Raw genomic sequence first — 115,343 nt, forward strand, 5'->3', positions numbered from 1 at the left:
CAGGCGACGATCTGACCGCTCGGACGGCGGGCTACCGACTGAGCGAGCTCGCGGCGGAAGTCGACCAGCTCCTCCACGAGCAGTGCCTCTCCGTCGGCCAGGTCGGCGAACCAGTCGTCAGCGCCGTCGGCCTGGCGGACGACCCGCACGCCCTTGCCGTCGTAGCCGCCGCGGGCCGTCTTGACGACCGCGCTGCCGCCGTGCTCCGCCAGGAACCGGCCGAGCGCCTCGGCGTCGCGCACGGCCGCCCAGTCGGGCACGGGCAGACCCAGCTCGCTGAGCCGACGGCGCATGACGATCTTGTCCTGCGCGACGGCCAGCGCCTCGGGCGACGGGTGGACGGCGACGCCGGCGTCGACGAGTGCCCGGAGGACGTCCTGCGGGACGTGCTCGTGGTCGAAGGTCACCGCATCGACGTCGCGGGCGAAGGCGAGGACCGTCTCGACCTCGTGGTAGTCACCCACCTGCGTCGCGGCGAGGCGCGCCGAGCTGCCCTCCGTCTCGGCCAGGACGCGGATGTCGAGTCCGAGATGGATGGCCGGGGGGACCATCATGCGGGCCAGCTGCCCGCCTCCGATCACGCCGATCCGGTAGGCCATGGTGTCTCCTCGATGCGGGCGTCCGTCCCGGACCCGGCGCGGGGCCGGTCCGAGAGGGGCGCGGTAGAATCTTCCGGGCTCGTCGAGCCCTCCCCATCTTGGCCGATACCCCGAGGAGGCGCATGCGCCGGCTCGCCCTCCAGCTCGTCCGCTACGGCACCGTCGGCGCCCTCGGTGTCGTCGTCGACCTGGGTCTGTTCAACGTGTTCCGGGCGACGGTCTTCGACCCGGAGCGCATCGCAGCCGGGCCGCTCCTCGCCAAGGTCGCCTCCGGAGTCATCGCGATCGTCGTCGTCTGGTTGGGCAACCGGTACTGGACGTTCCGCGCGACGCGACGCAGCCGCGCCCTCCGCGAGGCCGCCGAGTTCTTCGGCGTGGCGCTCGGAGGTCTCCTGATCGGGCTGGCCTGCCTCGGGGTGTCCCATTACGTGCTGGGATTCCACTCAGCGGCGGCCGACAACGTCTCGAGCAACGTCGTCGGCCTCGCCTTGGGCTCGGTCTTCCGGTTCACGCTCTACAAGCTCTGGGTGTTCCACCCCGCGCGGACCGGCGTCGAGGCTCAGGGTCGGCCGAGTCCCCTGTAGTCGAAGCCGGCTGCACGCCAGGCCACGGAGTCGAGCGTGTTGCGGCCGTCGACGACGCGAGCGTGCGACACGAGACCGGCCACGACGACCGGATCGAGCTCGCGGAACTCCGTCCACTCGGTGAGGACGAGCACGACGTCCGCGTCGCGGAGCGCGGACTCGACGTCGGTGGCGTACTCGAGCTCGGGCGCGACGCGACCGGCCGTGGCGTTGGCCTCGGGATCGAAGGCGGTGACGATCGCGCCGCTCGCCCGGAGGCGACGCGCGACGTCGAGCGCGGGCGAGTCGCGGATGTCGTCGCTGTTCGGCTTGAAGGCCAGCCCCAGCACCGCCACGCGGGCACCGGCGAGGTCGCCGACGAGGTCACCCGCGAGGGCGACGACGCGATCGCGACGACGGAGGTTGATGGCGTCGACGTCGGCCAGGAAGGCGAGCGAGTCGAGACCGAGCTCGTCGGCTCGGGCCTGGAACGCCCGGATGTCCTTCGGGAGGCAGCCGCCGCCGAAGCCGATGCCGGCGTTGAGGAACTTGCGGCCGATGCGCGCGTCGTAGCCGATGGCGTCGGCGAGCTGCGTGACGTCGGCGCCGGTCGCCTCCGCGACCTCGGCCATGGCGTTGATGAACGAGATCTTCGTGGCGAGGAACGCGTTGGCCGAGACCTTCACGAGCTCGGCCGTGGCGTAGTCGGTGACCAGACGCGGCGTCTCGGCCGCGAGCGCGGTGGCGTAGACGGCGTCGAGCTGGGCGGTGGCCCGCTCGCCGGCCTCACCTCGTGCGACGCCGTAGACGAAGCGGTCGGGGGTGAGGGTGTCTTTGACCGCGAAGCCCTCGCGGAGGAACTCGGGGTTCCAGGCCAGATCCGCCCCTGAGGAGGCGCGCACCAGCTCGGCGAGGCGACTCGCCGTCCCGACCGGGACGGTCGACTTGCCCACGACGAGGTCGCCGTCGGACAGGTGCGGGAGGAGCCCTTCGACCGCCGCGTTCACGTAGGTGAGGTCGGCGGCATGGCTGCCCTTGGTCTGCGGCGTGCCGACGGCGACGAAGTGGATCTCGGCGCCCGCGGCGTCGGCGAGATCCGTCGAGAAGCGGAGCCGACCGGATTCGAGCGCCCGGCCGAGCACCTCGGGGAGGCCCGGCTCGAAGAACGGGGCGCGGCCCGCCGCCAGCTCGGCGACCTTGTGCTCGTCGACGTCGATGCCGACGACCTCGTGCCCGAGCTCGGCCATGCAGGCCGCGTGCACGGCGCCGAGGTAGCCGCAACCGATCACAGAAATACGCATGGAGACACCTTTTGTGGTTCGAGGGGTGGAACGGGTCTAGTCGCCGTTCCAGAAGGACGACCCGTCCGCCGGGGCGGACTGATCGTGTTGCCGTCGCTGGGCGACGGAGTTCGTGTTCGCTTCCATCATGTCGTGAAGAGTGGACTGCACGAGATCCGCGCCCGGCACGTCCCACAACACGACCGGCCGATCGAGACCGCTGTTGATGAGCACGTCCCCGCTGCGGAAGAGACTCTGCACGCCGTTCTTCCTGACCGTCAAATCGTAGCCTCGGCTGTGGAGCAGTTCCTGACGGGTCCTGACGACGAGGCCGCGGCGGAGGATGATCCGTCGGGTCGTGATGACGTAGTGCCGTCCGAGCCAGACCAGCAGCGGGACGAGCCAGACCAGCACGATGATCACCCCGGCTGCCGCGAAGACCAGCGTGTTCTGCCAGTCGGCGTCGAAGCGTCCGCCGAAGTATCCCGTCGCCGCGCAGACCGCGACGAGTCCGATCGACGGCCAGAACATGACCCGGGAGTGCGGTCGGAGGCGCGCGACGACGGCCTCGGGGGCCTGCTGGTCGGCGGTGCTCATGGGGTCATTCATAGCGCAGATGGGTGACGTCGCCGCTGGACACCGCCGCATCGGCCCCCGTGCGGGGTCGGACGACCAGTCGCCCGGTCGGGTCGATCGCGACGGCGACGCCGTGCAGATCGGTGCCGTCGGGCAGCTCGACCCGGACGTCGCGGCCCAGCGTCGAGCAGTCCGTCGTGACGCGGGCGTGGAGTCCCGCCGCCATCGCGTCGCCCTCGTGTTCGACGAGGGCCTCGAAGAGACCGAGGGTCTCGTCGAGGAACGCGGCCAGCACCCGGTCGGCGAGGTCGGAGGCGGCGCCGTCGACCCCGTGCAGCGAGAGAGAGGTGGAGGTCGGAGTCGGCAGGCGTTCCGCCGGCACGGTGAGGTTGACGCCCACCCCGATCACGACGGCGCCGTCCGGTCGGGCCTCGGCCAGCACGCCGCAGATCTTCCGGCCGTCCACCTGCACGTCGTTCGGCCACTTGAGGCCGACCTCGCCGCGACCCGGAGGCACCAGGGAGCGGAGGGAGGCGCGCATCGCCACTCCGGCGAGCAACGGCAGCCAGCCCAGGGACGACCCGTCGAGCCCCTTCGCGTCGAGCAGCACGCTCGCGGCGAGGGTCTCGTCGGCGGGCGCCGACCACGAACGGTCGAGTCGACCCCGGCCCGCGGTCTGGCGGAGCGTCGCCACTACGCCGCCGTGCCGGGAGTCCGCTCGCGCGACGAGGTCTGCGTTGGTGGATCCCGTCGTCTCGACGTGCTCGAAGAACGGGCTCCGTGCCGAGCTGAGAGGGAAGGTCATCGACTCAGCCTAAGCGTCGCGGTCTCGGACGTTCACGGAATCCACCACGGACGCCACTCCCCACGCGTGGAAACCTCCAACGGTGTCGGACGACGTGGTCAGTAGAGTGAGGCGGGTGACCTCCGACACGACGCCCTCCCCCGAGACCACCGCCGGCACCGAGCCCGACCTGCACACCACCGCGGGCAAGCTGGCCGACCTCAGGGCGAGGTACCACGAGGCCGTGACGGCCAGCGGCGAGGCGGCCGTCGCCAAGCAGCACGCCAAGGGCAAGAAGACCGCTCGCGAGCGCATCGACCAGCTGCTCGACCCCGGCTCGTTCGTCGAGCTCGACGAGTTCGTCCGCCACCGCACGCACGCCTTCGGCATGGAGGCGAAGCGCCCCTACGGTGACGCCGTGGTGACGGGCACCGGCACGATCCACGGTCGCCAGGTGGCCGTCTACAGCCAGGACTTCACCATCTTCGGCGGGTCCCTCGGCGAGGTCGCCGGCGAGAAGATCATCAAGGTGATGGAACTCGCCCTGAAGACCGGCGTCCCGATCCTCGGCATCCTCGACTCGGGCGGAGCCCGCATCCAGGAGGGGGTCGTCGCCCTCGGCAAGTACGGCGAGATCTTCCGTCTGAACACGGCCGCGTCGGGTGTCATCCCGCAGATCTCGCTGATCATGGGCCCGGCCGCCGGAGGCGCGGTGTACTCCCCCGCGTTGACGGACTTCGTCATCATGGTCGACAAGACGAGCCACATGTTCGTCACCGGCCCCGACGTCATCAAGACGGTCACCGGAGAGGACGTCGGCTTCGAGGAGCTCGGCGGCGCCCTGACGCACAACAAGATCAGCGGGGTGTCGCACTACCTCGCCAGCGACGAGGACGACGCGCTCGACTACGCACGCTCGCTGCTGTCGTACCTGCCCGACAACAACCTGTCCGAACCGCAGGTGTTCGACCGGGCCGTCGAGCTCGAGACCACCGACCACGACCGCGCGCTCGACACGATCATCCCGGACAGCCCGAACCAGCCCTACGACGTGATGACCGTCATCGAGCACGTCGTCGACGACGGCGAGTTCCTCGAGGTCCAGCCGCTGTTCGCACCGAACATCGTGATCGGCTTCGGCCGCGTCGAGGGCCGCTCGGTCGGCATCATCGCGAACCAGCCCTCGGCGATGGCCGGCACCCTGAACATCGAGGCCGGCGAGAAGGCCAGCCGCTTCGTGCGGTTCTGCGACGCCTTCGGCATCCCCATCCTCACCCTCGTCGACGTCCCCGGCTACCTGCCGGGCACCGATCAGGAGTGGACCGGCGTGATCCGGCGCGGGGCGAAGCTGCTCTACGCCTACGCCGAGGCGACGGTGCCGCTGGTGACCGTGATCACCCGCAAGGCGTACGGCGGGGCCTACATCGTGATGGGTTCGAAGCAGCTCGGCGCCGACATCAACCTCGCCTGGCCGACGGCCGAGATCGCCGTGATGGGCGGCCAGGGCGCCGTGAACATCCTCTACCGCAACGAGATCAAGGCCGCGGAGGCCGCGGGCGAGGACGTCGCGGCCGTTCGCAGCCGCCTGGCGAAGGAGTACACGTACAACGTCGCGAGTCCGTTCCTCGCAGCCGAGCGCGGCGAGCTCGACGGGGTCATCGAGCCGTCCGCCACCCGCGTGGCCGTCATCAAGGCCCTTCGCGCCCTCCGCACGAAGCGGGCCGCACAGCCCGCGAAGAAGCACGGGAACATCCCCCTGTGAGCGGACGGCACGCCGCGCTCCCGGTCGACGGAGATCCGCACGAGGTCCTCGCCGATCCCGCGCCCACCCTGCCCGTCATGCTGACCGTCGTCTCGGGGCGTCCCACCGATGACGAGCTCGCGGCCATCACGGCCGTCCTGGCGGCTGGCGAGGCCGCGGCGGCCGCACAGCAGGCCACCCTCCTCGTGCCGCAGCCCGAATCGGCGTGGACGCGGTCGAGGCGTCGCCCCCGGGGGCCGTTGGCCGTCGGACCGGGCCACTGGCGCTCGTTCTCGGGCTGATCGACCGGACCCGCGCCTCCCCGGCGCCGTTGTCCCCCGCGCGATCACGCGACTCAGGGTCGACATCCCGGCGCATCGGCACCGTTCCGGCCACCCGAACAGGGGTAGACGGGGTGATCGTCCCCTGGTTGTCCCCCTAAATGTCGACTTTGCACTCGGTGCGACGACGGGCATCATTGTTCTTGCTAGGTGTAACTCTTCGAGTCGCACCACCGTTTGAGAATCAACTAGGGTAAGCGGGTTCTCAATCGGGGGCGGGTCAGGGCGGCATTCGGGTTGCCGCCCTGATCCGAAATCTTCAAGAAGGGCCGGACATCGTCCGGCCCTTCTTCTTTCGGGCCTTCAGGCCGAGAGGGTCCTCGGGATCTGCAGCCAGAGCTGGACCTCGTCGTCGTCGCCCTCGTCGTCGTCGTCCGACGTGCTCGAGAAGCCACGCCCCAGGGCGCTCGAACTCGGATCGGGCGATCCGAGCCCGACGACGGTCACGGCGTGGTCGCCCCCGCCCGGCACCGTCCTGATGACGATGCGATCGGCGACCGAATCGTGCAGCGCATCGGCCAGCGTCCGGTGGATGCGCGCCAGATCGGCACCGTCGACGTCGTCGAGACCCCCCTCGTCGAGCAAGCTCACGACCGCGCCGCGCCGACGAGCCGCCATCACCTCGCGCCGCACGTCGTCGTCGAGCAGACGGCGACCGCGGATCTCGTCTCGGATGGCCCCCTCGAGGTTCAAGCACTCCCGCCGCTGGTCGGCGCTCAGATCGCCGTCCTGAGACACGATGGCGAGCAGCATCGGACGGGCCGTCCGTCCGGTCTGCAGCAGGCGGTACTGACGCTCGTTGACATGGGCCTCCTGGGCCGCCTGCCAGTCGGCCGCCTCGTGCTCGGCGAGGATGAACTCCCGCGTCTCGCGACTCGCCCGCGTCAACGACGACGACATGGCGGTGGCGAACGCGACCCAGGTCACGCTGCCGATCACGCCGAGATCGGCGAGGGTGTCGGCTCCGCTCCAGGCCGCACCGTGCAGCGCCATGAAACCCACCCCGAGCCAGGCGAACGCCTGCCGGCGACGCGTGGCGACTATGACCATCAAGGTGCCGATCGCGGCCACGTACCACGTGGCGTAGCCGTTCCTCCCCGCGGCGTCGAGCTGCGACGTGATCTGCAACGGGATGACGATGCTCACCGCCAGTGCGAAGGCCGCGATCCAGACGGGCATCGCCGGCCCCCTGCCCGGCCAGAGCGCGGCGACGGTCGCCGCCGCGTACGCGACCATGCAGGCGACGACGGGCCAGGGATCGTCGAACCGGTCGAGCGAGACCGAGGCCAGCACGAGGTGGTAGCAGGAGAAGACGGCGGCCAGCAGCACGATGAGCCATCGCGGCACGGAGACCCTCATGAGAGCCGTCCCGGCAACGGCGGGGTGATGTCGCCGCTCGGCCACAGCAGACGGACGATCGTGCCGTCGCCCGGCCGCGAGTCGATGCAGGCACGTCCGCCGGCGTTCCGCAGGCGCTCGACGATGGAGACCCGGACGCCGAGGCGCTCCCCGGGGACCACGGCGGGGTCGAAGCCGTGCCCGGTGTCGCCGACCTCGATCAGAGCCCCGCCGTCCGGGCCCGAGTGGATGCCGACCCATCGACGGACCCCGTCCCCGTGGCCGGCGTGCTGCGAGCTGTTGACGAGGGCCTGCACGGCGGCGCTGTACAGGGCCTCGGCCGCGGCGGACGGGACGCTGCACCCCATGAGGTCGCCGACCTTCAGATCGACCGACACCCCCATCTCGGAGCTCACGACGGCGAGCCGCTCGCGCAGGGACTCGAGGGTCGTCGTCGATTCGTCGAACGGCGTCGCCGCCGCCGCGGAGGCGAGGTGCGCCACGGCGTTCCGGGCCATGTTCGTCGCCAGGACGCGCTCGTCGGGCGAGTAGGCGCGAGCGGCCTGGATGAACGTCGTGAGGACGCTGTCGTGCACGATCGCGTCCACCTGCACCCGCTCGAGCTCCGTCGCGTGCTCGCGGATGGCGTTCGAGTAGCGCGCGACGGCGAGAGCCTGCGCCGCATCGACGTTGGCGGCCGCCTGCCGCAGGATCACGACCAGGATGAGCACGGCTCCCCCGAGCAGCACGGCGTAGGTCGAGTCGAGGGCGGCGTGCGCCAGCGACACCGCGCCTCCTGAGGGGGTCAGACGGATCAGGCCGTAGACCAGCGGGGCGACGAACAGGTACCCGACCGCGATCCAGGCTGTGAACGCGTACGCGGCCGCAGCCGTCGCGACGGTGCAGAGGTACCAGAGCCACGGCACCGACGTCTGCACCGCGCTGGGGTCGTTCACCGCCAGCGGCCAGGTGATCAGCGCGATGAGGTACGAGATGGCGACGAAGGCCGCAGCGGTCTCGGCGCCGCGGACGACGATGCTCGCGACGGCGACGGCGACGAACCCGCCGAAGATCGAGATGCCGATGAACCACGCCCACGCTTCTTGCATGGACCCGATCTGGTCGACCATCGACGGGATGGTCTGCACGCCGAAGACGATGCCGCCGGCCCCGACGACCCGGCCCACGACCTTCTCGAGGAGCGCCCGACTGATCGGGTTCCGTGACGGACGCGGCGGCGCCGTCGGCCCGACGGAGGCCTGGTCAGCGACCATCCCCGCCGTCCGCGTCGAGACCGGGGAGGATTCCGTCCTCGACGGCACGGCGCAGCAGGTCGACCTTGGTCGGAGCGGGACGACCCACCTCGACGTACTTGACGCGGATCCGGTCGAGGTACTCGCGCGCGGTCGAGTACCCGATGCCGAGCTGCTGCGCGGCGAGCTTGAGCGGCAGTCCCGAGGCGTAGAGGTGCAGGATCTCGCGCTCGCGCCGTCCGAGCTGCGCCTTCGCGAAGTCGCGGTCGGCGTCGATCGCGCTCGCCCACTCGAGGTTGTTCAGCACGTCGCCGCGGGCCACCGTCGCGACGGCGGCCATGACCGTCTTCGTGGCGGACGACTTCGGGATGACGCCGGCGGCGCCGGCGGCGAGCGCCTCGCGGACGGACGCGACGCGGTCGGCGATGCTGTGCACCAGGACGGCCGAGCCGGTCGCCTGGACGCGCTTGACGTTCTCGGTGACGGTAGACCCGTCGCCGAGCGACAGATCGAGCACGACGACGTCGACCTCACGGCCAGAGAGGTTCTCGACGAGCTCTTGCACGCCGGCGGCCGTCAGCACGACCTCGAAGCCCTCGTTCTGGCACGCCGCCTGGATGCCCAGCCGCACCGACTCGTGATCGTCGACGATCGCGACGCGCACGGGCACGGTCGTCGGGGCGGGCTTGTTCGGATCAGTCGATGTCTCAGACACGGTGTTCCTTCGCTCGGCGTGCGTCCGGGCCCCTGGAATCCCCGGGCGTGCACGGGGGCCATCGTATCGGCATATCGGCCGGGGCTCCGGGTCCGCGTCCGCGGGTCAGGCTCGGACGAGCCGTGCGACCGTCTCGACGTGGTGGGTGTTCGGGAAGAGGTCGTACGCGGTGAGCGCGTCGACGTCGTACCCGAGGTCGCGGAACAGGGCGATGTCGCGGGCCAGGGCGACCGGGTCGCACGCGACGTAGACGATCTGGGCCGGTGCGAGCCCGGCGATCTCCGTGACGACGTCCCGACCGGCGCCCGATCGCGGCGGGTCGAGCACGACGGTCGAGGCGGCGTGACGACCGCGGTCGAGCGATCCCGCCTGGGCGGCGGTCTGACGGATCCAGCGCTCGACCCGCCCGGTCACCGCCGAGGCGCCGAGCCAGTCCGTGAGGTTCTCCGACGCGTGCTCGGTGGCGCGCTCGTCGCTCTCGACGCTGGTGATGCGGGTCCCCGGGCCGAAGGCGTCGCCGACGGCCGCGGCGAGCAGGCCGACACCGCCGTAGAGGTCGAGGTTCGCGGCCTTCGGGTCGAACAAGTCGGGTCGGATCGACTGCTGGACGGCCTTCGTCAGCGTCGTGGCGGCCTCGCGGTGCACCTGCCAGAAGCCCCGGTCGTCGAGTCGGAACTCGCGGTCGCCGACCGTCTCGTAGATCGTGGTGCGCGACTGGTCGCCGATGACCAGACGGGCGCCGCCGACGCTCGGGGCCAGCACGTCGATGTGGGCCTCACCCGGGAAGACGTCGCCGAGCGGCGCCGCCTCGACGAGCTCGGGAGTCGCGAGCGGGAGGTCGTCGACCTGCACGACCGTGTGCGACCGTGCCGCGTAGGGCCCCGTCCGTCCGTCGGCGTCGACGTGCAGCCGCACGCGCGTGCGCCAGCCGGTGCCGCCGCGCTCGTCGTCGCCCGGCAGGGCCGCGACCTCGACGTCGGCCCGCTCGGCGTCGAGACCGCCGGTGCGCGTCAGCGCATCGCGGAGCACCTGCCTCTTGAGCTCGCGCTGATGGGCCAGGTCGATGTGTCCGAACTCGGCGCCGCCGGCCCGCGCCGAGGGGTCGACCTCGACCGCGGCGGCGGACCAGACGTGAGGCCTGCGGTGCTCGCTCGCCTCGACGACCGACACGGTCTCGGCACGCCAGAACGACTTCTTGCGGTCTTCCGTGATGCGCGCCACGACCCGCTCGCCCGGCAGCGTGTCCGAGACGAAGACGACGCGGCCGTCCAGTCGCGCCACCGAGATCCCTCCGTGTGCGATGCCCGTCACGTCCAGTTCGACCTCTCGGCCCTGCATGTCTCCCATACGACGAGTCTGACAGGCTGGTCGACATGACCGTTCCCCTCTTCCTGGCGAGCACCTCCCCGGCCCGTCTGTCGCTGCTCCGGTCGGCGGGCATCGAACCCGTCCTGATCAGCCCCGGGGTCGACGAGGAGGCGGCGGTCGCCGTCGCCGAGGCTTCGGAGGGTCGGGCGCTGACCGCGGCCGAGACGGTCGCGCTGCTGGCGAGGGCGAAAGCCGAGGCGGTGCTCGACACCCGGCGCGACGGCCTCCCCCTCGACGGGCTCGTCCTCGGCGGCGACTCCGCCTTCGAGTTCGACGGCGAGGTGCACGGCAAGCCCCACGAGCCCGCGATCGCCCTCGAGCGCTGGCGGCGGATGGCCGAGATCGGTCACGGCACCCTCTGGTCGGGTCACTGGCTGATCGACCACCGGGGCGGGGCGCCCCGTCGGAGCCCCGAGCACCCCGAAGGAGGCGCGGGTCGGGTCGCGAGCGCGACGCTCACCTTCGCCGACGATCTCGACCCCGACGAGCTCGCCGCCTACGTCGCCACGGGCGAGCCCCTCGAGGTGGCCGGGGCCTTCACCATCGACGGGCGAGCGGCCGCCTTCATCACGCGCATCGACGGGACGCCGAGTGCCGTCGTCGGCCTGTCGCTGCCCGAGCTCCGAGCCATGGTGCGCGGGTTCGGCGTGCCGTGGCACGAGCTCTGGAACTCGTCGACCTCGGGTCTCTTGTAGAACTCGTCACGCGCCTCCCACGCCTTTTTGTGCACGTCAGCCAAAGACCGGTGAGAGGTGCCCAATAGGCTGAGGGACTATGCCGCGTATCAGCAAGGTCCTCATCGCCAACCGTGGAGAGATCGCCGTCCGGGTGATCCGGGCCGCGCGTGACAGCGGCATCGGCTCCGTCGCCGTCTACGCCGACCAGGATCGCGATGCTCAGCACGCCCGCCTCGCCGACGAGGCCTACGCGCTCGACGGCTCGACGAGCGCCGAGACCTACCTCGTCATCGAGAAGATCCTCTCGGTCGCCCGGCGCTCGGGCGCCGACGCCGTGCACCCCGGCTACGGCTTCCTGGCAGAGAACGCCGACTTCGCCCGCCAGGTCCAGGCGGCCGGACTCGTCTGGATCGGGCCGTCGCCCGAGGCCATCGAGCAGCTCGGCGACAAGGTCTCCGCGAGGCACATCGCCGAGCGCGTGGGCGCGCCCCTCGCCCCCGGCACGCTCAACCCCGTCTCGGGTGCCGACGAGGTGCTCGCGTTCGTCGACCAGCACGGACTCCCCGTGGCCATCAAGGCGGCCTTCGGCGGCGGCGGTCGCGGCCTCAAGGTCGCGCGGACCCGCGACGAGGTCCCCGAGATGTTCGACTCGGCGACCCGCGAGGCCGTCGCGGCGTTCGGCCGGGGCGAGTGCTTCGTCGAGAAGTACCTCGACCAGCCGCGACACGTCGAGACCCAGTGCCTCGCCGACGAGCACGGCAACGTCGTCGTCGTGTCGACCCGCGACTGCTCGCTGCAGCGTCGGCACCAGAAGCTCGTCGAGGAGGCCCCCGCGCCGTTCCTGACGGACGAGCAGACCGCCAAGCTGTACGAGTCGTCGAAGGCCATCCTCCGCGAGGTGGGCTACGTCGGCGCCGGCACCTGCGAGTTCCTCATCGGCATGGACGGCACGGTGTCGTTCCTCGAGGTGAACACGCGCCTGCAGGTCGAGCACCCCGTCTCCGAGGAGGTCACCGGCATCGACCTCGTCCGCGAGCAGTTCCGTCTGGCCGAGGGCGGCGTGCTCGACTACGACGACCCCATCGCCCGCGGGCACTCCTTCGAGTTCCGGGTGAACGGCGAGGACGCCGGTCGCGGCTTCATGCCCGCCCCCGGCCCGGTCCACGTCTTCAAGGCCCCTGGCGGGCCGGGCGTGCGCGTCGACAGCGGCGTGCAGGCCGGCGACGAGATCAGCGGCTCGTTCGACTCGCTGCTCGCCAAGCTGATCGTCACCGGCCCCACCCGCGAGGTCGCGCTCGAGCGTTCGCGCCGAGCCCTGGCCGAGTTCGAGGTCGCCGGCCTCCCCACCGTCCTCCCGTTCCACCGCGCGATCGTCGACGATCCGGCCTTCGCGCCGGCCGACGGAGCCCCGTTCTCGATCTACACCCGCTGGATCGAGACCGAGTTCGACAACACCATCCCCGCCTGGAGCGGCGAGGCCGAGGCCCCGCGACCCGACGACGAGCGCACGACCGTCGTCGTGGAGGTGGGTGGCAAGCGGGTCGAGGTCTCGTTGCCCGCCGGTCTCGGCGCCCGCACCGCGCCTCCTACGGTCGCCCCGAAGCGCCGTGGGGCCTCCCGCTCCGGCGTCGTGACGGCGACCGGCTCGTCGGTCACGTCGCCGATGCAGGCCACCGTCGTGAAGCTCGCCGTGACCGAGGGTCAGCAGGTCGTCAAGGGCGACCTCGTGCTCGTGCTCGAGGCCATGAAGATGGAGCAGCCCGTCGCCGCCCACCGCGACGGCGTCGTCTCGGGCATCGACGCCACGGTCGGCCAGACCGTCTCGTCGGGTCACGTCCTGCTCAGCATCGACTGATCGCCCAGCGCCCTCCTCCCCCGATTCGGTGCAGCGCATCCCGACTCGGGGGTGGAGCGCCGAGGAGGCGCGGGTCGAGCAGGTCGGGAGGGCCGCAGACTCTAGAGTGGTGGGCATGTCCGAGACCCCCATGCACCCGCTCGACGACCGCGCCGCAGACCCCTTCGAGGTCGCCCGCACCGCCGCCGCCGAGATCGCCGACAAGACCGGCGTCGCCCACCACGACATCGCCCTGACCCTGGGCAGCGGCTGGGCCAAGGCCGCCGACCTGATCGGTGAGACCGTCGCCGAGGTCCCCGCCACCGAGATCACCGGCTTCAGCGCATCCGCGGTCGTGGGTCACACGGGCTCGATCCGCAGCATCCTGCTGCCGTCGGGCAAGCACGCGCTCGTGATCGGCGCCCGCACGCACTACTACGAGAACCACGGCGTCCGCCGGGTGGTGCACAGCGTCCGCACCGCCGCAGCGACTGGGGCCACCACGATGATCCTCACGAACGGCGCCGGCGGCATCCGCGAGACGTGGAAGCCCGGCACTCCCGTCCTGATCAGCGATCACATCAACCTCACGGCCGACTCGCCCCTCGAGGGCGCGACGTTCATCGATCTGACCGATCTCTACTCGAAGCGGCTGCGCGACGTCGCCCGGTCGATCGACCCCTCTCTCGACGAGGGCGTGTACACGCAGTTCCGCGGGCCGCACTACGAGACCCCCGCAGAGGTGCAGATGGCCAAGGCCATCGGCGGTCACATCGTCGGCATGTCGACGGCGCTCGAGGCGATCGCGGCCCGTCAGGCCGGCATGGAGATCCTCGGCATGTCGCTCATCACCAACCTCGCGGCCGGCATCCAGACCACGCCGCTCAGCCACCAGGAGGTGCTCGAGGCCGGTCGCGAGGCCGAGCCCGTGATCAGCGACCTCCTCGCCCGCATCGTGGCCGCGCTGTGAGCCGCACCGCGCAGACCGACGGCGCGGTGTCCGGCGACGACGCACTGCTCGCCCTCGCCGTCGCCTGGCGCGACCAGGACCCTGACGCCGAGACCCGCGACGAGCTCGACGCGCTGATCACGCGGGCCCGCGACGGTGACGCCGACGCGGCCGGCGACCTCGGCGACCGCTTCGCCGGGCGCCTCCAGTTCGGCACGGCCGGGCTGCGCGGAGCCCTCGGGGCCGGTCCGCAGCGCATGAACCGCGTGCTCGTCGCCCAGGCCGCCGCCGGTTTCGCGGCGTTCCTGACCGGGCGCGAGAGCGAGCCGTCGATCGTCATCGGCTACGACGGCCGCAAGAACTCCGACGTGTTCGCCCGCGACACCGCCGAGATCATGGCCGCCGCGGGCGTCCGCGCCACGATCCTCCCGCGGGCGCTCCCCACCCCCGTGCTCGCCTTCGCCGTCCGTCAGCTCGACGTCAGCGCCGGCGTGATGGTCACGGCGAGTCACAACCCGCCGCAGGACAACGGCTACAAGGTCTACCTCGGCGGCGTCGACGACGGATCGCAGATCGTCTCGCCCGTCGACGGCGAGATCGCCGCCCGCATCGACGAGGCCGCGCGGTCGTCGGTCGCCGACATCTCCCGATCCGACGACTACCGCGTGGCGGGTGACGACCTCGTCATGGAGTACGTCCGACGGACGGCAGCCGTCGCCGGCACCTCCTCGACGGGCCGCCAGCCGAGGGTGGTCTACACGGCCCTGCACGGCGTCGGCTGGGAGGTCGCGCGCCGGGTGTTCGCGACGGCCGGGTTCGCCGAGCCGATCCCCGTCAGCGAGCAGAGCGCCCCCGACGCGGCGTTCCCCACGGTCGCGTTCCCCAACCCGGAGGAGCCCGGCGCGATGGACCTCTCCTTCGCGACGGCCGACCGGGTCGGCGCCGACCTGATCATCGCGAACGACCCCGACGCCGACCGTCTCGCCGTCGCCGTGCCGTCCGAGGGCGGCTGGCGTCGACTGAGCGGCAACGAGGTCGGAGCGATCCTCGGCTGGCGCGCTGCGGAACGCGCACGGAGCACCGACTCCGACGGCACGCTCGCGGCGAGCATCGTCTCGTCGCCGGCGCTCCGCGAGATCGCCCGGGTCTACGACCTCGACTACGCCGACACCCTCACCGGCTTCAAATGGGTGTCACGGGTCGGCGGGCTCCTCTACGGCTATGAGGAGGCGCTCGGCTACCTCGTCGACCCCGAGGTCGTCCGCGACAAGGACGGCATCTCGGCGGCCGTCGATCTGCTCGCCCTCGCCACCGAGCTGCACACGGCGGGCTCCAGCCTGGCCGAGCACCTCGTCGCGTTCGACGAGCGGTTCGGGGCCTACGCCTCGGCGCAGGTCTCCCTCCGCGTCGACGACCTCGCGACGATCGGCGCCCTCACGTCGCGCCTCCGGCAGTCGCCGCCGTCGACGATCGGCTCTCGTCGCGTCGACCGCATCGACGACTTCCGCGACGGATTCGGTGCGTTCCCCGCCGGAGACATCCTGCGGTACTGGCTGACCGACGGCTCGAGGGCCATCGTGCGCCCGAGCGGCACCGAGCCGAAGCTCAAGGTCTACATCGACGCCTCGAGCACGGAGGGCGATGCGATCTCCAGACGCGCAGCCGCCGAGGCCGCGGTCGCCGACCTGGAGGCGGGGATGCGCGCGCTCCTGGCCTGAGGGTCAGGGGCGCGCAGCCCCGGGTGTCGCTCAGCCGAGCGACTTCTGCAGCTTCTCGGTGAGCTCCTGCTGATCGAAGTGGTTCTGGATGACGATCACGTCGGCGAACGTGCTGCCGATCGCCTCCACGAACTCGGCCGAGGTCAGGATGACCTGCGCGTCGTCGGCGACCGTCGAGATGGAGCCGATGTCGGCGGCCACCACGTCGGCCTCGATGTCGAGACGGGCGAGCACGCGCTCGGCGTTGACCTTGAGGATTCCGCTGCTGCCGATGCCGGCCCCGCAGATGGTGACGATCTTCATGACATGGCTTCCGTCTCGGTGCAGCAGGGGTCGGTGCCGGCGCTCAGGCCGGGACGCCCATCAGGCGTCTGATCTCGTCCGCGGTCGTCGCTGCGGCCAGAGCCGGGATCACCGTCTCGTCGTTGAAGACGTTCGCGAGATCGGCGACGGACTCGAGATGGGCGCCGACGGTCGGGAGAGCGAGACCCAGCACGACCGAGACGGGGTCGTTGTGCGGATGCCCGAAGGGCACCGGCTCGGCGAGCGTGACGACGGCGAGGCCGTCGCGGACGACGCTGTCACCCGGTCGCGCATGGGCCAGGGCGAGCCCCGGGGCGATGACGACGTACGGGCCGTGCTCGTCGATCATCCGCTCCATCTCGTCGCCGTAGCCCTCGAGGGCCGCGCCCGAGGCGACGAGCGCCGCACCGGCGACGTGGACGGCCTCGCGCCAGTCGTCGACCCGGGTCGCGATGACGATGGCGCTGTCGGGCAGCGGTGGCAGCGCCACGTCAGACCGCCTCGAAGCCGCGCACGATGCGGTCGGCGAGGTCGTCGCGGTCCTCGAGCGTCAGGAACGACGCCGCGGCGGCGTTCAGCTGGAACGCCTGCAGGTCGGACAGCGAGTAGTCGAACGCCTGCGTCAGCAGGGCGAGCTCGCGACTGAGGCTCGTGCCGCTCATGAGGCGGTTGTCGGTGTTGACCGTCACCCGGTAGCCGAGCTGGTAGAGCAGATCGAACGGGTGGTCGTCGAGGTCGGTGCCCCAGGCCGAGATCGCCCCGGTCTGCAGGTTCGACTGCGGCGACAGCTCGAGTGCGATCTCGCGATCGCGGACCCACGCCGCGATGGGCCCCAGTTCGACGGTCGTCTGGTCGCCGCGGTTGCGGACGACCCGGATGTCCTCTGCGAGGCGGACCCCGTGACCGAGACGCAGCGCCCGGCCGTCGAGCAGGGCCCCGCGGATGCTGTCGAGGCCGTCGGCCTCGCCGGCGTGCACGGTGACGGGGAAGAACTCGCGGGCCAGGAGGTCGAACGCGGCTCGGTGCGTCCCTGCCGGGTGCCCCTCTTCGGGCCCTGCGATGTCGAAGCCGACGACCCCCGTCTCTCGGTGCCGGACCGCCAGCGTGGCGATCTCGAGTGAGCGGTCGCCGTGCCGCAGGGCGGTCAGGATCTGACCGACCGACAGCTCGTGCCCGGAGTCGGCGAGTTCGTCGACCGCGTCGTCGATCCCCGACTGGACGGCGGCGACGGCGTCGTCGAGGGAGAGACCACCGCGGAGGTGCTGCTCGGGCGCCCAGCGGATCTCGGCGTGGACGACGCCGTCGGCCGCGAGGTCGAGCACGAACTCGCGGGCCACGCGCTCGAGCGCGGCGGCGGTCTGCATGACCCCGACGGTCACGTCGAACGTGGCGAGGTAGTCGGGGAGGTTGCCGGCCGACGCCGACTCGACGAACCAGCGTTCGAGAGCCTGCGCCCCGCCCTGCACCGGCAGATCGAGACCCGCCTCGGCGGCCAGCTCGACGACTGTCTCGGGGCGGAGGCCGCCGTCGAGGTGGTCGTGCAACGACACCTTCGGCAACGAGGCGAGCCTCGGCCCCCCGTCGGGCATGCGGTAGTCCTTGTCCGGTGCGCTCATACGGCTCAATCTACTCGCGCCCGCGACCTCGGATCTGGACGCCGCCTGCTACGCGATGCGCTCCGCGACGATGCGGCGCGCAGCCGGCGCCTCGTCGCCGATGGCCCAGCCGCCCTGGACGGCCTCGAGGGCGCGGTCGAACCGCTCCGGCTCGTCGGTGTGCAGGGTGAAGAGCGGCTGCCCCGCCACGACGGCGTCGCCGGGCTTGGCGTGCAGCTCGATGCCTGCGGCGGCCTGCACAGGATCCTGCTTGCGCGCTCGCCCCGCACCGAGCCGCCAGGCGGCGATGCCGAACGGCAGGGCGTGCTGCTCGGTGAGGAACCCGGAGCGCTCGGCGGTCACGACCTGGGTCTCACGGGCCGTGGGCAGGTCGGCGTCGGGGTCGCCGCCCTGTGCTCGGATCATGCGGTTCCAGGCGTCCATGGCGCGCCCGTCGTCGAGGGCGGCCTCGACGTCGGCGTCGGGGAGACCCGCCGACGCGAGCATCTCGCGCGCGAGGGCGACCGTCAGCTCGCGGATGTCGGCGGGACCGCCGCCAGCGAGGGTCTCGACCGATTCGCGCACTTCGAGCGCGTTCCCGATGGTGAGACCGAGCGGGACGTTCATGTCGGTGAGAAGCGCGGTCGTGGCCACGCCGGCGTCCGTCCCGAGGTCGACCATGGTGCGGGCGAGCAGACGCGACTGGTCGATGTCCTGGATGAACGCCCCCGAGCCGAACTTCACGTCGAGCACGAGAGCGGCGGTGCCCTCGGCGATCTTCTTGCTCATGATCGACGACGCGATCAGCGGGATGGCCTCGACCGTGCCCGTGATGTCGCGCAGGGCGTAGAGCTTGCCGTCGGCCGGCGCGAGCCCCGAACCGGCCGCGCAGACGACCGCGCCGCTGTCGGCCATGATCTCGCGCATCCGGTCGTTCGAGATCGACGCCTGCCAGCCGGGGATCGACTCGAGCTTGTCGAGGGTGCCGCCCGTGTGACCGAGACCACGACCCGAGAGCTGCGGCACGGCGACGCCGAACGAGGCCACGAGCGGGGCGAGCGGCAGCGTGATCTTGTCGCCCACTCCCCCGGTCGAGTGCTTGTCGACGGTGGTCTTGCCCAGACCCGCGAAGTCCATGGTCTCGCCGCTGCGGATCATGGCGAGGGTCATGTCGCGGATCTCGCGGCGCTCCATCCCGTTCAGGAAGATCGCCATCGTCATCGCGGCCATCTGCTCGTCGCCGACGTAGCCCCGGGTGTACGCGTCGATCAACCAGTCGATCTGGGCGGTGCTGAGCTCGCCCGACCCGCGCTTCACGCGGATGAGGTCGACGGTGTCGAACGGTTCGACGATGCTGGCCATGATTCTCCTTCGATGCTGGCGGCTCCCCGGATCCGGTCGCGCGCCTCCGGAATGATGTCAGACCGACGGGAGGAGCAGGGCACCGAGGAGGCGCGGGTCGCCCCGCGCGGTCTGGTTACGGTCGCGAGTCCCTGAACTCGTCGAGCTGGCGGGGCCCGAACGCGTCGGGGATGACCTCGTCGATGGTCTTGAAGCCCGAGACGGTGTCGAGCACCATCGAGGCGTCGGAGTGCTCGTAGAGCAGCTGACGGCATCTGCCGCACGGCATGAGCACGTCGCCGTTCCCGTCGACGCAGGCGAAGGCCACGAGGCGCCCGCCGCCCGACATGATCAGATCGCTGACCAGCGAGCACTCGGCGCAGAGCGTGATGCCGTACGAGGCGTTCTCGACGTTGCACCCCGACACGAGTCGGCCGTCGGTGGTCAGCGCGGCCGCCCCCACCGGGAACTTCGAGTAGGGGACGTACGCCTTGGCCATCGCCGAACGGGCGGCGTCGCGGAGCGCGGCCCAGTCGGTGCTCTCGACGACGCTCACGACTTGATGTAGGGCTTGCCGGACGCCGCCGGACCCCTGGACTGCCCGACGAGACCGGCGACGGCGAAGATGGTCACGATGTACGGCAGCATCAGCATGAACTCGCTCGGGACCGGCGAGCCGATGGCGCCGAGCACGTTCTGCAGATTGCTCGCGAAGCCGAAGAGGAGGGCCGCGAGAGTGGCCCTGATCGGGTCCCAGCGACCGAAGATGACCGCGGCCAGTGCGATGAAGCCGGCGCCCGCCGTCATCTCCTTCTGGAAGTTGCCGAGCGAGCCGAGCGTGAAGTACGCGCCGCCGAGCCCCGCGATGGCGCCGGCCAGCGAGACGTTCCAGAACCGCGTCGCGTTGACCTTGATGCCGACCGTGTCGGCGGCCTGCGGGTGCTCGCCGACAGACCGGAGGCGCAGACCCCAGCGGGTGCGGAACAGCCCGTAGAACACCAGCGCGATGGCGATGTACATCAGGTACACGATGATCGTCTGGCGGAAGAACACCGGCCCGACGATCGGGATCTGGCTGAGCACCGGGATGTCCAGCTGCGGGAACCGCACACCGCGGCTCAGCGACTCGGAGCGGGCGAGCACCTGCGAGTACAGGAAGCTGGTCAGACCCGTCACCAGGACGTTGAGCACGACGCCGACGATGACCTGGTCGACGATGTAGCGGATGCTGAAGACGGCCAGCACCATCGAGACGAGCACGCCGGCGATCATGGCGCCGACGAGACCGACGTACGCCGATCCGGTCGCCGAGGCGACGAGGGCCGACACGAAGGCTCCGGCCAGCAGCTGGCCCTCGATGGCGACGTTCACGACACCCACCCGCTCGGAGATGACTCCGCCGAGGGCGCCGAAGATGAGCGGGGTGCTGAGCGCCAGTGCGCCGAGCAGCAGGCCGGGCACGGGGATCGTCGCGCCGGCGCTCGTCCAGGTCAGGAAGGCGACCAGGAAGAGCACGCCGAAGACGGCCACCAGCCAGATCGGCACGCGCTGCGCCCGGACGACCAGGGCGACCGACGCGGCCGTGAGGAGCGCGAGCACGATCGAGAGCACGAGGCCGGTGGCGGCCGAGGGCAGCACCGCGTCGGGCAGGGCGAAGAAGTCGCGTGCCGTGGCGAGTCGGAACGTGCTCGAGCCGTCGCGTCCGAAGCCGACGAAGAGGACGAAGGCGATCACCGTGAAGATGGCGAACGCGATGGGCGCCTTGTAGCTGCGACTCACCGCACGGGCCAGATCGGGCGACGCGGCGGCGGGTGCCGCGGTGTCGGGACTGAGGGTGCTCACTTGGTGACCACCGCCTCCTTGGTCGAGGCCTTGCGCACGGGACGGGCGCCCGGGGCCGGCAGACGGAAGATGCTGCGGACGAGCGGCGGGGCCGCCACGAACAGCACGATGAGGGACTGCACGACGAGCACGATGTCGATCGGCACGCCGTTGGCCGCCTGCATCGAGTAGCCGCCCGCTTTGAGGGCGCCGAACAGGATGCCGGCCGCGAAGACGCCCCAGGGGCGCGAACGACCGAGGAGGGCGACGGTGATGGCGTCGAAGCCGATCCCGGCGTCGATGCCCGAGGTGAAGCCCGAGGTGAGCGTGCCGAGCACCTGCGTCGACCCGGCGACACCGGCCAGCGCACCCGAGATGAGCATCGCGTAGAGGTAGATGTTCTTGACGTTCATGCCGGCGGTGCGCGCCGCGTGCGGGTTCTCGCCCACCGCCCGGAACCGGAAGCCGAGCGTCGACCGGTTGATCAGCCACCAGACGGCGGCGGTGATCGCGATCACGAGGATGAAGCCCCAGTTCAGCCCGTAGCTCGGACCGAACAGATCGGGCAGGATCGCCGTCTCGAGGGTCGCCGGCGACTTCGGGTTGTTGCTGCCGGGGGCCTGGAGCAGACCCTGCGTGCGGAGCATGAACGCCAGCAGGTAGAAGGCGATGTAGTTCAGCATGATCGTCAGGATCACCTCGTGGGCGCCGGTGCGGGCCTTGAGGAGTCCGACGATGCCGCCCCAGAGGGCACCGGCGGCGATGCCCGCCGCCAGGGCCAGGGGAAGGTGCAGCGCGAGCGGCAGGTGGAACGAGAAGCCCACCCAGCCGGCCGCGGCGGACGCCATCAGCATCTGACCACGGGCGCCGATGTTGAACAGCCCGACCCGGAAGGCGACGGCGACCCCGAGCCCGGCGGCGATCAGGGGCACCGCGTAGTTGAGGGTCTCGGTCAGCGGCCGGATCCCGTTCGCGAAGCCGTCGACCCGGAAGTTGTACACCGCGCCCTGGAAGAGCGACGAGTACGACCCGCCGACCGCCGACCCAAAGGCCTGGAGGAAGTCCGTCGGGCGGGAGAAGAAGTAGCCCATCGTGCTCTGGACGTCCTGATCGGTGAAGCCGATCAGGAGACCCGAGACGATCAGGGCGAGCACGACGGCGAGCACCGAGATCGCGGCGTTGCCGGTCGTGAGCTCCCTCAGGAGGCGCGACCCGCGCGAGTCGCCGCCCTCGGCGCCTGCACCGCGCGTGGCGCCGGGCGTGCTCGGGGGCGTCGTGCCCGGCGTCGTGGTGGTGGCGTCGCTCACGCTGCCTGCTCCGTTCCGTGCGGCATCTCGCCGGCCATCATGAGCCCCAGCACCTCGCGGGGCGTGTTCGCCGGCACGATGCCGACGATCGTTCCGCGGTACATCACCGCGATGCGGTCGGCCAGTGCGGCGACCTCGTCGAGCTCGGTCGAGACGACGATCACGGGGACGCCGCGATCGCGCGTCTCGACGATGCGCTTGTGGACGAACTCGATCGAACCGACGTCGATCCCCCGGGTGGGCTGCGCGGCGACGAACAGTCGCAGATCGCGGCTGAGCTCGCGTGCCAGGACGACCTTCTGCTGGTTGCCGCCCGAGAGGCGACCCGCGGGAGTGGCGATGCCCTGGGTGCGGATGTCGAACTCGCGCACCTTCTCGACCGCGAAGGCGGCGAGCTGCGCGAGCTTCAGCGAGCCGCGCTTCACGAACGGACCGGACTGCGAGCGGTCGAGCATGAGGTTCTCGGCGACGGTGAACTCGCCGACGAGGCCGTCCTGGTTGCGATCCTCCGGGACGAAGCCGACGCCGGCGTCGAGCACCTGGCGGACGCTGCGCCCCGTGATGTCGTTGCCGTCGAGCGACACGCGGCCCTCGACCCGGGGCTGCAGGCCGAGGATGGCCTCGGTCAGCTCGGTCTGGCCGTTGCCCTGCACGCCGGCGATCGCGAGGATCTCGCCGCGGCGGACCTCGAACGAGACGTCGTCGACGACGACCTGCCCGATGGGGTCGACGACACGGAGGTTCTCGACCACGAGAGCCGCGTCGCCGGGCTCGGCCGGGGACTTCTGCACGGTCAGCTCGACGGCGCGACCGACCATGAGCGAGGCCAGCTCGGCGTTCGAGGCGCTCGGTTCGGCCTCGCCGACGACCTGGCCGAGACGGATGACCGTGATGCGGGTCGCGACCTCGCGGACCTCGCGCAGTTTGTGGGTGATGAAGACGATGGCCGTGCCCGCGTCGCGCAGCTGACGCATGATGACCATGAGCTCGTCGGTCTCCTGCGGGGTGAGCACTGCGGTCGGCTCGTCGAAGACGAGCACCTTGGCGTCGCGCGACAGGGCCTTGATGATCTCGACCCGCTGCTGCACGCCGACGGGGAGCTCCTCGACGAGCGCGTCGGGGTCGACGTCGAAGCCGAAGCGGCTGCTGATCTCCCGGACCTTCGCCCGGGCGGCTGCCAGGTCGAGCAGACCGCCGGCCTTCGTCTGCTCGTGGCCGAGCATGACGTTCTCGGCCACGGTGAACACGGGGACGAGCATGAAGTGCTGGTGGACCATGCCGATGCCCGCGGCCATCGCATCGCCGGGGCCTGCGAAGTCCTGGACGACGTCGTCCAGGAGGATGTCGCCCTCGTCGGCCTGATACAGGCCGTAGAGGACGTTCATCAGGGTCGACTTGCCGGCGCCGTTCTCGCCGAGCAGGCAGTGGATCTCACCCGGCTCGACGGTCAGGCTGATGTGGTCGTTGGCGGTGAGTGCGCCGAAGCGCTTCGTGATGCCCCGCAGTTCGAGCTTCATCTCAGGTGTCTACCTCGGGTCGGGTGATGGGTAGGGCGCCGGGGCACGTCGGGTCGGCGTGCGGCCGGAGGCGTTGCGAGGGCCGGGAGCGACGGGGTGACCGTCGCTCCCGGCCCTGGGTCAGTCGATGCTAATCGATGACGGGTGGTGCGTCGTTACTCGGTGAGGGCGGAAGGCGACTCGACCTCGATCGAACCGTCGATGATGCCGGCCTCGATGGCGTCCAGCTCGTCCTGCAGGCCGGAGTCGACCTGGTCCTCGTAGTCGTGGAACGGCGCGATGCCGACGCCGTCGTTCTCGAGCGTGCCGACGTAGGGCTCGTTCGTGAAGTCGCCGGAGGCGGCCTGGCTGGTGACGTCGTCGGTCGCCTGCTTGATGCCCTTGAGCACCGAGGTGAGGAACAGGTCGCTGTTGGCGCTGTCCGTCTCGTAGGTGTCGCTGTCGGCGCCGATCAGCACGATCTCGTCGCCCGAGTCGCGGATCGCCTCGGCGGCGCTCTGGTAGATCGGTCCGCCGACGGGCAGGATCACGTCGGCGCCCTGCTCGATCAGCGTCTGGGCGCTCTGCTTCGCGACCGTGCCTGCCTCGAACCCGCCCGTGAAGGTGCCGGTCTGGCTCGCGACGTCCCAGCCGACCGTCTTGACGTCGGCGTCCTTCTGCTCGTTGTAGTACTCGACGCCGTCCGCGAAGCCGTCCATGAAGATGGTGACGGTCGGGAACTGCATGCCGCCGAAGGTGCCGACGGTGCCGGTCTTCGTGAAGCTGGCCGCCGCGTAGCCCGCGAGGAACGCCGCCTCCGAGGTGTTGAAGGTGATGGGACGGACGTTCTCGGCGTCGTTCGCCGCGTCGTCGATCGTCGCGTAGTCGATGTCGGGGTTCGCCGCCGCCGCCGTGCCGGTCGCGTCGGAGAGCGCGAAGCCGACCGTGACGATCAGGTTGCAGCCCTGCGAGGCGAGGTTGGTGAGGTTTGCGTCGTAGACGGTCTCGTCGGCCGACTCGACGGTCTTCGGGGTCGCACCGATCTCCTCCGCGGCCTCGGTCAGGCCCTCGAAGCCGAGCTGGTTGAACGACTTGTCGTCGAACCCGCCGGCGTCGGACACCATGCAGGGGACGAAGTCGCTCGAGGCGCCGTTCGACGAGCCGCCCTCGGACTCTTCGGGAGCCGAGGCACAGCCGGCCAGGATCGCCGCGGTGCCGAACAGGGCGATACCGCTGAGCACGGCCTTGCGCGCAGTTGTAGTCAAGTTGTCCTCCAAGATGCAGCCCGGCAGCTGAGCCGGGCACGTATGGCTGTCAGGTTACTCATTGCGACGAGCGCTCACGGCCGTCCCGGTGGAGTGATGCCGTCCCGTTACACAAGCGGGACCGGCGCGAAACGAAGACGAAACGAAGCGACGCCGCGAGGGGTCAGAGGACGTCGCTGCGACCGCTGAGCTTCAGGGCGTCGACGACGGACTTGACCCGCTGGGCGTTGGCCGTCGTCGTGACGAGCAGGGCGTCGGGGGTGTCGACGACGATGATGTCGTTCACGCCGATCAGCGAGATCAGCCGGTCGCTGCCGGCGACGACGATGCCGCTGGACGCGTCGGCGAGCACCCGGGCGTTCTCGCCGAGGATCGCCAGGTCGCTCTTGCGCCCGCCGGAGTGCAGCTTGGCGATCGAGGCGAAGTCGCCCACGTCGTCCCAGTCGAAGTCGCCGGGCACGACCGCCAGCCGCCCCGCCGCCGCGGCGGGTTCGGCCACCGTGTAGTCGATCGCGATCTTCTCGAGCGCGGGCCAGACGGCGTCGACGACGGCGCCGCGCCGCGGGGTGTCCCAGGCCTCGGCGAGCTCTTCGATGCCGGCGAGCAGTGCGGGACTCGTCTGACCGAGCTGCTCGAGGAGGCGGTCGGCGCGTGCGATGAACATGCCCCCGTTCCAGAGGTAGTCGCCCCCGGCGACGTACGCCTCGGCGGTCTCGAGGTCGGGCTTCTCGACGAACGACTCGACCATGCGCGCGGACGGCGCGCCATCCACGGCGAGCGGCCCGCCGACGTGGATGTAGCCGAAGCCGATGGCCGGCTCGGTCGGCGTGATGCCGATCGTGGCGATGTACCCCTCGTCGGCGACGACGATGGCCTCGCGGACGGCGCGCGCGAAGCCTCGGGTGTCGGCGATCACGTGATCGGCAGCGAACGAGCCGATGATCACGTCGGGCTCGCGGCGTCGGAGGATCGCGGCCGCGAGTCCGATGGCGGCCGTGCTGTCTTTCGGCTCGCTCTCGAGCACGACGTTGTGGTCTTCGAGGTCGGGCAGCTGGCGCTCGACCGCGGCACGGTGCGCCCGGCCGGTGACGACCATGATGCGCTGCTCGCCGTTGAGCGGCGCGAGGCGGTCCCAGGTGCCGCGCAGCAGGGTCGAGCCGCTGCCGGTGAGGTCGTGCAGGAACTTCGGGGCGTCGGCACGGCTCAGGGGCCAGAGCCGTGAGCCGATCCCCCCGGCCGGAATGATGCTGTAGAACCGGTCGAGGCTGCTCTGGGTCGTCATCCCCCCACACTACTGAGGGCACCGCGCCGGGCCGCGTCGTAGGCCGCCGGTGGACGTCGAGCCCACCCGGCCGCTCACCCGGGCGTTCACGCAGCCGCCATCCGTCGGCCACGGCGTCGAGACGAGGACGACACGTCGCGGCGTCAGCCTGGGCTCACCGCGAGCCGAGGAGCACCGTTTGAGAGTCGTCGTCGTGACCGAGAGCTTCCTCCCCACCGTGAACGGGGTCACGACCAGCGTGCTCCGCGTGCTGGACCATCTCGCCGCCCGGGGCCACGAGGCCCTGATCATCGCCCCCGCCGGCCGCGGGCACGACTCGTACGCGGGATTCCCCGTCCACCGGGTGCCGTCGGTGGCCTACCGGCAGTTCCCCGTGGGTCTGCCCAATCCCCTAGTCGCCGGCGCGATCGCCGCCTTCGGACCCGACGTGGTGCACGCCGCGTCGCCGTTCCTCCTCGGTGCCCAGGCCATCTCGGCGGCCGCGCGTCTCGGCATCCCCAGCGTCGCCGTCTTCCAGACCGACGTGGCGCGGTACGCCTCGACCTCCGGGCTCGGGGCGACCGCCGCCTCCCTGGCCTGGCGTCTCGTCCGACGGATCCACGAGCAGGCGACGCTGACCCTCGTGCCGTCGACCGCCTCCCGTCGCGACCTCGAGGCCGCGGGCGTCCGCCGCCTGGCGACCTGGGGGCGAGGCGTCGACTCGGTCCGGTACCACCCCAACAACCGGCACTCGCCCGAGGCCGCGGCGTTCCGGGCCGGGCTGGCCCGCCCTGACGAGGTCGTCGTCGGCTACGTCGGGCGCCTCGCGGCCGAGAAGGAGCTCGACCGGCTCGCAGCCCTGCGCGGCGTCGACGGAATGCGTCTGGTCGTCGTCGGCGGAGGCCCGAGCCTCCCCGGGCTGCGCCGTCGCCTCCGCCACCTCGACCCCGTCTTCACGGGACCGCTGCACGGCTCCGAGCTCGCCACGGCCTACGCCGCTCTCGACGTCTTCGTGCACACGGGCACGACCGAGACCTTCGGTCAGACCGTGCAGGAGGCGCACGCCAGCGGACTGCCGGTCGTCGCGCCGGCCGCGGGCGGGCCCCTCGACCTGGTGCGGCACGGTGTGGACGGCTACCTCGTCGACCCCCGACACGACCACTCGCTCCGCCGAGCCGTGCGCCGCCTCGTCGAGGAGCCCGAGCTGCGCGCCCGATTCGGCGAGGCGGGGAGACGCGCCGTCGTCGGCCGCACCTGGGAGCGCCTCGGCGACGAGCTGCTGGAGCACTACGCCGACGCCCGTCGGTCGGTGCACGCCCCCCTGCCCGCGGCCCTCCGACGGGCTCCCTCCGACCGCGATCGCGGTGTCTCGACATCGAACTAGTTAGGCGGGCCTTGGCGGCGCCGCGACGGGCCTCGAACATAGACTGAGGGCGTTCTGAGAACACACACGGCGGACACGGCTGTCCTCTCCCGATGACAGCCCGACCCGCCCCAGTCCGCGAGGAGGGCCGCTCATGGCCGAGCAGTCGACGGAGACCCTGCCCCCACCGGCAGGCCGACGGGGAGCACCCGAGATCGGCGCGCCACGCGGCAAGAACCGACTCGCGGGCACGCTCTACCGTGGTCGCGAGGGCATGTGGTCGTGGGTCCTGCACCGCATCACCGGCGTCAGCATCTACTTCTTCCTGCTGGTGCACATCCTCGACACGGCCCTCGTGCGGATCAGCCCCGAGGCGTACAACGCCGTCATCGGCACGTACAAGAACCCGATCATGGGGCTCGGCGAGACGGCGCTCGTGGCGGCCATCCTGTTCCACGCCTTGAATGGCCTGCGCATCATCCTCATCGACTTCTGGGGACCCGGAACCAAGCACCAGCGACTCCTCTTCTGGATCGTCATCGGCGTCGCCGTCGTCCTCTTCGCGGGCTTCGCCCCCCGCCACCTCATGAACGTCTTCTCGGAGTAGCACGATGACCACCGAAACCATCGAGGCCCCCCGCTCGGCCCGACCCGCCTCGCGCAGCAGCAACCTCGAGAAGTGGGGCTGGATCTACATGCGTGCGAGCGGCGTCGTCCTCGTCGTCCTCATCTTCGGCCACCTCTTCATCAACCTCCTGGCGGCCGAGGGGGGCATCAAGGCCATCGACTTCGCCTTCGTCGCCGGCAAGTGGGCGTCGCCGTTCTGGCAGGTCTACGACACCCTCCTGCTCTGGCTGGCCCTGATCCACGGCTCGAACGGCATGCGGACGATCGTCAACGACTACGTGTCGAAACCCGCCGTCCGCAAGGTCCTGCTCGGCGCCCTGCTCGTCTCCGCCGTGGTGCTGCTGACCCTCGGCACGCTCGTCATCTACACGTTCGATCCCTGCCCGGCCGGCGCGCCCGCCGACCTGCTGCCCTCGATCTGCTCGTAGGCGACCGGCCCGACCCGCGCCTCCTCAGCCCCACGCCCGCACCACATACCGACGGAAAGCACCGTGACCACACCTTCTTCCGCTCCTGAGAGCACCGTCGTCGACGGCATCCACTATCACCAGCACGACATCGTCATCGTCGGGGCAGGAGGCGCGGGGATGCGAGCGGCCATCGAGGCCGGTCCGAACGCCAGCACCGCCGTCATCTCGAAGCTCTACCCGACGCGGTCGCACACGGGCGCCGCGCAGGGCGGCATGGCCGCGGCCCTCGCCAACGTCGAGGACGACAACTGGGAGTGGCACACCTTCGACACCGTCAAGGGCGGCGACTACCTCGTCGACCAGGACGCCGCGGAGATCCTGGCGAAGGAGGCCATCGACGCCGTCCTCGACCTCGAGAACATGGGTCTGCCCTTCAACCGGACCCCCGAGGGCAAGATCGACCAGCGCCGTTTCGGCGGCCACACGGCCGAGCACGGCAAGAACCCCGTCCGCCGGGCCTGCTACGCCGCCGACCGCACGGGTCACATGATCCTCCAGACGCTCTACCAGAACTGCGTCAAGCACGGCATCAACTTCTTCAACGAGTTCTACGTGCTCGACCTGATCATGGGCGAGATCGACGGTGAGGAGCGCCCCGCCGGCGTCATCGCCTACGAGCTGGCGACGGGCGACCTGCACGTGTTCCAGGGCAAGGCCGTCATCTTCGCGACCGGCGGCTTCGGCAAGATCTACAAGACGACGTCGAACGCCCACACTCTCACCGGCGACGGCGTCGGCATCATCTGGCGCAAGGGCCTCCCCTTGGAGGACATGGAGTTCTTCCAGTTCCACCCGACCGGTCTCGCCGGGCTCGGCATCCTGCTCAGCGAGGCGGCCCGAGGCGAGGGCGCCATCCTCCGCAACAGCGAGGGCGAGCGCTTCATGGAGCGCTACGCACCCACGATCAAGGACCTCGCACCGCGCGACATCGTGGCCCGGTGCATGGCCACCGAGATCCGCGAAGGGCGTGGCGGCGGCCCGCACAAGGACTACGTCTACCTCGACATCACCCACCTCGACCCCGCGGTGATCGATGCGAAGCTGCCCGACATCACCGAGTTCGCCCGCACCTACCTCGGTGTCGAGCCGTACACCGAGCCCGTGCCCGTGCTGCCCACGGCGCACTACGCGATGGGCGGCATCCCCACCAACGTCAAGGCGGAGGTGCTGCGCGACAACACCACCGTCGTGCCCGGTCTCTACGCCGCCGGCGAATGCGCCTGCGTCAGCGTCCACGGCTCGAACCGACTCGGCACCAACTCCCTGCTCGACATCAACGTCTTCGGCAAGCGCGCCGGGAACAACGCGGTCGAGTTCGTGAAGGACGCACCGTTCGTGCCGCTCCCCGACGACCCGGCGGGCTTCGTCCGCGGCCTCGTCGCCGACGTCCGCGCCGCGACCGGCACCGAGCGCATCGCCACGCTGCGCAAGGAGCTGCAAGACAGCATGGACCGCAACGCCCAGGTGTTCCGCACGGAAGAGACCCTCGACGAGGTGACCCACGTCATCGCCGATCTGCGTGAGCGGTTCAAGAACATCAGCGTGCAAGACAAGGGCAAGCGGTTCAACACCGACCTGCTCGAGGCGATCGAGCTCGGCTTCCTGCTCGACCTCGCCGAGGTCGTCGTCTACTCGGCCCGGTCGCGACAGGAGAGCCGCGGCGGGCACTTCCGAGAGGACTACCCGACGCGCGACGACGAGAACTGGCTCGTGCACACCATGGCGTATCTGACGGGCGACCCCCACTCGTCGCTCGCCGGCGACCACATCCGCCTCGACACCAAGCCCGTCGTGATCACGAACTACCAGCCGATGGAACGGAAGTACTGACATGAGCACCGCAGTCCTCGAGAACTCCCCCGCAGGGGCCGACGCGATCCCGACGTTCACCGCCACGCTCATCATCCGACGCTTCGACCCCGAGGTCGACTCCGAGCCGCGCTGGCAGGACTTCGACGTCGAGGTGCTGCCCACCGACCGAGTGCTCGACGCCCTGCACCAGATCAAGTGGGAGCAGGACGGCTCGCTGACCTTCCGCCGTTCGTGCGCCCACGGCATCTGCGGCTCGGACGCCATGCGGATCAACGGCCGCAACCGTCTCGCCTGCAAGACCCTGATCAAAGACCTCGACGTGACGCAGCCGATCTACGTCGAAGCGATCAAGGGCCTGCCCCTCGAGAAGGACCTGGTCGTCGACATGGAGCCGTTCTTCCAGTCGTACCGCGAGATCCAGCCGTTCCTGATGGCCTCGTCGAAGCCCGAGAAGGAGCGCATCCAGAGCGCCACCCAGCGTGCGCGGTTCGACGACACCACGAAGTGCATCCTCTGCGCCGCCTGCACGTCGAGCTGCCCCGTCTTCTGGACGGACGGGCAGTACTTCGGCCCGGCCGCCATCGTGAACGCCCACCGGTTCATCTTCGACTCCCGCGACGAGGGAGCTCAGGTCCGTCTCGACATCCTCAACGACAAGGAGGGCGTGTGGCGCTGCCGCACGACCTTCAACTGCACCGAGGCATGCCCTCGCGGCATCCAGGTGACCCAGGCGATCGCCGAGGTCAAGCAGGCCGTGCTGCGGGGTCGCGCCTAGCAGCTGAAGACACACGGACGAGAGGCGCCGGGCTGTTCAGCCCGGTGCCTCTCTTTGTTTTGCGAAGCGTCACCGGACGGCGAGCGTGCGTCGCGGGTCCGTTCAGTCGTCTTCGACGATGCAGACGGCGTCGAGGGCGAGAGCCAGCCGGAGCGCGACCGACACCCCGGCCTCGCCGTCGTCACCGAGCGGCGCGATCGCATCGACCCAGAACACGGGGAGGCGCACCTCCGGCGGATCGGTCAGCAGACGCTCGATCTCACCCGACGTGTTCAGCTCCTGGGCGCCGTAGACGGTCAGCAGCGCGCGGCCTCCGCGAGCGAAGACCTGATGGGCGGTCGCTCCGTCGATGGGGCGGACCCCGTACGACTCGTCGACCGCGTGCGCGGCGCTCGCGAGGTCGAGCCCGTCGGGGGCCTGGGGACTCAGGATGGTGATGTCACGAGGCATCGTCGTCCTGCCCCTCCTGCATGTCGCCGCCGTCGGAACGACTCGGACCGCTCGCGTCGCGCCGCGCCCTGCTCTCGTCGAGGAGGTCGAACTCGTCGAGGTCCTCCTCCCACGCCTGCAGGAGGGGCGGCGAGACCAGGGTGGCGAGACGCTCCGGCCCCACGGCCTCGAGGGTCTGATGAAGTGCGTCCCACCCGGGCGTACTGGCGTCACCGAGCGGCACCACGAAGGCCGGGAGGCTCGGGCGGCCCACGACCCGGACCGTCTCACCGGTCGGCAGCGCGGTCAGGTCGAGCCCGAGACGCTTGACGGACGGCGCTCCGATGAGCAGTGCGACCGGGTTGGGCGGCGGGTAGGTGACGGCGCACACGCAGCGGTCCACCTCGCCCTCCCGTGCGACCACGAGGGCGAAGGTCGGCAGGCTCTCCCGGGCGATCTCGGCGAGGGCGCCGGTCAGCCGGTCGATGCCCGCGTCGAGGGAGTCTCCGTCGGCGGGGTGGACGACGTCGACCGTGATCGACATCGTCTCCTCCGTGCCGTGCTCCGTGACCCGGGCGGTGACGGTGGCCGACAGGTGCGGGCCCTCGACGAGCATGCGGAGGGGCTCCGGCGCGGCATGGCGTGCGTGCTGGGTGAGAGCCCAGCGATCCCAGGAGGACAGCATCGGCTCGGTGACGCCCCACGAGACGGGGAGCGAACCGGACACGGCCTGCGAGATGGTCTCGAGCGCGCCTCCCAGGCTCATGTCGTGCGCGGGGAGATGGAGGACGGTCAGATCGATCGTCAACTGCACCCTGGTGTCGACGGCAGAACCGATCTCGGGGAACTCGACCTTTTCGACGCCGACCTCCTCCACAGGCGTGCCGGCGTCGTCGACGGTGTCGTACGGACGACCGGTCAGGCCGTCTCGCAGATCTCCTCGGTCGTCGTGGACGACCCAGGCGGCACCCGCCTCGACGAGTGCCGACCGGAGACCGACCGTCAGACGGGAGCGCTCGCTCGATACGAGCACGACCCGCCGTCGGTGCCTGCGGCGCCGGAGCAGATCGGCCATCGGAGGGCTGAGGCGGAGGACCCGGCCCCGACCGTCGACTCGGACGACGCGCGCCGTGACGGCGTCGACGAGCGGATGTCGAATTGGGGTGCCCACCCGTCCAGTGTGCTCCGCGGGCGCCGGTCGGGACCGTTCGGACCCGGACTCGCAGGCGGCGTCCATGCAGCGGTCGGGAAGTCCCCCCGTGCGAGGGGCCCTCCGGCGACGGTCGGCACCTAAGCTGGTGAGAGCTCCTCACGCGACGTCGTCGACGCCCGCGTCGGCGCCGACCACGACCCCGAACGAGAGGCCGCGACGCATGGACGTCACTCGCCAGCAGCAGTTGCAGAACGAAATCGCCGCGACATTCGCCGAGTCGCTCGCCGGTCACGATTGGGCGGAGGCGACGTTGTTCCTGCTCGAGGTCGGCTCGACATCGCGCGTGTGGGTCGACGCGCTCGACGCCGCCGGCGGCGCGAAGCAGGGCCTGAGCATCCCCGACGTCGCCGCCGCGGGCTCGCGCCTCCGCGAGGTGATGGCCGACTCGGAGAAGGGCGCATGGTTCTCGTTCGCCCTGACGCTGACCAGCGACGGGTCGTTCACGGCGCGCTTCACCCTCGACCGTCGCGTGTACGACAACCCGGCGTCCCCGTTCGAGCCGGGTCCGGCCGGCGAGGTGCCGACCGACGCCGACTACGCGGCGGACCTCGAGCGCTTCCCGCGGAGCGCGAAGTACCGCCCCACGTGGGCGCCCGCCGCCGCAGGCAGCTGAGCGGATGACCTCGGCACGGGGCCGGTGAGTCCGCGGCGGGTCGCTTCGCAGTCCGTCGGACCGCAGCCGGACGAGCCGTGAGCCGGTCGGACCCCAGCCCGGCCGGCCCTCTCGACTACAGGTCTGCGGCGACCGCCTCTGCAGCCTCGCGCGCGCCCGGCGCCGTCGTCGCGTCGATCGCCGCGGCCGCCAGTGCGCGCGCCTGCTCGATCGTGTACTTCGACAGCTCGAGACGGACGTCCGCCAGGGCGGCCGGTGTCATCGACAGCGTCGTGGCCCCCAGTCCGACGAGCACGACGGCCAGCAGCGGGTCGGCCGCCGCCTCGCCGCAGATGCCCACGGGCTTGCCCGCGGTCGCCCCGGCGTCGCCGAGAGCCCGGACCAGGCGGAGCACGGCGGGGTGCCACGGGTCCTGGTAGGACGCGACCGAGCCGAGCATGCGGTCGGCTGCGAGCGTGTACTGCGTCAGGTCGTTGGTCCCGATGCTGACGAAGTCGGCCGTGCGGAGCACCTGGTCGGCCAGCACCGCGAGCGAGGGCACCTCGGCCATGACCCCGACGGTCTTGAGTCCGAGCTCGCGACCGAGGGCGACGAAGTACTCGGTCTCTTCGGCGTCGCTCACCATCGGCGCCATGACCCAGAGGTCGGCCGTCGTGGCCGCCTGGGCCTCGGCGAGCGCGGTGAGCTGATCGCGGAGGATCTGCTCCTTCACGCGGAGGGCGCGGAGCCCGCGGAGCCCGAGGGCGGGGTTCTCCTCGTGGGCGTCGTTCAAGAAGCTCAGCGGCTTGTCGGCACCGGCGTCGAGCGCGCGTACGACGACCTTCTTGCCGGGGAACGCCTCGAGCAGCGCCGTGTAGCTGGCGGTCTGGCTCTCGACGGTCGGGGCGGTGGACGACCCGAGGAAGAGGAACTCGGTGCGGAACAGGCCGACGCCCTCGGCCCCGAGCTGGACCGCGCCGGCGGCCTCGTCGGGCGAGCCGAGGTTGGCCAGCAGGGGCACGGCGTGTCCGTCGGCGAGGGCGCCGTCGGTCAGCGGGGCGGCTGCCGCGGCGCGGCGATCGGCGATGCGCTGCTCCGCCGCGGCGATCTCGTCGGGTGCGGGGTCGACGGTGACGACGCCCGTGGCCGCGTCGGCGACCACCACGGTGCCGTCGACGAGGTCGAGGGCTCCGGTGACGCCGACGATGGCGGGGATCGACTTCGAGCGGGCCAGGATGGCCGTGTGCGAGGTCGGTCCGCCGTCGCGGGTGATCAGTGCGAGCACCTTGTCGAGGTCGAGGAGGGCGGTGTCGGCGGGCGCGAGGTCGGGCGCGACGAGCACGAAGGGGGTGTCGCTCTCGGGGACGCCCGGCGCCGCGACTCCGCGGAGGGATGCGATGACGCGCTGGGCGACGTCGCCGAGGTCGGTGGCGCGCTCGGCCATGTAGCCGCCCATGCCGACGAGCATCTCCTGGAAGGCCGCGAAGGCCTCGAACACGGCCCGCTCGCCCGTCGCGCCGTCGGCGATGCGCTGCTCGACGTCGTCGGAGAGGGTGGGGTCTTCGGCCATGAGCGCCTGGGCGTCGAGGACGTCCTTCGCCTCGCCGCCGGCCTTCTCGCCCCGTGCCGACAGATCGGCGGCGACCGAGCGGAGCGCCCGGGTGACGTCGGCGAACTCGGCGTCCGCCTCAGCGGTCCGCTTGTCGCTGCTCGGCTCGGGCAGTGGATCCGGCATCCGGAGGATCGGGCCGACGGCCACTCCGCGTCCGACGCCAACGCCGTGTAGTGCCACTGTGAGACCTCTTCGTTTCGGTGAGTTCGGATGCCGGGCACGGGCGGTGACCCTGTGCCGCGCGGTCGCGTGCCATCGTACGCGAGGCGCACGGGTGCGTGGTCCGGACGCGAGCGTCGCGCACCCCTACCCTGGTGCGATGCGACGACGACCGGACGACGAGCGGTCGATCGACGACCCCGTGGCCGGAGACGACGCCGACGCCCGGTCCCGGGTCGGCCGCGTCACGACGGCACGGCCCGTGCGCGTGGTCGGCCGGTACGTCGGAGCGAAGGGCCCCCTGCTCGCCGCCGGCCTCACGTACCAGGCCCTCTTCGCGCTCTTCGCGGGCCTCTGGGTGGGCTTCTCCGTCGCGGGCTTCGTCGTCTCGGGCGACGAGGCCCTCCGCGACCAGCTGGTCGTCTTCATCCGCTCGGCGGTCCCCGGCCTGATCCAGGACGACTCGGGGGCGGGCGTGGTCGACCCCGACGCCCTCCTCGACGCCACCGTCTTCGGCTGGACCGGTGCCATCGCGTTCGTGGGTCTGCTCTTCTCCGCCATCACCCTCTTCGGCGGGATGCGCGACTCCGTCCGCACGATCTTCCGTGCGCCGTCTCCGGCCACCCCCTTCCTGCGGCTGGTGCTCCGCGACCTCGCCCTCGCCCTCGCCTTCGGCGCCGCCGTGGTCGTGTCGGCCACCGTCTCGCTGCTCAGCACCACGGCGGTGCGCTGGGCCCTGCACCTGCTCGATCTGTCGACCACGTCGGCCGCGTCCGTCCTGCTGCTCCGCGTCACGGCGCTCCTGCTCGTCTTCGTCTTCGACGCTCTCGTGCTCGCCGCGCTGTTCCGGGTGCTGGCGGGTCTGCACATCCCCGGCCCGCGCCTCCTCGTGGGGTCCGCCCTCGGCGCCGCGGGCTTCGTCGGTCTGACGGTCGTCGGCGGGACGCTGCTCCGTGCGACGGGCGCGAACCCCCTCCTGGCGTCGTTCGCGGCGGTCATCGGCCTGCTGATCGTCATCGATCTGCTCTGCCAGGTGCTGCTGCTCGCCGCGGCCTGGATCGCGGTCGGCATGGACGACATCGGGGTGCTCGCCGACCCGCACCAGGAGGCCGAGCGCCTTCGTCTGCTCGAGGAGGAGCGGCTGGCCCAGGAGGCGCGGGTCGCCACCCGCTCCCGGCGTGCCGTCGCGGCCGTGCGGGGCCTCGTCTCCCGCCTGCCCCGTCCCTCCCGACCGCGCGGCGACGGTGGCCGCCGGTAGTCTTCTGCGCATGGGAACACGTCTCCGCCTCGCCTCCGTCAACGTCAACGGCATCCGGGCCGCGTACCGCAGGGGCATGGGCGACTGGCTCGCCGAGCGGGACGTCGACATCCTCACGCTCCAAGAGGTGCGCGCCTCGACCGACGACCTCGAGGGCCTGCTCGGCTCCGACTGGAACGTCGTCCACCACCCCGCGACGGCCAAGGGTCGCGCGGGCGTGGCCATCGCCTCCCGCGGGGCGGCCTCCGTGCACCGCGTCGAGCTCGGCGACGACGACTTCGACAGCGCCGGGCGGTGGATCGAGGCCGACTACGACGTCGACGGGACGATCGTCACGGTCGTCAGCACCTACGTGCACTCGGGCGAGGTCGACACCCCCAAGCAGGACGAGAAATGGAGATTCCTCGACGCGATGACCGCCCGGCTGCCGCAGCTGGCGTCGCACAACGGGCTCTCGGTCGTGACGGGCGACCTGAACGTCGGTCATCGCGAGCTCGACATCAAGAACTGGAAGGGCAACGTCAAGCGGGCCGGCTTCCTCCCGCGCGAGCGCTCGTATTTCGACCGGTTCCTCGGCGAGGCCGGGACCGAGATCGAGACCGTCGACGGCACCGGCGGCAGCGGACTCGGCTGGGTCGACGTCGGTCGGCGACTCGCGGGCGAGGTCGAGGGGCCCTACTCGTGGTGGTCGTGGCGCGGCCAGGCCTTCGACAACGACACCGGTTGGCGGATCGACTACCACCTGGCGACGCCCGCTCTCGCCGCCAAGGCCGAGAACCACACCATCGATCGAGCGCCGTCGTACGCCGAGCGCTGGTCCGACCACGCACCCGTCGTCGTCGACTACGACATCTGATCTCTCCGACCCCCTGAGGACGTCATGACCGGCACCACCCCCTCCCCCGCATCCGCCGCTTCCGAGACGGTCGAGCCCCCTCGCGGCGCCGGCCGCCCCCGGCTCTTCTCCGGCATGCAGCCCTCCGCCGACTCGTTGCACATCGGCAACTACGTCGGGGCCCTGCTCCAGTGGCGAGAGCAGCAGTCGACCCACGACGCCCTCTTCTGCGTCGTCGACCAGCACGCCATCACCGTGGCCCAGGATCCCGCGACGCTCCGCGAGTCCACCCGGCGGACGGCCGCCCAGTACATCGCCGCGGGCATCGACCCGTCACTGTCGACGCTGTTCATCCAGTCGCACGTGCCGGCGCACGCGCAGCTCGCCTGGGTGCTGAACACCCTCACCGGCTTCGGCGAGGCCAGCCGCATGACGCAGTTCAAAGACAAGGCGGCCAAGCAGGGCGCCGACTCGGCCTCACTCGGCCTGTTCGCCTACCCCACGCTCATGGCGGCCGACATCCTGCTCTACGGCACCGAGGTCGTGCCCGTCGGCGACGACCAGCGTCAGCACGTCGAGCTGACACGGGACCTCGCCACCCGCTTCAACTCCCGGTTCGGCACGACGTTCGTCGTGCCCGAGGCCACCATCCAGAAGGAGTCGGCTCGGGTCTACGACCTGCAGAACCCCGAATCGAAGATGAGCAAGTCGGCGGCCACCGAGTCGGGCGTGGTCTGGATGCTCGACGAGCCGTCGCGCACGGCGAAGAAGATCAAGTCGGCGGTCACCGACACCGAGCGCGAGATCCGCTTCGATCGGGGCGCCAAGCCCGGGGTGTCGAACCTGCTGACGATCCAGTCGGCGTTCACCGGGCGCGCCATCGCCGATCTCGAGCACGACTACACCGGCCGCGGCTACGGCGACCTCAAGAAGGACGTCGCCGAGGTGGTCGTCGAGACGTTCACGCCGATCCGGGCGCGCGCGCTCGAGCTGCTCGACGACCCCGCCGAGCTCGACCGCGTGCTGGCCGGCAACGCCGATCGCGCGAACGAGCTCGCCCAGTCCACCCTCGACACGGTGTACGACCGCATCGGCTTCCTCCGCAAGGCCTGATCGTGCAGCCCTTCGTCCTCGAGTCCGACGCCGTGCGTCTGGCGGTGCCCGAGCGGGCCGACGTCGCCGCCATCGTCGACGCGTGCCGCGACCCCGAGCTGCAGCGGTTCACGACCGTCCCCGTGCCCTACGACGAGTCCGACGCCGAGTTCTTCCTCCGCCGGATCGTCGATCACGGCTGGTCGACCGGGCGCGAGTGCACCTGGGGGCTCCGGTCTCCCGGCTCGTCGCTGCTCGTCGGCATGATCAGCCTGCGCTTCGCGGACGACGACATCGGCTTCTGGACGTCGCCCGCCCATCGGGGTCGTGGTCTCATGACGGCCGCGGTCGCTCTCGTGGCCGACTGGGCGTTCGCTCACGGCGGGGTCGACGAGCTCTACTGGGAGGGGTTCGTCGACAACGACGGCAGCGCCGGCGTCGCCCGGTCGACGGGGTTCCGGTACACCGGCGACGCCCCGGGTCTGCATCCGGCACGGGACGGCTCCCATCCGCTCTGCCGGACGGCTCGACTCCGTTCGAGCGACGACCGGTCGGTGAAGCCCGGGTGGCCCGTCGGTGTCTCCCCCTCGGAATACTCGCGCGACCCCGCGGTTGACACCCGTGGCCTCGACGAACCGATCGGCGAGACCGAACCGGAGAGACCATGACCACGCCCTCGAGCGCGTACGACGACGCCATGCGGCGAGCGCTCGAGCTGGCTCTCCGCGGCACGTCCCTCGGCCCCAACCCCCAGGTCGGGTGCGTCCTCCTCCGCCCCGACCTGACGGTGGCGGCCGAGGGATGGCACCGCGGCGCCGGGACACCGCACGCCGAGGTCGACGCGCTGTCGAGGCTCGCGCCGGGCGAGTCCTCCGTCGGTCTCACGGCCGTCGTCAGTCTCGAGCCCTGCGATCACACCGGGCGGACGGGCCCCTGCAGCGAGGCCCTGATCGGCGCCGGGGTGTCGAGGGTGGTCTACGCCGTCTCCGATCCCGGCGAGTCGTCCTCGGGTGGTGCCGAGCGCCTCCGGCGGGCCGGGGTCGAGGTCGTGGCGGGCATCCTCCGGGACGACGCCGAAGAGACCATCCGCCCCTGGCTCGTGGCGACCCGTGCGGGTCGCCCGTTCGTCACCCTCAAGTGGGCCTCCAGCCTCGACGGACGCGCGGCCGCGGCCGACGGCACCAGCCGGTGGATCACGGGCACGGCCGCCCGACAGCACGTGCACGAGCAGCGCGCCGCGCACGACGCCATCCTCGTCGGCACCGGCACCGTCCTGGCCGACGACCCCGGGCTCACCGCGCGCGGCGACGGCGGCGAGCTGCTCACCGACCAGCCGCTGCCCGTCGTGGTCGGTCACCGGCCGGTCCCGGCCGACGCCGAACTCCGGAGACACCCGAGGGCTCTCGTCGAGACCGGCAGCCGGGACCTCGAGGCCGTGCTCGCCGACCTCTACGTGCGCGGCGTCCGCAGTGTGTTCGTCGAGGGCGGTCCGACCGTCGCCAGCGAGTTCGTGCGACGAGGCCTCGTCGACGACTATCTCGTCTACCTCGCCCCGACGCTCCTCGGCGGACCGCGCACGGCCCTCGGCGATCTCGGTGTGGCGAGCATCGACGGTCAGGTCCGTCTCGTGACGACCCGTGTGACCCCCCTCGGCGACGACGTCCTGATCGTCGCCCGTGCCCAGCCCCGGAGAACACCATGACCGCCTCGCCCGCCGCCTCGCCCCAGATCACCTTCGAGGTCGAGACCACCGTGCCGACCCGGCACGGCACGTTCGCCTTCCGTGCGTACCGCGACCTCGTCACGGGGGCCGACCACGTCGCCGTCGTGGCGACCGGCCCTCACGGTCGTGCTCCCGGCGACGGCGCGCTCGTGCGGGTGCACTCCGAGTGCCTGACCGGCGAGGCCTTCGGGTCGCTGAAGTGCGAGTGCGGTCCGCAGCTCGACGCCGCCCTCGACACGATCCACGAGCACGGTGGCGTGGTCGTCTATCTGCGGGGCCACGAGGGCCGCGGCATCGGTCTGATCGACAAGCTCCGCGCCTACCGGCTGCAAGAAGACGGTCTCGACACCCTCGATGCGAACCTGGCCCTCGGGCTGCCGGCCGACTCCCGGCAGTACGGCGCGGCGGCCGACGTGCTGCGCGACCTCGGCATCCACGAGATCCGGCTGCTCAGCAACAACCCGGAGAAGAGCCGCCAGCTCGTCGAGCACGGCATCGCCGTCTCCGAGCTCGTGCCCCTCGTGGTCGGCGTCGGCACGTTCAACGAGGGCTACCTCGACACGAAACGCGACCGCATGGGCCACCAGCTGCCCGGGCACCTCCCCACCGACGGCTGAGCACCACTCACGAAGGCGCTAAACTGAACGACGGCTGTCACGAGCGGCCACACCCCACCGGCGTCGTGCGCCCCTGCTGATCCCCGGCCGCCGCACGTCCACGACCGAGCCCCTGCGTGCCCCACCCGGCCCCGCTCCGCCGTCGTCGCCGGCATCGTCCTCCCCGCCGCTCCGGAGTCCCCCATGTCCTCATCAGCCGTCGCCTCGTCGACGCAGCCCGCACCTCCTGCCAACAAGCGCTCGCGCGTCATCATCGCGAGCCTCGTCGGCACCTCCATCGAGTTCTACGACTTCTACGTCTACGCGACGGCCGCCGTCCTCGTCTTCCCGACCGTCTTCTTCGCGAACGACGACCCCGCCGTCGCGCGCCTCGCCTCGTTCGCCGTCTTCGGCGTCGCCTTCATCGCCCGCCCCGTCGGCTCGATCGTGTTCGGCCACTTCGGCGACCGCATCGGCCGCAAGGGCACCCTCGTCGCCTCCCTGCTCACGATGGGCATCGCCACGGTGCTGATCGGCTGCATCCCCGCCGGCACGACGCCCGGCTGGGCCGTCGCGGGCCCCGCGTGCCTCGTCGTGCTGCGCTTCTGCCAGGGTCTCGGCCTCGGCGGCGAGTGGAGCGGCGCGGCGCTGCTGGCGACCGAGAACGCCCCGAAGAACCGACGGGCGATCTACGGCACGTTCCCTCAGCTGGGCGCCCCGATCGGCTTCATCATCGCCAACCTGCTGTTCGTGCTGCTGAACACCACCCTCACCGAAGAGCAGTTCATGGCCTGGGGCTGGCGGCTGCCGTTCCTGGCGAGCGCCCTGCTGGTGATCATCGGGCTCTACGTCCGCTTCAAGCTGATCGAGACCCCGGCGTTCCAGAAGGTCGTCGACTCGGGTTCGGTCGCGAAGCTGCCCCTGGCCCGCGTCTTCACGACGAGCTGGCGTCCGCTGATCCTCGGCACGTTCATCATGCTGGCCACGTACACGCTGTTCTACCTGATGACGACCTTCACCCTGACCTTCGGCACGGCCGATGCCTCAGGCGACCCGGCGGGTCTCGGCATCCCCCGGACGCAGTTCCTGTGGATGCTCATCCTCGGGGTCGTCTTCTTCGGCGTCTTCACCCTCGTCTCCGGGCCGCTCGCCGAGAGGTACGGGCGACGGGCGATGCTCATCTGCGTCACGGCCGGCATCCTGGTGTTCGGGTTCCTGTTCGCCCCGCTGTTCGCCGGGGGCGTGCTCGGCGCGCAGGCACTGCTGATCATCGGCTTCGTGCTGATGGGGCTCACCTTCGGCCCCATGGGCGCGGTGCTGCCCGAGCTGTTCCCGACCAGCGTCCGGTACACCGGCTCGGCGATCAGCTACAACGTCGCGAGCATCCTCGGCGCGGCCGTGGCCCCGTTCATCGCCGTGTGGCTCTGGACGGCAGCGGGCGGCAGCACCTGGCTCGTCGGGCTCTACCTCTCGTCGATGGCCGCGCTGACGCTCGTCGCGCTGATCCTTAGCCGCGAGACCCGCGACGTCGACTACGAGGCCGTCGACTGACAGGTGCCGGGGCCGCCGACGAAGTACGGTCGTAGCAGGCGGTCCGTCGGCCGCCCCGGTCACCCGCCGCGCACCGCGCGGCCTCCAGGCACGAGAGGCACCATCGAGCTCCGACATGAGCGCGCGCACCCCGACGAACCCCGCCGAGGAGGCGCGGGTCGACCCCCCGAGGGCGCGTCGCGGTCTCGGACGCCGTCGCCCTCCCGAGGGGCCCCGTGCCACGTTCCGTCAGCTGCTGCCGTACCTCTTCGAGCACAAGAAGGTCATGGCGGTGATCATCGTGCTCAGCGTGCTCGGCGCCGCGGCCTCGCTCGGTCAACCGCTGCTCGTGCAGCGGGTGATCGCCGTCGTCGAGCAGGGCGGGGCCCTGGGCTCGCTCGTCTGGGCCCTCGTGGGGCTCGTGGTCGTGGCCGGTCTGCTGAGCGGGTTCCAGCACTACCTGCTGCAGCGCACCGGCGAGGGCGTCGTGCTCTCGAGCCGACGCCGTCTCGTCGGGCGCATGCTGCGACTGCCGGTCAGCGAGTTCGACTCCCGCCGCACGGGCGACCTCGTCTCGCGGGTCGGATCGGACACCACGCTGCTTCGCGCCGTCCTGACGCAGGGCCTCGTCGAGGCGATCGGCGGCAGCCTCACCTTCATCGGCGCCCTGGTCGGCATGTTCCTGATCGACCCCGTGCTGCTCGGACTCACCGTGCTGGTCGTCGCCGTCTCGGTGCTCGTCGTCGTGCTGCTCTCGGGGCGCATCCGGATCGCGAGCCGACAGGCGCAGGAGAAGGTCGGAGACCTCACGGCGGCCGTCGAACGGGCCATCAGCTCGGTCCGCACGATCCGGGCGTCGGGGGCCACCGAACGCGAGATCGCCGCGGTCGAGCTCGACGCCGTCGGGGCCTACGAGCGGGGGCTGCAGGTCGCCCGGATCTCGGCGCTCGTCGTGCCCATCTCGTCGATCGCGCTGCAGGCGTCGTTCCTGGTCGTGCTCGGAGTCGGGGGCTTCCGTGTCGCCAGCGGCGCCATCGAGATCGCGTCGCTGGTGTCGTTCGTGCTCTTCCTCTTCCTGATGATCATGCCGCTCGGCCAGGCGCTCGGCGCCGTCCTCAGCGTCAACCAGGCGCTGGGTGCCCTCGGTCGCATCCAGGAGATCCTCGACCTCCCGTCGGAGGACCACGACGACCGCCGCACGGCCGCCGACCTCGCGGGTGCAGCCCGCGTCGAGACGACCGACGCCGTGACCTTCGACGACGTGCACTTCCGCTACCCCGCGGCACCGGACGCGGCGGCCGGCGGGGCCGACGGCGTCATGCCGGACGACGACCTCACGGTGCTCCGCGGGGTCAGCTTCTCGATCCCCGCCGGCGGGCGCACCGCTCTCGTCGGACCCTCGGGTGCGGGCAAGAGCACCATGCTGGCGCTCATCGAGCGCTTCTACGACCCGACGTCGGGAGTCGTCCGGATCGACGGGGTCGACCTGCGCGCCCTCGACCGCGACGAGCTGCGCTCGCGGATCGGGTACGTCGAACAGGACGCCCCCGTGCTCGCGGGCACCATCCGCGACAACCTGACCCTCGGCTCGCCGGGCGCCACCGACGACGACTGCCGACGGGTGCTCGAGGCCGTGAACCTCACCGCGGTGCTCGATCGCGGCGACGAGGGCCTCGACGCGCAGGTCGGCGAGGACGGCGTGATGCTCTCGGGCGGCGAGCGCCAGCGTCTCGCGATCGCCCGCACCCTGCTCTCGGCACCGCCCATCCTCCTGCTCGACGAGTCGACGTCGAGCCTCGACGGCGTCAACGAGCAGCGTCTGCGCGGCGCGATCGACGCCGTGGCGGAGGACCGCACGCTCATCGTCATCGCCCACCGACTGTCGACCGTCGTCGACAGCGACCAGATCGTCGTCGTCGACGGCGGGCGCGTCGTCGGGGTCGGCACGCACTCCGAGCTGGTCGTCAGCACGCCGCTCTACCGCGACCTCGCGAAGCACCAGCTGCTCGTCTAGCGGCGAGCCGGGCCCGCTGGGGCGCGAGGGTCAGCGGGTGCTGCGCCGCGCCTCCTCGATGACCTCGAGCGCTGCGACCGCGTCTCGCGGGTCGACGGGCACCTCGGCCTCGCCCCGGAGCGCTGCGGCGAGGCGGCCGTAGAACAGCGGGTAGCGGCCCCGCTCGGTGGGCACCACCCGGATGTCGCCCCCGACGCCGATCGTGCCGTGCCGTGCGGGGTCGACGAGTCCGTAGGCGTCGTCCGCGGGCGACAGACCGTCCGCGAGCTGCGCCTCCTGCGGGTCCAGACCCGAGACGACGTAGGCGCCCTCCGATCCGAGCACCCGGAGGCGCGGGCCGGGCTGCGCGGCCACGTGACTCATCCAGAGACGCGAGCGGACGCCGCTCTCGTGGCGCAGCGACAGCAGGACGTCGTCATCGGCCGTCGCGGTGGGCCGACGCGTCGCGATCTCGGCGTGCACGTCGGAGACCGGGCCGAAGAGGCGGAGCGCCTGGTCGACGAGATGCGGGCCGAGGTCGAAGAGGATGCCGCCGCCGTCGGCGACCGTGGCGGAGGATTTCCAGCCGGCCCGGTTCGCGGTCTTCCACGGCTCGAAGCGGGACTCGAAGGTGTGCACGTCGCCGAGCGCCCCGTCGGCGATCAGCCGCGACGCCGTCAGGTAGTCGCCGTCCCATCGGCGGTTCTGGTAGACGGTGAGCAGTCGGTCGGAGCTCTCGGCCTGCGCGATCAGCGCGCGAGCCTCGGCGGCCGAGGTCGCCACCGGCTTGTCGACCACGACGGCCGACCCGGCACGGAGCGCCTCGGCGGCCACGTCGGCGTGCGTCGCATTCGGCGTCGCGACGACGACGAGGTCGAGCCCCATGCCCGCGAGATCCGCGCTCGAGGCCAAGACCGCGGCGGCGGGGTGCCGTCGCGCAGCGTCGGCCGCTCGATCGGCGTCGCGCGTGACGACGGCCGCCACGTCGTAGTCGGGGTCGGCGGCGAGGAGGGCGCCGTGGAACACCCGCCCGGCGAGCCCGAAACCGACGATGCCGACCCGGATCGGCGCCCCGCTCACGAGTCGGATCCGAGATCGGAGCGGGTGACGAGCGTCGCGCCCGCCTCCGACATCTCGGCCAGGGCGGCTTCGCTCGAGACGGGGGCGACGCCGGCGACGAGATCGGTCACGACCCGGACGGCGAGACCGGCGGCCACGGCGTCGAGCACCGACGCCCGCACGCAGTGGTCGGTCGCCAGCCCGACGACGTCGAGCGAGTCGACGCCCCGAGCCCGGAGCACCTCGACGGCGCTCTCGCCGTCGGCGGTCACGCCCTCGAACGCCGAGTACGACGGGCTGCCGGTGCCCTTCGTGAGATGCACGTCGATCGACGACCCGTCGAGCGCCGGATGGTAGTCGGCACCGGTGGTGCCGCGGACGCAGTGCACCGGCCACGAGTCGACGTAGTCGGGCTGCTCGGAGAAGTGCCCGCCGTTGTCGCTCTCGGCCTCGTGCCAGTCGCGGCTGGCCAGCACGAGGGCGTAGTCGCCCGCCGCGAGCGCCAGGTGCTCGGCGACCCCCTCGGCGACGCGGGTGCCGCCTGCCACGCCGAGCGCGCCTCCTTCGGTGAAGTCGTTCTGGACGTCGATGACGAGGAGTGCTCTGACCATGCGCTCATTCTCCTGACAGATCGGCGCCGCAGCGGTACACGGCCGCCGTCAGCGTGTCGAGTGCGGCGCGGGCGTCGTCGCGCACGTCGCCGATCGCGTAGAACGCGAAGGCGAGTCGGGTGCCGTCAGCGGCGTCGATGCTGCCCGCCAGCGTGTAGGCCGTGTCGATCCAGCCCGTCTTCGCGTGCACGGAGCCGGCCGCGACCGCGTTGTCGCCGGTGAAGCGACTGGCGAGGGTGCCGGTGCGCCCCGAGATCGGCAGCGCGTCGTAGACGACGCCGAGGCCCTCGCGGCGGTCGGCCACGGCGATCATCAGCCTCGCCACGACCGTCGAGGGGACCGCGTCGTTCTCGCTCAGCCCCGACCCGTCGATGATGGTCGTCGTCGAGGTGTCGAGCCCGTACGTCGACGACAGCACCGAGCGGTAGAGGGGCGTCAGCGAGGCGGACGACCCGTCGGCGCCCGACGCACGCGACGAGGTCCGTGCGAGCATCTCGGCGAGCGTGTTGTCGGAGGTGGGCAGCAGCTGCGAGATCAGGGTGGAGACGGGCTGCGACGCGACCTCGCCCAGCACGGTGGCGCTGTTCGAGGCACCCTGCGACATCGCCGCGGTGTCGGCCCCCACGACCCCCGCGGAGACCAGGGCGGCCCGGAAGGCGTCGCCGGCGCGAGCGACGGGGTCGGTGCTGCGCGGGCTGGTCTGCGCGGCGGGATCGGCCCGGTCGCCGTCGACCATCAGCGCAGTCACCTCGGAGTGGTAGCCGATGGTCTGCTCGGAGCGCTTCCAGGAGGGATCCCACTCGTCGGCCTGGCTCCAGTAGGTGGCGTCGAGAGTGATCCGCGAGACGGGGGCGTCGCCCAGGCGGGTCTTCACCTGCGCGGCGAGGTCGGCGAGCGTCGGCGCCCCGGCGTAGACGCTGCCTCCGGAGGGGACGGCGCTGAGCGTGGCGTCGCCACCGCCGACGAGGGCGATCGTGCCACTGCCGACGTCACCCGTCACCCTGGTGGTCAGACGATGGTCGGGCCCGAGGACCGCGAGGGCGACCGCGCTCGTCAGGGTCTTGAGGACACTGCCCGTGCGGGCGGGCGTCGATCCGTCCCGGTCGAACAGCACCTCGCCGGTCGCGGCGTCGACGACGGTGCCCTCGAACTGCGCGAGGCGGGGGTCGGCGGCCGCGGCGGCGACCGAGCAGGAACGCACCGGGGCCGCCGTCGGGGTCGGGGTCGCGGTCGGCGGCGGAGTCGTCGGGGCGGCGTCGGGTGTCGCCGTCGGGGTGTCGACCGCCGTGGGCGAGGGCGTCGCACGGGGCGAGTCGGCCGGCGACGAGGTCGAGACGGTCGGCTCGCTCGGCGTCGTGATGGCCCCCGCCGCGACCGCTCCCCCCGCCAGCAGGGCGATCGCGGTCACGATCGCGGTGACGCGCACCCCGCGGGGGTGCTCGTCGAGGAGGCGCGCGAGGGTTCTCCGCGGACCGCCGCGTCGGTCTCGCGGGCGTTCTCGGGGTGCGTGGTCGTCCATCGCAGCCAGTGTACGAAACCGCCGCCGCGCCTCCTACCCGTGCCTGCTACTCGCGGGGGTAGCGGACCCGAGCTGACGCCGCATCTCGTCCATGGTGCGCATGACGTCGACGATGCCCTCGGCCGTGAGCAGGGGGCTCTCGGTCTCACCCGCCGAGACGACGCGGTCGAGTTCGATGGCCTGGTGGTGCATGCCGCGGAGGGACCCCTCGTCGGAGTCGAAGCGCTCGATGATCGAGTCGTCGCTGTCGTACACGGTGAAGCCGACGGGGGTGTACCAGGTCGCGTCGATCTCGATGCGACCGGCCGTGCCGTGCACGACGGCGACGTTGTGCCCCGTCGAGTCGAGCGCCGAGTACAGCTGCGCCGAAGCGCCGCTCGCATAGCCGAGGGTCGCCGAGTGGCGGGCGTCGACGCCCTGGTCGCTGAGGACCCCGACGGTCGCGATCTCGGTCGGAGCCCCGAGCAGATCGTGCGCGAACGACACCGGGTAGACGCCCAGGTCGAGCAGCGCGCCGCCGCCGAGCGCCGGGTCGTTGAGTCGGTGGCGGGGGTCGGTCGGCAGGGACTGCAGGTGCACGGCCGTCAGGAGGCGCACCTCGCCGATGGTGCCGGATCGCACGATCGCGCGCAGCCGCGCGCTCTGCGGGAGGTAGCGGGTCCACATCGCCTCCATCGCGACCACGCCGGCGGCGGACGCGGCGTCGAGGACAGCCTGCGCCTCGGCGGCGTTGATGGTGAAGGCCTTCTCGACGAGCACGTGCTTGCCGGCGGCGATCGCGAGCAGGGCCTGCTCGGCGTGGAAGACATGCGGAGTCGCGACGTAGACGGCGTCGACGGTCGGGTCGGCCACGAGGTCTTCGTAGCTGCCGTGCGCGTGGTCGATGCCGAACCGGCCGGCGAACTCGTCCGCCTTGGCCTGGTCGCGCGAACCGACGGCCGAGACGGCCAGGCCGGCCCCCAGCAGGTCGGAGGTGAAGGCCTGGGCGATGCCGCCCGCGCCGAGTATTCCCCATCGAATCGTCATGACACCTGTCTACCAGCCGCCGCCGACACGAAGAACCGGCCACCCCGCGGAGGGGTGACCGGTTCTGTGGAGCCGCTTTGGGGAATCGAACCCCAGACCTTCTCATTACGAGTGAGACGCTCTACCGACTGAGCTAAAGCGGCGGATACCGGCCATGGCCGACAACCAGTGCCTGTCGGCACGATTAGATACTGTACCGGATTCTCAGAGTTCGCGTGACACGAGGCGGCGCAGGTCGGCGAAGCTGTCGTCCATCCGGGCGCGGAGGCTGAACCGGTAGTCGCCGAGGTGCTCGACGTCGTCATCTTCGATCCACTCGGCCCAGGCGTGCCGCAGCGTGGCGATGACCACGAGCGCGACGAGATGGGCGCGGCTCGCCACGGCCGCCGCACCGTCGACCCCGTCGGAGCCGTCGATGGTCGACGCCAGGCCGGCGTCGGCTGCGAGCCGCTGGGCGACGACCTCGGTGACCCGCTCTTCGAACACGCGGACCGACGCCATCCGCCGCGCGAACAGCTCGGGGTACGCGCGCAGCACGGCGCGGCGCCGCTGCACGAGCTCCCGATCGCCGGTCGCCGTCGTCGCGGCGTGGTCGAGGAGGTGCACCAGACCATCGAGGAGCGACCCGTCGTGATCGGAGACGAACGCCTCGAGCTCGGCCCCGTCGGAGAGCTGCGGCGGATCTCCGACCACGGCCTCCTCCTTGGAGGTGAAGTAGTTGAAGAACGTGCGCGGCGACACATCGGCGCGCCGGCTGATCATGTCGACCGTGACAGCGTCGAGGCCGTGCTCGTTGATGAGATCGAGCACCGCGACCTGGATCGCCCGCCGCGTGGCCAGGCGCTTTCGCTCGCGGAGGCCAGGGGCGGCGGTCGGGTCGCTCATCCGGCCATCTTGCCTCACCTGACCGCGTGTCTGCTGATGGCCACGAGCATGGCCTCGAGCGCGAGGACCGGCGAGACGTTCGACTCGATCCGACGGCGGGCGACCGCGATCGCGTCCATCACGGCGAGGGTGCTGGCCGGCGAGGAGGCGCGGGTCGCCTCGTCGAGACGCCCGCGCATGCTCTGGTTGACGGGGTCGTCGCCGACGCCGAGGTGCAGGAGCAGGACGTCGCGGTAGAGCGAGAGCAGGTCGACCATGATGCGGTCGATGCCGTCGCGGAGGCTGCGCGTGGCGCGGCGCTTCTGGTCGTCGTCGAGCGCCCGCAGCTGACTGCGGAGCGCCGGAGGCACGGTCCCGCCCGGCTCGACCCCGAGGGAACGCAGCGCACTGGCCCGCTCGTCGGCGTCGCGTTCGGTCGTGATGGCCTTCGCGTCGTCGCCGGCCACCGCGAGCAGCGTCGCCGCCGCCTGCACGGCGTCGGACACCGAGCGGATGGCGAGCGCGGTCTCGAGCGTCCGTCGGCGACGGTCGCGCGCCTCCGGGTTGGTGGCGAGTCGGTGCGCCATGCCGATGTGACTCTGAGCCTCGCGGGCCGCGACGACGGCCGTCTCGTGATCGACTCCGTCGCGACGCTCGATGAGAGCCGCGACGTCGGTCACCGAGGGGACGCGCAACCGCACGCCGCGGACCCTCGACCGGATGGTCGGGATCAGATCGGCCTCGCTGGGCGCGCAGAGGATCCAGACCGTGCGAGGCGGCGGCTCCTCCAGCGCCTTCAGCAGGAGGTTCGACGTGCGCTCGGTCATGCGGTCGGCGTCCTCGATGACGACCACCCGGTAGCGCCCCACCGACGGGGAGAACTGGGAAGCCGCGACCAGGGTGCGGACCTCGTCGATGGTGATGATGATGCGCTCGGTGCTCAGCACGGCGAGGTCGGGGTGCGAGCGGGCCCCGACCTGCCGGATGGTCGCCTCGGCGTCCTCATCGCTGCGGGCAAGGAGCGCCGCGGCGAACGCATAGGCGAGATTCGACCGACCCGAACCGGGCGGGCCCGTGATCAACCAGGAGTGGGTCATCGACGAGTTGCCCGGTTCGGTCGAGGCCGCCGCACGCAGCGACTCGATGGCGTCGGCCTGACCGGTCAGGCCGTCCCAGAACGACGGGGTCGACACGGTCACTCCAGGAGGCCGGCGACTCGGTCGCGGATGAGCGACGCGATCTCCGCCTGCGGCAGAGAGGCGTCGACGACCACGAAGCGTTCGGGCTCGGACTCGGCCACAGCCAGGTACGCGGCACGGACGCGGGCGTGGAAGTCGGACTTCTCGGACTCGAGCCTGTCGTACTCGGTGCGGGCGCTGTCGAGCCGACGCCGCCCCTCGGCCTCGTCGAGGTCGAGCAGCACGGTGAGGTCGGGGGCCAACCCGTCGACCGCCCATTCGGACAGCGATCGGATCTCGTCTCCGCCGAGGACCCGGCCGGCACCCTGGTAGGCCACCGACGAGTCGATGTACCGGTCTTGCAGGACGACGTCGCCCCGGTCGAGGGCGGGCCGGACCAGCGTCTCGACGTGGTGCGCCCGATCGGCGGCGTACAGCAGGGCCTCGGCACGAGGAGCGATGTGACCGCGACGATGCAGGACGATCTCGCGGAGCTCGAGCCCGAGGTCGGTCCCCCCGGGCTCGCGCGTCCGCACCACGGACCGGCCGCTCTCGACGAGCCAGGCCTCGAGCAGACCGGCCTGCGTGGTCTTCCCCGATCCGTCGCCGCCCTCGAGCGTGATGAAGAGGCCCGCCACTACTCGGACTTCTTCGCAGCTGCCGGCTTCTCGGACGCAGCAGGCTCGGCCGAGGCGGCCTTCTTCGCAGCAGCGGCCTTGGTCGCGGCCGCCTTGGTCGTGGCCGCCTTGGTCGTGGCGGCCTTGGTCGTGGCGGCCTTGGTCGCGGTCGCCTTGGTGGCGGCCGCGGGCTTCTTCGCGGCAGGCTTCTTCGCGGCCGGCTTCTTGGCGGCGGGCTTCTTGGCCGCCGGCTTCTTCGCAGGCCCCTTGGCGCGCTTGTCGGCGATCAGCTGCACGGCGCGGTCGAAGTCGACCTCCTCGACGGTCTCACCGCGGGGGATGGTCGCATTGGTCTCGCCGTCGGTGACATAGGGCCCGAAGCGACCGTCTTTGACCTTGATCGGCTTCCCGCTGACCGGATCGGCCTCGAACTCCTTCAGAGCGCTGCTGGCGCGCTTGGCGCCGTACTTCGGCTGAGCGTAGAGCTCGATCGCACCGGCCAGGTCGATGTCGAAGATCTGATCCTCGCTGGTGAGCGACCGCGTGTCGGCGCCCTTCTTCAGATACGGGCCGTAGCGGCCGTTCTGCGCCTGGATCTCCTCGCCGCTCTCCGGGTCGACACCCACGACGCGGGGCAGGTCGAGAAGTCGGAGGGCGGTCTCGAGATCGACGGTGTCGACGTCCATGCTCTTGAACAGCGACGAGGTCCGCTCCTTCGGAGCGGCCTTCTTCGCCGGCGCCTTCTTCGGCTTCGCCCCGGTGCCCTCCGTCGCAGCGGGCGCGGGGGCCTCGACGACCTCGCCGGTGGCGGGATCCGCGTCGACCTCCTCGGGAGTCCGCTCGGTCACGTAGGGGCCGAAACGGCCGTCTTTCGCGATGACCTCCTTGCCGCTCTCGGGGTTGACACCGAGCACGCGATCGCCGATGACGGGCGCGTCGATCAGCTCGCGAGCCTTCGCGGCGGTCAACTCGTCGGGAGCGAGGTCCTCCGGCACGTTCACCCGACGCGGCGTCTCGGGGTCCGAGCCCGGTGCCTCGAGGTAGGGGCCGTAGCGTCCGATGCGGAGGGTGAGCCCCTCGCCGAGCGGGATGGAGTTGATGTCCCGTGCGTCGATGTCGCCGAGGTTGTCGACCACCTTGCGGAGACCACGGTGCTGCTCGTTGCCGAAGTAGAAGCCGTTGAGCCAGTCGACCCGATCGGCGCCGCCCCCGGCGATCAGGTCCAGGTCGTCTTCCATGCTCGCGGTGAAGTCGTACTGGACGAGGTCGCCGAAGTAGTCCTCGAGCAGTCTCACGACCGAGAAGGCGATCCAGTTCGGCACGAGCGCCGTACCCCGAGGGGTCACGTAACCGCGGTCGACGATGGTCGACATGATCGCGGCGTAGGTCGACGGGCGACCGATGCCCAGCTCTTCGAGCGTCTTGACGAGGCTCGCCTCCGTGTAGCGGGGAGGGGCGCTCGTGTCGTGGCCCTTGGCCTCGACCGCGTCGAGGGCGAGGTTCTGTCCGACCGTCAGGGGCGGGAGCTTGGCGTCGGCCGGCTCGGCCGAGCCGTGGCGGTCCTCGTCGCGTCCCTCTTCATATGCGTTGAGGAACCCGCGGAACGTGATGACGGTTCCCGATGCGGTGAACTCCGCCAGGGTGCCCGCGCCGCTGCCCGGAGTGATCCCCTCGACCGCATCGGGGGTCGTGGCCGCCACGACGACTGACGCCGTCGATCCCTTGGCATCGGCCATCTGCGACGCGACCGTGCGCTTCCAGATGAGGTCGTAGAGCTTCCAGTCGTTGCCGCGGAGCGTGGTCGACATCTCGGACGGCGTGCGGAAGGTGTCGCCCGACGGGCGGATCGCCTCGTGCGCCTCCTGGGCGTTCTTGCTCTTGCCTGTGTACAGGCGGGGTTTGGCGGGGACGGTCTCGGCCCCGTAGAGCTTCGACGCCTGGTTGCGAGCCGCATCGATCGCCTGCTGCGAGAGCGACGGCGAGTCGGTGCGCATGTAGGTGATGTGGCCGTTCTCGTAGAGCGACTGCGCGACGCTCATGGTCTGGCGAGCCGAGAAGCGCAGTTTCCGCGCCGCCTCCTGCTGCAGGGTCGACGTCGTGAACGGCGCGGCCGGACGACGCGTGTAGGGCTTCGACTCGACGGAGGTGACCTCGATCGTGACGCCGGCGGACTCGAGGGCCCGTGTGAGGGCGAGCGCGGTCGACTCGTCGAGCGAGACGGACTCGTTCTTCAGCTGGCCGCGGTCGTCGTAGTCGCGACCGCTCGCGACGCGTGAGCCGTTGATCCGCACGAGCTTCGACGAGAACGGCACCGACTCGGTCGAAGGCTCGAAGGTCGCGGTGAGGTCCCAGTAGGTGGCGGAGACGAAGGCGAGACGCTCTCGTTCACGATCGACCACGAGTCGTGTCGCAGCCGACTGGACGCGACCGGCGGAGAGACCGGGGCCGACCTTCCGCCAGAGGACGGGCGACACCTCGAACCCGTAGAGACGGTCGAGGATGCGGCGGGTCTCCTGGGCGTCGACGAGCGCCGTGTCGAGCTCGCGGGTGTTCTCCTGCGCCTTCTGGATGGCGTCCTTCGTGATCTCGTGGAAGACCATCCGCTTGACGGGGACCTTGGGCTTCAGCTCTTGCAGCAGGTGCCATGCGATGGCCTCGCCCTCGCGGTCCTCATCAGTCGCGAGGTAGAGCTCGTCGGCCGTCTTCAAGGCGCGTTTCAGATCGGAGACGGTCTTCTTCTTGGCGTCGGACACGACGTAGTAGGGCTCGAAGCCGTTCTCGACGTCGACGGAGAACTTGCCCAACGAGCCCTTCTTCAGCTCGGGCGGGAGGTTCTTCGGCTCGATGAGGTCGCGGATGTGGCCGACGGATGCGAGGACCTCGTATCCGCTGCCGAGGTACTGGGCGATCGTCTTGGCCTTCGCGGGCGACTCGACGATGACCAGTTTCTTCGTGCCTGGCACGGGACTCCTTGGATTGTGGAACGTAGACGGCCGATCGAGACCGATCGGCGAGGTCGTCGGGGACGACGTCCCCTCCGGCGAGGGCGACGTGGTGGCTGCCGACAGGCACACCATACACACACCGCACGCGCGACTCGCTCACGGCGTCGCCGGTGCCCCGACCGCCTCGGCGGGTGGCGGACCCGCCGTCGCGGACGCCGCGACGGGCAGGAGACCGAGCGTGCTCGACACCCTGACGGTGACGATGGATCCATCCGTCTCGCAGGCCACGAGGGCGGCCCGGTTGGCCTCGGCCACCCGGCTCGCGGCCTCGCAGACGACCCCGGCCGTCAACCCGGCGGCCACGTCGGCGCCCGCCAGGGCCGAGGCGTCGGCGGCCCCCGCCACCCGACTGCGCTCGACCAGGACCCGCGCCGTGCCCGTCACGGCGAGCACCAGCGCGACGATCATCAGCAGAAGGCCGACGGCGACGACGGACGCCGATCCCCCGTCGTCGCCGGGCAGGAGGCGCGGGTGCGGTGTCGAGGTCATCCGCCGGCCCTCGGGGCGCAGCTCCGACCGGTCAGCTCGAGCCCCTCGACGGGCCCGAGGGCCACCACCCGCGTCAGCCGGATGCAGACCAGCTCGCCGTCCGACGACGTGGAGACGCTCGCGCCCGGTGCGAGAGCCGCGAGCGTCGCGGGCACGGCGTCACCGCCGCCTCGGGCCGTCTGCCTCGCGACGACCGCCGCGGCGTCCGACAGGCGGATGGCCTGCATCCCGGCACCGGCGCCCACGAGGGCGAGACCGACGACGGACAGGAGCGCTGGCACCACCACGGCGAACTCGGCCGTGACGCTGCCGGCGTCGGACGAGAACCGGCTGCGGCCCGGTGCCACGCCGGCCATGTCAGCCCACCGTCAGGGCGGACCGGACGAGATCGGACAGGGTGCCCCGCACCTCGTCCGAACGCATGATGACGACCAGGAGACCGGCGAACCCCACCGCGGCCATGATGACGATCGCGTATTCGGCGGTCGCCGCGCCGTCGTCGGCCGAGAGCAGGCGACGGAGCGGGCCGGCGCGGCGACCGCCGTCCCGGCCGGTGAGGTCGGTCGTGTTCCGGGTGTCGAGGGCGGGATGCGGTGTCATGGGGTTCCTTACTCTCTGCAGGACCACTCGGTGTGGCGTGGTCCGAGTCTCCGGCGTCGCCGCGACCGACGGGCGTCGGCACCGGCGCCGCTGGGGACCGGTCTCACCAGGACGCCGTTGTGGAGGAGACGAGCGAGACGACGAGCGGCACGACGGCGACGACCAGGAACGCCGGCAGGACGCAGAGGCCGAGCGGCAGCATGAGGGTCGACCCGAGTCGTGCGGCGGCCGACTGGGAGTCCGCGGCGCTGCGGAGTCGCCGTTCACGGGCGGTCGCCCGGAGCAGCTCGCCGGCGGGAGCACCCGCTCGGCGCGAGAGATCGAGCACCTCGAGGCAGTCGCGCTCGGCGCCGTCCTCCGCTGCGGCCCCCGAACCGTCCGCAGCAGCCGTCGGGAGCAGATCGAGGGCGGACCGTACGAGCGCGAGCCCCGAGTCCCACGACGCACCGCCCGAGACGGCGACGGCCAGCAGTTCCAGGCGCAGACCGGGGACGGGCCCCTCGGGCGTGGCACCGCGGACGAGTCGCGCGTTCCAGGCCCGAGCGACGGCCACGAGGCCTGCGCCGAGCACGAGGCAGCCCCAGCCCACGGGCGTGCCGACCAGCACGCCCGCCGTGTCGAAGCCCATGCCCATGGAGAACAGCAGACCGACCGGCGGCAGCGCCAGCACGATGCGCCCCGTCGAGCGAGGCCCGCTCAGGGCGACCTCGACGTCGCGCCGCGCCGCCTCTGCTGCCCGCAGGCCCGCCACGAACGTCCGCAGGCAGTCGGCCAGTGGCGCACCGCTGCGCTCCGCGACGAACCACGCACAGGCGACCTGCCGCCAGTCGAGCTCGTGACGCGGGCCCTCGGGCGCGCGTGCGAAGGGTCGTCCGCCCAGAGCCGCCGCGAGCGCCTCCGAGATCGGCATGCCGGTCACGGCCTCGGTCGCGACGGCGAGCGTCACCTCGCGGACGGGCCCCGGAGGCTCCGACTCGGCGACATGCCGCCAGGCCGAGGCCGGGACGACGCCGGCGGACAGCAGCACGGCGACGCGCTCGACGACCGTCGAGGCGGGGGTGACGGTGACGAGACGGCGCCGCCGCTCACGCGGCACGACGAGCGAGCCCCGCCCGAGCCGTCAAGGCGCCGTCGGCATCGAGCACGAGGTGCCCGATCTGAGCGAGACGCCGACCCTCGGTGGTCCGCTCCAGATGGAATACGGCGTCGAACGCGCTGACGGCCTGTCGCGCCAGCGCCGCGGGGCTGAGCCCGGCGACCGCGCCCAGCGCCTCGAGACGGGCGGGGACGTCGGCCAGACCGTTCGCGTGCAGAGTGCCCGCACCTCCATCGTGCCCGGTGTTCAGGGCCGACAGCAGGTCGCGCACCTCGACTCCACGGCACTCACCCACGACGAGTCGGTCCGGGCGCATGCGCAGCGCCTCGCGCAGCAGACGGGCGAGATCGACTCCGCCGACGCCCTCGAGGTTGGGCTGACGCGTCTCGAGCGAGACGACGTGCGGATGATCGACGCGGAGCTCGGCCACGTCCTCGATGGTCACGATCCGATCGGTCGGATCCGCTTCGGCGAGGAGACTCGACAGGAAGGTGGTCTTCCCCGCCCCGCCCGCACCCGTGATGAGGATGTTCGCGCGCCGGTCCACGCACCTCCTGACCTCGCTCTCGTCGACGTCGTCGAAGAACCCCTGGGCGGAGAGCCCGTCGAGCGTGAGGGGCGTCCTGCGCGGCAGACGGATGGAGAGGAGGGTGCCGGCCGTCGACACGGGCGGCAGGACGACATGGACCCTGATGCCGGCCTCGAGGCGCACGTCGACGCAGGGGCTGGCCTCGTCGACATGTCGACCGCCCGCCGCCACGAGTCGTACCGCCAGATGCCGTGCGACGTCGTCGGACAGGTGGATGCGACCGTCGGGCAGGAGGCCGTGGCCGCGATCCACCCAGGTGCCCCCTCCGCCGTTCACGAACACGTCGGTCACGCCCGGCTCGTCGATGATGTCGCGCAACGGGCCGAAGGGAGCCCCGCGAGAGGGGATGGACAGACTCTGTACCCCGTTCGCTCCCGTTGTACCCCGATGATCGAGACGGCCGGGCGTCGCCGCGGGGACGAAGCGCCCCAGGTCGACTCCGCGGGTGACCGACGGGTGATCGAGGGGACGCCGCGAGGGGGCGGCGGGGGCAGCCGAGAGAGTGGTCGAGGTCTGGATCGGAGTCATAGCCGGACGCTAGAGGACACGCCACCGGAGCAGACGGTTCGGTGCAACGCCTGGGGACGACGACAGCAGATCGGCGATGTGGAGGGGTGATAGCCCTCACCCGTGGAGGGTGATCTCCGGGTTAAACGAAGAGGGGCGGCGCCGATTGGGGGGAACCGGCGCCGCCACCGCAACACGCGATTGGGGGGAATCAACGCATTGCGAGTCGGAACTGAATCCGACTGCGTTAACTGTACCCCAGGATGGGCCCGCCTCGCCACGCGCGACACGTCGATCTTCCGTGATCGGACAGGCCGACCCGGAAAGACCCCGGGGGTAGTCTCACTTGCTGTGCGGGTCAGCCCGCGCCTCCCGCAACGACGCGAAAGGTCCGACATGGCCGACGGAACCCCGACCCCTCCGAGAGAGGCGTCCACGTTCGCCCCCGACCCGGTGTTCGCCTCGAACGCCGTCGCCACCCGCGATCTGGCCGATCGCGCGCACGCGGACCGGTCGGCCTTCTGGGCCGAGCAGGCCGACGCGTGCGTGACCTGGGGTCGCCGACCGACCGAGACCCTCGACTGGTCCGATCCCCCGTTCGCACGGTGGTTCGCCGACGGCACGCTGAACGTCGCCTACAACTGCCTCGACCGCCACGTCGAGGCCGGCCACGGTGAGCGCGTCGCCCTCCTCTGGGAAGGCGAGCCCGGTGACGCACGGGCGGTCACCTACGCCGAGCTGACGGCCGAGGTGAAGCGGGCCGCCAACCTGCTGTCGTCGCTGGGTGTCGGGTCGGGCGACCGGGTGGTCGTCTATCTGCCGCAGATCCCGGAGGCGGTGGTCGCCATGCTCGCGGTCGCACGGCTGGGAGCGGTGCACTCGGTCGTGTTCGGCGGCTTCAGCGCCGAGAGCCTCCGGGCTCGGATCGACGACGCCGAGGCCACGCTGGTGATCACGGCCGACGGCGGGTGGCGGAAGGGCAGCGTCTCGCCCCTCAAACCAGCGGTCGACGCGGCGCTGGCGCTCGGCGGGCGGTCGACGGTCGAGAACGTGCTGGTGATCAGGCGGGGCGAGAACGCCGTCGACTGGGTGGAGGGGCGCGACCTCTGGTGGCACGAGGCCCTCGAGGGCGTCGAAGCGGAGCACACCGCCGAGATGTTCGAGGCGGAGCATCCGCTGTTCATCCTCTACACCAGCGGCACGACGGGCCGGCCGAAGGGCATCCTCCACACGTCGGGCGGTTACCTGACCCAGGTCGCGTACACGCACAGGAACGTGTTCGACCTCCGCCCCGAGAGCGACGTCTACTGGTGCACCGCCGACGTGGGCTGGATCACCGGGCACAGCTACGTCGTCTACGGGCCGCTCGCCAACGGAGCCACCCAGGTGCTCTACGAGGGCACACCCGACTCCCCCGGCCCCGGGCGCTGGTGGGATCTCGTCGAGAAGTACGGGGTGACCATCCTCTACACGGCACCCACGGCCATCCGCGGGTTCATGAAGGCGGGGCGCGAGATCCCGCAGGCTCGCGATCTGACGTCGCTGCGCCTCCTCGGGTCCGTCGGCGAGCCCATCAACCCCGAGGCGTGGCTCTGGTACCGCGAGGTGATCGGATCGGGGCGGACGCCCATCGTCGACACCTGGTGGCAGACCGAGACGGGCGCGATGATGATCTCGCCGCTGCCCGGCGTGACGACGACGAAGCCCGGCGCCGCCCAGACCCCCGTGCCCGGCATCGTCGTCGACGTCGTCGACGACCAGGGCGTGCCGGTGGCGGACGGCGAGAGCGGCCTCCTCGTGGTCACGGAGCCCTGGCCGTCGATGCTCCGCGGCATCTGGGGCGACCGCGACCGGTACGTCGAGACCTACTGGGGCCGCTTCGGCGACCGCTACTTCGCCGGAGACGGCGCTCGACGCGACGACGACGGCGACATCTGGCTGCTCGGCCGCGTCGACGACGTCATGAACGTCTCGGGGCATCGCCTGTCGACCGCCGAGATCGAGTCGGCGCTGGTGTCGAATCCGCTCGTCGCCGAATCCGCCGTCGTCGGAGCCGCCGACGAGACCACGGGTCAGGCCGTCGTCGCGTTCGTGGTGCTCCGCGACAAGAAGAAGCAGAGCGTGACCCCCGAGGAGGCGGTGGCCCGGTTGCGAGCGCACGTCGCCGACCGCATCGGCGCCATCGCCCGACCACGCACGATCGTGCTGGTCGACGAGCTGCCGAAGACCCGCTCGGGCAAGATCATGCGACGACTGCTGCGCGACGTCGCCGAAGGACGCGAGGTCGGCGACACCACGACGCTCGCGGACTCGGCGGTGATGGGGGTCATCACCGCCGAGATGCGCTGAGTCGCAGGGTCAGACCAGGGGGCGGACCTCGAGGACGATCTCGACCTCGACGGGCGAGTCGAGAGGGAGGACGGCCACGCCGACCGCGCTGCGGGCGTGGACGCCTGCGTCGCCGAAGACCCGGCCGAGCAGCTCGGACGCCCCGTTGATGACACCGGGCTGACCGCTGAAGGCCGGATCGGAGGCGACGAAGCCCGTCACCTTGACGACGCGCACGACGTCGTCGAGCGAGTCGAGGACGGAGGCGGCGGCCGCGAGGGCGTTCAGTGCGGACGTGGCCGCGTACTCCTTGGCCGCGACGGGGTCGACCAGACCCTCGCCCTCACCGACCTTGCCCGTCGCGGGCAGAGCACCGTCGACGAAGGGCAGCTGGCCCGCCGTGTAGACGTACGAGCCGGTGCGCACGGCGGGCACGTAGGCGCCGGCGGGCGTCGCGACCGCGGGGAGCTCGAGCCTCAGCTCGGCGAGGCGGGCGGCGACGTCGGCCATCAGTCGGCCTGCTTCTGACGCTTGAACCAGGCGACCGGGCCGCCTTCGGGGCCCTGCGTCACCTGCACGAGCTCCCAGCCGTCACTCCCCCAGTTGTTCAGGATGGCAGTGCTGTTGTGCACCATCAGCGGCGTCGTCATGTACTCCCAAAGGACCATTTGTCGTTCCGTTCAGCTTGGTTTTCCGGGTTGTCACTTACCCTGATCTTATGTCTGACCCAAAATCGAAGCCGACGTCCGTCGTCGGCGCGCTCTTCGGCTTCGTCGGCTTCAGCGTCCTGGCCGGTCTGCTCGTCACCATCGGTGTGACACCCGCCATCGCCGTCGCCGGCATGACCGCGTCCAGCTCCATCGGCGTCTTCGAGTCGATCCCCGAGTACATCGAGATCGGCAAGCTGCAGCAGCGCAACGTGCTGTACGGCAAGCAGAACGGTAAAGACGTCCCGTTCGCGACCCTGTACGCGCAGAACCGCGTCGCCCTGAAGTGGGACGATGTCTCGCCCGAGCTCAAGAACGCCGTCGTCGCGGGTGAGGACCGTCGCTTCTACGAGCACGGCGGAGTCGATCTGACATCGCTGGTGCGAGCCGGCGTCGGCTCTCTCGCCGGCGGTCTCGGCGAGAGCGGCGGCGGATCGACCCTGACGATGCAGCTGGTGCGCAACATCCGGCTCGCCGAGGCTCAGGAGCTCACCGGCGACGCGCAGACCGCCGCCGTGAAGGAGGCGAAAGAGGTCAGCATCGAGCGCAAGCTCCAGGAGATGAAGTTCGCGATCGGCCTCGAGAAGAAGTACAGCAAAGACGACATCCTGCTGGCCTACCTGAACATCGCGTACTTCGGCGACCAGGCCTACGGCGTGCAGGCCGCCGCCCAGCACTACTACAACAAGGAGGCCAAGAGCCTCACCGCGGTCGAGGCCGCGAGCCTCATCGCCATGGTGCAGTACCCGGAGAAGCGGAACCTCGCCACGCCCGACAACTACCAGGGCAACGTCGACCGGCGGAACGTGATCCTCGCCAGCATGCTCGCCGAGGGCTACATCACCCAGAAGAACTACGACGCGTCGATCGACGACTCGCCCGCCGACTACGTCAAGCTGACGCAGCCGACCCAGGGCTGCTCGGCCGTCACCGCCCCCGGCGCCCAGCAGTTCTGCGACTACGTCAAGAAGAGCATCAAGGACCTCCCGTCGCTCGGCAAGAACGCTGAAGAGCGCGACGCCAACTGGCGGACGGGCGGCTACAAGGTCTACACGACGATCAACCTCGACCTGACCGCCAACGCCCGCGCCCAGATCGACCGCTACGCGCCGCCTACGGAACCCGCACTCGAACTCGGGAGCGCGGTCAACTCCGTCGAGGCCGGCACGGGTCGTGTCGTCGTCATGGCGCAGAACCGCAATCTCAACGAAGACCCCGAGGTCACCGATCCGACCGTCACGGCGCTGAACTACAGCACCGACAAGCCCTACGGCGGATCGTCCGGCTTCCAGACCGGTTCGACGTACAAGCCGTTCACCCTGATCGACTGGCTGCAGAACGGGCACGGGCTGTCCGAGGTCGTCAACGGCAGGCCGCGGCCCTTCACCCCGATGACCGTCGACGGTCAGCAGTACAGCACGGTCGACGGGCAGTTCCCCCAGGGATTCGCACCGAAGAACGACGACGGCCGCAATCCGGGTTATGTGACCGCCCAGCGGGCCACGGCGCTGTCGATCAACACGGCCTACGCCGCGATGGCTCAGAAGCTCGACCTCGCCGACATCCGCGACGTCGCCAGCTCGCTCGGCGTGCACCGCGCCGACGGAGCCGAGCTGGCCACCAACACCTCGTCGTTCCTCGGGACGAACGAGATCGCACCGTTGACCATGGCCGCCGCCTACGCGGGCATCGCCGCGGGCGGGAACTACTGCAAGCCGATCATCGTCGACCAGATCGTCGATGCAGACGGCAAGGAGATCGGCGGTCAGCCGCAGGAGTGCAAGCAGGCCCTCGACCCGGCCATCGCCGCAGCGACCATCCAGGGCATGTCGCAGCTGTGGTCCGGCGGCGGAACCGGTGTGGGGGCCCTCCCCGCCGACGGCATCCCCGAGATCGGCAAGACCGGTACCACCACCGACAAGGACCAGATCTGGCTGATCGGCTCGACGAGCAAGCTGGCGACGGCGGTCTGGATGGGCAACGTGCAGGGCAAGGTCAGCCTCCGCACGGCCTACTCGCCGGCCACCGGAACCACCTACGCCAACGCCCGGGCGTACTTCTTCCGTGACGTGCAGTCGGTCAACAACACCGTCTACGGCGGAGGGGCGTTCCCCACCGCCGACCCGAGCGTCGTCCGCGGCAGCGCCGCACAGGCCCTTCCCGACCTCAGCGGCAAGACGGCGGAGCAGGCCGCCGCCACGCTCCGCGGCCTCGGTCTGAGCTACACCGACGGCGGTCAGCAGGAGTCCACGGCGCCGATCGGCACCGTCTCGGCCACCTCACCGGTCGCCGGCACCCAGGTGTCGCAGGGCACTGCCGTGACCGTGTACACCAGCGTGGGCACCAACGCGGCGACCGTGCCGAACGTGGTCGGCACGAAGTACGACGCCGCCGTGGCGGCGATCGGCGCCGCAGGCTTCGATCCGTCGAAGGTCGTGCTCGCTGGATACACGGTGGGTACCGAGCAGAATCAGTGCGAGGTGTCTCTGATGGAGCCGGGCGGAGGCGCGTCCGTCGACAAGGGCACGGCGGTCGCCATCCAGCTCTACGGCAATGCCGAGGGTCGCGACCCGGGCGACTGCACGTGAGTCCCCTGATCACCGGCAGGACGACGGCCGCGACCGCGATGGTGGGCGCGGCCGTCGGCCTGGGTGCCTTCGCCTGGGGATCCCTCGTCGAGCGGAACCGATTCACCGTCCGTCACGAGGTCCTGCCCGTCCTCGAAGCGGGCTCCCGCAGTCTCACGATCCTCCACCTCAGCGACCTCCACCTCGCACCGTGGCAGACGGAGAAACAGGAGTGGGTGCGCGGTCTCTCCGTCTACGAGCCCGACCTCATCGTCAACACCGGCGACAACATGGGGCATGCGGACGCCCACGAGGCGCTGGAGTACACGCTCGAGCCGTTCCGAGACGTCGCCGGAGTGTTCGTCCACGGTTCGAACGACTACTACGCGCCGACGCCCAAGAACCCCCTCGCGTACTTCGGCGGGCCGAGCAAAGCCCATCGCACGCCGACGCCGCTCGACATCGATCGCATGGAGTCGTTCTTCCGAGGCCTCGGCTGGCTCGACCTCAACAACACCGCACGCGCGATCGAGGTGCGAGGTTCGAGGCTCGAACTGTTCGGCGTGAACGACGCCCACCGGGAGCTGGGACCGCCTCGACCGCCTCCCCGGCGCACTCGACGACCTGCGCGAGAACGTCGGCTGGCAAGACGATCGCAGAGGCCCCGAACCGATCAGCATCGCCTTGACGCACGCGCCCTACCAACGGGTGCTGAACTCGTTCGTCACCAACGGCGCAGACGTCATCTTCGGCGGGCACACCCACGGCGGACAGGTCCGCGTGCCGGGCTACGGGGCCCTCGTGACGAACTGCGACATCCCCCGCGCGAAGGTCAGCGGCCTCAGCACCTGGAGTCACGCCCGGCGCACAGCGCATCTCGAGATCTCGGCCGGGCTCGGCACCTCGATCTACGCCCCCGTCCGATTCGACTGCCGACCCGAGGCGGTCGTCGTCACCCTCACCGCCTGACCATCGGCCCGCCGGACCTCCGACCACGCGCTCGGTCACGGACGACCCGAATCGTTTGCTAACATGATCAGGTTGCACCGGCAGCAGAACACCGCAGCCGGCCACATCGGGGTGTGGCGCAGCTTGGTAGCGCGCCTCGTTCGGGACGAGGAGGTCGTGGGTTCGAATCCCGCTACCCCGACATGGAAATTGGCTCCACCCTTGGGTGGGGCCATTTTCCATTCAGTACCTGTTATTCGCCCTTCGGGCGACATGAAAAATGGCTCCACCCTTGGGTGGGGCCATTTTCATTCCGTGCCCGTGGTTCGCCCTTCGGGCGACAGGAAAAATGGCTCCACCTTTGGGTGGGGCCATTTTCCATTCAGTATCTATGATTCGCCCTTCGGGCGACATCGAAAATGGCTCCACCCTCGGGTGGGGCCGTTTTCATTCAGCACCGGTCAGGAGAGGCGGTTGCCGCTCTCGGCGAGGTAGCACGCGCCGCAGAGCGACTCGTAGGTGACCTCGTGGCCGTCGATGGCCACCTGGTCGCCGTCGAAGACGAAACGCCCGTCGATCGTCCGGGCGTTGAAGACCGCCTTGCGACCGCACCGGCAGATCGTCTTCAGCTCTTCGAGCGAGTGCGCCACCTCGAGCAGGCGACGACTGCCCGGGAACGCCGTCGTGCGGAAGTCCGTCCGGATGCCGTAGGCCAGCACCGGCACGCCCTCGAGGATGGCGATGCGGAGCAGGTCATCGACCTGAGCCGGCTCCAGGAACTGGACCTCGTCGACCAGCAGACAGGCGATGTCGCTGCCGGTCGCCTCGCGCACCCGCGCCCGCTCGGCGCAGAAGACGTCGAGGACGTCGTCGCCGGGCGCGAACGCGACGTCCGCCGTGCGGCTGACCCCGAGCCGCGAGACGATCTGATCGTCGCCCTTGGTGTCGACGCGCGGTTTGGCGAGCACGACCCGCTGACCGCGCTCTTCGTAGTTGTACGCGGCCTGCAGCAGGGCGGTGCTCTTGCCGCTGTTCATCGCCCCGTAGCGGAAGTAGAGCTTCGCCACTACTGCAGGTAGCCGTCTTCGGCGGCGCGGCGGATCAGCTCGGACTTCTTGCTCGCCGGTCGGTTCGCCTTCGCGTACTTCTCGCGGACGCGGCGCAGATAGGTCTTCGCCGTCTCGTACTGCACGTTCATCTGCTGCGCGACCTCGTTCGTGCTGAATCCCGACACGTAGAGGCGGAACGCCTCGGACTCGCCGGCGCTGAGCTTGGGTCGGCTCTGGTTCGTGGCCCCGACGGGCAGCGGCCGCCAGTCGCGCTGCGGCGACGCGTCGCGGGCGACGCCCATGACCTGCCGAGCGGCGTCCATCACCTCGCGCATTGGCAACGACTTCGACAGGAACGCCGAGGCCCCTGCCTCGAGCGCGCGCTCGCGAGACTCGCGGGTGTCGAGACTCGACAGCACGATGACCTTCGCACCCGCGGCACGGCAGGTGCGCACCCGGGCCTCGATCGACACGGGCTCTTTCAGCTGGAAGTCGAGGAAGACGAGATCGGTGGGGAAGTTGTCGCTGTGTACCAGCTGCAGCCAGGTGTGCGCCGTGAGCACCAGGTCGAAGTCGAAGGCGTTGACGTTGATCCAGCTCGAGAGGCTGTCGAGCAGCACCTCGTGGTCGTCGAGGATCGCGAGGCGGACCCGCCGCGTCGACGGGTCGCCGCCCGAGGGGCCGACGGTGTTCCACGACGGGGCCGCCGCGGATCGCGAGTAGCCGGGGCGGTGGGACGAGCGGTCGCTCGACTCAGTGCTGGTCATAAGAAAACCTTAGTGTCAGGAGGGGAGGGCTCAGATCGACCACGAGGTCGTCGTAGACGACGCGGACGACGGCGAAGTAGGGGGCGAGCCGGTTGCGGACGGCGAGGTCGGGCGCCCGGGTGGCGACGGTCAGACGGATGTCGACCCGCGCCTCCTCGGCTCGCACCGCGATGCGCACGTCGGACGCGTCGACGACACCGGTGTCGGCGAACGCCACGATGAGGGCTCGGAGGGCGGTCCGGTGGTCGTCGGCCATCTCGCCGGCCAGGTGCTCGGGGTCGTCGACGACTCCCCCACTGCGACCGCCGGGGCCGTGGGAGGCTGCTCGAGCCAGCTGCGGTCCGCTTCGGCCACCATCGTCCCGCGCAGCGTCTCGGCGATGGCACGAGCGCGCCGGCTGTCGTCAGCGGTCACCTCGCCGGCCTCGATCAACCCGGTGAAGAACGGCACGACGTCGCGGTTGAGGATGGTCACGCGGTCCTGCTGCACCGACCGCGCGATGCCGGCCCGGAGATCGGCGGTGCCGGCCCGGCGATACGAGGAGGCGCGCTCGACCCAGTGGTCGACCAGCGTCACGAAGGTGGCCGAGAACGTCGCCCCGGCCGACGTCAGCGCGAGCACGGGCGTCACCGCCACGACGACGTAGAGGGCCGGCGTGAGACCCGCGGCGAACGAGGGGCTCTCGACGACCACCACGATGCCGATCACGGAGGCCAGGATCAGGCCCGCGATCGCGATCTCCCGTCCGGGCCGGTACGGCGCAAGACCGAGGATCAGCACGCCGACCGAGACGGATGTCCAGTCGTCTCGGACCATCTCGTTGTGGCCCGCCGTCGAGACGACCGAGAGCACGACCACCGCCGCGAGCAGGACGACCATCACCACGACGTGAGGTCTCCGGAACGGCGCACGCGCGGGCCGGGATCCGAGCACCAGCACGGTCGAGGCCGCCACCAGGGCGCCGAGCGCGGCGACGGCTGCGGGCCACGAGGCGACGTCGGCACGGACGACGACCGTCACCACGACGGCGTAGAGGACGGCGGCCAGCCCCGCCATGATGGTGATCGGACCGGCGCTGAGCGCACCGAGCGGGTCGACCTGCTGCGGCGTCCGCTCCCGGCGGCTCACGCCGCCCCTCCGGCGATGGTCCGCCCGGCGCCGGGAGCGCCATCGCCCGGGCCGCCATCGCCCGGGCCGTCACCGGCACGGCCGCGCGCGTCGGTTCCCGAGACGGCACCGGTGTCGGCGGACGTGCCGATCGGCACCCGGATGACGACGCTCGTGCCGCTGCCCACGGACGACCAGATCTGCACCTCGCCGCCGACCCGCTCCATCCGCGCCTGCACGGAGTTCTTCAGCCCGAGACGGTCGGCGCCGGTGCCCTCGACGTCGAAGCCGACCCCGTCGTCGATCACCATGACGGAGACGTCGTCCGCGACGCCGTAGACCACGACCTCGGCCCGCGTCGTCCCGCTGTGCTTCTCGACGTTCGCCAGGCACTGCGCGACGGCGAGCCCGAGAGCCTGCGCCTGATCGGCGCTCAGCCGGGCCACGGCGGTCACGTCGCCGGTCACGCCGATCTCGAGCCCTGCCTCGCGAGCGGACTCGACGGCGAGGGCGAGCTCGCTCCGGTGCCAGTCCTGGGGCATGCCCTCGGACGCCCGACCGGCGAGCCACTCCTGCCCGACGAGCGTCTCGATGTCGGCGGACATCGATTTCGTGATCCGCGGAGCGAGCGGCCCGGGAGTGGCGGAGGCGACGGCCGCGAGATGACTGAGGACGGTGTCGTGCAGCAGAGCGGCGGCCTGCTGCTCGATGTCGTGGCGGATGCCCTGCAGCTGCTGGTCGAGAGCGGCCCGGTGCAGACTGGGCTGCGCGCGCCGGGCACGATCTCGTGCGATCACGCCCCAGCCCACGGTGACGACGACCAGCAGGTAGGTCAGGGCCGTCGCGACGTCGAACTGCGAGGTCTCACCCGTCTGCCATGTGGCGGCCAGGGTCGCCATCTCGCCGAGGACGACCGCGATCGTGGCCCAGACGAGACCGAGCCTCGGTTGGCGGCCGCTGCCCGCCACCAGGATGAGGGCGATCTTGGGCAGCGAGAGCGAGAAGGCGTCGGACGTCTGCACGGCCGGTATCTGAGCCAGGATCGTGATGGCGTACCAGTACGTCGCCGCGGAGCCGATGGCGAGGAAGGCGGCCATGGCCGACGCCGTGCGTCGACGCTGGAGGACGACGCTCATGGCGACGAGGGTGCAGATCGCGACCAGGGCGGGCCAGAGGATGTAGCCGGGGCCGGTGGCCTGACTGATGACGAGCACGAGCGACGCGCTGGCGAGCACGACGCAGGCCATGACGTAGCAGGCTCGGGCGACTGCGCGACCGGTGCTCTGCGGAGCCAGGTGAGCCGGGAGGCCGAGCAGCATGCGGCCTCCTTCTCGTCGACGGGCTGACTGATGAAGTATGCCTGAACATGGACTTTATCTGTACCCCGTTATCGAGGGGTGTCGACGGGTATCGCCCGGAACACGCCTGTTTTGTGCCCCGACCGGGCGTCGATGTCAGAACAGCCGAGGATGCGCGGTGCGAGCCCCGCCCGGCAGCTCGGCCGCGAGGAGGGCGCGCGACCCCGCGATCGCCTCCGCCCGGTCGCCCAGCGCGTCGTGCACGCGGGAGCGCGTCGACCCGGTCGACGGGTCGGTGCGCCCGCGTTCGAGGCCGTACTCGGCCAGCAGGGGCCGCAACCGTGCGGCCAGCCACTTGCGGTACCCCGTCGGCGCATAGGTGCCCCGGGAGTAGAGGTCGGTGTAGCGGTGGAGCACCTCGGGATGCTCGCGGCCGAGCCACGCGAAGAACCACTCTTTGACACCGGGCTTGAGGTGGAGAGCGCTGTACATGACGCTGGTGGCTCCCGAGTCGCGGACCGCCGACAGCGCTGCGCGCAGATGGTCGACGCCGTCGGTCAGATGCGGCAGCACGGGCATCATGAAGACCGACACCTCGAGGCCGAGGTCGCGTGCGGCACGGACGGTGGCCAGGCGTGCGGCCGTCGTGGGGGTGCCGGGTTCGAGGGACTGCTGGAGCTCGTCGTCGTAGATCGCGATGGACATCGAGATGTCGACGGGCACCTGCTGCGCCGCCTCGGCCAGCAACGGGAGGTCGCGACGCAGGAGCGTGCCCTTCGTCAGGATGCTGAACGGCGTGCCCGACTCGGCCAGGGCCGCGATGATGCCGGGCATCAGGCGGTATCGACCCTCGGCCCGCTGATACGGATCGGTGTTCGTCCCCAGGGCGACGGGGGCGTGCTGCCACGACGGCCGCCGCAGCTCTCGGGAGAGCACCTCGGCGACGTTGACCTTAACCACTATCTGGCGGTCGAAGTCGTCGCCACCGTCGAGATCGAGATACTCGTGCGTCGGTCGCGCGAAGCAGTAGACGCACGCGTGACTGCACCCGCGATAGGGGTTGATCGTCCAGCCGAAGGGAAGAGTCGAATCGCCGCCCGGCACCCTGTTCAGCGCGCTCTTCGCCAGGATCTCGTGGAACGTGATGCCCTCGAACTCGGGCGTCGTGACCGAACGGACGACCGACGACAGTCGCACGAGCGGTGGCGACGCGTCGTCTCTCTCGACGTCGACACCCTGACCGCTCCACCGCATGCGCTCAGTCGAACACATGTTCGAACAGGAGTCAAGCCGACCCCGCCCGCTCGATCAGGCGTGGATGTTCAACGCCTCGGCGGTGGCCCCCAGGGTCGCCGCCGCCTTCGCCTCGTCGGTCGCGAGCGGCGTGCCGTACGTGGGCACCATGCGACGGAGCGTCGGCTGCCACGCCGACATCCGCGACGGGAAGCAGCGTTCCAGGACGTCGAGCATGATGGGCACGGCCGTCGAGGCCCCGGGCGAGGCGCCGAGCAGCCCCGCGATCGAGCCGTCGGCCGCCGAGACGACCTCGGTGCCGAACTGGAGCACCCCGCCCTTCTTCGCATCTCTCTTGATGACCTGGACGCGCTGACCGGCGGTGATGCGGTACCAGTCCTTCGGATCGGCGTCGGGTACGAACTCGCGCAGCGCCTCGAACTTCGTGCTCTTGCTCGCGGCGAGCTGACCGACCAGGTACTTCACGAGCGAGAGGTTCGCGAGCCCGGCGCGGATCATCGGGCAGAGATTGTGCGGCCGGATCGAGGCGAAGAGATCGAACCACGACCCGCTCTTCAAGAACTTGGGGCTGAACCCGGCGTACGGGCCGAACATGAGGCTGGCCTGCCCGTCGACGACCCGGGTGTCGAGGTGCGGGACGGACATCGGCGGCGAGCCCACGGCGGCCTTGCCGTAGACCTTCGCCTGATGCCTGGCCACGATCGCCGGGTCGTCCGTGCGCAGGAACTCCCCGCTGACCGGGAACCCGCCGAACCCCTCGATCTCGCGGATGCCCGACTTCTGCAGCAGGTTGAGGGCTCCCCCGCCGGCTCCGACGAAGACGAACGCCGCCTCGATCTCGAACGCGGCACCCGACTTCGGGCGGACCGAGATCGTCCACCCGCCGCCGGCGCGGCGTTTCAGACCGGTCACGCGGTGCCCCAGGCGAAGCTGAGCACCGGAGGACTGCAGGTCGGAGACGAGGAGGCGCGTGAGGCTCCCGAAGTCGACGTCCGTGCCCGCGGCGATCCGGGTCGCCGCGATCGGCTGGCCGAGGGGTCGCCCGGAGGCGAGCAGAGGCGCCCACTCGGCGATGCGCTCGCGATCGGTGCTGAACTCGAGCCCCTGGAACAGCGGGTGGTCGCGGAGAGCCTCGAAGCGCTTGCGGAGGTACTCGACGTTCTTCTCGCCCCAGACGAAGCTCATGTGCGGACTCGAGTTGATGAACGCCTCGGGCTCGGGCAGGGCGCCCTCGGCGACGAGGAACGACCAGAACTGCCGCGAGACCTGGAACTGCTCGTTGACTTTGACGGCACTGCTGGTCTCGATGGACCCGTCGGCGCGCTCGGGCGTGTAGTTCAGCTCGCACAGGGCGGAGTGCCCGGTGCCCGCGTTGTTCCAGGGATTGCTCGACTCGAGGGCGACGTCGTCGAGGGCCTCGATGATCTGGATGGACCAGTCGGGCTCGAGCTGCTTGATCATGGCGCCGAGGGTGGCGCTCATGACGCCCCCACCGATGAGGGCTACGTCGACGGGCTTCTTCGCATCGTTCACGAGCGCCAGTCTAGGCCCCGGGCATCGAGGGTCAGCCGGGCGCCCGGGCGGGGTGTCTCGATGTCGAGACAGCGACCCGCCCGGTCAGACTCGGACGGAGGTGGTGCGCTCGGCCGCGACGATCTCGGCGATCTGAACCGCGTTGAGCGCCGCGCCCTTCCGCAGGTTGTCGTTGCTGATGAAGAGCGCCAGCCCGCGGTCGCCGGGCACACCCTCGTCCTGACGGATCCGCCCGACGTAGCTCGGATCGGTGCCGGCCGCCTCGAGCGGCGTCGGCACGTCGGTCAGCACGACCCCGGGCGCGTCGGCGAGCAGCTCCTTCGCGCGGGCGGCGGTCAGCGCGGACGAGAACTCGGCGTTGATCGAGAGCGAGTGCCCGGTCAGGACGGGCACGCGCACGCAGGTGCCGCTGACTCGCAGGTCGGGGCGCTCGAGGATCTTGCGGCTCTCGTTGCGCAGCTTCTTCTCCTCGTCGGTCTCGTCGAGACCGTCGTCGACGATGCTGCCCGCGAGGGGGATCACGTCGAAGGCGATCGGTCGGACGTACACCTCGGGGTTGGGCATCGTCACGGCCGAGCCGTCGTGCACGAGCCCCGCGGCGTCCTGCTCGAGAGCGGCCCGCGCCTGACCGAGGAGCTCGTCGGCGCCCTTGAGCCCACTGCCCGAGACCGCCTGGTAGGTGCTGACGATGAGTCGCTCGAGACCGGCCTCGGTGTCGAGCACCTTGAGGACGGGCATGGCGGCCATGGTGGTGCAGTTCGGGTTCGCGACGATGCCCTTGACGGCCTGGCCGATCGCGTGCGGGTTGACCTCGCTGACGACGAGCGGCACCTCGGGGTCCATCCGCCAGGCGCTCGAGTTGTCGATGACCAGGGCGCCGGCCGCGGCGAAACGCGGTGCGTGCGCCCGCGAGCCGGTGGCGCCGGCCGAGAAGAGGGCGATGTCGAGACCGGTCGGGTCGGCGGTCTCGATGTCCTCGACGACGATGTCGGCACCGCGGAACGGCAGTGTGGTGCCGGCGGAGCGCGCCGTCGCGAAGAACCGGATCTCGGCGAGCGGGAAGTCGCGCTCGTCGAGCAGTCGTCGCATGACCTTGCCGACCTGACCGGTCGCGCCGACCACGCCGACGCGCAGACCTTCAGCCATCGTCTTCTCCTGGGGTGTCTCGGTGGTGCGGTGGGTGTTCACGGGGCAGGAGGCGCGGTGCGGGCCGCGCCGCGCCTCCTCGGGGATCTCCGGGTCGGGTCAGCGACCGGTGCCGGCGTGGACCACGGCCTCGACGTCGCCGTCGAGTCCGAACGCCGTGTGCACGACGCGGAGGGCGTCGTTGAGGGTGTCGGCCCGGGTGACCACCGAGATGCGGATCTCGCTGGTCGAGATCATCTCGATGTTGATTCCCGCCTCGAACAGCGCGGTGAACAGCTGCGCCGAGACACCGGCGTTGGTGCGCATGCCGGCGCCGACGAGGGCGAGCTTGCCGATCTGGTCGTCGTACTGCAGCGACTCGAAGCCGCTCTCGGCGCGCTCGGACTCGAGCGCCTGGAGCACGACGGCGCCCTCGGACTTCGGGAGCGTGAAGGAGATGTCGGTGCGACTCGTCGAGGCGGCCGAGATGTTCTGCACGATCATGTCGATGTTCGCACCGGTCTTGGCGACGGTGCGGAAGATCTGCGCCGCCTTGCCGGGCACGTCGGGGACTCCGACGACGGTGATCTTGCCCTCGCTGAGGTCACCGGCGACACCGCTGATGATGGGCTCTTCCACGTTCTCTCCCTCTTTCGGGTTGACGACCAGGGTTCCCTCGTTGTTGTTGAACGACGAGCGGACGTGCAGGGTGACGCCGTGACGCCTGGCGTACTCGACGGCACGGATGTACAGCACCTTCGACCCCGCCGCGGCGAGTTCGAGCATCTCCTCGCTCGTGACCCGGTCGAGCTTGCGCGCCTTGGGCACGACACGGGGGTCGGCCGTGAAGATGCCGTCGACGTCGGTGTAGATCTCGCAGACGTCGGCGTCGAGCGCGGCGGCCAGCGCCACCGCGGTGGTGTCGGACCCGCCGCGGCCGAGGGTGGTGATGTCGCCCGTGGTGCGGTTGAAGCCCTGGAACCCGGCCACGATGGCGACGTAGCCGGCGTCGAGGGCGTCGCGGATCCGCTTCGGGGTCACGTCGACGATGCGGGCCTTGCCGTGCTGGGCGTCGGTGATCATGCCGGCCTGGCTGCCCGTGTACGAGCGCGCCTCGACGCCGAGGCTGCGGATCGCCATGGCGAGCAGCGCCATGCTGATGCGCTCGCCCGCGGTGAGCAGCATGTCGAGTTCGCGCCCCCCGGGGATGGGGCTGACCTCGTTGGCCAGGTCGAGCAGCTCGTCGGTCGTGTCGCCCATCGCGCTGACCGCCACGACGACGTCGTTGCCGGCCTTGCGGGTCTCGACGATGCGTTTCGCGACGCGCTTGATGCTCTCGGCGTCGGCGACGGACGACCCGCCGAATTTCTGCACGATCAAGCTCACGGTGACTCCAGAAGAGGGAACGGCGCGTCGGATCGACGTCGCGCCTGCGTCCGCCGATTCTATTCGGTGCCGCGGGCGTGTGACGCACGGTCGACCCGCGGTCGGAGCGGACCGGGCGGGCCGACCTCCGCTCCCCTACGGTTGACGCATGCCCGACGCCTCAGCAGAAGCCCGCCAGACCACCAGCAGGGTGCAGAACAGCCGCCCCCTGAAGACCCTCGCGCGGGTCGGCTTCGGCATGAACGGCGTGCTGCACATCCTCATCGGGGTGATCGCCCTGCGGATCGCCTTCGGGGGCGGTGGCGAGGCCGACCAGGGAGGCGCGCTCGGGGAGCTCGCATCGCGCCCGGCGGGCGGGGCCCTGCTCTGGGTGATCGTCGTCGGGCTGTGGGCTCTCGGTCTCTTCCAGGTGTTGGAAGCCGCTCTCGTCCGGGGGACGGAGAAGGAGGACTGGGCCGCTCGGGTCAAGGAGGGCGGCAAGGGCGTCGCCTACCTCGCGGTCGGCTTCACGGCCTTCACGTTCGCCCGGGGCGGGTCGAGCGACAGCTCGGATCAGACGGAGTCGCTGAGCGCCCGGCTGCTGGCGACTCCGGGCGGCGTCGTGCTGCTCGTCGTCCTGGCCCTGGTCGTGGTCGGCATCGGCGGGTACATGGTCGTGAAGGGGATCCGGCAGAAGTTCCGGGAGGACCTCGTCGTGCCGTCGGGCACGTCGGGTCGGGTCACGATCGCCCTCGGCGTCGTGGGCTACGTCGCCAAGGGGATCGCGCTCGTCGTCGTCGGCGTCCTCTTCGGGGTGGCCGCCGTGCAGGCGGATCCTGACGAGGCGTCGGGTCTCGACGGCGCCCTGAAGGCCCTGGCCGAGCTGCCGTTCGGGACGATCGTGCTGACTGGCGTGGCGTTCGGACTCATCGCCTTCGGTCTGTACAGCTTCGTGCGGGCGCGTCGCGCACGACTCTGATCGGGCCTCACTCGGTGACGAGCCGGCGCCCTTCGAAGGCCCGGCCGAGGGTGACCTCGTCGGCGTACTCGAGGTCGCCGCCCACCGGCAGGCCGGAGGCGAGTCGGGTCACCCGGAGACCGAACGGCGAGAGCATGCGCGACAGGTACGTGGCGGTGGCCTCTCCTTCGAGGTTCGGGTCGGTGGCGATGATGACCTCCTGGACGGTGTCGTCGGCGAGACGCTGGACGAGCTGCCGGATGCGCAGATCGTCTGGTCCGATGCCGTCGATCGGGCTGATGGCCCCGCCGAGCACGTGGTACAGCCCTCGGAACTCGCGCGTCCTCTCGATCGCCTGGACGTCTTTGGCCTCTTCGACCACGCAGATGGTGGCGGGCGAGCGTCGGGGGTCGCGGCAGATGCCGCAGGTCTCCTGTTCGGTGACGTTGCCGCAGATCTCGCAGAAGCGCACCTTGGTCTTGACGTCGACGAGCAGCTCGGAGAGCCGGGTGGTGTCGAAGTTCTCGCTCTGGAGGATGTGGAAGGCGATGCGCTGCGCCGACTTCGGACCGATGCCCGGCAGTCTGCCGAATTCGTCGATGAGCTCTTGGACGATGCCCTCGTACACGACTACTCGCTTCTCTGAGGCGTGACGCGGGGAGCGATCGTCTCTTCTTCGATGAACTGGGCGTTGAGGATCTCACGGACGACGGCCTCGCCGTACCTCGAGTTGGCGGGGATGCCCCGTCGGGGGTCGCCGGCAGCCGCCCGTCGCTCGGGCGCGGAGGCGCCGGACCGTGACGGTTCGCTCGGTGCGCCCGCACCGGACGTCGAGACCTTGCTCGACGCCGACGACGACGTCGGACCATCCGACGGACGAGCGGTCGCGGGTGGTGCCGCGACGGGTGCCGGATCGGCGTCGATCCGCGGGGCTCCGCCGTCGGGTTCTTCGGTGATGTGCTCGGGCTCGTCGGGTTCGGGCGGCGCCGTCTGCGGGATCGCCGCGACGTCCCACCCGGTGACGGGCGAGGCGGCCTGACGGGCTGCCGGTCGTGCGGCCGCGGGTGCCTGCTCTACGGGCGCTCGGCTCGGCACCGGGGGCTCGGTGGCCGCGCGTTCGTCTGCAGGGGGCTCGGCGGCGGACGGCTCGGCGGCCGAGGGCACGGGTGCATCGGCCGGCGACACGGGGTTCGACGCCGCCGGGGTCTCCGTCGCCGGGATCTCCGTCGGCGCCGGTGCGGGGGCTGGGCGCGTCGGCGCGCCCTCGACCCGCGCGATGTACTTGACGGTCACGCCGAGGACGCTCTGGATGGCCCGTCGGAGGTGCTCGCTGACGCCTTCGCCCGCGCCCTGCGGCTTCTTGAAGTTATCGACGTCGCTGGCGCTCGGGAAGGTCAGGGTGAGGACGTCGTCGGCGTAGGCCTGCACCGTCGCGGTGACGACGACCATCCACGCGGTGCGCTTGGCCTTCTCGACGACCTCGACGATCTCGGGCCAGCTGTCGCGCATCTGCTGCAGTGTGACCGGGGCCGTCGACGATGCGCGTTCGGCGGGGTCGGCGGGGACGCCGTCGACCACGGGCGGCGTCTGGGCCCACGCTGCCGAGTGCGCCGCCGTCGGCGCTGCCGGAGCCGACGGCGTCGACTGTTCTGCCTGCCTGGGCTGTGCCGCCTGCGCCGGCTGCGCTTCTGGGCTCCGGTCCGGGGTCTTGGCGCCCCAGGCGGCCGAAGCCGTGGCGGCGACGGCACCGGGTGCCGACCCGGTGACCGGGGTCGACTCGACCGCGGGTGCCGGCGTTCGAGCCGCCGCGGAGGGCTGGACCGCACGGGACTCGGTGCGCGGGGCGGCTGCCGACGATGACGTGCGAGCGGTGGGAGGCGCACCCGCGACCGACGCCTCGACGCCCTCGACGCCGACGCGACGCTCGAGGCGCTCGACCCGGGCCAGTGCCCCGCGTTCGGTCTCGTCGGCCTCGGGGACGAGCACCCGGGCGATCATGAGCTCGAGGTGCAGACGCGGCGACGTCGCCCCCATCATGTCGGTGAGGGCGCGGTTGACGACGTCGGCGGAGCGGGAGAGCTCGGCGGCGCCGAAGGACCGGGCCTGGTGCAGCAGGCGGTCGAGCTCGTCTGCGGTGATGCCGCGGAGCACGGCGGAGGCCCCTTCGGCCGTCGCGCCGACGACGATCAGGTCGCGCAGTCTCTCGAGGAGGTCTTCGACGAAGCGACGGGGGTCTTGCCCGGTCTGCACGACCCGGTCGACGGCCGCGAAGGCGGCCGCGCCGTCATGCGCACCCAGGGCCTCGACGACCTCGTCGAGGAGGGAGGCGTGCGTGTAGCCGAGGAGGGCCACGGCACGTTCGTATTCGATGCCGCTGTCTTCGCTGCCCGCCATGAGCTGGTCGAGCAGCGACAGGGTGTCACGGACGGAGCCGCCGCCGGCCCGGACGACGAGGGGCAGCACGCCGGGAGCGGCGTCGACCTTCTCGGTCGCGCTGAGCTGCTGCACGTAGTCGAGCATCTGCGCCGGGGGGACGAGACGGAAGGGGTAGTGATGCGTGCGCGACCTGATCGTGCCGATGACCTTGTCGGGCTCGGTGGTCGCGAAGATGAACTTGACGTGCTCGGGCGGCTCTTCGACCACCTTGAGCAGGGCGTTGAAGCCCTGCGGCGTGACCATGTGGGCCTCGTCGAGGATGAAGATCTTGAAGCGGTCGCGAGCCGGCGCGAAGATGGCGCGGTCTCGGATGTCTCGGGCGTCGTCGACGCCGTTGTGACTGGCCGCGTCGATCTCGATGACGTCGAGCGAACCGCCACCGTCTCGGGCCAGTTCGACGCAGGACGGGCAGACGCCGCACGGGGTGTCGGTGGGCCCCTCGGCGCAGTTGAGGCAGCGGGCGAGGATGCGGGCCGACGTGGTCTTGCCGCACCCGCGGGGACCGCTGAAGAGATAGGCGTGGTTGACGCGGTTGGTGCGGAGGGCGGTGCGCAGAGGATCGGTCACCTGCGTCTGCCCGATGAGCTCGGAGAAGTTCTCTGGCCGGTAACGGCGATACAAGGCGGTGACCACGGGACCAGAGTAGCCGGGGCCACCGACAGCGGACTACTCGCGAGAAGGCCCCGCCCGCGACTGCGGACGAGGCCCTCTCTCGATGGACGGCGACGACGAGGTGGGTGAGTCCCTCGCCGTCACCGACCCCGGCTCTAGCGCATCGTCGTCCCGAACCTGCTGCGACGACGGGAGGCCAGGAGCATCCCGAGGCCGAGCACGAGGATGCCCGTGCCGGTGGCCGCCCAGGGCAGGGCGTCCAGTCCCGTGTAGGCGAGGGTGCTGCCTCCGGTGCTCGGGCGTCCGCCCGCCCCGACGACGATGCCCGCGCCTCCTTCTGTTCCGACCGCACCCGCTCCGACAGCGGCGTCGACGACCACGAACTGGGTGCTGTCGTTCTCCGGCTCGACCAGCGATGATTCGCTGCCGGTCAGTTCGACGCGGTGCAGCCCCAGCTCGAAGTCGGCGCCGACGGCGAACCGGAACGTGACCGTCCCGTTCGCGTCGGCGACCTGCGAACCGAGGGGGATCGGCGTCGATCGGACGACCGCGCTCACCGTCTCACCGGGGACGAAGTCGGTGCCGTAGACGGTCTGGACGACCCCGGTGCCGCGGACGATGCGCTTGATCTGGACCGTGGAGGAGTGGTCGCCAGAGGACGCGTCGGGCGTGGTGCCGGTACCGGCGGTGTCGGTGCCGGCGGTGTCGGTGCCAGCGGTGTCGGTACCAGCGGTGTCGGTACCGGCGGTGTCGGTACCAGCGGTGTCGGTACCGGCGGTGTCGGTACCAGCGGTGTCGGTACCGGCCGTGCCGACGACGTCGGTGCCCGCGGTGTCCGTCGCGACCGTGCCGATCACGTCGGTGCCGACCGAGGCCACCACGTCCGTGCCGACCGTGCCGACCACGTCGGTGCCGACCGAGGCCACCACGTCCGTGCCGAGCGTGCCGGTCACGTCGGTCGCCAGCACATCCGTGCCGAGCGTGTCGACGGCCGTCCCGAGCACATCCGTGCCGATGACGTCAGTACCCAGCACATCGGTGCCGAGCACGTCCGTCCCCGCCGTGTCCGTGGCGGTGCCGATCACGTCGGTGCCGATCGAGTCGGTCGCCGTCCCGACGATGTCCGATCCGGCCGAGTCCGTCGCGATGGTGCCGACGACATCCGTGCCCGCGCTGTCCGTCGCGATCGTGCCGATCACATCCGTCCCCGCGGTGTCCGTCGCGACCGTGCCGACCACGTCGGTGCCGACCGAGGCCACCACGTCCGTGCCGACCGTGCCGGTCACGTCGGTCGCCAGCACATCCGTGCCGAGCGTGTCGACGGCCGTCCCGAGCACATCCGTGCCGATGACGTCAGTACCCAGCACATCGGTGCCGAGCACGTCCGTCCCCGCCGTGTCCGTGGCGGTGCCGATCACGTCGCTGCCGATGGAGTCGGTCGCCGTCCCGACGATGTCCGACCCGGCCGAGTCCGTCGCGTTGGTGCCGACGACGTCCGTTCCGGCGCTGTCAGTCGCGATGGTGCCGACGACGTCCGTTCCAGCGCTGTCCGTCGCGATGGTGCCGATGACGTCCGTGCCCGCACTGTCAGTCGCGACCGTGCCGATCACATCCGTCCCGGCGGTGTCCGTCGCGACCGTGCCGACCGCGTCGGTGCCGACCGAGGCCACCACGTCCGTGCCGAGCGTGCCGGTCACGTCGGTCGCCAGCACATCCGTGCCGAGCGTGTCGACCGCCGTACCGAGCACGTCCGTGCCGGCCACGTCGGTACCCAGCACGTCCGTGCCGACCACGTCGGTGCCGATCGAGTCGGTCGCCGTGCCGACGGTGTCCGACCCGGCCGAGTCCGTCGCGACCGTGCCGACGACGTCCGTGCCCGCGCTGTCCGTCGCGATCGTGCCGATCACATCCGTCCCCGCGGTGTCCGTCGCGATGGTGCCGACGACATCCGTGCCCGCGCTGTCCGTCGCGATCGTGCCGATGACGTCCGTGCCCGCACTGTCAGTCGCGACCGTGCCGATCACATCCGTCCCCGCGCTGTCCGTCGCGACCGTGCCGACCACGTCGGTGCCGACCGAGGCCACCACGTCCGTGCCGACCGTGCCGGTCACGTCGGTCGCCAGCACATCCGTGCCGAGCGTGTCGACCGCCGTCCCGAGCACGTCCGTGCCGGCCACGTCGGTACCCAGCACGTCCGTGCCGATCACGTCGGTGCCGATCGAGTCGGTCGCCGTCCCGACGATGTCCGACCCGGCCGAGTCCGTCGCGATGGTGCCGACGACATCCGTGCCCGCGCTGTCCGTCGCGACCGTGCCGATCACATCCGTTCCCGCGCTGTCCGTCGCGACCGTGCCGATCACATCCGTCCCGGCGGTGTCCGTCGCGACCGTGCCGACCACGTCGGTGCCGACCGAGGCCACCACGTCCGTGCCGACCGTGCCGGTCACGTCGGTCGCCAGCACATCCGTGCCGAGCGTGTCGACCGCCGTACCGAGCACGTCCGTGCCCGTCACGTCGGTGCCCACGACATCGGTGCCGATCACGTCGGTGCCGGTCGAATCCGTCGCCGTACCGGCGATGTCCGTGCCGATCGAGTCGGTCGCCGTGCCGACGATGTCCGACCCGGCCGAGTCCGTCGCGATCGTGCCGACGACGTCCGTGCCTGCGCTGTCCGTCGCGATGGTGCCGACGACGTCCGTCCCGGCGGTGTCCGTCGCGATGGTGCCGATCACATCCGTGCCCGCGCTGTCCGTCGCGACCGTGCCGATCACATCCGTCCCGGCGGTGTCCGTCGCGACCGTGCCGACCACGTCGGTGCCGACCGAGGCCACCACGTCGGTGCCGATCGTGGCCACCGCGTCCGTGCCGAGCGTGTCGACCGCCGTCCCGAGCACGTCCGTGCCTGTCACGTCGGTGCCCACGACATCGGTGCCGATCACGTCGCTGCCCGTCGAATCCGTCGCCGTACCGGCGATGTCGGTGCCGATCGAGTCGGTCGCCGTGCCGACGATGTCCGACCCGGCCGAGTCCGTCGCGACCGTGCCGACCACGTCGGAACCCGCGCTGTCCGTCGCGACCGTGCCGATCACGTCCGCACCAGCGGTGTCCGTCGCGACCGTGCCGATCACGTCCGCGCCAGCGGTGTCCGTCGCGATGGTTCCGATCACGTCCGTGCCGGCGCTGTCCGTCGCGACGGTACCGGTCGCATCGGTGCCCGTGACGTCGGTGCCGACGTCGGCGGTCTCGACCTCGATCGTGACCGTCTCGCCTTCGACGAACACCGTCCCGTCGAGCGACTGCTCGGGCGTGATGACGTACGTCCCGACGCCGACGCCCGTGAAGGTCGTCGTCCACCGCCCGTCCGTGCTCACCGCGGCCTGAGGGGCTCCGGCTCCGAGCGAGACCCGGACGGTCGCGCCGGGCTCCGCGGTCCCGGTGACGGTGACGTCGGTCGTGCTCGTGGACGTGGCCACGACGACGGGTGCCGAGCCGTCGGGGCTCGTGATGACGACCGGTGCGGCGAGCCGCACGTCGATCACGGTGGTGACGGCGGCCGAGGGAACCCCCGTGCCGACGGTCTGGGTGGCCGAGACGGTCTGGTCCGGTCCGATGGCGACGCCCGGGACGACGACGCTCCACGTTCCCGCGGCGGTGGCCGTCGTCCGAGCGATCGCGGAGCCGATCGTCACGTTCACGACGGCGTCCGGTGCGGACAGACCGCCCACCGTCACCGCGGTCTGCGTGGCGGGGCCGAGGACGACGAACTCGTCACCGGCGTCGGGGGTGTTGATCGTCAGGGCGTCGAGCGCCTGCGCGTTGACCGTGGCGCTGGCCAGGTCGACCACTGCGCCGGAGCCCGCACCGTCGGGCAGGATCGCCAGACGCAGTGCACGGACCGTGGAGGCGCCGGTGTCGGTGCCGTCCGGGTCGCGGAAACCAGGACCGGTCTGCGAGTTCACCGTCACCGAGACGAGGCTGTTCACGACGTCGAGCACCGGGCTGAGGACGTCGCCGACCCCGCTCGTCGCCGCGGATAGGACGTCCCCGACCGCGTCGAGCGCGGTCCCGTCGAGCACGGGCGCGAGCACCGGCCGCGTGATGCCGGGCAGCGCGACCTCGACGGCGTCGGAGACGCCTGTGAGCACGACGTCGTTCAGGAGTGCCCGGACCGGCACCAGCAGCAGCTCGATCGCGGGAGTGGCGTTCGGCAGCGGCGTCAGCGTCGACGTCGCGACGGGCCGGGTGGGGTCCGTCCCGAGCAGAGCGCCGAGCGTCGTGTCGACCCTGATGGTGAGCGTGGCGAGGGGCGCCGTGGTGGCGGACCCGAGCAGAGGAGTCACCGACACGGTCGGAGTCGTCGTGACGACCGCCTGGACCCGAGTGGTGTCGATCGCTCCGGTGATCGCGGTGCTCAGCGAGTCGGGCAGGGTCGTGTCGAAGATGGTCGACAGCGCCGTCTGGAGCTCCGCCTCGACGGCGGCTCCCGTGAGCAGCTCGGTGTTCGCCGGCAGATCGTTCAGCGACTGCAGGTCGGCGACGTCGACCGTGACGTCACCGGTCGACAGGTCGACGGTGACGGGCCCGCTGGTCAACGGCGCCGAGAGGACGGGAGCGGTCGCGGCGGGCAGGTCCACGCTCGCCGTGACGGCGGCCTGCGTGTTGCCCAGGGTGAGGGTGCTCCCCAGCACCGACAGCGCACCGCGGACGGGTGCGAGGACACCCGTCTCGATCGCGTCGGGTAGATCCGCGGTCGCGCCGTTGGCCGAGACGTTCAGCTCGTCGATGGTGCTCGTCAGATCGCCGGTGAGCGCCTCCACCGCCGGGCTGTGCAGCGCGATCGTCGCTCCATCGACCTGGTACTCGCTGTCGACGGTGTATCCGGTGCTCGTGCGGGTGGCCTCCGCGCGAGACGAGATCGCACCGATCTCGAGCGCGAGCTCGTCGGCGAGACCGGCGATCTGGGCCTGGGTCAGGAACCCGGTGAGGTCGAGGGACGCCTGCTGGGCCGGCGTGCCGTCACCGGCCTGCACGAGACCGCTCTCGGTGATGAGCCCCGAGGCCGCCACCGAACCGCCGGGTGTCGCGGAGCCGTACTGGGACACGGCGCCCAGGTCGAGGATGCCGTTGTCGCCGAGCAGCTGCACGCCGCCCTGGAGGCGGAGCGTCTGCAGCGCGGTGAGGTCGAGCGGGTCGACGACCGGGGCGGACGTCGTGCCCGAGTACGACGAGTAGGCGCCCGCGAGCTCGGCGACGTCGTCGACGTCGACGATGCCGCTCCCGCTGAGGAAGAGCCCTTCCGCCTCGGAGACGTCCGGTGGTGCCGCCTGGGCGGGGACCACCGTCGCGGTGACGACGAGCGTCCCCACGGCGACGGCCGCCCCCCAGAGTCCTAGCGTGCCCAGGGGGCCGCGGTGAGTGAGTTGTCGCACGGGTGCCTCTTTCTGGCGGGCCTCGGGCCCGCCGGCTGATCCGACTCCCCCGGTGGTTGGCCGAGGGTGTGCTGTGGTGCAGGTGGTGGTGTCGCGTGGTCGTCCCGCTAGGTGACAGCGGGCGACGTCCGATCGCTCGGCGCGCCTTCGGGCAGCTCGCCGATCCCTCCCCTCGATCTCGAGATCCTGGCCCGGGCGGTCCGGGCGCGTTCCGCGACGAACACCGCGGCGCGCTGGAAGGTGACCGTCCGGATGAAGATCATGTCCGCCGCGAGCATCGCGAGCGAGAACAACGGGAGGCCCATGAAGAGGCCGATCCCGATGTGCATGCCGCTCACGCCGAGCAGGCCGACGACCCGCGTCCAGCGCCGCAGCAGCAGGAACGGGAAGAACAGCTGGACCGCGACGGCGAACCAGGTCGCGAACGCCACGAGCACGCCGCTGGTGGTCAGCAGACCGCTGAGGGCCGGCCACGGTGCGAATCGATCGACGTGCAGCGGGTAGTAGATCGCCGTGCCGTCTCGCCAGAGCTCGCCCTGAACCTTCGACAGACCGGCGACGACGTAGACGACGAAGAGCTGACCCGCCACGGCCACGAGAGCCCCGTTGTGCAGCAGCGTCGAGACCCAGCCCGCCTCCTCACGGGCCCGAGCGACCCATCGGGGACGCGAGGCGACCGCGGCACGGCCCCGCGCCTCCTGCCGGCTCCTCCGACGCGCGTCGAGCGACCAGACGCGCGAGAGGTCGGTGAAGCAGAAGTAGAAGAGGAACAGCCGGACGGCGTTGTCCGTCTGGTCGACGGCGAGCACGTTCGAGGCCGCGAGGCTGGCGTACAGCCAGAGCGTCGCGATCGCGGCGACGCGGGCGTGCCAGCCGAGGAGGAGCGCGAGGGCCGACAGCCCCAGCGCGACGTAGCCGATCCAGAACGCCGGGCCGCCCACCTGCGCCGCGTCGAAGATCACGAACGGGAACCCCCAGGTCGACGACCGATTGAGCGGCTCGGACCAGCCTGACGCGCCTCCCCAGGTGTACGACGCGGTGCTCGCGTTCGCGAGCACGAACAGGAGGATGCCCAGGCCGGTCACGATCCGCGCGGCGGCCACGCCGTAGAGCGCCTTCCGGCCGTCGAGGAACCACCACTCGAGACGCCCGGCGAGCCGGGCCCAGGAGGCGCGGGCGACGTCCACCACGGCGCTCACGACCGGCCCCCGGGGCCGTACAGCACGTCGATGGCGCCCTGGTCGAGCGTCGAGTCGGGCAGCGGCGAGCGCCATCCGCCCGTCACGAAGCGGAACTCGGGGTTCGGGGCGGGGTCGGCGCGCTGCTCGAACGGGGTGACGGGAGTGATGCGGACTCTGACCTGCACGTCGTCGACCTCGCCCCACTGTGCCGCGGCCACCGCGGAGGCGATGCGGTTCAGGGCGTCCTCGTAGTCGACGTACGACCGGACGGCGCCGTCGCCGGCGGAGGACGTCGCGGCGAGGTCGTCGACGAGCTCCTGCCGCCAGTCGCCGTCGGTGAGGGTCTGTCCCACCGCGGGGCCCGCCTCGTCGCCGAGCGCCTGGTAGGCCCGGAAGTACCCGCGGGCCAGCGAGAAGTTGGTCAGGTAGGTGCGTGACGGCACGAGGTGGTGCGTCACCCCGTTGGCGATGTCGCGATCGGTGATCGTGAACCACTCGGTGGCCGCGCTCTCGCCGGTCGGGACGGCGCGGACGTCGAGCGAGATGTCGCTCGAGACCGGATCGGGGGCGAAGACGGACCAGCTCTGCTGGAAGAACGGCAGCATGTACCCGCGCAGGGTCTCCTCCCCGACGGCCGCCCGGACCGGGTTCGCGGCCGACGACCACAGCAGCGTCGCCCCCAGGTGGCCGACGAGCAGCACGAGCACGAGCCCGAGGGCGATGCGCGGCGCCACGGGTCGACGACTGTCTCTCCGCCTGCTGCGGCGCGCTCCCCCGCGGGTGGACGAGTCGGACCCGCCCGAGAGCGAAGACGGTGAGCCGACGACGATGGTCGGCGCGGGGTCGCCCGGGGTAGGGGTCGACGAGGCGTTTCTGATCCTGTGCGACGTCACGGTCGCGGTCCTCTCGGGTCGATCGATCTCGTTCCGCCGTGGTGAGGGGCGGGACAACCGGCTCTGGTGAGGGGCCGGATCGCGTCGTGGTGAGCGGCGCGTGGTCGACGTGGTTGGCGTCGACGTGCCGTCATCCTATGCGGAGGTGCCGCCGATCCGCACCCCGCGAACAGGGGGGACCTCGACGGACGGTGCCCCGGGACGAGAAAAGACCCCTCACGCACCCGCCAGAGCCCGGTTACCCTTGCTGCATTTCTGCCCTGGGGGAGTTGGCCTGGATGGCGCCACGTGAGGAGCCTCGAGAAGTTTAGCGGCATCTGAGTGCCCGCCGCGACCTGGGGTGTTGCCTGGGTGCATGAGAATCGTCATCGCCGGAGGACACGGCAAGATCGCCCTGCTCCTCGAACGCCGACTCGCCGACGCCGGGCACGACCCCGTGGGCATCGTCCGCAACGCAGACCACACCGCCGACCTCGAGACCGCCGGCGCCCGTGCGCTCGTGCTCGATCTGGAGAAGACCGACGTCGACACGCTCGCCGGCCACCTCGACGGGGCCGACGCCGTCGTGTTCGCCGCCGGTGGCGGCGGCGGCAGCGGTGCCGAGCGCAAGCTCACCATCGATCGCGACGGCGCCGTGCTGCTGGCCGACGCCGCCGAGAAGGCCGGCGTCGCTCGCTACGTCATGGTCTCGGCCATCGGCACCGACGACTTCGACCCGGCCCGCGCCGAGCTGCCGGCCGAGAACGACGACGACGTGTACCAGGTGTACATGCGCGCCAAGAGCGAGGCCGACGCGGACCTGCGCGGTCGCGACCTCGACTGGACGATCGTCCGCCCCGGCGGTCTCACCGACGACGCCGGCACCGGTCTCGTCACCGTGGGCACCACCGTCGACCGCGGCACCATCCCCCGTGCCGACGTGGCGGAGATCATCGCCACGGCGCTGATCGAGGGCACGGCCGTGAAGACCCAGTTCGAGGTCGTCTCGGGTGACGCGACCGTCTCGGACGCTCTGGCGACCATCAAGTACTGACCCGCGCCTCCTCGGTCGTCGGGGAGACCACGGAGGGCCCCGGAGGCGCAGCTCGCGCTCCCGGGGCCCTCTCGCGTCTCAGCTGGTTCAGACCAGCGCCGCGGACTGCCGTGCGATCTCGAGCTCCTCGTTCGTCGGCACGACGAGCACCTTCACGGCCGACCCGTCGGGCGAGATGAGGCGCGCCTCGCGGGACGCCAGCTCGTTGCGGTCGTCGTCGACGTGGATGCCGAAGAACTCGAGCCCCGCCAGGGTGCGTCGGCGCAGCAGAGCGTTGTTCTCGCCCACTCCGGCGGTGAAGACCACCGCGTCGAGCCCGCCCAGCTGGGCGACGTACGCGCCGATGTAGTGCCGCAGGCGGTGCCGGTACACGGCGAGCGCGGCCTCGGCCACGGCGTCGCCGCGAGAGGCGCTGTCTTGCACGTCGCGCATGTCGCCGCTGCCGGTGAGACCCAGCAGCCCGGACCTCTTGTTGAGCAGCGTGTCGAGCTCGGCGACGTCGAGGCCGGCCTCGCGGTGCAGGTGGAAGACGGCGGCGGGGTCGATGTCGCCCGAACGCGTGCCCATCACGAGACCCTCGAGCGGGGTCATGCCCATGCTCGTGTCGATCGAGCGCCCGCCGTCGATGGCGGCCGCCGACGCCCCGTTGCCGAGGTGCAGCACGATGGTCTTCAGCTCGGCGAGGGGCCGCCCGAGGAACTCGGCCGTCTTCTCGCTGACGTACTTGTGCGACGTGCCGTGGAACCCGAACCGGCGCACGTGGTGGCGCTTGGCCAGGTCGGCGTCGATGGCGTAGGTGTACGCCGCGGGGGCCAGCGTCTGGTGGAACGCGGTGTCGAAGACGGCGACGTGCGGTACGTCGGCGAAGGCCTTCTTCGCCGCCCGGATGCCCTGCAGGTTGGCCGGATTGTGGAGGGGCGCGAGGGTGGAGAGCCGATCGATCGCCTTCTCGACGTCGTCGGTCACGATGGTCGCCCGGTCGAACTCCTCGCCGCCGTGGACGACGCGGTGCCCGACGACGACCGGCGGGTACTCGTCGAACGACGGCCCGTCGGCCTCGAACGCGCTGAGCATCGCGGCGAAGCCCGCGGCGTGGTCGGCGATCGGCTGCGAGTCGTTGCGCGTCTCGTCGCCCGTGACCTCGTTGCGGTGCCGCGTCGACCCGACGCTGTCGCCGATCCGCTCGACGAGGCCGCTCGCGAGGGTCCGCTCGCCGTCGAGTTCGATCAGCTGGTACTTGAACGACGACGAACCGGAGTTGACGACGAGGACTGCGCTCACGAGGGGTTCCCTTCGGGGGTGGATGCGGGGGCTTCGGGGGTGGGAGCCGCCGTGGTGGGGGCTGCGGCGACGGGGGCCGCGGCCACGGGCGCTGCCGCCTGAGCGCTCTGCGTCCCGGCCTGGATGGCCGTGATGGCGACGGTGTTGACGATGTCGCCGACCAGCGCCCCGCGGGAGAGGTCGTTGATCGGCTTGCGGAGACCCTGCAGGATCGGCCCGATGGCGACGGCCCCGGCGCTGCGCTGCACCGCCTTGTAGGTGTTGTTGCCGGTGTTCAGGTCGGGGAAGATGAACACCGTCGCGCGGCCCGCCACCTCGGAGTCGGGCATCTTCGCCGCCGCGACGGTCGGGTCGGCGGCCGCGTCGTACTGGATGGGCCCCTCGACCAGCAGGTCGGGGCGACGTTCGCGCACGAGCGCCGTGGCCGCCCGCACCTTCTCGACGTCGGCGCCGGAGCCGCTGTCGCCGGTGCTGTAGCTGAGCATCGCGACCCGCGGTTCGATGCCGAACTGCTCGGCGGTCTGGGCCGACGAGATGGCGATGTCGGCCAGCTGCTCCGCCGTGGGGTCGGGGATGACGGCGCAGTCGCCGTAGACCAGCACCCGATCGGCGAGCGCCATGAGGAACACGCTCGAGACGACGCCCACGTCGGGCAGGGTCTTGATGACCTCGAACGCGGGTCGGATCGTGTGAGCCGTGGTGTGCTTCGCGCCCGAGACCATCCCGTCGGCGAGTCCGAGCTTGACCATCATCGTGCCGAAGTACGAGACGTCGGTGACGGTGTCCATCGCCATCGAGGCGGAGATGCCCTTGTGGGCGCGCAGCTTGGCGTACTCGGCGGCGAAGCGCACCTGCAGGCTCGGGTCGAAGGGATCGAGCACCCGGGCGTCGGCGAGGTCGAGCCCCAGCTCGGCGCCGCGCGCCCTGATGGCCGTCTCGTCGCCGAGCAGCGTGATCCGCGCCACACCCCGCTGCAGCAGCGTCGACGCGGCGCGGAGGATGCGGTCGTCGTCGCCCTCGGGCATGACGATGTGCTTCGCCGCGCCGCGCGCCCGCTCGAGCAGCTGGTACTCGAACATCAGCGGCGTGACCACGCCCGAGGGGCTGACCTGCAGGAGGCGCAGCAGCTGCGCCCCGTCGACGTGCTTCTCGAAGAGGGCGAGCGCGAGGTCGTACTTGCCCGACGAGTCGGCCGCGAGCCGGCCGCGGGTCTGCGTGATCGCGAGCGCGGTGTCGTAGGTGCCCATGTCGTTGTGGGCGATGGGGAGGGGGCTGTCGAGACCGGCGATGAGCCGGTCGACCTGCGGGGCCATCTCGAATCCGCCGTTCAGCACGATGCCGGCGAGCGAGGGGAACGTCTCGGAGGCGTGGGCGAGCACCGTCGCGACGAGCACGTCGGACCGGTCGCCGGGCACGACGACGATGGCGCCCTCGGTGAGCCGCGGCAGCACGTTCTCCATCGACATGGCGGCCACGACGACGCCGACGGCCTCGCGGTCGAGAAGGGCCTCGTCGCCGCGGATCATCGTCGCGCCCGTCGCGGCGAGGACGGCACGGACGGTCGGGGCCACGAGGAGGCGGTCCTCCGGCAGAGCCCAGACGGGCACGTCGGCGGACGGCGTACCCGCGAGGGCCTCGCTCACGCCCGCCACGACCTCGTCGAGGCGATCGGGCTCGACGCGGTTCGCCACGACCCCGAGCAGACTCGCGTGCTCGCTGCGCAGCTCGGCCGTCGTGACCTCCGCCACCTGACGCATCTCGGCGCCGTTGCGGGCGGTGCCCCCGTCGGAGCTGCGTCCGCCGAGCACGAGCAGCACCGGCGCACCGAGGTTCGCGGCCACCCTGGCGTTGAACGACAGCTCGGTCGGGCTGCCGACGTCGGTGTAGTCGGAGCCGATCACGACGACGGCGTCGCACTGGCGCTCGACGGCGGCGAACCGGCTGACGATGGTCGCGAGCGCGGCATCGGGGTCGGCGTGCACGTCGTCGTAGGTGACGCCGACGCACTCGTCGTAGTCGAGGTCGACCCCGTCGTGCGCGAGCAGCAGTTCGAGCACGTAGTCGCGCTCGGCCGTCGACCGCGCGACCGGTCGGAACACCCCCACGCGACCCAGCTCGTGACTGAGCGTGTCGAGCACCCCCAGCGCGATGGTGGACTTGCCGGTGTGGCCTTCTGCGGACGTGATGTAGATGCGAGTCGACACGACGACCACACTAGGGCGGTCGGCTCGGAGGCCGCGGTGAACGGGGGTGAACGCCCGCCGGCCGCACCCCTAGGCTCTCGCCATGGAGATACGACCTGCGACCGAATCCGACCTGCCCGGCGTGCTCGAGATCCACTCGGACGCCGTGGCAAACTCGACCGCCATCTGGACGGACGAGCCCCCGACCCTCGAGGGGCGACGCGAGTGGCTGACGAACCACTCCGAGGCGGGCCGCGCCGCGCTCGTCGCCGTCGACGGCGACCTCGTCGTGGGCTACGGCAGCTACGGCCCGTTCCACGCGAAGGAGGGCTACCGGCACACCTGCGAGAACAGCGTGTACGTCCGCCCGGGTCATCAGGGGTCGGGCATCGGGCGCAGCCTGCTCGAGACTCTGATCATCGAGGCGACCGCAGACGACCTGCACGTCATGGTCGCCCTGATCGAGGCCGAGAACGAGGCGTCGGTCGGGCTGCACCGCTCACTCGGCTTCGTCGACGCCGGCGTGCTGCGCGAGGTGGGCACCAAGTTCGGCCGCTGGCTCGATCTGCGCTACATGACCCGCGCGCTCAGCTGACCCGCGCCTCCTGAGCTGCGAGGGCGACGGAGAGCCTCCGGTGCGGCCTCAGTCGCGGGGCTTGTCGAACCGGGCGCCCTCGGGCTTCGGCGCGAGCAGCGTCATGACGAAGACGGCGATCGAGCCGAACGGCACGAGGTACAGGAACTGGAAGAAGCCGCTGAGCCCGACGTCGTGCAGCCGCCGTGCGGTCAGCGAGAGCGTGCCGACGAGCAGCACCAGCCACAGCACGAAGTTGAGGATGACGAGCGGGACGAAGATCGCCAGCGGTGGGTCGGAGACCGCCTGGCCCGAAGCGTCGACCGTGCTGCCGATCGATGCGACGAGACCGGTGATCATGATGAGGACGAACGACACGACACCCTGGACGAGGGCGAACCACCAGTACTCGCTGCGACTGGCCCGACCCGAGTAGTCGAAGAACTTGCGGAAGAAGCGCGACACGGCCGCGGTGAGCGGGGCGTCGTAGTAAGGGGCCCAGAGCGGCGGCGGACCCTGCATCGCCGACCCGTGCTCACCGGGCTGAGGGGCCTGATAGGCCGACGGCTGGTCGGGCTGCTGCTCGTAGGGCATCGGCTGGTACGGCTGCGGTTGCTCGTCGGTCATGGTGTTCCCCCCGGATCGGTGACGCTCGTGCGACAACCGTAGCGCGCCTCCTCGTCGGGGCGACGACGAGAGCCCCCGGCATCCTGAGACGGATGCCGGGGGCTCTCGTGGTCGTGCGGCGGAGGATAGGGGATTCGAACCCCTGAGGGCTTGCACCCAACACGCTTTCCAAGCGTGCGCCATAGGCCACTAGGCGAATCCTCCAGGAGGCGCGGCGGAGACCGGCGCGCGACCTCGATCACTCTACCGGATGCACGCCCGACTCCGTGACGACGGGGCGGCTGCGACGCCGGCGAGCCGTCGCCCGGGACGCCCACCCACCCGCGCCGACGTAGCATCGACGCATGGACTCCCTCGCCTCGTGCCGCGTCGACGCGTGGCTGTGGGCCGTCCGCATCGTCAAGACGCGATCCGCGGCGACCGCGGCCTGCCGCGCCGGTCACGTCCGGGTGGGCGGCGAACGCGTCAAGGCCGCCCAGACGGTGCGACCGGGCGACGAGGTGCGAGTGCGTCTCGGCGGGTTCGAGCGCATCCTCGTCGTGCGCCAGTGCCTCGTGAAGCGGGTCGGCGCGCCGGTCGCGGCCCTGGCGCTCGACGATCTGACTCCCCCGCCGCCCCCTCGCGAGGAGGTCGCCACGGTCGCCGTGCGCGATCGCGGTGCCGGTCGACCGACGAAACGGGAGCGACGCGAGCTGGAGAAGCTGCGCGACCGCTGACCGCCTCCTGCCGATCGGCGGTGTTCGGCTCGGATCCGCACGGATCGGTCGGTATGTCCGGGAATCTCCCTCTATGATCGAGATTCCGACGACGCCCGCTGGGGGCGGGCAGAAGTCGCTGTGAGGCCCTCGCGGTCGCACGGAACGGCGTCGTCGACCGAGGGGTGAGCTGATGCCGATCGTCGAGAGAGACGCCTACGCGCTGTTCGTCGAGCCCCGACCCTCGGTCGCCGTCAGCGCCACGCTCACGGGCCTCGCCGCGATCGTCCCCGTCGGGGCCGCCCTCCTCTGGCTCACCTGGCCGTCGGGTCTCTGGCCGGTGGTCGTGGCTCTCGGCGTCGTCGTGGTCGCCCTCGGTCTCGCCGCATACCGGCGCTACCGCCTGTCGTTCGCCGCCCTCGACGCCGAGCACTTCGTCAAGCGCGGGTGGCTGCCCGGCTCGGTGAGGGTCCGCCGCGATCGGGTCTCCGAGGTCGTGGTGGTCAGCACCTACCTCCCCAACAGCACCGACACCGTGCTGCAGCTGGTGGCCTTCGACGCGGTCGGGGTCCGGCTGTTCCGCATGCGGGGCCACTACTGGCCCGACGAGGCGATCGTCGCCGTGCGCGACGCGCTCGACGTCGCCTCCACCCTCATCGACAAGCCGATGTCGCTCCGCCAGTTCTTCCGGCGGTACCCGCACGCCCGCTACTGGTACGAGGGCCGCCCCGGGCTCACCGTGCCGGTGATCGTCGGACTCTTCGCGCTGGCCTCGGGTGCGCTCGTGCTCGTCTACAGCACTCTCGCCTGACGCACCGCTGCGGCACCTCCGCTCAGCGGCGGCGCAGGGTGCCGAATATGCCCTTCACGACCTCGCGCACGACGGCCCTCCCGGCGCTCGATCCGAGCACGTCGCCGAGCACTCCCCCGCCACCCTCCCGCGACGACGACCGCGTCCCCGAGGAGGTGCGGGTCGCCGACCCGCGCCCCGCCCGTCGCCCGGCCGCCGCGCGCTCGGCCCGCTCGAACTCCTTCTGCTGACGTTCGTACTCGGCCTGGGCCGCCTTCCGCTCCCGTTCGGCGGAGGCGGCGGCCTTCGCGTCGGAGCGCTCGCTCGCGGCGGCCTCTTTCAGCTGGGCGTCGATCGTCTTCTGACGAGCCGCGGCGTCGGTGCGTTCGCGGGCGTCGAGCGCGGCGGCCTCGAGCCGTCGGGCCAGCATCTCGCGGGCCGAGTCGCGGTCGATCCCGGCGCCGTACACCGGCTGCAGCGGCGAGGCCGCCACCGACGCCCGCATCGTGTCGGCCGGTGTCGGCGACATCGATCCGCGCGGCGCCCGGATGCGGGTCCAGGCGACCGGGCTGGGCGCCCCACGCTCGTTCATCACGGTGACCACCGCCTCCCCGGTGGCCAGGGTCGTGAGCACCTCAGCGAGGTCGTACTCGCTCGTCGGGTACGTCGAGACCGTCGCGCGGAGGGCCTTCGCGTCGTCGGGGGTGAACGCCCGCAGCTGGTGCTGCACCCGCGAGCCGAGCTGGGCGAGCACGTCGGCGGGGACGTCCTTCGGGGTCTGGGTGACGAAGACGATGCCGACGCCCTTCGACCGGATCAGCCGGACGGTCTGGACGATCTGCGCCGTGAAGTCCTTCGACGCGTCGGCGAAGAGGAGGTGGGCCTCGTCGAAGAAGAAGACGAGCTTGGGCACGTCGAGGTCGCCGACCTCGGGCAGGTCGTTGTAGAGGTCGGCCAGCAGCCACATCAGGAAGGTCGAGAACAGGGCCGGCCGATCCTGCACCCCGGGCAGCTCGAGCAGGCTCACCACGCCTCGGCCGTCGGCGGTCGTGCGCAGGAACTCCGCCGTGTCGATCTCGGGCTCGCCGAAGAACGCGTCGGCCCCGCGGTCGGCGAACGTGATCAGCTCGCGGAGGATGACCCCGACGGTCTGCTTGCTCAGGCCGCCGAGGCCCTCGAGCTCTCCCTCGCCCTCGTCGCTGGTCAACCAGGTGAGCACCGCCCGCAGATCGCCGAGGTCGAGCAGCGGCAGCCCCTCCTGCTCGGCGTAGTGGAAGACGAGCCCGAGGCTGGACTCCTGCGTGTCGTTGAGGCCGAGCACCTTGGCCAGCAGCAGCGAGCCGAACCCGCTCACCGTGGCACGGACGGGGACGCCCGTGCCGATGCCGCCGAGCGCGAAGTACTCGGTCGGCGTGCCCTCGGGCGACCAGTCCTGACCGATGCCCCGGGTTCGCGCCGAGAGCTTCTCGGAGGGCACACCCGGGGTGGCGATGCCCGAGAGGTCGCCTTTCACGTCGGCGGCGAAGACCGGCACACCCGCAGCCGAGAGCTGCTCGGCCATCACCTGCAGCGTCTTCGTCTTGCCGGTGCCGGTCGCGCCGGCGACGAGTCCGTGCCGGGCGAGCATGCCGAGCGGGATGCGCACGGGCACGTCGGGCAGGGCGTCGCCGTTCACCAGGGCGCCGAGCTCGAGCGCGGGGCCGTCGAAGGCGTACCCGGCGCGGACGGCGTCGACCGCCGACGGGGACAGGGGGCCGGTCGAGGCCGTCGTCGGGGCCGTCTCGCCGGCCGTCGTAGGGGCCGTCTCACCGGCCGTCGCCTGCGCAGGCGACTCGACCCGCGCCTCCTCGACCGCCTGGGCCTCGGCGTCCGCCGCGAGCCGCTGCGCTCGCGCGAGCGCAGCCTCCGCGTCCTGCTTCGCCTTCTCGGCGGCGGCGACCGCGGCGGCGGCCTCCGCCCTGGCCTGCTCGAGTGCGTCCGTCATGGCGTCAGCCTAGGCACGCGGAGGCGCGGAGTCCGGGCGAGTGCGTCAACCGCGGTCGCACCCGCACGCCCGCCTCGGCCGGACCCGCCCGGAACGGGCTCAGGCGCGGTGCTGCCAGACCCAACCCAGCCCCCGCACGCGCTCCTGCTCGTCGAGCAGCCGGTGCGCCACGGGCGCCCACAGCACGACGGCCACCCCCGCCCCGATCAGCAGCCCGCCGATGGTGTCGGTCAGCCAGTGCGCGCCGAGGTACGTGCGGCTCAGCAGCATCGCGATCGTGTACAGCACGCCGGCCACCCAGACCCACACGCGGCGGAGGACCACGCCGAGCACGACGGCGAGCGTCGCGGCGTTCGCCGTGTGCCCAGAGGGGAACGACCCGTAGTCGCTGACGACCATGATCTCGGCCGGCCGCGCCCGACCGAAGGCGTGCTTGACGATCTGCACGACGCCCGCGCTGAGCGCGCACGCCGCGATCCAGTAGACGGCCGCCCAGGGGCGTCGACGCAGCAGCAGCACGGCCATGACCCCGAGGGGCACGACGAAGACGCCGATCACCCCGGCGCCGATCACGTTGAAGACGAGCGAGGGGACGTCCCAGAACGGGTGGCGGTGCTCGACGAGCTCGCCCATGAACTCCTCGTCGATCGCGATGGCGCCCGAGCGAGCCGTGATGACGACTCCGAGCAGCAGCACGACGCCGATCGCGCCCAACGCGCTGAAGACCCACCAGCGCCGCTGGACGCGCCGGGCCACACGTTCTTCGGATGGTGACGCGGGTCTCGGGGCCAGGGGGTCGGTGCGCATCCCCAGAAGGTACCCGCACCGCCTGGGGTCGGTGGCCGAGGAGGCACCCGCACCGCGGGGTCAGTGGCCGAGCGCCGGCACCGTCCGCGGCCGCACCAGCAGCCAGAGGCTCGCGATGGCGACGCACGACGTCGCGATCATCACGCTGCCCATCGGCACCGCCGAGCCGATCCCCAGGAACCCGACCACCGGCGAGATGAGACCGGCCAGGCCGAAGTTCAGCGCGCCGAGCAGCGACGCCGCCGTGCCCGCCTCCTTGCCGTGGTTGGCCAGACCGAGCACCTGCACCTGCGGGAACGAGAACCCGCAGGCCGCGATGAAGAACCAGAGCGGCACGAGGATCCCGACGAGCCCAGCCCCCGCCGAGTCGAGCACGACGATGGCGGTGGCCGACACCAGCAGCACGATCGTCGAGCAGGCGAGGATCCACTGCGGCCCGACGCGGCGGGCGAGCCGCGAGCTGATCTGCACCCCGGCGACGATGCCGAGCGAGTTGACCGCGAAGAGGTAGCCGTACTGCTGCGGGTCGAGCCCGTAGACGTTCTGGAAGAGGAACGACGACGCCGACAGATACGAGAACAGCCCCGAGAACGTCATCGCCCCGATCAGGGCCACCCCCACGAAGATGCGATCGCTGAACAGCGCCTTGTACCGCTGCCCCAGCGTCGTGTGCCCGGCCGCGAGCCGTCGGGCCGGCGGCAGCGTCTCGACGATGAGGAAGATCGCGGCGATGATGACGAACGCGCTGTACGCCACGAGGAACACGAAGATGCCGCGCCAGCTGGTGAACCGCAGCAGCTGCGATCCGAGCACGGGCGCGACGATCGGGGCGAGCCCGTTGACCAGCGCGAGACGCGACAGCATCCTGATGAGCGGCAGTCCGCCGAACAGGTCGCGGACGGTGGCCATCGCCACGACCCCGCCGGCCGCGGCCCCCATGCCCTGCAGCACGCGGAACAGCCCGAGCAGCTCGATCGACGGGGCCGCGGCGACCCCGATGCTCGCGAGGATGTGCACGGCCGTCGCGACGATCAGGGGCAGGCGGCGACCGACCTTGTCGCTCCACGGGCCGACCAGCAGCTGACCGACTCCGAAGCCGATGGTCGTCGCCGTCAGGGTCAGCTGGATGACGCCGCTGTCGACCGCGAACTCCTCGCGCAGCTGCGGGAAGGCCGGCAGGTACAGGTCGATCGTGAACGGACCGAGGGCGGTCAGCGCGCCGAGCACGATGACGTAGACGAGGCGCTGACGGCGGGTGAGCGAGTCACCGGGGTGGACGACGGTGGTCACGGGGCTCCGAAACATGAGGACGAGGAGGGGCGGGTCGGCCGGGCGGGCGAGCCCGGTCCCCGGCCGGGGCCACGGTGCATCGAATCGTTTCGAGCGCACCGCGCGACGGCAGGGGCGGGAGATCACGGGAGGGTGACGGTCGATGCCGATCCACGGACGCCGTCGGGGACAAGCGTACCGCGACGACCCCCGGGCGGGACGATCCGTGAGAGGCGCCCGCCACCGGTCCGCCGGGCCGACGTCACGGTCTAGGCTCAGGTCAGTCCGGTTCTGCCGGGCCCCGCACCGCGCCACAGGAGGCCCCCATGGTCGACGCCCGCATCGTCCAGACGACCCGATCGCTGCACACGGCGATCGTCGAGCTCGCGTCGAACCAGCCAGTCTCAGGCATCACCGTCGCCGACGTGACCCGGGCCGCCGGCATCAACCGGGCCACCTTCTACAGCCACGCCACCTCGCCGGGCAGTCTGCTCGCCTCCGTGCTGACCCCCGAGCTCGACGCCATCCGCCGCGACGACGCCGAGCTGCGCTCGCGGCCCGGCGCCGACCCCGAGGCCGTGACGCGGCTCTCCGTCGAGAGGGTCGTCGACCACGTCGTGCGCTATCGCGACGTGTACCGTCTCGCGCTGCCCGACCGGCTCGACGCGTCGATCCACCAGACCCTCGCCGAGCACTTCGCCACGACGTCGCTCGCCCACATCGAGGCCCTGCCCGCGGGCACGGCTCCCGACGGCATCGCGCCGCACATCGCCTCGGGCTTCTTCGCGCACGCCCTCGTCGGCGCCATCGAGGCGTGGCTCGGCGGCCGCCGCACGAGCCGCCGGACGCTGCTCGACACCATCACGTCGATGATCCCGGCGTGGTGGCACTGACCGCTCCGACGTCCTCCCCCGCACGGCGAGCGTCGCCGGCCCGAGACGCAGCGCCCCGCTCGTCAGAGGCTCGCAGCGGATGCCGCCTCGACCGCGCAGGGCCCGGAACGCCCCCGGCGCCAGCACGACGTCCATCCACGCGCAGGGGTTCGCGGCGCGGTTCGCCCGCAGCAGCACCGGCCCCTCCCCCGAGTCCAGCGAGAACGTGAGACCGGTCAGCGCATCGACGTCGACGCCGCGCAGCACGATGTTCCGCCGGGTCGCCGCGGTGTCCAGAGGCCCGGAGCCGAGGAGGCGCGCGACGGTCTCGAGGGACTCCGCCGCGAACACGGTCACCGACGCCGCCCGATGGGCGGGTCTCGCGAAGTAGCGGTCGCCGACCACGCCGAGGCCGGCCCGCAGCTCGAGCCTGTCGTGCGTCTCGGCCCCGCTGGCCGGCTCGGGTCCGTCGGACGGTCGCCCGACGTAGCGGGAGCGGGGCGACGCGAGCAGCGAGCTCGACCGTCACGGTCGTGACCGTGCCGACCCGCGCCTCCTCGTGCATCCGATCACGATAGCGAGTCCGGGTACGGCGAGAGCCGACCGCCCTGACGGACGATCGGCTCTCGGGTGGTGCGGTGGTGCGGTGCTGCGACTACTTGGTCAACGGGCCCAGCGTGGGGTCGTTGGCGTAGGCCTCGGCGGCGTTGTCCTTGGTGACGATCTGCGGGGGCAGGAGGTACGCGGGGACGACCTTCGAGCCGTTGTCGTACGACTCGTCGTCGTTCGTCTCGGCGGTGTCGCCCTCGGAGACCGAGGTGACCATGGCGACGGCCTGCTTGACCAGGTTGCGGGTGTCCTTGTTGATCGTCGAGTACTGCTCGCCGGCCATGATCGACTTGACGGACTCGACCTCGGAGTCCTGACCGGTGACGACGGGGACGTCCTTGCCGGCCTGCTTCACCGAGGTGATGATGGCGCGGGCGAGGGTGTCGTTCGGGCTCAGCACGCCGTCGAGCTCGGTGTCGGTGTAGGTGCTGGTCAGCAGCGAGTCCATGCGGCGCTGGGCGTTCTCGGCCTTCCAGCCGTCGGTCGCGGTCTGCTTGATGTCGGTCTGACCCGAGCCGACGACGACGGTGCCGTCGTCGATGGCCGGCTGCAGGACGCTCATGGCGCCGTCGAAGAACACGGCCGAGTTGGCGTCGTCGGACGAGCCGGAGAACAGCTCGATGTTGTACGGGCCCTCGGACTTCTTGGCGGCCATGCCGTCGAGCAGGGCCTGGCCCTGGAGCTCGCCGACCTTGAAGTTGTCGTACGCGACGTAGTAGTCGACGTCTTCCGTGTTGAGGATCAGACGGTCGTAGGCGATCACGATCGCGCCGGCGTCGTGCGCCGCCTTGACCTGCGTGCCGAGCTGACCGCCGTCGGCCGCGCCGATGACGATGACCTTCGCACCCTTGGTGACCATCGACTGGATCTGCTCCTGCTGGTTCGCCACGGTGCCGCTGGCCGCTGCGTACTGCACGTCGGGCTCGAAGCCCGCCGCCTCGAGGTCCTCGTTGAAGAGGTCGCCGGCCAGGACCCAGTTCTCACTGGTCTTGGCGGGCAGGGCGACCCCGACGATCGAGCCCTGCTCGAAGCCGGAGGCGGCGTCGCCGGAGCCGGCGTCGGTGCGGGCGGAGTTCGAGCAGCCGCTCAGGATCAGCGTCGTTGCTGCGGCGACCGCCATGGTCGCCAGCGCGATTTTGCGCATGCTGTGTCTCTTTCTCGTGAGTGAGGTGGTGCGGGTGGGCCGCCGAGCGGCGGTCCGAGGGAGGCGCGACCGGCCGTCGATGGACGGTCGCGCGGGGATCTGGGTCTAGTTGGGGGTCGTCGAGTTCGGACGCTGCACGTCGGTCACATCGCCGTTGGGGGTGAGGACGGGGCTGGCGGAGTCCGTCGAGGGTCCGACGCCGTTCTGCGTGCCGGCCGCGGCCTGGGTGGCGGCCGGTGCCGCGACGCCGTTCTTGTCGCGGTTCAGCCCCCGGGTCAGGAAGCCCGTGATGGACGGGCGACCCTGGCTCTTGTTGTAGACGTCGACGGCCACGGCGATCAGCAGCACGAGGCCCTTGATCATCTGCACCTTGTCGGAGCCGACGCCGAGCAGCTGGAGACCGTTGTTCAGCACGGCGATGACGAAACCACCGACGATCGATCCGGTCACGGTGCCGATCCCGCCGGCGACGGCCGCGCCGCCGATGAAGACCGACGCGATGGCGTCGAGCTCCCAGTTCAGGCCGTCCTGCGGGCCGGATGCCCCGGCACGGGCGACGTAGATCATGCCCGCCACGGCGGCGAGCACCGACATGTTCATCATGACCAGGAAGTTCACCCGGCGGGCGTTGACGCCCGACAGCTCCGCGGCGTGCGAGTTGCCGCCGACCGCGTAGATGTGACGACCGAAGATCGTGTTCTGCGTGATGAAGCCGTAGACCAGCACGAGCACGCCGAGGATGATGCCCGAGATCGGGAAGGACGTTCCGACCCGGCCGCCGCCGAAGAGCGTGGCCGCGTACAGGATGATCGCGACGAGCACGGCGACCTTGACGAGGCTGACCCACATCGGCGCCATGTCGGAGCCCATGGCCTGCTGCTTGCGACGCAGGCGGAACTCGCGCCAGACGACGACGGCGGCGAGGACGAGACCGAGCAGCAGGGTCGCGTTGTTGTATCCGGTGTTCGGGCCGAACTCGGGCAGGTAGCCGGCGCCGATGACCGTGTAGCCCTCGGGGACGGGCAGCGTGACCGCGTTGCCGACGAACTGGTTCGCACCGCGGAAGAGGAGCATGCCCGCCAGCGTCACGATGAACGCGGGCACCCCGACGTAGGCGACCCAGAAGCCCTGCCAGGCGCCGATCGCCGCACCGACCACCAGGCCGAAGACGATGGCGACGGGCCACGGGAAGTTCCAGGTGGTCATCGAGGTCGCGACCATGATGCCGACGAACGCGGCGACCGAGCCGACCGAGAGGTCGATGTGGCCGGCGACGATCACCATGACCATGCCGATCGCGAGGATCAGGATGTACGAGTACTGGCTGACCAGGGCGATCAGGTTGGGCGGGTCGAGGGTGAGTCCGCCCGTGAGGACCTGGAAGATCAGGATGGCGACCACCAGGGTCGCGATCATCCCGAACTGGCGGGCGTTCGACTGGTTGCCGCCGAACACCTTCTTCAGGTCTTTGATGCCACTCATGCGGCGTTCTCCTTCTTCTTGGACGTCATTGTTCTCATCAGCGTCTCGGCGTCGGCCTCGGACGCGTCGATCTCGTTCGTGACGGTGCCCTCGAAGATCGTGTAGATCCGATCCGAGAGACCGAGCAGCTCAGGCAGCTCGGACGAGATCACGATGACGCCCTTACCCTGGGCCGCGAGCTGGTTGATGATGTTGTAGATCTCGAACTTCGCGCCCACGTCGATGCCGCGGGTCGGTTCGTCGAGGATGAGGATGTCGGGGTCGGTGAACATCCACTTCGCCAGCACGACCTTCTGCTGGTTGCCGCCCGAGAGCTTCGCGACGCCCTCGTCGACGGTCGGCGTCTTCACGCGGAGGCTCTTGCGGTAGTCCTCGGCGATCGTGTGCTCCTGGTACCGGTCGACGACCGAGCCCCGCGAGATCTTCGACAGCTTCGCCGACACCGTCGAGCGCTTGATGTCGTCGAGCAGGTTGAGCCCGAGCACCTTGCGGTCTTCGGAGACGTAGGCGAGCCCGTTGTCGATCGCGTCGCGCACGTTCTTGATCTCGATCTCGCGACCGTCTTTCACGATCGTGCCCGAGACGAACTGCCCGTACGAGCGTCCGAAGACGCTCATCGCGAGCTCGGTGCGACCGGCGCCCATCAGCCCGGCGAGACCGACGATCTCACCTCGACGCACCGTGATGTTCGACCCCTTGCAGACGAAGCGCTCGGCGGTCTGCGGGTGACGCACCCACCAGTCCTTGACCTCGAAGAGCACGTCGCCGATCTTGGGGGTGCGGTCGGGGAACCGGCTCGCCAGGTTGCGGCCGACCATGCCGCGGATGATGCGGTCCTCGTTGACGCCGTCGGCCTTGACGTCGAGGGTCTCGATCGTCTTGCCGTCTCGGATGATCGTGATCGAGTCCGCGATGGCCTCGATCTCGTTGAGCTTGTGGCTGATCATGATCGACGCGATGCCGCGGCCCTTGAGCCCGCGGATGAGGTCGAGCAGGTGCTGGGAGTCCGCCTCGTTCAGCGCGGCCGTCGGCTCGTCGAGGATGAGCAGCTTGACGTTCTTGTTCAGCGCCTTGGCGATCTCGACGAGCTGCTGCTTGCCGACGCCGAGGTTCTTGATGGCGGTGTCGGGGTCGTCCTTCAGACCGACCCGGGCGAGCAGGTCGATGGCGCGCAGCTTGGCGGTCGACCAGTCGATGGCGCCGAAGCGCGTGGGCTCGTTGCCCAGGAAGATGTTCTCGGTGATCGAGAGCTCGGGGATCAGCGCCAGCTCCTGGTGGATGATCACGATGCCGGCCGACTCGCTCGACTTGATGTCGCGGAAGCGCATCTCGTCGCCCTGGTAGACGATGTCGCCGGTGTAGGTGCCGTACGGGTAGACGCCCGAGAGGACCTTCATCAGGGTCGACTTGCCGGCGCCGTTCTCGCCGCAGATCGCGTGGACCTCGCCGGCCCGGACCTGCATCGACACGGCGTCGAGGGCCTTGACGCCGGGGAACTCCTTCGTGATGCCGCGCATCTCGAGGATGATCGGGGACTCAGCCACGCGCGCCACCCCCGCGGGTTCCGCTCGTCGTGATGTGTGCACCGGGCACGCTGACCTCCACGTTTCGACTTCTCTGTCGGTCCGCCGCTCCCTACGGGCGTGGCGGGCACTGTCTGTTCGGCGTCGGGCGGCGATCCGCACCAGAGGCTCCGGATCGTTGCGGTGACTGAATGTGACCGTTCACACCGCGACTGGAGCAAAGCTAATCCTGAGAATGCCCCGTGTCAAACGCCGTGGCCGATCTGTTATGAAGCGGTGCCGAGCCGGTCGACGGTCGGGCCGCGGAGAGGCCGCCGAGGAGGCGCGACGACGCTCTCCGCGCCCGTCGCGTCACAGGAACCACGGTCGATCGGTCGAGGCCCTGACGATCAGCTCGGCGGCCAGCAGGGTGCGGTCGATCACCTCGTGCCCCTCGAGCTCGCCGATGACGAGTTCGACCGCGCGACGCCCGATCAGGTCGAAGTCCTGCCGGACGGTCGTGAGCGGGGGCCACAGGTGCGCCGCCGTGGGCGCATCGTCGAAGCCGACGACGCTGACCTCGCGCGGGACGTCCACGTCCGCCTCACGGAAGGCGTGCAGCAGCCCGACGGCCATCAGGTCGTTCGCCGCGAACACCGCCGTGAAGTCGCGGCGCCGCAGCAGCTCCTTGCCGGCGAGGTAGCCGAAGTCCGCCGTCAGGTCGCCGAGGATGGGCGGCTCGATCGAGAAGCTCCGCCTCGCCCATCTCGAACAGGAACCCCTGCATGCGCTCGTCCGCCTCGATCCAGTCCTGCGGGCCGGCGACGTGGACGATGTGGCGGTGACCGAGGTCGATGAGGTGCCGGGTGGCCAGGCGGGCGCCGGCGAACTGGTCGACCGACAGACTGTGCGCCCGGTTGCGCTGCGTCGAGTCGAGGGCGACGATCGGCACGTCGAGGTCGAGCTCGTCGATGACGTCGAAGAACTTGCGCTGCGGCGCGATGACGATGATCGCCTCGACGGCCTGACTGGTCAGCAGGTCGAGGCTCGCGCGGACGTCGTCGTCGGCCCGCGTCGTGCTGGCGATGCTCAGCCGGTAGCCGGCCGCCCGCGCCTCCGCCTCGATCGCGTTGACCATCGTCTGCGGGCCGAAGTGGACGTTCTGCAGCGTGAGCACGCCGATCGCGCGCGAACGGCTGGTCACGAGGGCTCGGGCCGCCTGGTTCGGGCGGTAGCCGACCTGCTCGATCACGTCGAGGACGCGCTGCCGTGTCGCCGGGCGGATGCTCGGGCTGTCGTTGAGGACTCGGGAGACGGTCTGATACGAGACGCCGGCGAGAGCGGCGACGTCGCGGATGTTGGGAGCACGCACCTTGTCGATGTCAGGCTTCACCGTGGCTCCGTCGCTCTGTCACGAGCGGTGTGACCGTACACATCGCTGTCTGCAGACCATTATGCAGTTCTGCGGGCCGCGTCTCGACCACGAGACCACGGCGGCAGGAGGCGCGGCTCACCGCCGTCGAGGCACCGCGCGCCCGCTGAGCACCAGCGCCAGCAGCGCCACGAGCGAGCCGATCGCGAAGCAGGCGGCGAACGCGTACGGGCTCGACGCCCCGCCGAGCAGACCGAATGCGCCGCCTGCCACGGCGAGCGCCACGGCCGACCCCGCCGAGTCGGAGATCGTCAGGGCGGAGCTGTTGAAGCCCCGGTCGGACCCGGTCGACAGCGCCAGCGTCAGCACCGAGAACCGCGGGTACATGAAGCCCATGCCGAAGCCGGCGAGGGTCCAGGTGGCGATGAGCGCACCCGGCGCGAGACCGAGGAGCGGGGTGAGCGTGGCGACCACGAGTCCGCCGAGCACGAGCAGGATGCCGATGCGGATGCCCGTCCGCTGCGGGACCCGCTCGCCGAGGCGCCCCTGACTCCAGCTCGCGAGGGCCCAGCCGAGCGCCCCCGCCGTCAGAGCGGTGCCCGACGCGGACGAGCTGAAGCCGTAGCGATCCTGGAGGAGGTAGGGGATGTAGACCTCGCTGGCGAGGAACGCCGCCCCGACGAGACCGCGGAGGAGCACCAGGGTCGGCAGACCGGCGCGAGCACGCAGGGTGCCGGGCGGCAGCAGCGGCCGCAGGGCGATCGCGAGGGCGACCACGGCGGCGACGACCACGGCCACCGCGACGGCCGGCTCGAACTCGTCGACGAGGTTCAGCGCCAGGACCCCGAGTGCGGCGCCCGCCGCCCAGAGGATCCGTCGCGGACTCCAGGGCACGGCGCCCCCGCCGTCGGCGCGGTCGGGCGGTGGAACCCGTCGGAGGCTCGGCAGGATCATCACGAAGGCGGGCACGGCCAGCACCACCGCCCCGACGAAGACCCAGTGCCAGCTGAGGCTCTCGGCGACGAGACCGGCGATCAGCGGGCCCACGAGGGCGGGGACGACCCAGGCGGCGGCGAACCCCGCGAAGATCGACGGATGCAGAGTCGGCGGGTAGAGCCGCGCGACCATGACGTAGAGGCCGACGATCACCGCGCCCGATCCGAGCCCCTGCACGAGACGCCCGAGCAGGAAGACCGTCATGTCGGGGGCCGCGCCCACGACGAGCAGGCCGACCGCGAAGAGCAGCATCGACGCGATGACCACGACCCGGGGGCCGCTCCGGTCGGCCCAGTTGCCGGCGACCACCATGCCGACCAGACCGGTCGCGAGCGGTGCCGCGAAGCTGAGCGAGTACAGGCTCTCGCCGTCGAGGTCGGCGCTGACGATCGGCATGATCGTCGTGACGGCGAGCGACTCGAACGCGGCGATGCCGATCAGCGCGCACATGCCGAGCGTCGCCAGGAGATACCGCCGGCTGAGGACCCCCTCGGGGCGGGTGCTCAGTGCGACGTCGGACATCCCCCCACCCTAGGCCGCGCCTCCCTCGCCTCCCGCCCCGGCCCCGCCCCTCCGCGACGAGGAGTCACGACTCGCCGTGCGGCCTCGGCTCGGCACGGCGCGTCGTGACTCCTCGACGGAGAAACGAGGGGAGGACGAGGAGGCGCGGAGCCGGCGAGCCGAGGAGGCGCAGCTCGACTAGTCGGACGTGGCCCGGTCGAGCGCCTGCAGGACGTCGGCGAGCAGGTCGTCGACGTCCTCGATGCCGACCGAGAGCCGGACGACGGTCTCGGGGACCTCGAGCTCGGTGCCGCGCACCGACGCGTGCGTCATCTCGGTCGGGTAGCCGATCAACGACTCGACGCCGCCGAGGGACTCCGCCAGCTGGAAGAGCTCGGTCGACTCGGCGAAGCGACGCGCGACGGACGGCCCGGCGGCCAGCGAGACGGAGATCATGCCGCCGAAGGCCTTCATCTGGCGTGCCGCGATGTCGTGCCCGGGGTGCGAGGCGAGACCCGGGTAGTAGACGCGGTCGATGGCGGCGTGCCCCTCGAGCGCCTCCGCGATGGTCGCGGCGTTCGACGAGTGACGATCGACCCGGACTCCGAGGGTCTTGATGCCGCGGACGGTCAGCCAGGCCTCCATCGGAGCCGACACCGCGCCCGCGCCGAACTGCAGGAACCCGATCTTGTCGGCGAGCGCCTCGTCGTCGACGACGACCGCTCCCCCGACGACGTCGGAGTGACCGCCGATGTACTTCGTCGTCGAGTGCACGACGGCGTCGGCCCCGAGCGACAGGGGCTGCTGCAGGTAGGGCGACGCGAAGGTGTTGTCGACGACGACGAGCGCGCCCGCGGCGTGACCGATCTCGGCGAGCGCCGTGACGTCGCTGATCTTCATCAGGGGGTTGCTGGGGGTCTCGACCCAGAGCACGGCGGTCTCGCCGGGGCGCACGGCGGCGCGGACGGCGTCGAGGTCGGTCATCTCGACGGTCTCGAGCACGACGCCCCACGGCACGTGCAGCCGGTTCACCAGGCGGTGGGTGCCGCCGTAGACGTCGTTGCCCATGACGATGCGGGAACCGGGGCGCAGGACCGACCGCAGCAGCGCGTCTTCCGCCGCGAGACCCGAGGCGAAGCTGAACGCGTGGCTGCCGCCCTCGAGGTCGGCGAGCAGGGTCTGCAGCGAGTCGCGCGTCGGGTTGGCCGACCGGGCGTACTCGTACCCGCCGCGGAACCCGCCGATGCCGTCTTGCACGAACGTCGACGACTGGTAGATGGGCGGGACGACGGCACCGGTGGTGGGGTCGAAGTCCTGACCGCTGTGGATGGCGCGGGTGGAGAAGCCGTGGGTCATGCGGGTGTCCTTTCGAAGGGGACTGCGATGCGGAGGTGCCTGGATCAGGCGGAGACGAAGGCGAGCACGTCGTGGCGGGTGACGACGCCCACCGGCTTGCCGTCGTCGGTGACGAGCAGCGCGTCGGTCGACTCGAGGGCGGTGCGCGCGGCGGTGACCGACTCGTTGATGCCGATCAGCGGCAGGGGCTCGCCGACGAACGGCGCGAGGGCGTCGCCCATCGTCGCTCCCCCGGTGAAGAGCGCCTCGAGCAGGGACTTCTCTTCGATCGCTCCGACCACCTCGCCGATCACGACGGGGGGCTCGGCCGAGAGCACCGGCATCTGCGAGACGCCGTACGTGGTCATGATGCCGATCACGTCGTGGACGGTGTCGCTCGGGTGGGCGTGGACCAGCTCGGGCAGCGAACCGGTCTTCGACGCGAGCAGGTCGCGCACCGTGCGCTCGTCGGTGCTGTCCGAGAAGCCGTACGAGCGCATCCACGCGTCGTTGAAGATCTTGCCGAGGTAGCCGCGGCCGCTGTCGGGCAGCAGCACGACGACGACGTCGTCGGGTCCGAGCTCGCGGGCGACATCGAGGGCGGCGGCGACGGCCAGACCGGACGAACCGCCGACGAGCAGACCCTCCTCGCGGGCGAGGCGCCGGGTCAGGTCGAACGACCGGGCGTCGGAGGCGGCGATGATGCGGTCGACGACGCTCGGGTCGTAGGCGCTCGGCCAGAAGTCCTCGCCGACGCCCTCGAGCAGGTAGGGACGCCCGGTGCCGCCGCTGTAGACGCTGCCCTCGGGATCGGCGCCGACGATCTGCACCGCGCCTCCTGAGATCTCCTTGAGGTAGCGGCCGGTGCCGCTGATGGTGCCGCCGGTGCCGACGCCGGCGACGAAGTGCGTGATGCGCCCGTCGGTGTCGCGCCAGATCTCGGGCCCGGTCGTCTCGTAGTGGCTGAGTGGGCCGTTCGGGTTGGCGTACTGGTTCGGCTTGAAGGCCCCGGGGATCTCCCGGGCGAGGCGGTCGGAGACGCTGTAGTACGACTCGGGGCTGGTGGGCTCGACGGCGGTCGGGGTGACGACGATCTCGGCGCCGTAGGCCTTGAGCACGTTCCGCTTGTCTTCGCCGACCTTGTCGGGCAGCACGAAGACGCAGCGGTAGCCCCGCTGCTGCGCGACGAGGGCGAGCCCGACGCCCGTGTTGCCGCTCGTGGGCTCGACGATGGTGCCGCCGGGCTTCAGCAGACCCTCGCGCTCGGCGGCGTCGATGATGCGGGTGGCGATGCGGTCCTTCGACGAGCCGCCGGGGTTCAGGTACTCGACCTTGACCAGCACGGTCGCCGTGATGCCCTCGGTCACCTTGTTGAGCTTGACGAGCGGGGTGTCGCCCACCAGGTCGAGGACGGTCTCGGCGTACTTCACGAAGGCTCCGGTTCTCCGCCTCCGTCGTGGGGTGCGGATTCGAGGTGACGGGCTCGGGTCGCGGGGTGGCGACCAGGCGTCGAGTCTATCGAGGCGCCCTGCGACTGTTACGGGGCGAGACCCGCGGGGTCTCGGGCGACGGGTGTCGGACGCCCGGACGGTGCAGACACTGCACGCTGTGACCTTCCTTTCAGCGTCGTGTGCCCGAGAATGGGACGGCTACTCCGATGTCACATCGGCCCCCTTCTGACGACAGGACCTCACATGGCCAACGGCAACAACGACAAGCCCTCGGTCAAGCAGCAGCGCGACGCACGGCGTCAGGAGAAGGTCGCCGCGCTCAAGAAGCAGCAGGAGAGGGCGAAGCGCAACCGCCTGATCGGCATCGTGACCGGCTCCGTCGCCGGTCTGGCCGTGATCGGCATCGTCGTCGCCTTCGTCGTCACCAGCGGGCAGCCGCGCGAGAACCCGCGCGACATCGTCGTCGAGGGCGCCCAGACCTTCTCCGACCTGACTGCGAACCACGTCACCGGGCCGGTCGACTACGCGCAGACCCCTCCGGCGGGGGGCGACCACAACCAGATCTGGCTGAACTGCGGCGTCTACACCGAACCCGTGCCCAACGAGAACGCCGTCCACGACCTCGAGCACGGCGCCGTCTGGTTCACCTACGACCCCGCTCAGGTGAGCGAGGCCGAGATCGAGGAGCTCCGCGACTTCGCCCCCAGCACCTACGCCGTCGTCTCGCCCTACGAGGGCCTCGACTCCCCCATGTACGTCTCCGCGTGGGGCGCGCAGCTGCCGTTCGCCAACGTCACCGACGACGAGGAGGCCGTCTCCGACTTCGTCACCAAGTACTGGAAGTCCGGCGACGCCCCCGAGCCCGGCGCCCCCTGCACCGGCGGTGTCGACGGAGCAGGCAAGATCGCGTGACCGACGCCGAGCGTGGCGGTACCGGGGCCGGCGTCGCCGACCCGACCCGTGCCTCCCGGGGGCGCCGTGTCCGGCTCGTCGTCGCCGCGGCCCTCAGCATCGCCCTCGTCCTGCTGATCGGCATCGCCGTCGGTCGGCTGAGCTCGCCGAACCCGGTCACGCCCGGCACCGAGAGCGTCGAAGCGGGCTTCTCGCGCGACATGCAGGTGCACCACGAGCAGGCCGTGCGGATGGCCATGATCGTCCGCGACCGCACCGACGACCCGGCGACGCGATCGATGGCCTACGACATGGCGCTGACGCAGTCGCAGCAGGCCGGGCAGATGTTCGCCTGGCTCGAGCTCTGGGGGGTGCCGCAGGCCCCCTCCGAACCGACCATGACCTGGATGTCGCGGCCGACCCTCGACGGCTCGTACGGCGACCACCAGCACACCCCGTCCGGAGGCGCGGGCGGCTCGGCCACGCCGGTCGCCACCCACGAACCCGGCGGTCCGATGCCGGGGCTCGCCACCGACGAGCAGCTCGCCGCGCTCGAGGCGGCCAGCGGCGTCGAGGCCGAGCGGATGTTCCTGACCCTGATGATCGCCCACCACCGCGGCGGGGTCGAGATGGCCGACGCCGTGCTCGCCCGCAGCGAGAACCGTCAGGTGCGGGTCTTCGCCACCGGCATGGTGCAGAGCCAGGAGAGCGAGATCGACGCGATGGAGGACATGCTCGCCGAACGCGAGTAGGCCGACGCCCCTCGACGGGGCTCCCCGCGACGGGGACGCCGTGCCGCTCAGCCGGTCGTGACCTGCTGCCCGTAGAGCTCCGCGTACACGCCGCCCAGGGCGACCAGTTCGTCGTGCGTGCCCCGCTCCACCACGCGCCCGGCGTCGACGACGAAGATCACGTCGGCGGCCCGCACGGTCGAGAGCCGATGCGCGATCGCGATCGTGGTGCGGCCTCGGGCGGCCGTGTCGAGCGCCTCCTGCACGACGCGCTCCGAGACCGTGTCGAGCGCGCTGGTCGCCTCGTCGAGCACGAGAACCGCAGGGTCCTTCAAGAGCACCCGGGCGATGGCGATGCGCTGCTTCTCGCCGCCCGACAGTCGGTAGCCCCGCTCGCCGACGACGGTGTCGTAGCCCTCGGGGAACGACGCCACCGTGTCGTGGATGTTCGCCCGCCGCGCCGCGTCGACGATCTGCTCGTCGGTGGCGTCGGGCCGGGCGTACCGGAGGTTGTCGGCGATCGTCGCGTGGAAGAGGTACGTCTCCTGGCTGACGATGCCGATGTGCTCGACGAGGGACTCCTGGCGCAGCTCGCGGACGTCCGTCCCGGCGAACCGCACCGCGCCTCCGGAGACCTCGTAGAACCGCGGGATCAGATACGACACCGTCGTCTTGCCGGCCCCGCTCGGTCCGACGAACGCCGCGAACTGACCCGGCGCGATGTCGAACGAGACCCCGTCGAGGGTCCGTTGGCCGGGCTCGGCGTCCGGGTACGAGAACGACACGTCGTCGAACTCGACCCGGCCGAGACGCGACTCGTCGACGGTGCGCGCCGAGGGGTCGTCGTCGATCGCCGGGTGCAGGTCGAGGTACTCGAAGATGCGCGCGAAGAGCGCGCCCGAGGTCTGCAGGTCGAGGGCGACCCGCAGCAGCCCCATGAGGGGGAACGTCAACCGCGCCTGCACCGTCGTGAAGGCGACGATCGTGCCCGCCGTCACCGGCACGTCGCGGAGGATCAGCCAGGCCGCCACGAGGTAGATGACCGCGGGGATCACCGACAGGAATATCTGGACGACCGCGAAGAACCACTGCCCGCTCATCTGCTGGCGCACCTGCAGACCGATCTGGGTCCGGTTCTCGGCCGAGTAGCGCTCGATCTCGGCCCTCTGCTGGTTGAAGCTCTTCGCCAGCAGGATCCCGCTGACGCTGAGCGCCTCTTGCGTGATGGCGGTCATGTCGCTCAGCGACTCCTGCGTCTGCGTGGCGATGCGCGCCCGCACCTGACCGACCCGGCGCTGGGCGACCACCAGCAGAGGGAGCAGGATCACCGTCACGACGGTCATCTGCCAGCTGAGCACGAGCATCGAGACGAAGGCCGCGATGACGGTGACGGTGTTGCCGAGCACGCTCGAGATCGTGTTGCTGAGGACGTTCGCGACTCCGCCGACGTCGTTCTGCAGCCGCGACTGGATGACACCGGTCTTGGTGCGGGTGAAGAACGCCAGCTCCATGTTCTGCAGGTGACCGAACAGCCGGATCCGCAGCGCCCCCATCACCTTGTTGCCGACCGTCGCGGTCAGGAAGGTCTGCCAGACGCCGATGCCCGCCGACAGCACCCAGAGTCCGATCATCGCCCCGACGAGCTCGAGCAGCACCGGCACGTCCGGGCCACCGCTCGGGAACAGCCCGCGGTCGAAGGCCTGCTTCGTGAGCAGGGGCGGCAGCACGCTGATCGCGGCCCCGATGAACACGAGCACGACGGTGACGACCAGAGCCCGCTTGTGCGGCCCGAACAGCCCGCGGATGCGTCGCAGCAGATGCGGCACCCGGGGGGCCTCGGCGTTGGCCGCCTTCTGGGCCCGGGCGTCGCCGCTCGAGACGCGACCGGGGCGCGTCCCGCCGCCGCGCATCCCGCCGCCCGAGGCGACGGAGTCCATCCTGCTCATCCGCCAACGGTACGCCGAAGACCATCGGGGTACACGTTCGGCCCCCATTTCAGGGCGCTTACGACCAATCGGTCGATGGAGCGGAGATGTCACCTTAGTATGAGCGCGACGGATGGACGACCACCATCCCGACGCCGTAGTCCTCGTACCCGACCGAGGAACCCCGATACGGCAGAGGTTAGGACCCGTGAACACGCCTGACGATACGGCCGCCGACTACCCGAGCGCCGAGATGCAGCCCGCCGACCACCGGGCTGCCCTCGACGCGATCGAACGCGCCTGGACGAGCATCGCGCCCCTGCAGGGGGCCCGACTGCGCGAAGCCATCCGTTCGACGCCCGAGGACGAGTGGCGGGGCCGCCCGCGCATCCTGCTGGCCCTCGCCGCCAGCCACCGCTCCGTCGGCTCGCGCTCCCGCAGCGCCGCGCTGCCCTGGTTCCGAGGGGTCGCCAAGGCCATCGACGCCGATCCGACGATGTCGCTGGAGGTACGGGCCGGCTACCACATCCATCTCGCCGCCGCGCTGCGGTCGCTCGGCAACCTCGTCGTCGCCCACGAGCACCTCGAGGTGGCTCGCACGCTGATCGAGAACGACACGACAGAGTCCATCAGCACGCGCATCTCGCTCAGCGCCTCGTTCTCGCTGCAGCTCGGACTGATCCGCGTCCACTACGGCGAGTACGACCAGGCCCAGTTCGCCCTCGGCCTCGCCGGCGGCCTCGCCGTCGAGCACCTGAGTCTCGCCGAACGCGTCGAGTGCCTCTCGGCCCTGGCGTACGTCGCGATGCTGCTGGGCGACTTCCGTCTCGCCGACGAGCACCTCGAGGCGGCCGAGGCGCTGGCCGAGGGCACCGAGCTGATGTCGAGCGTCTTCGGCGCGCTCGCGCAGATCACCCGGCTGCAGCTCGCGCTCGAACGCGGCGAGCCCAGTGTCGCCGCCACCGTCGAGTCCGTCCGGCTCGCCACCCGCGGCAGCGACTGGGAGGCGCACGGCTGGTTCGCCGAGGCCCACGCCTGCCTCGTCGAGCGCCGCTACATCGAGGTGCTGGACCTGCTGGCCCGCATCACCCGGCTGGTCGACGCCTTCACCGGCACGTCGACGCTGCCGGGGGCCATCGCGTCGCTGCGGTCCGAGACGATGCGCTGCCTCGGTCAGCCGCAGGAGGCGCGGCGTCTCGCGGCTCCGCTCGTCCCGACCCCGAGACACATACAGTGCCCGGCCCGCGTGCTCGCGCTCGTGCACCTGGCGGCCGGCGAACCGGAGGCCGCGCTCGACGCCCTCGAGCCCTGCCTGGTGCTCGGCGACCTCCACAGCGACCGCACGATGCCGCACGTCCACGCCATCGTCGCCGCCGCGCATCTGGCCCTCGGCGAGACGGCCCGGGCCGACATCGCGTTCGACCGGTCGCTCCTGGCCGCCGGGCGCAACGAGTCGGTGTGGATGTTCTCGACCCTCGGGGACGACGTGCTGCGGCACCTGCTCGAGCGGGCCTCGCACCGCGAGCAGTCGCAGCCGATCCGGGCGAGTCTGGAGCGCCTCCTCGGCTCGTCGGTCGACGCGGCGCCCCGCCTCGACGAGCCCCTCAGCGACCGCGAGCTCGTGATCGTGCGCCACCTGGCCACCGGTCAGACGCTCGGCCAGATCGGCAGTCAGCTGTTCATCTCGGTCAACACCGTCAAGAGCCATGTGCGGAGCATCTACCGCAAGCTCCAGGCGTCGTCCCGTCGCGAGGCGATGACGAGGGTCCGCGAGCTCGGTCTGCACATCGACGACTGACCTCGCTCCCTCGGAGGGCGCTGCAGGCGCGGAGGGCGCTGCGGGTGCCTGGTAGCCTCTCGCGGTGCCCAGAGTCACCGCCTCGCCCTCCTCCCGCCTCTCGCTCGCCGCCCAGCTGCGGCAGCGAAAGCCCCTCGAGGCGTTCGCCGCCGAGAGCGACGCGAGCGCCGCGGCAGCCACGGACTCCGCGGGTCGTCCGCGTCTCCGGAGGTCGCTCGGCGTGTGGCACCTGACCGCGATCAGCATCGGAGCGACGCTCGGCACCGGGATCCTCGTCGTGCTCGGCACGGCCGTCCCCCTCGCCGGCCCCGCCGTCTGGATCGCCTTCGTGCTCGCGGGCGTCGCGGCCCTGCTGTCGGCGCTGTCGTACGCCGAGATGGCCGGCAGCGTGCCCGTCTCGGGGTCGAGCTACAGCTACGCCTACGCGACGCTCGGCGAGGGCCTCGCCTGGGTCTGCGGCTGGTGCCTGGTGCTCGAGTACGCCGTATCGGTCGCCGCGGTGGCCGTCGGCGCCGGGCAGTACGTCAACGAGGCCCTCGGCGTGTTCGGCCTCGCTCTCCCCGACGCGATCGCCGAGCCCCCGGGCGCCGGCGGGGTCGTCAACCTGCCCGCGGCCCTGCTCGTCATCGTCGCGATGCTCGTGCTCGTGCCGGGCGCCCGCGAGGGGGCCTGGGTCAACACCGTGCTCGTGGTCGTCAAGATCGGGCTGCTTGTGTTCTTCGTGGCGGTCGCCTTCACGGCCTTCAGCGCGGGCAACTTCGAACCCCTCGCCCCGATGGGCGCCGCCGGCGTCTCGGCCGCGGCGTCGCGGTTGTTCTTCTCGTACATCGGCTTCGACGCGGCGTCGACGGCCGGCGAGGAGGCGCGCGACCCGAAGAGGGACCTCCCGCGGGCGATCATCGCCTCGATCGTGATCATCACCGTGCTGTACATCCTCGTCGCGGTGGCCGCCATCGGCGCCCGCCCCTGGGAGACCTTCACCGACGGCGAGGCGTCCCTCGTCGCGATCGTGGCCGAGATCACCGGTCAGCCGTGGGTCGCGTTCGTGTTCGCCGTGGCCGCCGTCCTGGCGATCGCGAGCGTCGTCCTCACCGTGCTCTACGGCCAGACCCGCATCTTCGTGTCGATGTCGCGCGACGGACTCGTGCCGAGGGTGCTCGGTCGCATCTCGCCCCGCACGCAGACGCCCGTCGCCGGCACGCTGATCGTCGGCGGCGCGGTCGCCCTCGCGGCGGCGCTGGTGCCGCTCGGCGCCCTCGCTGACGCCACGAGCATCGGCACCCTGTTCGCCTTCGCCCTCGTCAACGTCTCGGTGATCTGGCTGCGCCGCAACCGGCCCGAGCTCGACCGGACCTTCCGCGTGCCGCTCTACCCCGTCGTCCCGGTGCTCGGCTGCGCCTTCTGCGTGCTGTTGATGGTGACGCTCGGCTGGATCACCTGGCTCGCGTTCGGCGTCTGGATGCTCGTCGGCGCGGCGGTGTACCTCGGGTACGGGCGCCGTCACTCGGTGCTCGCCCGCGCCTCCTGACGGCCCGTTCCGTTTCGGCGGGTCGCCGTCACTCGTGCTCGCGTGCGTTTTTCGAGGGCACGATCCGGTTCGGCGGGTTCCTGTCATCGGCGGCGGGTCAGCGCTGACCCGCCGCCGATGACGGGAACCCGCCGCAGCCCCTGCTACGCACACACGCACACGCACTCGCACGCACACGCACACGCACGCGCACGCGCACGCGCACAGGCACGCACGCGGCGCAATGGCGAAAGGCGCCACCCCGGAGGGTGACGCCTTTCGTGTGAAGCGGTGAAGCGGAATTACTTGAGGGTGACGGTGGCGCCGGCAGCCTCGAGCTGGCCCTTGGCCTTCTCGGCGGCTTCCTTCGAAGCACCCTCGAGGACGGTGCTGGGGGCACCGTCGACGACGGCCTTGGCCTCGCCGAGACCGAGGCTCGTGAGCGCACGGACCTCCTTGATGACCTGGATCTTCTTGTCGCCAGCAGCCTCGAGCACGACGTCGAAGGCGCTCTGCTCTTCGACCTCTTCAGCGGCGGCGGCGGGGCCGGCGGCACCGGCGGCGGCCACGGGGGCAGCAGCGGTGACCTCGAAGACCTCTTCGAACTTCTTCACGAAGTCGCTGAGCTCGATGAGCGTGAGCTCCTTGAAGGCCTCGATCAGTTCGTCCTGCGTGAGCTTCGCCATGGTGTTCTCCTTATGGGTTTTCTAAAGTGTGGGTTGGTACGACAGCTGTTCAGCTGTCGCTTTCCTGCTTGGCACGCAGCGCCTCGACCGTGCGAACGGCCTGCGACAGCGGTGCCTGGAACAGGTAGGCAGCACCGAACAGCGAAGCCTTGAAGGCGCCGGCCAGTTTGCCCAGCAGCACCTCTCGGGATTCGAGATCGGCGAGCTTGCTTGACCTCGTCTGCCGTGAGCGGGTTACCGTCGAAGTAACCGTTCTTCACGATCAGAGCGGGGTGTGCCTTGGCGAAGTCACGCAGGCTCTTGGCGACGGCGACAGGGTCTCCGTGCACGAAGGCGATCGCAGAAGGTCCGACGAGTTCGTCGTCGAACGAGCTGAT

At 71.0% G+C, this 115,343-nt stretch carries 97 protein-coding genes, 3 tRNA genes, 1 other RNA gene and 5 pseudogenes (2 of these 106 only partly in view); 36 read left to right on the forward strand and 70 right to left on the reverse strand.

All coding sequences use genetic code 11. The features are described 5' to 3' along the window. Window positions 1–599 carry the 5' portion of a 5-(carboxyamino)imidazole ribonucleotide synthase gene (locus ACZZY9_RS04155; protein WP_463463104.1) on the reverse strand. 529 nt of this gene lie to the left of the window's left edge, so the window shows 599 of its 1,128 coding nt (coding positions 1–599); it begins with the start codon at window positions 597–599; its stop codon lies beyond the left edge, outside the window. A gap of 122 nt (window positions 600–721) precedes the next feature. On the opposite strand from ACZZY9_RS04155, the gene ACZZY9_RS04160 reads away from it, so the two are divergent. Then, window positions 722–1,183, forward strand: a complete 462-nt coding sequence (locus ACZZY9_RS04160; protein ID WP_463463105.1) for a GtrA family protein — start codon at window positions 722–724, stop codon at window positions 1,181–1,183. Here the strand turns inward: ACZZY9_RS04160 and ACZZY9_RS04165 are convergent. Genes ACZZY9_RS04165 through ACZZY9_RS04175 form a run of 3 tightly spaced genes read right to left on the reverse strand, consistent with a single transcriptional unit; the run spans window position 1,159 to window position 3,823 of the window. Further along, window positions 1,159–2,463 carry a UDP-glucose dehydrogenase family protein gene (locus ACZZY9_RS04165; protein ID WP_463463106.1) on the reverse strand — a complete coding sequence of 435 codons (1,305 nt, stop codon included), beginning with the start codon at window positions 2,461–2,463 and terminating at the stop codon, window positions 1,159–1,161. The two genes, ACZZY9_RS04160 and ACZZY9_RS04165, sit on opposite strands and share 25 nt — an antisense overlap. 36 nt (window positions 2,464–2,499) lie before the next feature. Continuing rightward, window positions 2,500–3,039, reverse strand: a complete 540-nt coding sequence (locus ACZZY9_RS04170) for a PH domain-containing protein (RefSeq protein WP_463463107.1) — start codon at window positions 3,037–3,039, stop codon at window positions 2,500–2,502. 4 nt (window positions 3,040–3,043) lie between these two features. Continuing rightward, on the reverse strand, window positions 3,044–3,823 hold the full coding sequence (locus tag ACZZY9_RS04175; protein WP_463463108.1) for a biotin--[acetyl-CoA-carboxylase] ligase: 780 nt from the start codon (window positions 3,821–3,823) through the stop codon (window positions 3,044–3,046). Window positions 3,824–3,938: 115 nt separating this feature from the next. Between ACZZY9_RS04175 and ACZZY9_RS04180 the strand changes: the two genes are divergently transcribed. Beyond that, a complete protein-coding gene (locus ACZZY9_RS04180; protein WP_192058550.1) occupies window positions 3,939–5,564 on the forward strand; it encodes an acyl-CoA carboxylase subunit beta in 1,626 nt (541 codons plus the stop codon). Then, window positions 5,561–5,845 carry an acyl-CoA carboxylase subunit epsilon gene (locus ACZZY9_RS04185; protein ID WP_463463109.1) on the forward strand — a complete coding sequence of 95 codons (285 nt, stop codon included), beginning with the start codon at window positions 5,561–5,563 and terminating at the stop codon, window positions 5,843–5,845. Before ACZZY9_RS04180 ends, ACZZY9_RS04185 begins: the two co-directional genes overlap by 4 nt. Before the next feature lie 342 nt (window positions 5,846–6,187). On the opposite strand, the gene ACZZY9_RS04190 is transcribed toward ACZZY9_RS04185, so the two are convergent. From ACZZY9_RS04190 to ACZZY9_RS04205, 4 genes are all read right to left on the reverse strand, one after another. Then, a complete protein-coding gene (locus ACZZY9_RS04190) occupies window positions 6,188–7,231 on the reverse strand; it encodes a hypothetical protein (RefSeq protein WP_463463110.1) in 1,044 nt (347 codons plus the stop codon). 8 nt (window positions 7,232–7,239) lie between these two features. Then, on the reverse strand, window positions 7,240–8,496 hold the full coding sequence (locus tag ACZZY9_RS04195) for an ATP-binding protein (protein ID WP_463463111.1): 1,257 nt from the start codon (window positions 8,494–8,496) through the stop codon (window positions 7,240–7,242). Next, entirely contained in the window at window positions 8,486–9,190 is a 705-nt protein-coding gene (locus ACZZY9_RS04200) for a response regulator transcription factor (RefSeq protein ID WP_463463112.1), read from the reverse strand. The genes ACZZY9_RS04195 and ACZZY9_RS04200 overlap by 11 nt, the downstream gene beginning before the upstream one ends. 105 nt (window positions 9,191–9,295) lie before the next feature. Then, a complete protein-coding gene (locus ACZZY9_RS04205) occupies window positions 9,296–10,537 on the reverse strand; it encodes a class I SAM-dependent RNA methyltransferase (protein WP_463463113.1) in 1,242 nt (413 codons plus the stop codon). A gap of 26 nt (window positions 10,538–10,563) precedes the next feature. Here ACZZY9_RS04205 and ACZZY9_RS04210 point away from each other — a divergent pair, with 26 nt between their 5' ends. From ACZZY9_RS04210 to ACZZY9_RS04225, 4 genes are all read left to right on the forward strand, one after another. Beyond that, window positions 10,564–11,253 (forward strand): Maf family protein, encoded by a 690-nt coding sequence (locus ACZZY9_RS04210; RefSeq protein ID WP_463463114.1) that lies wholly within the window; start codon window positions 10,564–10,566, stop codon window positions 11,251–11,253. A 79-nt stretch (window positions 11,254–11,332) separates the two neighbouring features. Then, window positions 11,333–13,090: an acetyl/propionyl/methylcrotonyl-CoA carboxylase subunit alpha gene (locus tag ACZZY9_RS04215; RefSeq protein ID WP_463463115.1), complete on the forward strand. Its 1,758-nt coding sequence runs from the start codon at window positions 11,333–11,335 to the stop codon at window positions 13,088–13,090. A gap of 115 nt (window positions 13,091–13,205) precedes the next feature. Continuing rightward, window positions 13,206–14,039, forward strand: a complete 834-nt coding sequence (locus tag ACZZY9_RS04220; protein WP_463463116.1) for a purine-nucleoside phosphorylase — start codon at window positions 13,206–13,208, stop codon at window positions 14,037–14,039. Then, window positions 14,036–15,736 carry a phospho-sugar mutase gene (locus ACZZY9_RS04225; RefSeq protein ID WP_463463117.1) on the forward strand — a complete coding sequence of 567 codons (1,701 nt, stop codon included), beginning with the start codon at window positions 14,036–14,038 and terminating at the stop codon, window positions 15,734–15,736. The genes ACZZY9_RS04220 and ACZZY9_RS04225 overlap by 4 nt, the downstream gene beginning before the upstream one ends. A 30-nt stretch (window positions 15,737–15,766) precedes the next feature. Here ACZZY9_RS04225 and ACZZY9_RS04230 read toward each other — a convergent pair whose 3' ends face one another. From ACZZY9_RS04230 to ACZZY9_RS04275, 10 genes are all read right to left on the reverse strand, one after another. Next, window positions 15,767–16,039: a PTS sugar transporter subunit IIB gene (locus ACZZY9_RS04230; RefSeq protein ID WP_192058570.1), complete on the reverse strand. Its 273-nt coding sequence runs from the start codon at window positions 16,037–16,039 to the stop codon at window positions 15,767–15,769. 43 nt (window positions 16,040–16,082) lie between these two features. Then, window positions 16,083–16,529, reverse strand: a complete 447-nt coding sequence (locus ACZZY9_RS04235; RefSeq protein WP_192058573.1) for a PTS sugar transporter subunit IIA — start codon at window positions 16,527–16,529, stop codon at window positions 16,083–16,085. Between the two features lies 1 nt (window position 16,530). Further along, window positions 16,531–17,655: an adenosine deaminase gene (locus ACZZY9_RS04240; protein ID WP_463463118.1), complete on the reverse strand. Its 1,125-nt coding sequence runs from the start codon at window positions 17,653–17,655 to the stop codon at window positions 16,531–16,533. Window positions 17,656–17,703: 48 nt separating this feature from the next. Then, window positions 17,704–18,996, reverse strand: coding sequence for a thymidine phosphorylase (locus tag ACZZY9_RS04245; protein ID WP_192058577.1), 1,293 nt, complete (start codon window positions 18,994–18,996; stop codon window positions 17,704–17,706). 115 nt (window positions 18,997–19,111) lie between these two features. Continuing rightward, the gene (locus ACZZY9_RS04250) at window positions 19,112–19,531 is read right to left on the reverse strand and encodes a cytidine deaminase (protein WP_308196149.1); all 420 of its coding nucleotides are present in this window, start codon (window positions 19,529–19,531) and stop codon (window positions 19,112–19,114) included. Next, a complete protein-coding gene (locus tag ACZZY9_RS04255) occupies window positions 19,528–20,817 on the reverse strand; it encodes an ABC transporter permease (RefSeq protein ID WP_463463119.1) in 1,290 nt (429 codons plus the stop codon). The genes ACZZY9_RS04250 and ACZZY9_RS04255 overlap by 4 nt, the downstream gene beginning before the upstream one ends. Then, on the reverse strand, window positions 20,814–22,103 hold the full coding sequence (locus ACZZY9_RS04260) for an ABC transporter permease (RefSeq protein ID WP_463463120.1): 1,290 nt from the start codon (window positions 22,101–22,103) through the stop codon (window positions 20,814–20,816). The genes ACZZY9_RS04255 and ACZZY9_RS04260 overlap by 4 nt, the downstream gene beginning before the upstream one ends. Then, window positions 22,100–23,620, reverse strand: coding sequence for an ABC transporter ATP-binding protein (locus ACZZY9_RS04265; RefSeq protein WP_192058584.1), 1,521 nt, complete (start codon window positions 23,618–23,620; stop codon window positions 22,100–22,102). Before ACZZY9_RS04265 ends, ACZZY9_RS04260 begins: the two co-directional genes overlap by 4 nt. A 155-nt stretch (window positions 23,621–23,775) precedes the next feature. Next, a complete protein-coding gene (locus tag ACZZY9_RS04270) occupies window positions 23,776–24,864 on the reverse strand; it encodes a BMP family lipoprotein (protein WP_463463121.1) in 1,089 nt (362 codons plus the stop codon). A 163-nt stretch (window positions 24,865–25,027) separates the two neighbouring features. Further along, complete coding sequence (locus ACZZY9_RS04275; protein WP_463463122.1) at window positions 25,028–26,146, reverse strand: mannose-1-phosphate guanylyltransferase; 1,119 nt, start codon at window positions 26,144–26,146, stop codon at window positions 25,028–25,030. A gap of 178 nt (window positions 26,147–26,324) precedes the next feature. Here ACZZY9_RS04275 and ACZZY9_RS04280 point away from each other — a divergent pair, with 178 nt between their 5' ends. The 5 genes from ACZZY9_RS04280 (at window position 26,325) to ACZZY9_RS04300 (ending at window position 31,172) form a co-directional block, all read left to right on the forward strand. Beyond that, window positions 26,325–27,509, forward strand: a complete 1,185-nt coding sequence (locus tag ACZZY9_RS04280) for a glycosyltransferase family 4 protein (protein WP_463463123.1) — start codon at window positions 26,325–26,327, stop codon at window positions 27,507–27,509. A gap of 133 nt (window positions 27,510–27,642) precedes the next feature. Next, window positions 27,643–28,095: a succinate dehydrogenase, cytochrome b556 subunit gene (sdhC, locus tag ACZZY9_RS04285; RefSeq protein WP_192058591.1), complete on the forward strand. Its 453-nt coding sequence runs from the start codon at window positions 27,643–27,645 to the stop codon at window positions 28,093–28,095. A gap of 4 nt (window positions 28,096–28,099) precedes the next feature. Further along, a complete protein-coding gene (gene sdhD, locus ACZZY9_RS04290) occupies window positions 28,100–28,543 on the forward strand; it encodes a succinate dehydrogenase, hydrophobic membrane anchor protein (protein WP_192058593.1) in 444 nt (147 codons plus the stop codon). A 63-nt stretch (window positions 28,544–28,606) separates the two neighbouring features. Further along, window positions 28,607–30,415: a succinate dehydrogenase flavoprotein subunit gene (sdhA, locus tag ACZZY9_RS04295; protein WP_463463124.1), complete on the forward strand. Its 1,809-nt coding sequence runs from the start codon at window positions 28,607–28,609 to the stop codon at window positions 30,413–30,415. Window position 30,416: 1 nt separating this feature from the next. Next, window positions 30,417–31,172: a succinate dehydrogenase iron-sulfur subunit gene (locus ACZZY9_RS04300; protein ID WP_192058597.1), complete on the forward strand. Its 756-nt coding sequence runs from the start codon at window positions 30,417–30,419 to the stop codon at window positions 31,170–31,172. A 102-nt stretch (window positions 31,173–31,274) separates the two neighbouring features. Here the strand turns inward: ACZZY9_RS04300 and ACZZY9_RS04305 are convergent, their stop codons facing one another. Beyond that, window positions 31,275–31,622: a hypothetical protein gene (locus tag ACZZY9_RS04305; protein ID WP_463463125.1), complete on the reverse strand. Its 348-nt coding sequence runs from the start codon at window positions 31,620–31,622 to the stop codon at window positions 31,275–31,277. Further along, on the reverse strand, window positions 31,612–32,772 hold the full coding sequence (locus ACZZY9_RS04310; protein ID WP_463463126.1) for a DUF6177 family protein: 1,161 nt from the start codon (window positions 32,770–32,772) through the stop codon (window positions 31,612–31,614). Before ACZZY9_RS04310 ends, ACZZY9_RS04305 begins: the two co-directional genes overlap by 11 nt. A 202-nt stretch (window positions 32,773–32,974) precedes the next feature. Between ACZZY9_RS04310 and ACZZY9_RS04315 the strand changes: the two genes are divergently transcribed. After that, on the forward strand, window positions 32,975–33,427 hold the full coding sequence (locus ACZZY9_RS04315) for a hypothetical protein (protein ID WP_463463127.1): 453 nt from the start codon (window positions 32,975–32,977) through the stop codon (window positions 33,425–33,427). A 115-nt stretch (window positions 33,428–33,542) separates the two neighbouring features. Here the strand turns inward: ACZZY9_RS04315 and ptsP are convergent, their stop codons facing one another. Beyond that, window positions 33,543–35,198, reverse strand: a complete 1,656-nt coding sequence (ptsP, locus tag ACZZY9_RS04320) for a phosphoenolpyruvate--protein phosphotransferase (protein WP_463463128.1) — start codon at window positions 35,196–35,198, stop codon at window positions 33,543–33,545. Window positions 35,199–35,337: 139 nt separating this feature from the next. On the opposite strand from ptsP, the gene ACZZY9_RS04325 reads away from it, so the two are divergent. The 8 genes and pseudogenes from ACZZY9_RS04325 (at window position 35,338) to ACZZY9_RS04360 (ending at window position 44,225) form a co-directional block, all read left to right on the forward strand. Continuing rightward, the gene (locus ACZZY9_RS04325; RefSeq protein ID WP_463463129.1) at window positions 35,338–36,435 is read left to right on the forward strand and encodes a YihY/virulence factor BrkB family protein; all 1,098 of its coding nucleotides are present in this window, start codon (window positions 35,338–35,340) and stop codon (window positions 36,433–36,435) included. 10 nt (window positions 36,436–36,445) lie between these two features. Next, window positions 36,446–37,291 carry an exodeoxyribonuclease III gene (locus ACZZY9_RS04330; protein WP_463463130.1) on the forward strand — a complete coding sequence of 282 codons (846 nt, stop codon included), beginning with the start codon at window positions 36,446–36,448 and terminating at the stop codon, window positions 37,289–37,291. Window positions 37,292–37,315: 24 nt separating this feature from the next. Continuing rightward, entirely contained in the window at window positions 37,316–38,383 is a 1,068-nt protein-coding gene (gene trpS, locus ACZZY9_RS04335) for a tryptophan--tRNA ligase (RefSeq protein ID WP_463463131.1), read from the forward strand. 2 nt (window positions 38,384–38,385) lie between these two features. After that, a complete protein-coding gene (locus ACZZY9_RS04340) occupies window positions 38,386–39,030 on the forward strand; it encodes a GNAT family N-acetyltransferase (RefSeq protein ID WP_463463132.1) in 645 nt (214 codons plus the stop codon). Continuing rightward, window positions 39,027–40,064 (forward strand): bifunctional diaminohydroxyphosphoribosylaminopyrimidine deaminase/5-amino-6-(5-phosphoribosylamino)uracil reductase RibD, encoded by a 1,038-nt coding sequence (gene ribD, locus ACZZY9_RS04345; protein WP_463463133.1) that lies wholly within the window; start codon window positions 39,027–39,029, stop codon window positions 40,062–40,064. Before ACZZY9_RS04340 ends, ribD begins: the two co-directional genes overlap by 4 nt. After that, window positions 40,040–40,702, forward strand: a pseudogene (gene ribA / locus ACZZY9_RS04350) (GTP cyclohydrolase II); the annotation flags it as partial. The gene ribD and the pseudogene ribA, both read left to right, overlap by 25 nt. 183 nt (window positions 40,703–40,885) lie before the next feature. Next, complete coding sequence (locus ACZZY9_RS04355; protein WP_463463134.1) at window positions 40,886–42,232, forward strand: MFS transporter; 1,347 nt, start codon at window positions 40,886–40,888, stop codon at window positions 42,230–42,232. A gap of 115 nt (window positions 42,233–42,347) precedes the next feature. Then, complete coding sequence (locus ACZZY9_RS04360) at window positions 42,348–44,225, forward strand: ABC transporter ATP-binding protein (RefSeq protein ID WP_463463135.1); 1,878 nt, start codon at window positions 42,348–42,350, stop codon at window positions 44,223–44,225. 30 nt (window positions 44,226–44,255) lie between these two features. Here ACZZY9_RS04360 and ACZZY9_RS04365 read toward each other — a convergent pair whose 3' ends face one another. The 14 genes from ACZZY9_RS04365 to ACZZY9_RS04430 form a co-directional block, all read right to left on the reverse strand. Continuing rightward, on the reverse strand, window positions 44,256–45,284 hold the full coding sequence (locus ACZZY9_RS04365) for a Gfo/Idh/MocA family protein (RefSeq protein ID WP_463463136.1): 1,029 nt from the start codon (window positions 45,282–45,284) through the stop codon (window positions 44,256–44,258). Beyond that, window positions 45,281–45,874 carry an isochorismatase family protein gene (locus tag ACZZY9_RS04370; protein ID WP_463463137.1) on the reverse strand — a complete coding sequence of 198 codons (594 nt, stop codon included), beginning with the start codon at window positions 45,872–45,874 and terminating at the stop codon, window positions 45,281–45,283. The genes ACZZY9_RS04365 and ACZZY9_RS04370 overlap by 4 nt, the downstream gene beginning before the upstream one ends. A 4-nt stretch (window positions 45,875–45,878) precedes the next feature. Beyond that, window positions 45,879–47,393 carry a D-alanyl-D-alanine carboxypeptidase/D-alanyl-D-alanine endopeptidase gene (dacB, locus tag ACZZY9_RS04375; protein WP_463463138.1) on the reverse strand — a complete coding sequence of 505 codons (1,515 nt, stop codon included), beginning with the start codon at window positions 47,391–47,393 and terminating at the stop codon, window positions 45,879–45,881. 33 nt (window positions 47,394–47,426) lie between these two features. Next, entirely contained in the window at window positions 47,427–48,419 is a 993-nt protein-coding gene (locus ACZZY9_RS04380) for a Gfo/Idh/MocA family protein (RefSeq protein WP_463463139.1), read from the reverse strand. A 67-nt stretch (window positions 48,420–48,486) separates the two neighbouring features. Then, window positions 48,487–48,562: transfer RNA gene (locus ACZZY9_RS04385), tRNA-Thr, on the reverse strand. Window positions 48,563–48,623: 61 nt separating this feature from the next. After that, complete coding sequence (locus ACZZY9_RS04390; protein ID WP_192058647.1) at window positions 48,624–49,304, reverse strand: TetR/AcrR family transcriptional regulator; 681 nt, start codon at window positions 49,302–49,304, stop codon at window positions 48,624–48,626. A 14-nt stretch (window positions 49,305–49,318) separates the two neighbouring features. Beyond that, window positions 49,319–50,482: a DNA polymerase III subunit delta' gene (locus ACZZY9_RS04395; protein WP_463463140.1), complete on the reverse strand. Its 1,164-nt coding sequence runs from the start codon at window positions 50,480–50,482 to the stop codon at window positions 49,319–49,321. After that, entirely contained in the window at window positions 50,479–51,099 is a 621-nt protein-coding gene (gene tmk / locus ACZZY9_RS04400) for a dTMP kinase (protein ID WP_192058650.1), read from the reverse strand. Before tmk ends, ACZZY9_RS04395 begins: the two co-directional genes overlap by 4 nt. Beyond that, complete coding sequence (gene topA, locus ACZZY9_RS04405; protein ID WP_463463141.1) at window positions 51,099–54,041, reverse strand: type I DNA topoisomerase; 2,943 nt, start codon at window positions 54,039–54,041, stop codon at window positions 51,099–51,101. Before topA ends, tmk begins: the two co-directional genes overlap by 1 nt. A gap of 138 nt (window positions 54,042–54,179) precedes the next feature. Continuing rightward, the gene (locus tag ACZZY9_RS04410; RefSeq protein ID WP_463463142.1) at window positions 54,180–54,572 is read right to left on the reverse strand and encodes an Rv3654c family TadE-like protein; all 393 of its coding nucleotides are present in this window, start codon (window positions 54,570–54,572) and stop codon (window positions 54,180–54,182) included. After that, a complete protein-coding gene (locus ACZZY9_RS04415; RefSeq protein ID WP_463463143.1) occupies window positions 54,569–54,928 on the reverse strand; it encodes a TadE family type IV pilus minor pilin in 360 nt (119 codons plus the stop codon). Before ACZZY9_RS04415 ends, ACZZY9_RS04410 begins: the two co-directional genes overlap by 4 nt. A 1-nt stretch (window position 54,929) precedes the next feature. Then, window positions 54,930–55,172, reverse strand: a complete 243-nt coding sequence (locus ACZZY9_RS04420) for a DUF4244 domain-containing protein (RefSeq protein ID WP_463463144.1) — start codon at window positions 55,170–55,172, stop codon at window positions 54,930–54,932. A gap of 103 nt (window positions 55,173–55,275) precedes the next feature. Next, window positions 55,276–56,268 (reverse strand): type II secretion system F family protein, encoded by a 993-nt coding sequence (locus tag ACZZY9_RS04425; RefSeq protein WP_463463145.1) that lies wholly within the window; start codon window positions 56,266–56,268, stop codon window positions 55,276–55,278. Continuing rightward, window positions 56,258–57,148: a TadA family conjugal transfer-associated ATPase gene (locus tag ACZZY9_RS04430; protein ID WP_463463146.1), complete on the reverse strand. Its 891-nt coding sequence runs from the start codon at window positions 57,146–57,148 to the stop codon at window positions 56,258–56,260. Before ACZZY9_RS04430 ends, ACZZY9_RS04425 begins: the two co-directional genes overlap by 11 nt. A gap of 612 nt (window positions 57,149–57,760) precedes the next feature. Between ACZZY9_RS04430 and acs the strand changes: the two genes are divergently transcribed. Beyond that, on the forward strand, window positions 57,761–59,713 hold the full coding sequence (acs, locus tag ACZZY9_RS04435; RefSeq protein WP_463463147.1) for an acetate--CoA ligase: 1,953 nt from the start codon (window positions 57,761–57,763) through the stop codon (window positions 59,711–59,713). Window positions 59,714–59,722: 9 nt separating this feature from the next. On the opposite strand, the gene ACZZY9_RS04440 is transcribed toward acs, so the two are convergent. Next, entirely contained in the window at window positions 59,723–60,202 is a 480-nt protein-coding gene (locus tag ACZZY9_RS04440; protein WP_463463148.1) for a RidA family protein, read from the reverse strand. Further along, window positions 60,202–60,360, reverse strand: coding sequence for a DUF4177 domain-containing protein (locus ACZZY9_RS04445; RefSeq protein ID WP_167627312.1), 159 nt, complete (start codon window positions 60,358–60,360; stop codon window positions 60,202–60,204). The genes ACZZY9_RS04440 and ACZZY9_RS04445 overlap by 1 nt, the downstream gene beginning before the upstream one ends. A 50-nt stretch (window positions 60,361–60,410) precedes the next feature. On the opposite strand from ACZZY9_RS04445, the gene ACZZY9_RS04450 reads away from it, so the two are divergent. From ACZZY9_RS04450 to ACZZY9_RS04465, 4 genes and pseudogenes are all read left to right on the forward strand, one after another. Next, entirely contained in the window at window positions 60,411–62,987 is a 2,577-nt protein-coding gene (locus ACZZY9_RS04450; protein WP_463463149.1) for a transglycosylase domain-containing protein, read from the forward strand. A 38-nt stretch (window positions 62,988–63,025) separates the two neighbouring features. After that, a pseudogene (locus ACZZY9_RS04455) lies at window positions 63,026–63,355 on the forward strand (metallophosphoesterase); the annotation flags it as partial. Between the two features lie 295 nt (window positions 63,356–63,650). After that, a complete protein-coding gene (locus ACZZY9_RS04460) occupies window positions 63,651–63,935 on the forward strand; it encodes a hypothetical protein (RefSeq protein WP_463464695.1) in 285 nt (94 codons plus the stop codon). A gap of 107 nt (window positions 63,936–64,042) precedes the next feature. Then, a tRNA-Pro gene (locus tag ACZZY9_RS04465) sits at window positions 64,043–64,116 on the forward strand. A 259-nt stretch (window positions 64,117–64,375) separates the two neighbouring features. On the opposite strand, the gene ACZZY9_RS04470 is transcribed toward ACZZY9_RS04465, so the two are convergent. The 9 genes from ACZZY9_RS04470 to ACZZY9_RS04510 all read right to left on the reverse strand — a co-directional run bounded on the left by ACZZY9_RS04470 (window position 64,376) and on the right by ACZZY9_RS04510 (window position 73,433). Next, window positions 64,376–64,981: a thymidine kinase gene (locus tag ACZZY9_RS04470; RefSeq protein WP_463463150.1), complete on the reverse strand. Its 606-nt coding sequence runs from the start codon at window positions 64,979–64,981 to the stop codon at window positions 64,376–64,378. Beyond that, window positions 64,981–65,730, reverse strand: coding sequence for a response regulator transcription factor (locus ACZZY9_RS04475; protein ID WP_463463151.1), 750 nt, complete (start codon window positions 65,728–65,730; stop codon window positions 64,981–64,983). Before ACZZY9_RS04475 ends, ACZZY9_RS04470 begins: the two co-directional genes overlap by 1 nt. Beyond that, on the reverse strand, window positions 65,717–65,908 hold the full coding sequence (locus ACZZY9_RS04480; protein WP_463463152.1) for a hypothetical protein: 192 nt from the start codon (window positions 65,906–65,908) through the stop codon (window positions 65,717–65,719). The genes ACZZY9_RS04475 and ACZZY9_RS04480 overlap by 14 nt, the downstream gene beginning before the upstream one ends. Continuing rightward, complete coding sequence (locus ACZZY9_RS04485; RefSeq protein WP_463463153.1) at window positions 65,860–66,858, reverse strand: hypothetical protein; 999 nt, start codon at window positions 66,856–66,858, stop codon at window positions 65,860–65,862. Before ACZZY9_RS04485 ends, ACZZY9_RS04480 begins: the two co-directional genes overlap by 49 nt. Then, window positions 66,855–68,156 (reverse strand): sensor histidine kinase, encoded by a 1,302-nt coding sequence (locus ACZZY9_RS04490; protein ID WP_463463154.1) that lies wholly within the window; start codon window positions 68,154–68,156, stop codon window positions 66,855–66,857. Before ACZZY9_RS04490 ends, ACZZY9_RS04485 begins: the two co-directional genes overlap by 4 nt. A 135-nt stretch (window positions 68,157–68,291) precedes the next feature. Next, the gene (locus ACZZY9_RS04495) at window positions 68,292–69,389 is read right to left on the reverse strand and encodes an Rv2578c family radical SAM protein (protein ID WP_463464634.1); all 1,098 of its coding nucleotides are present in this window, start codon (window positions 69,387–69,389) and stop codon (window positions 68,292–68,294) included. 54 nt (window positions 69,390–69,443) lie between these two features. Continuing rightward, entirely contained in the window at window positions 69,444–70,922 is a 1,479-nt protein-coding gene (locus ACZZY9_RS04500; protein WP_463463155.1) for a malate:quinone oxidoreductase, read from the reverse strand. Window positions 70,923–71,006: 84 nt separating this feature from the next. Further along, a complete protein-coding gene (locus tag ACZZY9_RS04505; RefSeq protein WP_463463156.1) occupies window positions 71,007–72,068 on the reverse strand; it encodes an aspartate-semialdehyde dehydrogenase in 1,062 nt (353 codons plus the stop codon). Between the two features lie 99 nt (window positions 72,069–72,167). Continuing rightward, window positions 72,168–73,433 (reverse strand): aspartate kinase, encoded by a 1,266-nt coding sequence (locus ACZZY9_RS04510; RefSeq protein ID WP_463463157.1) that lies wholly within the window; start codon window positions 73,431–73,433, stop codon window positions 72,168–72,170. Window positions 73,434–73,581: 148 nt separating this feature from the next. Here ACZZY9_RS04510 and ACZZY9_RS04515 point away from each other — a divergent pair, with 148 nt between their 5' ends. Continuing rightward, entirely contained in the window at window positions 73,582–74,391 is an 810-nt protein-coding gene (locus tag ACZZY9_RS04515) for a DUF1206 domain-containing protein (protein WP_463463158.1), read from the forward strand. 7 nt (window positions 74,392–74,398) lie between these two features. Here the strand turns inward: ACZZY9_RS04515 and recR are convergent, their stop codons facing one another. From recR to ffs, 6 genes are all read right to left on the reverse strand, one after another. Continuing rightward, complete coding sequence (gene recR / locus ACZZY9_RS04520) at window positions 74,399–74,998, reverse strand: recombination mediator RecR (protein ID WP_192058695.1); 600 nt, start codon at window positions 74,996–74,998, stop codon at window positions 74,399–74,401. Window positions 74,999–75,000: 2 nt separating this feature from the next. Next, window positions 75,001–77,439, reverse strand: a complete 2,439-nt coding sequence (locus tag ACZZY9_RS04525) for a DNA polymerase III subunit gamma and tau (RefSeq protein WP_463463159.1) — start codon at window positions 77,437–77,439, stop codon at window positions 75,001–75,003. 134 nt (window positions 77,440–77,573) lie between these two features. Continuing rightward, entirely contained in the window at window positions 77,574–82,847 is a 5,274-nt protein-coding gene (locus ACZZY9_RS04530; protein ID WP_463463160.1) for a beta strand repeat-containing protein, read from the reverse strand. A 107-nt stretch (window positions 82,848–82,954) separates the two neighbouring features. Beyond that, complete coding sequence (locus ACZZY9_RS04535; protein ID WP_463463161.1) at window positions 82,955–84,046, reverse strand: HTTM domain-containing protein; 1,092 nt, start codon at window positions 84,044–84,046, stop codon at window positions 82,955–82,957. Next, entirely contained in the window at window positions 84,043–84,762 is a 720-nt protein-coding gene (locus ACZZY9_RS04540; protein ID WP_463463162.1) for a DUF5819 family protein, read from the reverse strand. Before ACZZY9_RS04540 ends, ACZZY9_RS04535 begins: the two co-directional genes overlap by 4 nt. Window positions 84,763–85,125: 363 nt before the next feature. Next, window positions 85,126–85,222: signal recognition particle sRNA small type (gene ffs / locus ACZZY9_RS04545), an RNA gene on the reverse strand. A gap of 54 nt (window positions 85,223–85,276) precedes the next feature. On the opposite strand from ffs, the gene ACZZY9_RS04550 reads away from it, so the two are divergent. After that, on the forward strand, window positions 85,277–85,954 hold the full coding sequence (locus ACZZY9_RS04550) for an SDR family oxidoreductase (protein ID WP_463463163.1): 678 nt from the start codon (window positions 85,277–85,279) through the stop codon (window positions 85,952–85,954). A gap of 87 nt (window positions 85,955–86,041) precedes the next feature. Here ACZZY9_RS04550 and ACZZY9_RS04555 read toward each other — a convergent pair whose 3' ends face one another. After that, window positions 86,042–87,235 carry an acetate/propionate family kinase gene (locus tag ACZZY9_RS04555; RefSeq protein WP_243215395.1) on the reverse strand — a complete coding sequence of 398 codons (1,194 nt, stop codon included), beginning with the start codon at window positions 87,233–87,235 and terminating at the stop codon, window positions 86,042–86,044. After that, entirely contained in the window at window positions 87,232–89,439 is a 2,208-nt protein-coding gene (gene pta, locus ACZZY9_RS04560) for a phosphate acetyltransferase (RefSeq protein ID WP_463463164.1), read from the reverse strand. Before pta ends, ACZZY9_RS04555 begins: the two co-directional genes overlap by 4 nt. Window positions 89,440–89,521: 82 nt before the next feature. Between pta and ACZZY9_RS04565 the strand changes: the two genes are divergently transcribed. After that, a complete protein-coding gene (locus tag ACZZY9_RS04565) occupies window positions 89,522–90,013 on the forward strand; it encodes an N-acetyltransferase family protein (protein WP_463463165.1) in 492 nt (163 codons plus the stop codon). 48 nt (window positions 90,014–90,061) lie between these two features. On the opposite strand, the gene ACZZY9_RS04570 is transcribed toward ACZZY9_RS04565, so the two are convergent. Both ACZZY9_RS04570 and ACZZY9_RS04575 read right to left on the reverse strand, forming a co-directional pair. Further along, on the reverse strand, window positions 90,062–90,619 hold the full coding sequence (locus tag ACZZY9_RS04570; RefSeq protein ID WP_463463166.1) for a DUF805 domain-containing protein: 558 nt from the start codon (window positions 90,617–90,619) through the stop codon (window positions 90,062–90,064). 119 nt (window positions 90,620–90,738) lie between these two features. Beyond that, a tRNA-Ser gene (locus ACZZY9_RS04575) sits at window positions 90,739–90,823 on the reverse strand. 140 nt (window positions 90,824–90,963) lie between these two features. Between ACZZY9_RS04575 and ACZZY9_RS04580 the strand changes: the two genes are divergently transcribed. Together ACZZY9_RS04580 and ACZZY9_RS04585 are read left to right on the forward strand one after the other, a co-directional pair. Next, complete coding sequence (locus ACZZY9_RS04580; protein ID WP_192058713.1) at window positions 90,964–91,335, forward strand: RNA-binding S4 domain-containing protein; 372 nt, start codon at window positions 90,964–90,966, stop codon at window positions 91,333–91,335. A 172-nt stretch (window positions 91,336–91,507) separates the two neighbouring features. Next, window positions 91,508–92,125 (forward strand): hypothetical protein, encoded by a 618-nt coding sequence (locus ACZZY9_RS04585; RefSeq protein WP_463463167.1) that lies wholly within the window; start codon window positions 91,508–91,510, stop codon window positions 92,123–92,125. 22 nt (window positions 92,126–92,147) lie between these two features. Here ACZZY9_RS04585 and ACZZY9_RS04590 read toward each other — a convergent pair whose 3' ends face one another. The 3 genes from ACZZY9_RS04590 to ACZZY9_RS04600 form a co-directional block, all read right to left on the reverse strand. After that, window positions 92,148–94,088, reverse strand: a complete 1,941-nt coding sequence (locus ACZZY9_RS04590; protein ID WP_463463168.1) for a helicase HerA-like domain-containing protein — start codon at window positions 94,086–94,088, stop codon at window positions 92,148–92,150. Between the two features lie 99 nt (window positions 94,089–94,187). Next, entirely contained in the window at window positions 94,188–94,895 is a 708-nt protein-coding gene (locus ACZZY9_RS04595) for a phosphatase PAP2 family protein (RefSeq protein WP_192058719.1), read from the reverse strand. A gap of 60 nt (window positions 94,896–94,955) precedes the next feature. Then, window positions 94,956–96,200 carry a multidrug effflux MFS transporter gene (locus tag ACZZY9_RS04600; RefSeq protein WP_463463169.1) on the reverse strand — a complete coding sequence of 415 codons (1,245 nt, stop codon included), beginning with the start codon at window positions 96,198–96,200 and terminating at the stop codon, window positions 94,956–94,958. A 290-nt stretch (window positions 96,201–96,490) separates the two neighbouring features. Between ACZZY9_RS04600 and ACZZY9_RS04605 the strand changes: the two genes are divergently transcribed. Then, complete coding sequence (locus ACZZY9_RS04605) at window positions 96,491–97,057, forward strand: TetR/AcrR family transcriptional regulator (protein ID WP_463464696.1); 567 nt, start codon at window positions 96,491–96,493, stop codon at window positions 97,055–97,057. Window positions 97,058–97,156: 99 nt separating this feature from the next. Here ACZZY9_RS04605 and ACZZY9_RS04610 read toward each other — a convergent pair. From ACZZY9_RS04610 to ACZZY9_RS04645, 8 genes and pseudogenes are all read right to left on the reverse strand, one after another. Beyond that, window positions 97,157–97,441 (reverse strand): annotated as a pseudogene (locus ACZZY9_RS04610) (MOSC domain-containing protein); the annotation flags it as partial. Between the two features lie 250 nt (window positions 97,442–97,691). Then, window positions 97,692–98,789, reverse strand: a complete 1,098-nt coding sequence (locus tag ACZZY9_RS04615; protein WP_463463170.1) for a substrate-binding domain-containing protein — start codon at window positions 98,787–98,789, stop codon at window positions 97,692–97,694. A gap of 105 nt (window positions 98,790–98,894) precedes the next feature. Next, complete coding sequence (gene mmsB / locus ACZZY9_RS04620) at window positions 98,895–100,262, reverse strand: multiple monosaccharide ABC transporter permease (RefSeq protein WP_463464635.1); 1,368 nt, start codon at window positions 100,260–100,262, stop codon at window positions 98,895–98,897. Between the two features lie 5 nt (window positions 100,263–100,267). Continuing rightward, on the reverse strand, window positions 100,268–101,788 hold the full coding sequence (gene mmsA, locus ACZZY9_RS04625) for a multiple monosaccharide ABC transporter ATP-binding protein (protein WP_243214810.1): 1,521 nt from the start codon (window positions 101,786–101,788) through the stop codon (window positions 100,268–100,270). Between the two features lie 357 nt (window positions 101,789–102,145). Then, window positions 102,146–103,166 (reverse strand): annotated as a pseudogene (locus ACZZY9_RS04630) (LacI family DNA-binding transcriptional regulator). A 117-nt stretch (window positions 103,167–103,283) separates the two neighbouring features. After that, window positions 103,284–104,663, reverse strand: coding sequence for an MFS transporter (locus ACZZY9_RS04635; protein ID WP_463463171.1), 1,380 nt, complete (start codon window positions 104,661–104,663; stop codon window positions 103,284–103,286). A gap of 177 nt (window positions 104,664–104,840) precedes the next feature. Further along, a complete protein-coding gene (locus tag ACZZY9_RS04640; protein ID WP_463463172.1) occupies window positions 104,841–105,998 on the reverse strand; it encodes a cystathionine gamma-synthase in 1,158 nt (385 codons plus the stop codon). Window positions 105,999–106,042: 44 nt separating this feature from the next. Continuing rightward, entirely contained in the window at window positions 106,043–107,407 is a 1,365-nt protein-coding gene (locus ACZZY9_RS04645; protein WP_463463173.1) for a cystathionine beta-synthase, read from the reverse strand. A gap of 264 nt (window positions 107,408–107,671) precedes the next feature. On the opposite strand from ACZZY9_RS04645, the gene ACZZY9_RS04650 reads away from it, so the two are divergent. Both ACZZY9_RS04650 and ACZZY9_RS04655 read left to right on the forward strand, forming a co-directional pair. Further along, a complete protein-coding gene (locus tag ACZZY9_RS04650; RefSeq protein ID WP_192058741.1) occupies window positions 107,672–108,340 on the forward strand; it encodes a DUF3105 domain-containing protein in 669 nt (222 codons plus the stop codon). Continuing rightward, the gene (locus ACZZY9_RS04655) at window positions 108,337–109,071 is read left to right on the forward strand and encodes a DUF305 domain-containing protein (protein WP_463463174.1); all 735 of its coding nucleotides are present in this window, start codon (window positions 108,337–108,339) and stop codon (window positions 109,069–109,071) included. The genes ACZZY9_RS04650 and ACZZY9_RS04655 overlap by 4 nt, the downstream gene beginning before the upstream one ends. A 47-nt stretch (window positions 109,072–109,118) precedes the next feature. On the opposite strand, the gene ACZZY9_RS04660 is transcribed toward ACZZY9_RS04655, so the two are convergent. Continuing rightward, complete coding sequence (locus tag ACZZY9_RS04660; RefSeq protein WP_192059256.1) at window positions 109,119–110,987, reverse strand: ABC transporter ATP-binding protein; 1,869 nt, start codon at window positions 110,985–110,987, stop codon at window positions 109,119–109,121. Between the two features lie 196 nt (window positions 110,988–111,183). On the opposite strand from ACZZY9_RS04660, the gene ACZZY9_RS04665 reads away from it, so the two are divergent. Together ACZZY9_RS04665 and ACZZY9_RS04670 are read left to right on the forward strand one after the other, a co-directional pair. Continuing rightward, complete coding sequence (locus ACZZY9_RS04665) at window positions 111,184–112,773, forward strand: LuxR C-terminal-related transcriptional regulator (RefSeq protein WP_463463175.1); 1,590 nt, start codon at window positions 111,184–111,186, stop codon at window positions 112,771–112,773. Between the two features lie 64 nt (window positions 112,774–112,837). Then, on the forward strand, window positions 112,838–114,301 hold the full coding sequence (locus ACZZY9_RS04670; RefSeq protein ID WP_463463176.1) for an APC family permease: 1,464 nt from the start codon (window positions 112,838–112,840) through the stop codon (window positions 114,299–114,301). Window positions 114,302–114,582: 281 nt separating this feature from the next. Here ACZZY9_RS04670 and rplL read toward each other — a convergent pair whose 3' ends face one another. Continuing rightward, window positions 114,583–114,966 carry a 50S ribosomal protein L7/L12 gene (gene rplL / locus ACZZY9_RS04675; protein WP_192058750.1) on the reverse strand — a complete coding sequence of 128 codons (384 nt, stop codon included), beginning with the start codon at window positions 114,964–114,966 and terminating at the stop codon, window positions 114,583–114,585. 49 nt (window positions 114,967–115,015) lie between these two features. Next, window positions 115,016–115,343: pseudogene (rplJ, locus tag ACZZY9_RS04680) on the reverse strand (50S ribosomal protein L10); it runs 189 nt beyond the window's last position.

This window comes from Frigoribacterium sp. AC394, from assembly GCF_979258095.1.

Excerpts from the sequence above, each read along its gene's own strand:
- ACZZY9_RS04160 (WP_463463105.1), top strand. The coding sequence starts at position 722 with ATGCGCCGGCTCGCCCTCCAGCTCGTCCGCTACGGCACCGTCGGCGCC.
- ACZZY9_RS04165 (WP_463463106.1), bottom strand. The coding sequence starts at position 2,463 with ATGCGTATTTCTGTGATCGGTTGCGGCTACCTCGGCGCCGTGCACGCG.
- ACZZY9_RS04170 (WP_463463107.1), bottom strand. The coding sequence starts at position 3,039 with ATGAGCACCGCCGACCAGCAGGCCCCCGAGGCCGTCGTCGCGCGCCTC.
- ACZZY9_RS04175 (WP_463463108.1), bottom strand. The coding sequence starts at position 3,823 with ATGACCTTCCCTCTCAGCTCGGCACGGAGCCCGTTCTTCGAGCACGTC.
- ACZZY9_RS04195 (WP_463463111.1), bottom strand. The coding sequence starts at position 8,496 with ATGGTCGCTGACCAGGCCTCCGTCGGGCCGACGGCGCCGCCGCGTCCG.
- ACZZY9_RS04205 (WP_463463113.1), bottom strand. The coding sequence starts at position 10,537 with ATGGGAGACATGCAGGGCCGAGAGGTCGAACTGGACGTGACGGGCATC.
- ACZZY9_RS04210 (WP_463463114.1), top strand. The coding sequence starts at position 10,564 with ATGACCGTTCCCCTCTTCCTGGCGAGCACCTCCCCGGCCCGTCTGTCG.
- ACZZY9_RS04215 (WP_463463115.1), top strand. The coding sequence starts at position 11,333 with ATGCCGCGTATCAGCAAGGTCCTCATCGCCAACCGTGGAGAGATCGCC.
- ACZZY9_RS04220 (WP_463463116.1), top strand. The coding sequence starts at position 13,206 with ATGTCCGAGACCCCCATGCACCCGCTCGACGACCGCGCCGCAGACCCC.
- ACZZY9_RS04230 (WP_192058570.1), bottom strand. The coding sequence starts at position 16,039 with ATGAAGATCGTCACCATCTGCGGGGCCGGCATCGGCAGCAGCGGAATC.
- ACZZY9_RS04240 (WP_463463118.1), bottom strand. The coding sequence starts at position 17,655 with ATGAGCGCACCGGACAAGGACTACCGCATGCCCGACGGGGGGCCGAGG.
- ACZZY9_RS04245 (WP_192058577.1), bottom strand. The coding sequence starts at position 18,996 with ATGGCCAGCATCGTCGAACCGTTCGACACCGTCGACCTCATCCGCGTG.
- ACZZY9_RS04265 (WP_192058584.1), bottom strand. The coding sequence starts at position 23,620 with ATGAAGCTCGAACTGCGGGGCATCACGAAGCGCTTCGGCGCACTCACC.
- ACZZY9_RS04275 (WP_463463122.1), bottom strand. The coding sequence starts at position 26,146 with ATGACGACCCAGAGCAGCCTCGACCGGTTCTACAGCATCATTCCGGCC.
- sdhC (WP_192058591.1), top strand. The coding sequence starts at position 27,643 with ATGGCCGAGCAGTCGACGGAGACCCTGCCCCCACCGGCAGGCCGACGG.
- sdhD (WP_192058593.1), top strand. The coding sequence starts at position 28,100 with ATGACCACCGAAACCATCGAGGCCCCCCGCTCGGCCCGACCCGCCTCG.
- ACZZY9_RS04300 (WP_192058597.1), top strand. The coding sequence starts at position 30,417 with ATGAGCACCGCAGTCCTCGAGAACTCCCCCGCAGGGGCCGACGCGATC.
- ACZZY9_RS04305 (WP_463463125.1), bottom strand. The coding sequence starts at position 31,622 with ATGCCTCGTGACATCACCATCCTGAGTCCCCAGGCCCCCGACGGGCTC.
- ACZZY9_RS04315 (WP_463463127.1), top strand. The coding sequence starts at position 32,975 with ATGGACGTCACTCGCCAGCAGCAGTTGCAGAACGAAATCGCCGCGACA.
- ACZZY9_RS04325 (WP_463463129.1), top strand. The coding sequence starts at position 35,338 with ATGCGACGACGACCGGACGACGAGCGGTCGATCGACGACCCCGTGGCC.
- ACZZY9_RS04330 (WP_463463130.1), top strand. The coding sequence starts at position 36,446 with ATGGGAACACGTCTCCGCCTCGCCTCCGTCAACGTCAACGGCATCCGG.
- trpS (WP_463463131.1), top strand. The coding sequence starts at position 37,316 with ATGACCGGCACCACCCCCTCCCCCGCATCCGCCGCTTCCGAGACGGTC.
- ribD (WP_463463133.1), top strand. The coding sequence starts at position 39,027 with ATGACCACGCCCTCGAGCGCGTACGACGACGCCATGCGGCGAGCGCTC.
- ACZZY9_RS04355 (WP_463463134.1), top strand. The coding sequence starts at position 40,886 with ATGTCCTCATCAGCCGTCGCCTCGTCGACGCAGCCCGCACCTCCTGCC.
- ACZZY9_RS04360 (WP_463463135.1), top strand. The coding sequence starts at position 42,348 with ATGAGCGCGCGCACCCCGACGAACCCCGCCGAGGAGGCGCGGGTCGAC.
- ACZZY9_RS04370 (WP_463463137.1), bottom strand. The coding sequence starts at position 45,874 with ATGGTCAGAGCACTCCTCGTCATCGACGTCCAGAACGACTTCACCGAA.
- dacB (WP_463463138.1), bottom strand. The coding sequence starts at position 47,393 with ATGGACGACCACGCACCCCGAGAACGCCCGCGAGACCGACGCGGCGGT.
- ACZZY9_RS04380 (WP_463463139.1), bottom strand. The coding sequence starts at position 48,419 with ATGACGATTCGATGGGGAATACTCGGCGCGGGCGGCATCGCCCAGGCC.
- ACZZY9_RS04390 (WP_192058647.1), bottom strand. The coding sequence starts at position 49,304 with ATGAGCGACCCGACCGCCGCCCCTGGCCTCCGCGAGCGAAAGCGCCTG.
- ACZZY9_RS04410 (WP_463463142.1), bottom strand. The coding sequence starts at position 54,572 with ATGACCTCGACACCGCACCCGCGCCTCCTGCCCGGCGACGACGGGGGA.
- ACZZY9_RS04415 (WP_463463143.1), bottom strand. The coding sequence starts at position 54,928 with ATGGCCGGCGTGGCACCGGGCCGCAGCCGGTTCTCGTCCGACGCCGGC.
- ACZZY9_RS04420 (WP_463463144.1), bottom strand. The coding sequence starts at position 55,172 with ATGACACCGCATCCCGCCCTCGACACCCGGAACACGACCGACCTCACC.
- acs (WP_463463147.1), top strand. The coding sequence starts at position 57,761 with ATGGCCGACGGAACCCCGACCCCTCCGAGAGAGGCGTCCACGTTCGCC.
- ACZZY9_RS04440 (WP_463463148.1), bottom strand. The coding sequence starts at position 60,202 with ATGGCCGACGTCGCCGCCCGCCTCGCCGAGCTGAGGCTCGAGCTCCCC.
- ACZZY9_RS04445 (WP_167627312.1), bottom strand. The coding sequence starts at position 60,360 with ATGGTCCTTTGGGAGTACATGACGACGCCGCTGATGGTGCACAACAGC.
- ACZZY9_RS04450 (WP_463463149.1), top strand. The coding sequence starts at position 60,411 with ATGTCTGACCCAAAATCGAAGCCGACGTCCGTCGTCGGCGCGCTCTTC.
- ACZZY9_RS04475 (WP_463463151.1), bottom strand. The coding sequence starts at position 65,730 with ATGACCAGCACTGAGTCGAGCGACCGCTCGTCCCACCGCCCCGGCTAC.
- ACZZY9_RS04490 (WP_463463154.1), bottom strand. The coding sequence starts at position 68,156 with ATGCTGCTCGGCCTCCCGGCTCACCTGGCTCCGCAGAGCACCGGTCGC.
- ACZZY9_RS04495 (WP_463464634.1), bottom strand. The coding sequence starts at position 69,389 with ATGCGGTGGAGCGGTCAGGGTGTCGACGTCGAGAGAGACGACGCGTCG.
- ACZZY9_RS04505 (WP_463463156.1), bottom strand. The coding sequence starts at position 72,068 with ATGGCTGAAGGTCTGCGCGTCGGCGTGGTCGGCGCGACCGGTCAGGTC.
- ACZZY9_RS04515 (WP_463463158.1), top strand. The coding sequence starts at position 73,582 with ATGCCCGACGCCTCAGCAGAAGCCCGCCAGACCACCAGCAGGGTGCAG.
- ACZZY9_RS04550 (WP_463463163.1), top strand. The coding sequence starts at position 85,277 with ATGAGAATCGTCATCGCCGGAGGACACGGCAAGATCGCCCTGCTCCTC.
- ACZZY9_RS04565 (WP_463463165.1), top strand. The coding sequence starts at position 89,522 with ATGGAGATACGACCTGCGACCGAATCCGACCTGCCCGGCGTGCTCGAG.
- ACZZY9_RS04570 (WP_463463166.1), bottom strand. The coding sequence starts at position 90,619 with ATGACCGACGAGCAACCGCAGCCGTACCAGCCGATGCCCTACGAGCAG.
- ACZZY9_RS04580 (WP_192058713.1), top strand. The coding sequence starts at position 90,964 with ATGGACTCCCTCGCCTCGTGCCGCGTCGACGCGTGGCTGTGGGCCGTC.
- ACZZY9_RS04585 (WP_463463167.1), top strand. The coding sequence starts at position 91,508 with ATGCCGATCGTCGAGAGAGACGCCTACGCGCTGTTCGTCGAGCCCCGA.
- ACZZY9_RS04590 (WP_463463168.1), bottom strand. The coding sequence starts at position 94,088 with ATGACGGACGCACTCGAGCAGGCCAGGGCGGAGGCCGCCGCCGCGGTC.
- ACZZY9_RS04595 (WP_192058719.1), bottom strand. The coding sequence starts at position 94,895 with ATGCGCACCGACCCCCTGGCCCCGAGACCCGCGTCACCATCCGAAGAA.
- ACZZY9_RS04600 (WP_463463169.1), bottom strand. The coding sequence starts at position 96,200 with ATGTTTCGGAGCCCCGTGACCACCGTCGTCCACCCCGGTGACTCGCTC.
- ACZZY9_RS04605 (WP_463464696.1), top strand. The coding sequence starts at position 96,491 with ATGGTCGACGCCCGCATCGTCCAGACGACCCGATCGCTGCACACGGCG.
- ACZZY9_RS04615 (WP_463463170.1), bottom strand. The coding sequence starts at position 98,789 with ATGCGCAAAATCGCGCTGGCGACCATGGCGGTCGCCGCAGCAACGACG.
- mmsA (WP_243214810.1), bottom strand. The coding sequence starts at position 101,788 with ATGCGCGGCATCACGAAGGAGTTCCCCGGCGTCAAGGCCCTCGACGCC.
- ACZZY9_RS04635 (WP_463463171.1), bottom strand. The coding sequence starts at position 104,663 with ATGTCCGACGTCGCACTGAGCACCCGCCCCGAGGGGGTCCTCAGCCGG.
- ACZZY9_RS04640 (WP_463463172.1), bottom strand. The coding sequence starts at position 105,998 with ATGACCCACGGCTTCTCCACCCGCGCCATCCACAGCGGTCAGGACTTC.
- ACZZY9_RS04650 (WP_192058741.1), top strand. The coding sequence starts at position 107,672 with ATGGCCAACGGCAACAACGACAAGCCCTCGGTCAAGCAGCAGCGCGAC.
- ACZZY9_RS04660 (WP_192059256.1), bottom strand. The coding sequence starts at position 110,987 with ATGGACTCCGTCGCCTCGGGCGGCGGGATGCGCGGCGGCGGGACGCGC.
- rplL (WP_192058750.1), bottom strand. The coding sequence starts at position 114,966 with ATGGCGAAGCTCACGCAGGACGAACTGATCGAGGCCTTCAAGGAGCTC.